Below are 113,086 nucleotides of genomic sequence, written 5' to 3' on the forward strand. Positions count from 1 at the left end.
GAACGTCGACTTCGCGCTGTTCCCGCTGTCGAACCCGGGCATCGTGTCGATCCCGGTGGCGTTCCTGCTCGGCTACCTCGGCACCGTGCTGTCGAAGGAGAACGACAAGGCCAAGTACGCGGAGATGGAGGTGCGCGCCCTCACCGGCGTCGGCGCCGAGAAGGCGACCGTCCACTAGTCGCCGCCGTTCCCGCTGGACACCGCGCCGGCCGTCATCCTTTCGGGGAAGACGGCCGGCGTGCTCCTTATCCCCGGTTTATAAGCGCCGTGGCAGCATGGACCCGTGACCGTTCCCAGCGTTGAAGTGTCCGAGGTGCCGGCCGAGCTGCCGGAGGGCAAGGTCCTGCTCGACGTGCGCGAGGCCGACGAGTGGCAGGCCGGCCACGCGCCCGGTGCGTTGCACATCCCGATGAGCGAGCTGGCGGGCAGGCTCGAAGAGCTGCCGGGCGACTCCGAGTTCTACGTGGTGTGCCGCGCCGGTGGCCGTTCCGCGCGGGTCACCCAGTACCTCAACGCCAACGGCTGGGAGGCGACCAACGTCGACGGCGGCATGCAGGTGTGGGCCGCGTCGGGTCGCCCGCTGGTCGGTGAGGTCGACGGCGCGGAGCCCGAGGTCATCTGACATGGCACTGCGACCGCTGCGCGTGGACTGGGTGGCGACCCCGCCACCCGGCGCCTACCCGCACCGTCGCCAGGGTGCGCCGCGCCGGGCCTACACCGGCCCGCCGTCGTACCCGGTGCCACCGCGCTGGGGCTTCCCGCTGCTGGCGTGGCGCTGGCCCACGTCCGTGGCCACGGACGACGACCGGCCGGCCGACACCGTCGACCAGGTGCAGCGGTTGGCGCGGACGGCGTCGCACGCCCTCGGCCTGGCCGCGTTGACCGCGGTGTGGGCCGCGGGCAGTGAGATCTGGCGTTACGTGTTGTTGCTGCTCAGCCGGTACGGCGCGATGTCGGAGACCACGGTCGGCGTGTCGGACGCGATGGTCGTGTCGTCGTCGGTGGTGACGTTCGTGGCGTCCGTGGTCGCCCTGGTGTTCACCCTGCTGTGGCTGCGCCGGGCCCGCAACGCCGCCGCCGCGGAGGCGGGCTACGGGCCGTCGAGGTCCGACCGGGAGGTGCTGGTCGGCCTGGTGGTGCCGGGCGTGAACCTGGTGGTCCCCGGCTCGGTCCTGGCGGAGTTGGAGCACGCCGCGCTGCGCGAACCGGCCACCGCCCGGCCATCCCCGTCCAAGCTGGTCCGCTGGTGGTGGGGCCTGTGGGCGGGCACCAGCCTGTTCGTGGCGTTCACCCTGGTCTGGGGGCTGCGCGACAGCGTGCAGGCGATGGCGGACGGCGTGCTGTTCCACGCGGTGGCCGACCTGCTGGCCGCCGCCGTGGCGATAGTGACCGCCGTGGTGGTCCGCCACATCACCACGCTCCTGCTCCCGGTGGACGCGGGCGCCATCCGCCGGATGAGGGTCGTCGACGTGAAGGACGCCCCGACCCCGGTCCTGCGCCCGGTGCGCGCCTCAGGCTCCCGCCGCTGACTCATCGGTTCGCCGGTACGCGTTCGGCGAGGAAGTCTTCCCAGGTCCGCGTGCCCCTCGTGGCTTGCGGGCCCGCCAGGTTGTCGCCCGCGCGGTAGGCGCGGCCGGCTTTGCCGGGCATCCGGATCGGCAGCGCGGGGCGGCGCTTGTCGTGTGCCGCCAGGTAGCTCCGCACCAGCTCGCCCAGGCCGTGGACCTCGGGGCCCGCCAGGTCGGGCACCAGGCCGGCCGGTTCGCCGAGCGTCAGCCCCACCAGGCGTTCGGCCACGTCGCGGGCGTCCACCGGCTCGAACCGCAATCCACCGGGCACCGGCACGACCGGCAGCCTGGCCATCTTCCCCACCACCGTCAGGACCAGGTCGTGGAACTGGGCGGCCCGCAAAGTCGTCCATGGCAGCCCTGACTCCGCCACCGCGCGTTCAGCGCCGAGCTTCTCCGAGAACCAGGCCGGCGGCATCCGGTCCACGCCGATCGCCGAGATGTGGACGAAGTGCCGCACACCAACGGCCACGGCCGCCCGCACCAGCCGTTCCGTCGCCGCCGCGTCTCCCTTCGGGCCGCCGGCCAGGTGCAGCACGACCTCCGCGCCCTCGACGGCCGCCTCGACGCCCTCGCCCGTGCTCAGGTCGCCGACCACGTGCTCGACGCCGCCCGCCGACGTCCCGCCGCGCCGGCTGAGCACCCGCACCGGGTGACCGGCGTCCGACAGCAGCGGCGTGACGAGGCGGCCCAGGGTGCCGGTACCGCCCGTGACCAGGATGAATGCCATTGTGTCCTCCGAACGGGTCGATGGGTCTGCCACTACGACCCGCGGCGCGGAAGGAACGTGACAAGTGGACGAGCTCACCGAGCGGTTCGAGGAGCACCGGCCCCGCCTGCGCGCGGTGGCGTACCGGATGCTCGGCTCGGTGGCCGAGGCGGAGGACGCCGTGCAGGAGGCCTGGCTCCGGCTGCACCGCGCCGACACCGACGAGGTGGAGAACCTGGGCGCCTGGCTGACCACCGTCGTCGCCCGCCTCTGCCTGAACGTCCTGCGCTCACGTGAGCAGCGGCGCGAGGAGTTCGGCGTGCACCTGCCCGACCCGGTCGTCGGCTACGACGACGGCACCGACCCCGAGCACGAGGCGGTGCTCGCCGACTCCGTAGGCCTGGCGATGCTGGTCGTGCTGGACACCCTCACGCCCGCCGAACGCGTCGCGTTCGTGCTGCACGACCTGTTCGCCGTCCCGTTCGACCAGGTCGCCGCGCTGATCGAGAAGTCGGTCGCGGCGACCAGGCAGCTCGCCAGCCGCGCCCGCCGCCGCGTGCAGGGGCAGGTCCCGACCCCGGACCCGGACCTGGCCCGGCAACGCGACGTGGTCAACGCGTTCTTCGCCGCCGCCCGTGACGGTGACCTCGACGCCCTGGTCGCCGTGCTCGACCCGGACGTGGTGCTCCGCTCGGACGCCGGCGCAGCCTCACGCTTCACCGTCACCTACACCGGCGCGCGCACGGTGGCCGGCCAGGCGGTCACGTTCGGCCGCCTGTCCCCGTTCGCCCGCCCGGCCCTGGTCAACGGCGCCGCCGGGGTCGTCGTCGTGGCCAACGGACGGCCGCTGTCGGTCATGGCGTTCACCGTCAGCGGCGGGCGGATCGTCGCCATCGACGTCCTGGCCGACTCCGAGCGCCTCCAGGACGTCCTCGTACTCCCACACGAGCGCGAGGGGGACGCGCCGGCCGTACCGCTTGAGAGCTGACTCGGCCGAGACGTGCCGGCCGATGAACGTCCGGCCGGTGTCGGGATCGCGCCGGTAGACGATCGCGTCCGTGCGGTCCTCCTCGATGATCTCCATGCCCCAGGCGAAGATCCGGGTGCGGTCGGGTGCGGTGCATATCGAGGATGAACGAGGGCTCCGGGAAGCTGAACTCGTGTTCGAACACCTGACTTCCCAAGCGCTGGGTCCCCGATGAGTCGATCGCGCTGGTCGAGCGGGATCTGGCGGGGTGAAAGAGGCGATGGCTGTGTCCACAGTGGACCTTTCTGGTGCCGTGTGGCGCAAGAGCAGCCGAAGTGGTGGCGCCGGCAACACCAACTGCGTCGAGGTGGCGTTCACCGAGTCCGCCGTCGCCGTTCGGGACTCGAAGAACCCGGGTGCCGCAACGCCGGCGTTCCCCGCTGTTCAGTGGTCGTTCTTCCTCCGGCACTTGGGCTCCTGACCGGTCGCGTGCCACCGTGGCCCCATGCGGGTACTTGCGGCGGCACTGGTCCTCACCCTGCTCGGCTCCGGTGTGGCGAACGCCGACAGCGGGAAGAAGTTCGACCTCCAGGCCCACCGGGGTGGCATCGGGCTGACGGTCGAGAGCACGTTGGCGGCGTTCGGCAAGGCGCTCGAACTGGGCGTCACGACGCTGGAGCTGGACGTCCAGATCACCAAGGACGGCCGGGAGGTCGTCACCCACGACCGCAGGACGAACCCGAACAAGTGCGTCGACACCGCACCCGCGTTCCCCGGTGACCCGGCGTACCCGTACGCGGGCAAGTACGTGAAGGACCTGACGTTCGCGCAGGTCCGCACGCTGGACTGCGGTTCGCGGCGCTGGTCGCAGTACCCGGACCAGGAGCTGTCGCCCGGCGCGAGGATGCCGACGCTGGCCGAGGTGTTCGCCCTCGCCCGCGACTACCGCGCGTTCCACGTGAAGTTCAACATCGAGACCAAGGTCGAGGCCGCCGCGCCGCACGAGACCGCGCCGCGCGAGCAGTTCGTCGAGGTCACCGCCCGCGAGATCCGCAAGTCCGGCTTCTTCCGCAACGTCACCATCCAGTCGTTCGACTGGGGCACGCTGATGCTGTGGCGCCAGGCCGAGCCGCGCCTGCCGCTGGTCGCGCTGACCCAGCCGGAGTTCCTGCGCCCCGGCTCGCCGTGGACGGGCGGCCTGGACCTGGCCGACTTCGGCGGCAGCGTGGTCAAGGCGGTGAAGAGCTTCGGCGCCTCCGCCCTCTCCCCGGTCCACGGCAACCCGCAGAACGGCAAGGTGGGCGACCCCGACTACGTCCCGTTCACCACGAAGGCCCTGGTGGACGAGGCGCACGCGCACGGCCTGAAGGTCGTCCCGTGGACGATCAACGACCCGGCCACCATGCACAAGCTGATCGACGACGGCGTGGACGGCATCATCACCGACTACCCGGACCGCCTGCGCACGGTGATGGCCGAACGCGGCTTCAAGCTGCCGAAGAAGTACACGCGCAAGCGCTAGTCGGACGTCAGCGGCAGGTCGTGCAGGCCCCGGATGACGAACTCGGCGCGGCGGCGGGGGGTGGCGGCCAGGGTGGCGTTCGGGAGCTTGCGGGCCAGGGAGGACAGGGCGGCCTGGACCTCGATGCGGGCCAGTGGGGCGCCCAGGCAGTAGTGGATGCCCATGCCGAAACCGAGGTGCGGGTTGGGGTTGCGGGTGATGTCGAACCTGTCCGGGTCGGTGAAGACCTCGGGGTCGCGGGCCGCCGCACCCAGCAGCGCGGCGATCTTCCGACCCGGCTCCACCTCGAACCCGGCGATGGTGACGGGCGCGGTGGCGGTGCGTTCGAACAGTTGCAGCGGCGAGTCGTAGCGGATCAGCTCTTCCACCGCCGTGGGCAGCAGAGAGTGGTCGTTCACCAGGCGGCGCCACTCGTGCGGGTGGTTCATGAGCGCTTGGACGCCGTTGCCGATGACGTTGACCGTGGCTTCGTGCCCGGCCATGAGCAGCAGCACGGCGGTCGCCACCAGCTCGTCCTCGGTGAGCTTCGCGCCATCGGTGTCGGTGACCGCCACCAGGTCGGACACCAGGTCGTCACCGGGTGACGCGCGCCGCAGCGCGATCAGGTCACGCAGGTAGGCGACGAACTCGGTCGACGCGTGCTCGGCAGCCGCCTGCTTGTCCTCGGCCAGGTCGTACTCGTACATCTTCACGATGGCGTTGGACCACGGCTGCAGCAGCGCGCGGTCTTGGGCGGGCACGCCCAGCAGTTCGGCGATCACCTCGACCGGCAGCGGCGCGGCCACGTGGGACAGCAGGTCGGCCTGCCCCTCCGAGGCGATCTTGGCGACCAGCTCGTCCACCAGCCGGTCGGCCAGCTCCGCGATCCACGGCCGCAGGCGTTCCACGTGCCCCCGGCCGAACGCGGCGGCCACCAGCCTGCGCAGCCTGCTGTGCGTGGGCGGCTCGTTCTCCAGCAGCGAGTTGCGGTGCAGCAGGTTGAACGACGTGAACCGCTCGACCGGCTTGGCGTCGGTCCAGATCCGGCCGAGCGAGCGGTGCTTGAGCACGGCCGACGCCGCCGCGTGCGACACGGCGACCGCGACGCCCATCTCCTCGTGCCAGTGCACCCCGCCCTGCGCGCGCATCGCGGCGAACGCGGTGTACGGATCGGCGATGAAAGCCGGATCGTGCTGGTCGAAGGAGGTCACGGTGACGGACGGTAGGTCTTGAGCGCGGCTCGCGTCCATCCGAGTGTGGTTGTTGTGTCAAATATTCAGGGACCTGTGACTTCACGTAGTCGGGTTGACCCGGTGCGTGGTCCACCAGGAGCATCCCTGGTCGTGTCACCTGAAGTCGTCGCCCACCGGGGTGCGTCCACCCACCGCCCCGAGCACACCCTCGCCGCCTACGAGCTGGCCCTGCGGCAGGGCGCGGACGGGCTGGAATGCGACGTGCGGCTCACCAGGGACGAGCACCTGGTGTGCGTGCACGACCGCACGATCGACCGCACCAGCGGCGGCACCGGGGTGGTCGGCGCGATGACGCTGGACGAGCTGCGCCGGCACGACTTCGGCAGCTGGCACGGCGGCGAGCCGGCCGAGGTGCTGACGCTGGACGTCCTGCTCGGGCTCGCCGCCGACCACGGCAAGCGGCTGTTCGTCGAGACCAAGCACCCGGTCCGGCACGGCGGCCGGGTCGAGCGCAGGCTCGCCGAGGCGCTGGGCGGGCACCGGGTCGACGTGGTGATGATGTCGTTCTCCGTCTTCGCCGTGCACCGGTTCAAGAAGCTCAAGCCCGAGGTGCCCACGGTGCTGCTCTACGACCGGCTGTGGCCGACGACGAAACCCCACTTCGTGGACTACGCCGGACCGGGAGTTCACCTGCTCAGGCGTCACCCGGGCAGGGGTGAGGGTGCCTACGTGTGGACGGTGGACGACCCGGTCGACATCGCGTTGTGCCGGGAGCGGGGCGTGCGGTTCCTCGCCACCAACAACCCGGAGGAGACGCGCGAGCACCTTGCGGATAACTTGACGCCCGACCAGCCCTGAGAACGAGGAGGCGCGCGGTGGCGAAGCGGACGGCCGTGAAGAACAAGCCGGCGGACGGCGTCAACCCGCGGCAGCCGTGCCCGTGCGGCTCCGGCAAGCGCTACAAGGCGTGCCACGGCTCGGCGGGCGGCGCGGCGGACGTGATCGTCTCCCGGCCGTTCCAGGGCCTGGCCGCCGAGGCGGAGCTGATCGCGCTGCGCGAGTTCGTGCCCTCGGCGACGGTGAAGCTGCCCCTCAAGGACGGCTCCGGGCGCGAGATCGTGCTGGCGACCGTGCTGCCGATGGCGGCGGCGGGCCTGGTGCGGGCGGACGGCACCGCGTTCGTCGGCCTGCAGGTGCAGACCCGGTCCGGCGACCTCAGCCGCGACCTGGCCCGTGCCGTCCAGTGGGCGCTGACCGCCAAGATTGGTGACGCCCTCGCGGTCGTCGGCCCGGACGACGGCTCGAACCCCGGCCGGTTGCAGGACCTGCTCGACCCCGAGGCCGCGTTGAGCCCCGAGCTGCACCCCGACTTCGCGTGGTGGCTGCCGCCGGACAACGAGCCGGCCGGCGAGGTGGCGCTGTCCCTGGAGCGCGCCAACGCCGCGATCCTGCCCACCGAGCGCCTCGACGCGCCCGGTGTGGACGCCGCCTACTGGGTCGACGCGGGCGACAAGGCGCACCTGCGCTGGGTCCGCCCCGAGCCGGAGGAGACGCTGCTCGCGGCGCTCGCCCGGCTGTCCGTGCGCGGCGAGCTGGACCTGGGCGAGGGTTCCCGGTACGCCGGGTCGTTCCGCGCGCACGGCCTGCTCGTCCCCGTCTGGGACCTGGACCGCGAGCTGCACTCCAGTGAGTGGGCACCGGGCGCCGAGGCGTTGGGCAAGCGTTTGCGGGACGCCCTGACCAGCCTCGACGCCGAACCGCTCACCGAGCAGGAGCGGCGGGCGCGGGACGGTCTGCGCGGGCGGCAGATCACCCTGCGCTGAACCTGTCCACAGGTATCCCCAGCTTTGTCCACAGGTACCTGTGGACAAGTGAGGAGGCGGAGTGATCCTGCGGATCAGCCCGAAGGCCGACTGGCGGCGTGCCCGCGAGGACGGCGCGATCCCGCTCGACCCCGACGGTTTCGTGCACTGCTCGGACCCGGGCACGGTGCACCTGCCCGCCAACCGCCTGTACGCCGGCCGGCACGACCTCGTGCTGCTGGTGATCGACCCGGAGGGCCTGCCGGTGCTGTGGGAGCCGGGCGAGACCGAGGACGGCCCGTGGTTCCCGCACGTCTACGGGCCGATCCCGGCCGACGCGGTGGTGGCCGTGCACGAGTTCACCCCGGACGCCGATGGCGCGTTCCGGCCGTTGCCCGTTTTGTGACCTCGGTCTGAGGCAACCGACCACCCCCTTCGAGCGTGTCCTCTCCGACGGTGGCTGAGGGGCCACCGCCGGAGGGGGTTTCGAGGTGACCGCGGTCTTGCCGGGGGAGAGAGCCACCGATCGGGGTGGGGGGACGACGGCCGACTTCGCCGACTTCGTGCGGATGTCGTTGCCGGGGCTGCTGCGCTACGGGCACGCGTTGACCGGCAACCCGCACGACGCGGGCGACCTGGTGCAGTCGGTGCTGGAGAAGGTCGGCGCGCGGTGGTCGGCGGTGCTGCGCAAGGGCGAGCCCTTGGCGTACGTGCGGCGGTCCATGGCCAACGCCAACACCAGCCGGTGGCGCCGGCGGCGGCGCGAGGACCTGGTGGCGGAGTTCCCGGACGCGGTCGCCGCGGCGGCCCACGACCGGCTGGAGCACGAGCCGCTGTGGCAGGCGTTGCGAGCGCTGCCGCCGCGTCAGCGCGCCGTGGTGGTGCTGCGCTTCTACGACGGCCTGTCCGAGGCCGAGATCGCGCACACCCTCGGCGTGTCCGCGGGCACGGTCAAGAGCCAGAACAGCAAGGCGATGGCGACCTTGCGCGCACGACTGGGGGAGTCGGGGTGAACATCGAGGAGGAGCTGGGCCGGTTGCTGCAGGACGACCGGTTGGACGTGGTGGCCAGGCCGGACGCGACCGAGGTGGTCGTGGCGGGGGCGCGCCGGGTGCGGCGCCGGCGGACCGCGGTGGTGGGCGCGGTCACGGCGATCGCCCTGGTGGCGAGCGGGTGGGGTGTGACCGCGCTGAGCGGCTCGTTGAGCCTGCCGCCCGTGGACCCGGCCGTGCTGCCGACCACCACCGCGACCACGGCACCGGCAGGTCCGGTGACGGTGACGGCGGCGCCGAGCACCGTGGTGGAGACGGTCGTCGTGACCGTGACGCAGGGACCGCAGCGGCCGAACGTGGGGTACGGCCCGGTGAAGTTCGGCATGACCGAGCAGGAGGTGGCGGCCACCGGACTGGTGACCGCGGCGCCGGGCGGCGAGTGCGTCGCGTTCAACTGGACGGGTGACCCCGGCACGGTGAACGCCGTGCTCGTGGCCCGTGGCCAGGGTGTCGTGCGGATCAAGTTGCCATCGGACGGCAAGACGTCGACGGGGGTCGGCGTCGGGTCGACGGTGGCGCAGCTGGCGGAGAAGTACCCGGCGGGGGAGCAGCACCGCCCGGGGTTCTACGACGTGCCCATGGCGGGGGACGTCGGCTGGAAGTACGTGTTCGTGCTCGAGGCCGAGAAGGTCGTCGAGATCAGGATGCAGCGGCTCACCGCCGACTGCTGGGACCAGGGGGAACAGCGATGAAGGTCATGGGTGTGGTGTTGGCGGTGGCGGGTCTGGCGCTGGTGGGGTGCACGTCCGAACCGGACGCGTCGATCGGCACGGCGTCGTCCGCGACGACCACGACGACGAGCCCGTCCAGCCCGTCCAGCCCGTCCGGCACGTCGGCCGTCGCGCCGAGCACCGTCACGGTGCAGTCGACGGTGACGAGCACCGTGCAGGAGACCGTGGTGGTGGACGCGACGCCGGTGCTCAGCCACACCGGGTTCGGCGCGATCAAGCTCGGCATGACCCGCGAGCAGCTCGTGGCGACCGGCCTGGTCGGAGAGCCGACGCTGCGGATGAGCGCGCAGTGCGACATGTACCCGCTGAAGTCCGACAACGGCTACGCCTGGATCCAGGACGGCCAGGGCGTCATGGCGATCACCGTGAAGTCCGGCGCCAAGACCACCGAGGGCCTGCCGGTCGAGATCAGCCCGGCCGACCCGCGACTGACGAAGACCTACCCGAGTGGTGAGGCCGGGCCGAACGGCTTCACCGCGTGGGTGAACGACAACGTGAGGTACTTCTTCCACGGCCACACGTCGCTCACGCGCCGGGGTCAGGCCTGCTTCAACTGACCTCGGCCGCCGGTGGGGGCGTGGGGGAGGATGGACCGATGAAGCCGGTCGTGCTGGCGGTCCTCCTGCTGCTCACCGCCTGCGAGTCGCCCGCACCGCGGGCCGTGCCGCCCGCCGCGGACGTCAGCGCGACGTCCGGGGTGGACGGCACGGCCGTGCTCGACGCCCGCGGCATCGGCGCGGTGCGGCTGGGCATGACGGCGGCCGAGCTGGAGGCGACCGGCGAGATCGGCGGCGACATCACCACCGCGGAGTTCTCGTGCACGATCCGCGAGTTGAAGGCCGCGCGGGGCTGGGTCGGGATCCAGGACGGCGTGGCGGTGGAGATCCGGGTCGACGGGGGTGCCGGCACCCCGGAGGGCCTGCGCATCGGTGATTCGCGGGCCCGAATGCACGAGGTCTACCCGGGCGTGGAGCAGTACCCGCACGGCTTCGTCCGGCCGCTGGACGCCGAGACCGGCTACAAGTTCTTCTTCGAGAACGCGGGCGACACGCTCACCGGCATCGGCCTGGTGCGGGCCGACCGGGGCTGCCTGACCTGAGCGCCCGACCCGTGCACGCCGCGACGCCCGCCACCGGGGGAGGTGACGGGCGTCGTTCGCTGTCAGCGGGTCGGGTTACAGGCTGCCGCCCGCGGCCCGGGGCGCGCCGCCGTCGGCGTCCTCGCCCACGGTCTCGCGGGTCAGGAAGTTCTCCACGTGGAACAGGTTGCCGTCCGCGCGGTCGATCACGGTGAGCAGCGTGCTCATCGACGCGACCTCCTCCACCTGTTCCTTGAGGAACCACTGGAGGAACTGCTCGCCGATGTAGTCGCCTTCGTCACGCGCGGTCTTCGCGAGCGCCACGATCTGCTCGGTGACCTTCTTCTCCTGCTCCAGCGCGAGCGCGACCGGCTCCCGCGGCGCGGTGAAGTCGTTGCGCACGTCGTCCACACCGGGAATGGCCACCGGCAGTCCGTTGTCCATCAGGTACTGCACGATCATCATCGCGTGGTTGCGCTCTTCCAACGCCTGCTTGTAGAAGTGCGACGCGAGGCGCGGCAGGTCGTTGGCGTCGAACCAGACCGCGATGGCCACGTACTGCTGCGAGGCCGTGAACTCGTTGCGCACCTGCTCCTGGAGCAGGCCGTGGAACTTCGAGGAACGCGCGCCGGTAATCTTCTTCAAGTTGACAGCCATGCTCGAAGAATACCCGATAGTGTGGTTTCAATGCATTGCAGGTAAGGCTTGCTAAGCTTAGGAAAGGGTTGCCGAAGAAAGCTTAGGCAACCCTTTCCGGGTCCATTCAGACCAGGGGTGCGCGGTCGATCGGGCAGGACATGCAGCGCGGCCCGCCGCGGCCGGAGCCCAGTTCGGAACCGCTGATCCGGATCACCTCGACGCCCGCGTCCTCCAGTCGCGCGTTCGTCTCCACGTTCCGCTCGTAGGCCACCACCAGGCCCGGCCCCACGGCGAGCGTGTTGTTGCCGTCGTCCCACTGCTCGCGTTCCGCGGTGACCGGGTCCAGCCCGGTGTCGATCACGCGCAGCCGGTCGATGCCCATCGCGTCGGCCGCCGCCTCCAGGAACGGCCGCCGGTCGTCGACCGCGACACCGCCCGCGCCATCGGACCGCACGGGGTAGGCGAACAGGTTGTCCCGCACCGCCGGGTACATCACCACGGCGTCCCGGTCGACCATCGTGCACACCGTGTCCAGGTGCATGGTCGCCCGCTCCTGCGTGATCGGCACCGCCAGCACGGTGTGCGCCAGGCCGTCCGCCAGCGCGGACCGGGCGAACGACTCGGCGCCCGCCGGCGTGGTCCGCTCGCCCACGCCGATCGCCAGCACACCCGGCGCGAGCAGCAGCACGTCACCGCCTTCGACCGGCGCGGAGTGCGCCCCGTAGGCGCGGCCGGTCTTGCGGAACCGCGGGTGGTAGGCGTAGATCAGGTCGGTCAGCGCGGTCTCCCGGTCGCGCGCGGGCAGCGCCAGCGACGTGATCGCGACCCGGTCGCCCACCCACACCGACGAGTCGCGGGTGAACAGCAGGTTCGGCAGCGGGTCGACCGCGAAGTCGATCGGGTGGTGCATCTTGCGCACCAGCGACGCGCCCTCGGCCGCGGGCAGCTCCTCGAACGTCATGCCGGTCATCAGCGCGGTGGCCAGCTGGTCGGGGCTGATCGAGGCCAGGTGCGAGCGCAGCGCGTCGGCCAGGTCGATGCCCAGCCGCCGCTCGTTGACCGCGCTGTGGATGCCCGCGATCCGCGCCCGGTCGTCGTGCAGCGCGTCGACCAGCAGGTCCGCCAGCAGCAGCACCTCGACACCGCGCCCGCGCAGCAGTTCGGCGAACGCGTCGTGCTCCTCCTGGGCTCGGTCGACCCACGGCACGCCGTCGAACAGCAACTGGTCGTTGTTGCGCGGGGTGAGCCGCTTGAGCTCGGCGCCGGGACGGTGCAGCAGCACCGTGCGCAGGGGGCCGACTTCGCTGTCGACGCGGGGCGCCGCTGCCGGCTCGCCGTCGGTGGACGCGGTCTGGGCGATGTGCGCAGTCACGCCACCGAGGGTAACCCGAGGTCGGTCGGATCAGCAGCTCTGAGCGGCCCGTTCCAGCGAAACTCGATCGTATGACCGCCTTGGAATGGCGATTCGTTGTGTCATCGGGTACTTGGACGCGTGAAGTGTTGCGTTGTGAGGTGGACTGCCGGTCAGTCGAGGTGGTTGCGGGATGATCGTGTTCTACCGGGGAGGATCAGTGGCGGACTTCCACTTGTTCATCGACGCGCCCGACAACACCGCTTCGGCGACCGGCCAGTTGCTCCAAGAGCTGGTCAGGGGCGCGCGGGTCGACGCACGGCCCGCGCAGGCCGCGTCACCGGAGGGCTCGAAGAGCGGCACCGGCGCGACCATCGCCGAACTCGTCCTCAACGGCGCGCTGCCCGCCGCGGTGGCCGGCGCCGTCGCGTCCGTGGTCGCCTCGTTCGTGCAGCGCGGCGGCGCCCGCAAGGTGACGATCAAGAACGGTGACGACGAGATCACCGTCGAGGGCGTGGACGCCCGCTCGCAGAAGGCGCTGCTGGAGGCGTGGCTGCGCGAGCACGAGAGCGAGGGGTGAGGTGGGTCGGCACGCCCTCCTCGTCGCCACCGGCGAGTACGAGGACGTGCGGCTGAGCAGGCTGCGCGCGCCCGAGCAGGACGTCGAACGGCTCGCCGCCGTGCTGGAGGACCCCGACGTCGGCGGGTTCACCACGGTCGAGGTGCTGCGGGACCGGGCCGACCACGAGATCCGCCGCGCGGTCGAGGACCTGCTCGCGCCGCGCGAGGCGGACGACCTGGTGCTGCTGTACTTCTCGTGCCACGGCCTGACCACGCCGGCGCGGCGGCTGTACTTCGCCGCGTCGAACACCGTGCAGGACCGGCCCGCCGGCACCGCGATACCCCGGTCGTTCCTCAACGAGCAGCTGGAGGACTGCCGGGCGTCCGGCCGGATCCTGCTGCTGGACTGCTGCTTCAGCGGCGCGTTCGTGGAAGGGTTCAAGGCGGGCGGGACGAGCGTGCTGGACGACGTCGGCACCGGGTACGTGGTCATGACCGCGTCCAACGCCTACGAGTACGCGTTCGAGCAGGACTCGCTGTCCCTGGACGCGCCGGTCGCGTCGCTGTTCACCGACGTGCTGATCGAAGGCCTCGCCGGCGGTGCGGCGGACCTCGACGGTGACGGGTGGATCGACGTCGACGAGCTGTTCAAGTACGCGCAGGGCGAGGTGCGCGGCCGGCGTCCCGACCAGACACCGCAGTTCTTCGCGCACGGCTCGTCGCAGCCGCTGCGGATCGCGCGGGCCGGTGGCTCGCCCGGTCGCCGGCCGCGCGGCACGGCGTCGTACACGTCCGGTCAGCTGCTGGTGGCGCGCGGTTTCCGGGCCGCCGCCGAACCGGTGTGCCGGACGTTGGGGCCGATGGGGCGGCGGGCCGTGGTGTTCGTGGACCGGCGGCCGGTGGAGCTGGCCGACGCGTCGGCCATCGTGGCCGCGTTCCAGCCGGACGAACCGCGGGACTGGCTCGGCGCGGGCTACGTGCGCGACCTGGTGCTCCAGGTGCGGCGGGACGCCGGTGACGGCGCGGCGTCGGCGGTGGCCGTGGCGCGCGGCGCGATCGGCGGGCTGGTCGAGGCGATGCGCGACGGCCACAACCCGGTGCGGCTGATGCGCGGCGTCACGTCCGCCGCCGCCCGCGCGGTCGAACTGATCACCGAGTCCGCGGTGCGGTTGAAGACCTCGGACGTGCGGGCGTTGGCGATTGCCGCGGCGGGCAGCGCGGAGATCGGCGGCCTCGTCGCGGAGGTGGTCGGGGAGACCCGGATGCGCGCCCCGATCCTGGTGGAGGAGGGCCAGGGCATCGGGCTGCAGTACGAGATCCGGCCGGGTCTGCGCTTGGCCGGTGGCTACGCGTCGAGCCTCTTCGTGACCGACGTGGAGCGGGACGAGGCGGTCTTGGTCGACGCGCGGGTGCTGCTGGTGAGCGGGCGCCTGCCCACCGGGCTCGGCAATGCGGTCGCGACCATCCGCGACGAGGGCCAAAGCCTGTTCGTGGTTTGCGAGGAGCTTCCGCACGATGCGCTCACGGCGGTGCTGCGAATCGGTGGCCGGTGGTCGACCCTCGCGGCCGTGACCGACCACCATGGGCTGAACCGGCTCCAGGCGACGGTCGGCGGCACGATTCTCGACGCGGACCTGCTGGAGACGGCGAACCCGCGCTCATTCGGCCAGGTGGAGAAGGTCGTGGCCACCTCCCGGGAAGTCGTGGTGTACGGCGGCCACCCGCAGAGCGACACGAAGGCGGGCTTGATCCGTGCCCCCGCCGCCGACCTGCCGAAGGTGGAGCGCGCTGTGCGTGCCGTGCGCAGTGCCGCACACGAAGGCGTGTTACGCGGCGGCGGTGTGGGCTTGGCCGACCTGGGCGCTCGCCTGGCGGCGGACGCCGCGGGCACCCCGGAGGAGATCGCCGGCTGGCAGGCCTTCGCCGCCGCCCTGGCCGAACCGGCCCGCCGCATCGCCGAGAACGCCGCCGTCACCGTCGCCGACCTGGACCCGACCCTGCTCGACTCGGCGGGCGTCGCCCGCACCGTCGTCACCGCCGCCGCCCACACCACCTCCCGCTTCCTCCTCGTCCACTGACCCGCGTGTCCTACGTCCAGAACGCGCGTGTCCCACGTTCAGAACCCCCGAGTTCAACGCTCAGGACGCCATCCTTCGACTCACCGGGTGAACCGGACGCGGAGGACTCAGGGCAACCAGGACACGTGACCGCGCAACACCGTGTAGCCGACGAACGCGACCACGTCGAGCAGCGCGTGCGCCACCACCAGCACCCACAACCGGTTCGTCCGCTGCCAGACCTTGCCGAACACCAGGCCCATCACCACGTTCCCGATGAACCCGCCGAAACCCTGGTACAGGTGGTACGAGCCGCGCAGCACCGCGCTGGCCAGCAACGCCGTGTTCTCCCGCCAGCCGAGCTGCCGGAGCCGGGTGATGAAGTACCCGACGACCAGCACCTCCTCCGCCCACGCGTTGCCGATCGCGGCCAGCACCAGGACCAGGCTGCGCCACCACGACGAGTCCAACGTGGACGGCAGCACCGCCAGGTTCAGCCCCAGGTTCCACGCGACCAGGTAGAACACCAACCCCGGGATGCCGATCACGGCGGCCAGCCCGAGGCTGCCCAGCGCGTCCGGCCCGATCCGGGTGCGGTCCAGGCCCAACGCCCTCAGCTTGATGCCGCCCTGCCACAGCAGGTACAGGCCCAGCCCGCCCCACGCGGCCAGCTGCACGACGCTGAGCAGCTGCGCGATCAGGTCCAACAGGTCGAACCGCGCCTGCGGGACGTTGATCGCGACCTTCTGCTCGTTGAGCGGCACCGGGTCCAGCAGGCTGTCCAGCAGCCGCACCAGGCTGCGCACCCCGGACAACCCGAGCGTCACGGCGAAGACGAGCAGCAGTTCCAGCCGGTAGCCGCGCCGCGTCCGGGCGTCGAGGTCTTCGATCACGCCCCTACGTTAACCGCGCACGTCAACGGCGTTGCGCCAGGAACGGGCAACCCATCAGGCGACGCAGCTCCCCCGCCAGCTCCTGCGCCGTGCCGACCGGGCGGGAGAACGCGATCCGCACGTCGTGATCGGAATCCGACATCTCCACCCGCAGCCGCAGCCCCAGCCGGTCCAAGCCCAGCGGACGGACGTGACCGCCCCTCAGGTCGGCGGGCAGGTGCTGTGCGAGCAGGCCCACCACGTCCCGGTGCGACAGCTCCAGGTGACGCAGCCAGTGGTCCTCGTGCGCGGCGAACGGGTCCGGCTCCGCCTGCGCGAACAGCTCCGGCCGCAACGACGTGGTGCCCTCCGCGTCCGCCACCACCAGCGAAGCAGGAGACAACCGCAACGCCGACGCGCCGTGCCCGACGTCGAGCAGCCGCGGGTCCGGCCGCGCCTCGGCGACCAGGAGAGCGGCCTCGCGGGCTTGTTCGGCGGTGAGCGCGCGCAGCCACCCGGTGATCCACAACAGGCCGCGCACCGGCTCGCGCAGCTGCACCGGCGCCTGGTCGGCGAGCTCCAGCATCGCGGTCAGCTCCGCCCGGCGGGCCGCCTCGACCAGCGGGTGCTCGTCGGGCAGCACGATCGTCGCCTCACCGCTCGGGTGGACGTGGTGCAGCACCGGGGTGACCCGGTTCTCCGTGCCGTCGGACGGCAGCAGCGCCGCGCGCCCACCACGGGCGGCGATCGTGCGGGCCCGTTCCGCCGGCAGCGGCGCAGGCGGTCGACGTGTCGTCTCGTTCACCCGCTCACCTCCCAACTTAGGGCAGCCTAACTTGATGGAGCCCGGTGGCGGTAGTCCCACGACCGGCTTACCCGGCTCTTCGTGCGCGGAGATCGTCGACGCAGGTTAGGGGGTCGTCGGCAGGCGTGTCCGCACGGGTGGGGTCCTGCGGACGCGGAACGGTCCGGTTGGCCGATTCGGTCCACCCCGCGTTCGTCGTAACCTTGGCTCGATCTGGGCGCGCCTGGCGGAGGTGGCTCGTGGTCGTGCCGAACAAGCCGTCCACCAGGGGTGCGGCCCTCGACGACCGGTGGACCCGGTACTGCCTGGAGATCGCCGGCAGGCGCGCGTTCGGCTGGGTCGTCGTCGGCGCGCTCGCGTTCGTGCTGCAACTCGCCCTGATCTTCGTGTTCACGGTGACGTCCGCCCTGCCGCTCGTGCTGCTGCTGTTCTCCGTGCTCGTCCTCGGGTACGGGCTCAGGCGACGCCGACCGTTCACCGAAGTCCTCGGCGACCACGCGTGGGTCTACGTCCGCATCCACTGGCGCGGCGGACTGCTCGTCGTGCACGGCACCCGACCGCTGGTGCTGGACGTGAGCGCCGGACCCGTCGCCCGCGGCCGGATCAACCGGCACCGGCGGGCGTGGGTCGTCGCACCCGACCGCGCCGGGAACACCGTCGTCACGTTCCGGGGCGTGCCGAAGCTGTTCCCGGCGAAGGTCGTCCGCCGCTAGTTTGCTGATCATCTATTCGGTTACCCAGGAGGAGAACTTCTGGTTTGCTGGGAGCAGTGGTGGGCGAGGCCTGGGTCGACAAATGCCTGACCAGCGCGGACCGCCGCGCCGTCGGGTTCATCGGGCTGGCCCTGTTCGGCCTGCTCACGCTGTGGGTCGTGGCGGAGTGGACCGGGTCGCGCTGGGTGTTCCTGCTCACCCCGCTGTGCGTCGAACTCGCCGTGCCCGGCCTGCGGCACTTCTTCTCCCGGCGCGCGCTGCGCCGACTCCTCGACACCTACCCGCGGCACCCCGTGTCAGTGCACTTCGTACCGGGGCGCACCCGCGTCGGACGGCAGACCTACCTGGAAACAGCGGACTCCGACCGCACGTTCCTGCGGCTCGCCGAGATCCCCGAACGGGTCCGCGAGAACATCCGCCGCGGCGGCCGGGTCTGGCTGGCCGGACCCGACCCGCGCGGCCGTGCGGCGGTCCTCACCCGCGGCGCGCCGTTCATGACCCTAGGCCGCATCGTCATCCGCTGAGGGCTCCTTACCGGCCGACCGGGATGCCGCTCTGCTCCGCCCAAGCCCCGACGTCCTCCCGGCGCAACGCGGTGGCCAGCAGATCGGGGAACCGGTCCGGCGTGCAGGCGAACGCGGGCGCGCCGAGCTCCGACAACTTCGCCGCCAACTCGTGGTCGTAGGCGGGCGTGCCGCTGTCGGACAACGCGAGCAGCACCACCACCGTCACCCCGCTCTGCACCAACTCCCGCACCCGCCGCTGCAACTCCCGCGCCACACCACCCTCGTACAGGTCGCTGATCAGCACCATCACCGTGTCCGTGGGGCGGCGGACCAGCGACTGGCCGTAGGCGACGGCGCGGTTGATGTCCGTGCCGCCGCCCAGCTGCGTGGAGAACAGCAGGTCGACCGGGTCCTTCAGCTGCTCGGTCAGGTCGACCACCTCGGTGTCGAACACGACCAGCTTCGTGTCCACGGCCTTCAACGAGGCCAGCGAGGCACCGAGCACGGCGGAGTACACGACCGACTCGGCCATCGAACCGGACTGGTCGACCAGCAGCACCACGTCCCGCAGCGAGGCCTGGCGGCTGCGCCGGCTGTTGCCGACCAGGTCCTGCACGACCACCGTGCGCTGGTCGGGCTGGTAGTGGCGCAGGTTCTTCCGGATCGTGCGATTCCAGTCCACATCGGACAGCCGCGGCCGGCTGGTGCGACGCGACCGGTCGATCGCGCCGTGCACGGCGGCCAGGAGGCGGTCGGCGAGCTTGCGCTCGATGTCCTCCACCACCTTGCGCACCACGGCGCGTGCCGTCTCGCGGGTGCGTTCGGGGATGGCGCGGGACAACGAGACCAACGTGCCGACCAGGCTCACATCCGGCTCCACGCTGGACAGCAGCTCGGGTTCCAACAGCAACTGCCGCAACCCCAACCGCTCCACCGCGTCCTTCTGCATCACCTGGACGACCGAACTGGGGAAATACGTGCGGACATCACCCAACCACCGGTGCAAAACGGGCGACGACCCACCCAACCCGGCACTCCTCTTCCCACCGGCCTCCACCGGCTCCCCACCGCCGTACAACCCGGTCAATGCAGCATCCCGCCGCAGGTCATCATCCCCAAGTGCCCCAAGATCCCCCGCCGCCCCACCCAACAACAACCGCCACCGCCGCTGCCGTTCAACCGCGTTATCCTGTGTCACACGCCCACCACCAATCCCGGCCCACCCCAGGCCCTCTGTCACACCATCGAGTGATCATCGCCCGAAAATGTACGGAAACACTGTTACCACCCCTCGGTTAAAACATGAGGAGCCCCGACAACCACCACCCCCATCCACCCCCGGCCCCCGCCCACTCCAACGACCCCCCGGCCCGCCCAGCCCCCGGCTCGGCCCACCCCGTCCGCCCCTCGCCGCGCGACGACCCGGCCCCCGAGACCGACCCCGACCCCCGCGGACCGCCCGCCTCCCTGCGGGACAGCCCCCGCCGCCCGCAGACGCCCTCTCGCCCCTGCAGACGGCCACTCCTGCGGCCAGCCCACTCGACGCGACCGCCCAGCCAGCCAGCCCCGGAGCCTGCGGCCAGGCATCGCAGGCCGCCGCCCGATTCGCCCCGGCCCCTGCGCCAACCCACCGCGTGACGCCCCGACCCAGGCAGGCCGCACCGCCCGCCGCCGGCCCAGAGTCGCCGCCCCGGCACCGCGACCGTCCCCGCCGCGCGGCCACACGCGTCACGAGCCCGCCCCCGCCCTGCGCTCGTCACGAGCCCACCCCTGCTCGCGCATCACGCGCCTGCCCCCGCGCGTCCCGTGCCCGCGCCCGTGCCCGCGCCCGCGCCCGCGCCAAGCAGATCGCGCACGTGGCCGACGAGTCGAGCCGCGAGTTCCTCGTCCCAATCGCCCGACGCCACCGCACCGCCGGCCGTCGAGCCCTTGACCCGGTCGCCGAGCATGCGACGCTCCGCCGGGCTGAATTCGCCCACCGCGCGCCGCAGGAGTGGCAGTGCGGCGGCGAAATCGGCGCCCGACAGGCCGGTCAGCCACTCGTCCACGACGGCGAACAGGCGCGGATCGGCGGTGAGAAGGGCGGCTGAGCCGCGCAGGAAGCCCGCCACGAACGCCGTCGCGCCGGCGGCCAGGGACACCGCGCGGTGCAGGCGGGTGGCTACTTCGTCGGAGTCCAGGGCGCCCGTTTCCCACAGCAGTCGGGTCGCGCGGCCGGTTGGGAGGCCGTGGGCGTCGGGCATCGCGACCAGCGATTTCAGCGCACGCTGCCACGTGTCGCGGTGCTCGTCGTCGGCGGCCAGGCGGACCGCGTCGTCCGCCCCCTCGACCGCCCTGACCGCACGTTCCGCCGTGTCGTCGTCCACCCCGCGGCACGCCAGCGGCAGGCCGACCGCGCCCCGCGCCAACAGCCCGTGCAGCGCAACGCGAAGCAGCTCCGGGTCCGTGCCGCGCACCGAGCCGTAACGCACGGTGGTTGCGAGGTCCGGCAGGGCCGACAGCAGTTCCAGCGCGTCGGTCGCGGCGGCGGCGCAGCGGTCCAGTGCCTGGCGGGACGCGGCGACGGCCTCCGGGATCTCGCACCCCACCGCCTGGCTGAGGGTTTCGGCGGCGTCGACCACGCGGGTGGCCGCCGCCGCACGGGCGATCAGCACGGTCCCCGCGGCGGCCTCGACCGTGGTGCCGTGCCGGGCGGCGACAGCCAGCGCGACCGCGAACTCCGGCCGCCAGTGCAACTGCCACGCCTCGGCGAACGTGCCCAACGTCCTGGTCGTGTCCGGCGTGCCCCACGGCACGTCGAGAACCTCCAAGCGCCGCAACAACTTCGACCGCTCACGATCGGTGTCCTTGCGCAGGTCGAAGCGCATCGGCTTGACGGACGCACTGGGCGGCATCCGCAACCGCCGTTGCCACCGCGCCAGATCCGCGGCCAGCGGCGAAGTCGGGACGTCCTCACCCACCTCACCCAACCGCTCACCGACCACCAACTGCTCGTGCACCAAGCGAAGCGGCGTCGCGTCACCCCCGCACAGCACCGCCAGCGTCGCCTCCATCACCTCCGACAACCCCGGCGACGGCCGCCCCCGCATCGCGGCCAACGCGTCCGCCAGCCGCACCGCCTCCACCGCACTCGCCGTCGACCCGGGCAAGTCCTCCGCCCGCAACACCCCGCAAGCCTTCGCGAACCAACGCGGCACGGCGTCACCGCGTTCGGCGCACTCCCACAAGTGCGCATACCAACCAGGCGAAGCGACACCCGCGCCATAACCGGACGACGCCGCCAGCCTGCCGTGGCTCCACGGCACCCAAGTGCCGGAAATCTTCTTGCGCGGCAAGCCCTTCAGTGCCGCGGCGTCGACCGACGCGGGCGGCAGGGTGCGCAGCGCCGGCACGTGCCACGCCCCGGCCACCACCGCGATCGAACCCTCGACGTCCTTCAACGCCTGCCGCACGTTCTGCCGCATCGCGGCTTCCCGCCGCAACGTGCGGGCGTCCACCTGATCGGCGAACTCCTCCCGCAACGCACCCATCGCCTCCGCCACCGCCTCGGCCAGGTCACGCGGGTCGGTGTGGTGCTCGACCACGTCCTCCCACCAGCGCTCCGGGTCGTCGAAACCCGCCGCCTCGGCCAACGTGCCCAGCGGGTCGACCGCCGCCTTCGGCACGTCGTCAGCGGAGTCGGAGTCGGACGGCTCGGGATCGTCCAGCGAAGCCGCGGCCGGCAGGTCGAAGAACCGCACCGGAACGCCGTTGACCCGCGCCCACGTCATCGCCCGCCACTCCGGCGAGAACTCCGCGAACGGCCAGAACGCGGCCCGCGCCGGCTCCGCCTCGTCGTGCAGCAACAACGCCACCGGCGGCGTCAGGCTGGGCACGTGCGGCAACAGGGCGTCCCCCTCCGGGGGACCCTCGATCAGCACCACCTCGGGCCGCACCGCCTCCAACGCCGCCGCGACCATGCGCGCCGAACCCGGACCGTGATGCCGGATGCCGAGCAACGTCACCCGATCGGGCAACGGCTGTTCGCGCGCCATCAGCCCACCATGTCCTGGCACGCCCGGTACAGGTCACGCCACTCGGCGCGCTCCTTGACCACCGCCTCCAGGTACTCCTGCCACGCCGCCGTGTCCGACACCCGGTCCTTCACCACCGCGCCGAGCAGCCCGGACGCCAACTCGTCCGCGGTGATCGTGCCGCTGCCGAAGTGCCCGGCCAACGCCATCCCGCTGGTCACCACCGAGATCGCCTCGGCCGTGGACAGGCTCCCGCTCGGCTTCTTCAGCTGCGTGCGGCCGTCCACAGTGGACCCGTTGCGCAGTTCCCGGAAGATCCGCACCACCCGGCGCACCTCCTCCAACGCGGGCGGCTCGGCGGGCAACTGCAACGCCCGGCCGAGCTGGGCGGCACGCGCCGACACGATCTCCACCTCGTCGTCCTCGGTCGCGGGCGGCGGCAGCACGACGGTGTTGAAGCGGCGGGCGAGCGCCGACGACATCTGGTTCACGCCGCGGTCCCGGTCGTTCGCGGTGGCGATCACGGTGAACCCGGGCACCGCCTGCACCTGGATGCCCAGCTCCGGCACCGGCAACGTCTTCTCGGACAGGATCGTGATGAACGAGTCCTGCACCTCCGCGGGCATCCGGGTCAACTCCTCCACCCGCACGACCGCGCCCTCGCGCATCCCCGTCATCACCGGGCTCGCCACGATCGCCGCCTCCGAAGGCCCCTCGGCGATCAGCCGGGCGTAGTTCCAGCCGTAGCGGACCTGGTCCTCGCCGGTGCCCGCGGTGCCCTGCACGACCAGCATCGAGTTGCCGCTCACCGCCGCCGCGATGTGCTCCGACAGCCACGACTTCGCCGTGCCCGGCACGCCGACCAGCAACAACGCCCGGTCCGTGACCAGCGTGCCGACCGCGACCTCGACCAGCCGCCGGTCGCCGACGTACTTCGGCGTGATCACCGTGCCGTCCGGCAGCCTGCCGCCGAGCACGTAGGTGACCACCGCCTGCGGCGACATCCGCCAGCGCGGCGGGCGAGGCCGGTCGTCCGCCGCCGCCACGGCCGCGAGCTCGGCGGCGTACTGCTGTTCCGCGGCGGGCCGCAGCACGGATTCGGTGGTCACTGGCTTTCCTCCCGGTGGTTGAACGCCTCGCGCAGCTGCATGCGCAGGCGCAGGACGTCGAGTTCGACGGTGTGCTCGGGCCAGCGCTCGGTGATGCGGGCCCAGTTCGCGCCGAGGACTTCGGCATCACCCCTGGCCAGCAGCACCGCCGGCGGACGGCCGGCGCGCCACCTCGGGTCGCGCATCCCGGCGTAGCGGTCGAGCAGGTCCGCGGTGGCCCGCGCGCCCCACGGCGCCGGCAACTGCGAACACGCGTGGTCGAGCAGGTCGTAGTTCCACTGCCGCGACACCTCGACCACGGTGCGCGCGGCCAGGTCGGCGGGCAGGCCGCCGAGCATCTCCAACTGCTCCATGCCGGTCAACGACCGGGTCGCCGCGACCGCCCACGGCCGGGCGTCGTCGGCGAGCTTCAGGTTCTGCGCCACGCCGCGCAGCAACGCACTCGCCCACGGTCCGCGCGTGAGTTCGGCGGCCGCACCCTCGTCGTCGGTGTCCAGCCGGCCGGTCCAGTGCTGGGGCGGCACGCTCGCCGCCGCGCCGCGCAACCGACCCGCGACCCCCGCCTCGGAACCGTCTTTCAGCAGGTCACGGGCCTCGTCCGGCTCGGGCGCGGTTTCCGCCCACAGCTCGTCGGTCTGCACGTCGAAACCGTCCGCGGTCAGCCACAGGCCGCGGTGCAGGCGTTCGGCGGCGCGTTCGGCCAGGGCGGACGTGGGCAGGGTGCGCAGCAGGCGCAACGCCTCGTCGTGCACGCCGATCGCGCGGTCGTCCAACGCGCGTTCGAGGAGCGGTTCGTCGTCCGGGCCGAGGTTCGCTTCCAGGGCGCTGATCAGCACTTGGCGGTCCGTCGCACGGCGTTGGACCTCGAATTGCGCGGCCAGGAACGCGCGTGCCTTCGCCGGATCCTGGTTGCGCGCGCGGCGCAACGCGGCGAGCCGCGACGTGCCGGGCAGGTCAAGGGCCTCGTCGAGGTCGACCTCCTCCGCGACCACACCGGTCGCGGCCCACGCCCAGGCCGGTCGGATGGCCGCCAGCCACCGCCCGCGGGCGCCGAGGACGGCGGCCACGGCGGGACGCAGGCCGGGGTGGGCGGTGCCCAGGCCCAGCAGCGCGGGCAGTTCGCGGTGGTCGGCGACGACGCGGGCCGCCTTGGCCATGCCGCACCACTCCGTCAGCAGCACCTGGTCGTCCAGGGCCAGGATCTGGACCAGCACGGACCTGGCGGCGGGGTGGACGAGCACGTCGTCGGACGCGGGGGCGGCGGGGAGCGGCGGGGTGTCGACCGGTGGTGGGAGTTGGGCGCCGTGTGCGGCGACGCCCAGGGCGGCGACGCGGTCGAGCAGGGCCGACGGTGTCGTGCCCGCGCGGTGTGCGCCCACCAGGGCGGCTTGGACGGCCTCGTCCCATTCGGCTCGGAGGGTCATGGCCGGCCGCCGGTGGGGGTGCTGCGGGTGGTGGTGGGTGGCGGTGAAGTCGGGTGGTCGGTGGTGGCCGGGGAGTCCGGGTGGGTGGTGGCTGAGGTGCGGTCGGCGGCGGGGGTGCGGTCGGTGGTCGGGGTGCGGTCGGCCGGTGGGGTGGTGGTCGGGGTGGGTTGGTGGTTGGGGGCGGGTTGGGGTTGGTGGGTCGCGGTTCCTCGTATGCAACCGAGGTACGGGAACGGTGTTTCCGTACATTTTCGGGCGATGATCACCCGATCGTGTGATGGGGGACCTTGTCCGACCTGCGTGATCATCCCACGACCTCCGGTGCTTCGCCGGGCTTGGCGGTGGCGCCCAGGCGCAGTTCGCGGCCGTTCCACAGGCCCCACGCGTCGAACAGGGCGCCGCCGGTCAGGGCCAGTGCCTGGTCCAGGGCCAGGTCGCCGCGAACCGGGATTCCGCGGCCCGTGGAGTCGACCAGGTGGCGGGTGTCCTCGGTGACCCGGACCGACGCGCAGCCCAACGGGTGCAGGCGTTGCCACGGGTCGGCTTTCAGGTACTCCTCGAGGCCGGCGAGCGCGGCGCGCCAGCTCGGCGGTGCGGGGATCGGTTCGGCCCGGCGCTCGACCAGCACCTCGCCCACCGCCACCCGGTGCGGTGGGACGCCGGGGTACGGGTGCAGCACACCCTGGATCCCCACGCCGTGGGTCAGCGGTGGCACGGGGCGCGCACCGCCCCCGGCATGCCGCACCGCCACCACCCACCCGTGCGAACGGCCCCACGCCCACTGCCGCACGGTCCGCACCAGACCGTCGTCGGACTCCAGCTTCAGCAACGGCACCCAGTGGTCCGACCATCCCGGGCCGGCGCGCACCTCGTCCTCCGCGACCGAGAAGCCCAAGCGGCGGCGGATCAGGGGGTCCTCGGACGAGGACAGCCGCGCCAGCAGGTGCAACCCGCCCAAGCGGTCGGCGGCGTCGTGCGCCCAGTGCGGTCCGCCGGCGGAGACGATCCCGCGCACCTCGTCCACCGCCGACGCCAGCCCCTTGGCCTGCGCGTCGACCATCCTGGCCTGGATCGAGTGCCACCACGCCGCGTCCCGCGCGGGCAAGCCGGCCAGGCCCGCGCCGGCCACGTCGTCCAGCCAGTCGGTCAGGCCCGCGACACCACCTCGCACCGCGTTCTGCCTGGCCTGCGCCGTCTTCTCCTTGGCCTTGGCCCGCCGCTGCACCGCCTCCGGCGAGTCATCCGGAGCCGGAGCCGAGGGACCGGCCGCACGGCGGCGGGTCAGCCACTCGGTCACCCAGTCGGGCGCCTCCGCGACGGGGAACGGCTCGCGGACGTCCCGCAGCTGCAAAGCCAACGCGTGCTTGCACGGGAACTTGCGCGACGGGCACGAGCACTTCGTCGCCCGGTCACCCAGGTCGACGCACACCTGGTAAGGGTTCTTGCCGCTGCCCTTGCACAGACCCCACAGGGCGGTGTCGCTGCGACCCGTCCCCTGCCAGCCGGAGGACCCCGCCAGCCGGGTGGCGCTGCTCGCCACCTGGCCGTCCGGGGCCTGCTCCAGAAGCGCTCGTGCGTCCATGCCGGCAGACGTTAGAGGCACCCACCGACAAAAAGTCGATCAGTCGAGGTCGGGACCCCGGCGTGCCCAGGACCAGGCGTACTTCGGGTCCTCGGCCGCCAGCGCGGCCTCGCCCAGGTCCAGCGGCCGGAAGGTGTCGACCATGACGGCGGTCTCGTCGAAGTAGTCCACGCCCAGCGACGCCTCGACCGCACCCGGCTGCGGCCCGTGCGTGCAGCCGGACGGGTGCAGAGACAGCGAGCCGATGCCGATGCCCGACCCCTTCCGGGCCTCGTAGTTGCCGCCGACGTAGAACATCAGCTCGTCCGAGTCGACGTTGGCGTGGTTGTACGGCACCGGGATCGCCAACGGGTGGTAGTCGACCTTGCGCGGCATGAACGAGCACACCACGAAGTTCGGCCCCTCGAACGTCTGGTGCACCGGCGGCGGCTGGTGCACGCGGCCCGTGATCGGCTCGAAGTCGCGGATGTTGAACACCCACGGGTACAGGCAACCGTCCCAGCCGACGACGTCGAACGGGTGATTGGCGTAGGTGAACCGGGTGAGACCCGCGCGGTGCCGCACGAGCACCTCCACGTCCTCGCCGTCGACCGACAACGGCTCCACCGGCCCCCGGATGTCGCGCTCGCAGTACGGCGAGTGCTCCAGGAACTGGCCCTTGGCCGACAGGTACCGCTTCGGCGGTCCGATGTGTCCGGTGGCCTCCAGCACCAGGATGTTCATGGGCTGGGACGGCACCACGCGGTAGGTGCACGACGTCGGCAGCACCACGTAATCGCCCTCGGCGACCGCCAGCGCGCCGTAGATCGTCTCCACGACACCCTCGCCGGACTGCACGTACAGCAGCTCGTCCCCGGCCGCGTTGCGGTACAGCGGGCTGGGCGCGGTGGCGGTCACGAAACCGATGACCACGTCGGAGTTGCCGAACAGCGTGCGGCGGCCGGTGACCGCGTCGACGTCCGAGGACTCCCAGGTCAGCGCCGGTGTCTTGAAGTGGCGCGGCTTGAGCGGGAGGTTCGGCGCCAAGGCGCCGCGCGTCTCGTCGACGGTGACCGCGTCCACGATCGCGGTCGGCAGGTGGCGGTGGTAGAGCAGCGCCGAGTCGGCCGAGAAACCCTCGACCCCCATGAGCTCTTCCGCGTACAGCCCACCCTCCGGCGTGCGGAACTGCGTGTGGCGCTTTCGGGGGATCTCACCCACCTGGCGGTAGTACGCCATGGTTCACTCCGGGCGTTCGATAGTCGGACATCTTTGTTCATTGACCGGTACGCCACTAGCGTGTCAGCCGTGTCAAGCGCCTTCGAACTCCGTGCGCCCGGTCCACGCGGCACTCCGCCCCTGCTCGCGAGGCTTGTCGACGACGCCGCACTGTTCCCGCCGGGCAACGCCTCCATGCCCGACGCGGTCCGCGGCCACCTCGACGCACGTGCCGGGGAATGGGCCGGTGCGGTCGGTCTCTTCCTGTGCCCCGCGTCGCGACTCGCCGAGCTCATCACCGAGTTGATCAAGGTCAAGCCGGTGAAGCCGATCGCCCTGTCGCTGGTCATCGACACGGGGCTGGGAGGTGTGCCCAAGGCCGTGTCGATCGTGGAATCCCGCAGCGAACTGCTCGCCCTTCGGATGGTGGAGATGCCCGCCCCGTCCGATGTGGACGAGGTGTGGCTGGAACGCGTCTCGGAGTTCGTGCCCGAGGACGTCATCCGCGTGGTCGAGCCCCGGCGCGGCGGTGCCGAGTGGCTGGACGGCGTGCGCCGCGTCATCGAGCACGGCAGCTGGCCCAAGCTGCGCTGCGGCGGGGTCAGCAAGGAGAACTTCCCCAGCGTGGACGAGGTCGCCGACTTCCTGTCCGTGGTGAGCAGCGGCGGCGTGGCCTTCAAGGCGACCGCCGGCCTGCACCACGCCGTGCGGCACACCGACAGCGAAACCGGGTTCACCCACCACGGGTTCCTCAACCTGCTCGTGGCAACCGCGCGTTCGCTCTCCGGTGGTGACGTGCGCGAGGCCCTGTCCAGCACGGACGCGGTCGCTTTGGGCGAGGAGGCGTCGGGCCTGTCCGACCAGGCCGCGCACGCCGTCCGCGGTGTCTTCGCGTCCTACGGGTCGTGCTCGCTGGACGAGCCGATCGCCGACCTGGAGGAGCTGGGTCTGCTGTGAGCTGGATCGAGGACCCCGCGTTCACCGCCGACGAGCCGTTCGGGCCGCAGACGCTGCCCTACGGCGTCCTGCCCGGCGGCATCGCGGTGCGGGTGGGTGACCAGGCGCTGCTGCTGCGCGGCCTGGCGCTGGGCGAACGGCTGGGGCCGTTGGTGGCCACGGGCACGCTGGACGCCCTGCTGGCGGCCGGGCGGCCGGCGTGGAGCGAACTGCGGGCGCGGCTGGTCGAGATCGTCTCGGCCGCCTCGGCGCCGCGCGGTGCGGAGCTGGCCGGGCTGGACGGCGCCGTGCTGCCGTTCACCGTGGCCGACTACGTCGACTTCTACTCGTCACGGCACCACGCGGAGAACGTCGGCCGGATCTTCCGGCCGGACGGCGAGGCGCTGCTGCCGAACTGGACGCACCTGCCCATCGGCTACCACGGCCGGGCCGGGACGGTCGTCGTGTCCGGCACGCCGGTCGTCCGGCCGCACGGGCAGCGGCGCACGTCGGCCGGACCGGTGTTCGAGCCGACGCGCCGGCTGGACATCGAGGCCGAGGTCGGGTTCGTGTGCGGCGGTCCCGTCGCGTCGCGGCTGACGCCGTCGCAGGCCGTCGACCACGTCTTCGGCGTGGCGCTGGTCAACGACTGGTCCGCGCGGGACGTCCAGGCGTGGGAGTACCAGCCGCTCGGGCCGTTCCTGGGCAAGTCGTTCGCCACGTCGGTGTCGGCGTGGATCACGCCGCTGGAGGCGTTCGCGGTGGCCCGCGTGTCGCCGCCGCCGCTGGGCAACGACGTGCTGCCGTACCTGGTCGAGGAACGGCCCTGGGGGCTGGACGTCGACCTCGAGGTCGAGTGGAACGGCGTCGTGGTGTCCAGGCCGCCGTTCCGCGAGATGTCGTGGACGTTCGCGCAACAACTCGCGCACCTGTCCGCGAACGGCGCTACCGTTCGGCCGGGCGACCTGATCGCGTCGGGCACCGTGTCCGGGCCTGCCCGCGACGAGCGCGGCTCCTTCCTGGAGCTGAGCTGGGGCGGGAAGGAGCCGGTGGTGGTCGGCGGCGACGAGCGGACGTTCCTGGAGGACGGCGACACGGTGCGGATCACCGCGACGGCCCCGGGTGAGAGCGGTTCGGTCGTCGGGCTGGCCGAGGTGGTCGGCACGGTCTCGCCCGCCGACGAGAGGTAGAGCGTGGTCAGACCCGATCCCCGCGGCCGGCTGCCGGCGCCCGCGTCCAAGGAGAGCTCGCTGACCCTGGAGCGGGGCCTGGCCCTGCTGCAGGCGGTGGCCGACGCGGAGTCGGAAGCGCCGTCGATCAGCGAGCTGGCGGCGGCCATCGGCGCGTCGCGGGCGGCGGTGTACCGGCTGCTGGTGCCGTTGCAGTCGCGTGGGCTGGTGCGGCGCGAGGGGTCGAAGGTGCGGCTCGGGCTGGGCGTGCTGAGGCTGGCGTCCAACGTGCTGCCGCAGTTGCGGCTGGCCGCGCAGCCCGCGCTGCGGACGTTGGCCGAGGCGGTGGGCGCGACCGCGCACCTGACCGTGGCCGACGGGAGCGAGGCGCAGGCGGTGGCCGTGGTGGAGCCGTCGTGGACGGCGTACCACGTGGCGTACCGGGTGGGCTCGCGCCACCCCGTGCACCGGGGTGCGGCGGGCAAGGCGATCGGGCTGTCGCCGGAGGGGCGGCAGTGGGTGCACTCGACCGGCGAGCTGCAGCCGGGCGCGTTCGGGGTGGCGGCACCGGTGCGCGGTGTGCCCGGATTGCGGGCCAGCGTGGGCGTGGTGGCCCTGGAGAAGCTGGACGGTGACGTGGTGGGGCCGCAGGTGGTGCGGGCGGCTCAGGAGGTCGCTGACGCGTTGCGCTGACGCACATCCCCGCATGACACACTCGGTGTTGACGGAGGGAACGAAGTGACCGCTCTGCCTGAGAATTCACAGAACTCGGCCGGCGAGCCGCACTTGTTCACGGTCGCCGAATACGCCGGACTCGGAGAATTCGAGTACGGCTACTCCGAGCTGGTAGAGGGTCGTCTCATCATGTCACCGAGCCCCGCGCCAGGACACCAGTACGCGTCGGGCCAACTGCTGTTCCAGCTCTGGGGTCGATTGCCCCCGGACCTGGAGATGATCCAGGACATCGACATCGACCTGGAGCTGGTCGCGCCGGATGAGCCCGGTTATTCCCGTCGCCCTGATCTCGTCATTCTGAGGCGGGGGGCACGTGAGCGGGTGAGGGAGGAAGGCGGACTGCTCCGCGCGTCGGAAGTGGTCGTCGTGATCGAGATCATCTCGCCCGGTTCGCGACGACACGATCGGGTGATCAAGCGCGCAGAATACGCGGATGCCGGTATTCCGCACTACTGGATCGTCGACCTCGACCCGCCTGTGTCGCTGGTCGCCTGCCACCTCGCCGGCGAGTTCGGATATCAGGACGCCGGTGACGTGGTCGGCGAATTCACCACCTCCGTGCCGTTCCCGGTGACGCTCAAGCTCGACGGGCTCGTCTGAGCGTCACCGGGGTGGACTTCGAGGTGGCCCTCCTCGGTGAGGACGATGCGGCGGCCCGGGTAGGCGCGTTGGGCGATTTCGGCATCGCGCTCGTCGTACTCGCCGTAGAACAGCGGGACGCCGCCGGACAGCTCGCACTTCTCGGTGCCAGTCGGCCACCGGTACGACCAGGCGTCGATGCCGAACCCGAGGTGCGGTGGTGGGAGGTCAACCCGAGATCGCCTGCCACAGGGCGAACAGCGCGAACGCGGTGAAGACGAAGCCGCTCACCCGCTGGATCAGGTGGGTCGGGATGCGGGTGGCGATCTTGCGGCCCAGCAGGACGGCGATGGCGGCGACCGTGGTCAGGGCCAGGAACGCGCCCAGGCCCACGAACACCGGGCTCGCGTAGCGGGCGGACAGGGCGGCGGTGGCCAGTTGGGAGGCGTCGCCCCACTCAGCGGCGAACAGGACGCCGAACGAGGTGAGCGCGGCCCGCAGGAACGTCACCTGGCCGGGGCCGTCCCCGGACGTGTCGGCTTCGTCGCCGTCGTGCGAGAAGCCCTCCTTCAGCAGCAGGAACGCGCCCACGCCGAACAGCACGGCGACCACGCCCGCGACCACCCGATCGGGTAGGAGGGTGAGCACGCCGCCGAAGGTCGCGGCCACCACGCACTGGATCGCGAACGCCGCCGTGACGCCGGCGAACACCGGCCACGCCCGGTACCTCGTGGTCAGCACGAGGGTGGCGACCATGGTCTTGTCCGGCAGCTCGGCCAGGAAGACGATCGCGAAAGCCGTCGCCAGGGCGATGAGTTCAGGTGCCACGGGAACCTCCGACGTCCGATGGGAACCCGGACGGAGGCAGCACGACCCCGACCGGGCGTGGTGCACTGCCCGGCCGGAGGTCTCGTTCGCCCGCTGGTGGAAAACGGGTGAGGGACCGGGTCCGCGCTGGGCGGACCAGTGTGTCGATCCTCTCGCCCCGGTCGTGGTGACCCGGGGGAACTACTCCCCTCTGGCCCGAACATCGTAACCCCCGGCGCCGCGCCCACCGGCGTGACGCCGCACACCGGGACCTTGGTCCCGGGTCCCGCGGGACCGTCGTACCTGAAGATCGCACCACCGCCGGACCTACGGTCGACCCGTGGACGTCCTCGACCTGGCACGGTGGCAGTTCGGCATCACCACCGTCTACCACTTCCTGATGGTGCCGCTGACCATCGGGCTCTCCCTGCTGGTGGCGGGGATGCAGACCGCGTGGGTGCGCACGGGTGACCGCAAGTACCTGGCGATGACCAAGTTCTGGGGCAAGCTGCTGCTGATCAACTTCGCCATGGGCGTGGTCACCGGCATCGTGCAGGAGTTCCAGTTCGGCATGACCTGGAGCGCCTACTCGCGGTTCGTCGGCGACGTGTTCGGCGCGCCGCTGGCGATGGAGGGCCTGGTCGCGTTCTTCGTCGAGTCGACCTTCCTCGGCCTGTGGATCTTCGGCTGGGACCGGCTGCCGAAGAAGGCGCACCTGGCGTGCGTGTGGGCGTTCTCGCTGGCCACGATCGCGTCGGCGTACTTCATCCTGGCCGCGAACTCGTGGATGCAGCACCCGGTCGGCGTGGAGATGGTCGACGGCCGGCCGCGGCTGACGTCGATCTGGGCCGTGCTCGGCAACAACACCACGCTCGCCGCGTTCCCGCACACGGTCTTCGGCGCGTTCGCCGTCGCCGGGACGTTCCTGGTGGGCATCGCGGCCTGGCACCTGTGGCGGCGCACCGACGAGGGGCCGGTGTGGCGCGCTTCGGTGAAGGTCGGCACGTGGGTGGGCGTGGTGGCGTTCACCGGGCTCGCGATCACCGGCGACATGCAGGGCAAGCTGATGTTCGAGCAGCAGCCGATGAAGATGGCGGCGGCCGAGGCGCTGTGCCACACCGAGCAGCCGGCCGCGTTCTCGGTGTTCGCGATCGGCGACGTGTCGCGGCCCGACTGCGAGAACGTCAAGAGCGTCACGGTGCCCGCGCTGCTGTCGTTCCTGGCGCACAACGACTTCACCACCGAGGTCAAGGGCATCGAGGACCTGGTGCCGCTCTACCAGGAGAAGTACGGGACCAACTACCCGGTGGACCCGAAGCTGGGCGAGCTGTCGGGCAAGCCGATCGACTACGTGCCGAACCTGCCCGTCACGTACTGGGGCTTCCGGCTGATGATCGGGTTCGGCGGGATCGCGGTCGGCGCGGGGCTGCTGATCCTGTGGCTGACGCGCGGCGGACGGGTGCCGCGCGGTCGGTGGTTCGCCTGGCTCGCGCTGGGCAGCATCGCGACGCCGTTCCTGGCCAACAGCTTCGGCTGGATCTTCACCGAGATGGGTCGGCAGCCGTTCGTGGTGGTGCCGAACCCGAGCGGGGTGGACGGGGTGTGGATGTTCACCGCGCGTGCCGTGTCGTCGTCGACACCGGGGGAGGTGTTGACGTCGCTGATCGCCTTGACGCTGGTCTACGGGGTGCTGGCCTGCGTCGAGGTGTTCCTGATCCGGCGGTACGTCCGCGCTGGGGTCGCGGGCGTGCTGCCGGCTCGGAAGCCCGATGACGACACCGGGAAATCGGATGCCGACAAGTCGGACGACGTCCTGACGTTCGCTTACTGAGAGGGGGAGCCGTGGAGACGTTCTGGTTCTGCGTGATCGCCCTGCTGTGGCTGGGCTACCTGTTCCTGGAGGGCTTCGACTTCGGCGTCGGCATGCTGCTGCCCGTGCTCGGGCGGTCGGAGCGGGAACGGCGGGTGCTGATCAACACGATCGGGCCGGTGTGGGACGGCAACGAGGTGTGGCTGCTGGTCGCGGTCGGCGCCACGTTCGCCGCGTTCCCCGCCTGGTACGCCGCGCTGCTCAGCTCGGTCTACCTGCCGCTGGTGCTGTTCCTGCTGGCGCTGATCGGGCGCGGGGTGGCGTTCGAGTACCGGGGCAAGATCGACTCGGCGCGCTGGCGGCGGGTGTGGGACCGGGTGATCGTCGCCGGGTCGTGGACGGCCGCGCTGGGCATCGGGCTGCTGCTGTCGTCGACCGTGTTCGGCCTGCCGCTGGACGCCGCCGGTGACCGCGTCGGCTCGCCGTTCGCCGCGATCCGCTGGGAGACGCTGCTCGGCGCGGTGGCGGTGGCCGGGTACGCGCTGGTGCACGGCGCGGTGTTCCTGTCGCTCAAGACCGAGGGCGAGGTGCGGGAACGGGCACGCGCGCTGGCGCTGAAGACCGCGCCGGTGGCGTTGCTGCCGTTGCTGGTGCTGCTGCTGACCGTGCAGCTGCGGTTCGGGTCGGCGTGGACGTGGGGCGCGTCGATCGTGGTGGCGCTGGCCGCGCTCGGCGCGTACGGGCGGCTGGTGCTGCGGCGCGAGGGGCAGGCGTTCGCGCTGATGGGCGTCGTGGTGGCGGGCACGGTGGCGGCGCTGTTCGGCGCGCTCTACCCGAACGTGCTGCCGTCCACCGTGGACCCCGCCTGGTCGCTCACCGTGGCAGGCGCGGCGTCGAGCCCCTACACGTTGACCGTGATGACCTGGGTGGCCGGGTTCGGCACGCCCGCCGTGCTCGTCTACCAGGGGTGGACGTACTGGGTGTTCCGCAAGCGGATCGGCACCCGGCACATCCCGGAGGTGCGGGTCCCGTGAACTTCCCCGGAGCCCCTTCCGCCACGAAGCCGGGGAAAGGCCCGCTCGGCGCGCTGCCTGCGCTCTCGCGTTCGGCGCGCCGGGCGTTGGCCTGGTGTGCGGTGCTGGCCGGGCTGACGGCCGGTGCCCTGGTGTGGCAGGCCGTGGCGCTGGCGTCGGCGCTGGTGACCGGCGGGTCGTTGTGGGTGCTCGCGGGCGCGGTCGTGGTGCGGGCCGTGCTGGCGTGGGCGACCGAGTCGGTGGCGGCACGGGCGGCGGCGGGCGCGAAGGAGGAGCTGCGGGCGGCGGTGCTGGACCGGGCGCTGGGCCTGGGGCCGTCGTGGATCGTGGCCCGGGGACCGGCGTCGCTGGCGGTGACCGCGACCAAGGGGCTGGACGCGCTGGACGCGTACTTCACCCGGTACCTGCCGGCTCTGGTGACGACGGCCGTGGTGCCGGTGGCGGTCGGCGCGTGGATCCTGTGGACGGACCCGACGTCGGCGGTGCTGATCGCCGTGACGCTGCCGCTGATCCCGGTGTTCGCGATCCTGATCGGCCGGTTCACGTCGGCGCGGGTGGAGGCGGCCGGGTCGGCGCTGGAGCGGTTGTCGGGACGGCTGGCGGAGCTGGTGCGGGCCCTGCCGGTGCTGACCGCGTTCGGGCGTGCGGCGGCGCAGGCGACGGCGGTGCGGGAGGTCGGCGAGCGGTACCGGCGGGCGACGATGGGGACGTTGCGGGTGGCGTTCCTGTCCGCGCTGGTGCTGGAGATCGTGGCGTCGCTGTCGGTGGCGCTGATCGCGGTCGGCATCGGGCTGCGGCTGGTGTCGGGGGAGATGACGCTGGTCACGGGGCTGGTGGTGCTGATCCTCGCGCCGGAGTGCTACCTGCCGCTGCGGGCGGCCGGAGCGGCGCACCACGCGTCGGAGGACGGTGTGGAGGCCGTGCGGCGGGTCGCCGAGATCCCCACGCCCGGTCCGCGGCCGGCCACGCCGGACCGGGTGGAAGGCGTGGAGGTGCGGGACCTGAGGGTTCGGCGGCGGGACCGGTTCGCGCCGGACGGCGTCGGGTTCCGGGTGCGGCCGGGTGAGGTCCACCGGCTCGACGCGCCCAGCGGTGCGGGCAAGTCGACGCTGTTCGGCGTGCTGCTGGGGTTCGTGGAGGCGGACGGCGGCACGGTGGCGGTCGACCGGTCGTCGATCGCGTGGGTGCCGCAGCGGCCCGCGTTCGCCGGGCGGACGGTCGCGGACGAGCTGGAGCTGACCGCAGGACGGGTCGACCACGACGTGCTGGTGTCGGTCGCGGCGGACCACCTGGTGGCGCGGCCGATCGCGGAGCTGTCCACCGGGGAACGGCAGCGGGTCGCGGTCGCGCGTGCGCTGACCCGGGTCCGGGACGGCGCGAAGGTGCTGCTGCTGGACGAGCCCACCGCGCACCTCGACCCGGCGACGGCGGCGAAGGTGATGGCGGCCGTGCACCGGGCGGCGGCCGGTGGTGCGGCGGTCGTACTGGCGACGCACCGGCTGGTGGGCTCGCCGGAGGAGGAGGTCGCACCGGCACGTGAGGTCGGCGTGGTGGACGGTCGGACGGTGGTCGCGCGGACGCCCCGCCCGACCCGCCGGCTGCTGGCGGGGGCGGCGCTGGGTGCGGCGGCGTCGCTGAGCGGTGTGGCGTTGACGGCCGTCGCGGCCTACCTGATCGCGAAGGCGGCGACCCAGCCTCCGATCCTCACGCTGTCCGTGCTGGTGGTGGGCGTGCGGACGTTCGCGCTGGCCAAGGGGGTGCTGCGGTACCTGGAGCGGTTGGTGTCGCACGACGCCGCGTTCCGGTACGCCGAGTCGCTGCGGGTCCGGTTGTGGCGCAGCCTCCGGCCCGGCCAGGCCGAGCTCACCCGCCTGGTCGATGACGTGGACACCGTGCGCGACCTGGTGCCGAGGGTGCTCCAGCCGCCGTTGATCGCGTTCGGGGTGGCGGTGGCGGCGGTGGTGCTGTTCGCGCTGATCCAGCCGGCGGCCGGGTTCGCGCTGGCGGTGGCGCTGCTGGTCGGCGGCACGGTGGCGCCGGTCGTCGCGGTGCTCACCGAACGCCGTGCGACGGCGGTGCTGGCGCGGGGGCGTCGGCAGGTGTCGGAGCAGGTGCTGACCCTGCTCACCGCCGCGCCGGACCTGATCGCGTTCGGCGCCGACCGCGCGGTGCGGGCCGAACTGGCGCGTCAGGACGCCGAACTCGGCCGGTTGGCCCGGCGGCAGGCGCTCGGTGCCGGTGCGGCGATCGGGGTCGTGCACCTGACGACCGGGCTGGCGTCGGCGGTGTGCATCGGGCTGGCCGGTGGCGTCGACCCGCTGCTCGTGCCGGTGCTGGGGCTGGTGCCGTTGGCGTTGGCGGAGGTGTTGAGCGCGCTGCCCGCCGCCGCGCAGCACCGTGCGGCGTTGCGTGAGTCGTACGGGCGGATCGTGGAGCAGTCGGTGCCGGTGCCGCAGGTGGATCGGGTGGAGCAGGGGGCGGTCGGTGGCGCGGTGGGGCTCGAAGGCGTGACGGTGCGGTGGCCGGGCAGCGCGGAGCCGGTGCTGGAACGGGTGTCGTTCGACCTGCCCGCCGGTGCGAAGGTGGCCGTGGTCGGTCCGTCCGGCGCGGGCAAGTCGAGCCTGTTCGCGTTGCTGCTGGGGTTCCTCGAACCCGAGCGCGGGCTGGTGTGGCGGCCCGATCGGGTCGCCTGGTGCCCGCAGGAGCCGATGCTGGTCTCGACCACCGTCCGCGAGAACCTCCGACTGGGCGACCCGCGGGCGGATGACGCACGGCTGCGCTGGGCACTGGACGTGGCGGGCGTCCGGCTCGACCTCGACACCGTGATCGGACCGACGCTGCTGTCGGGAGGGGAGGCGCAGCGGGTCGCGCTGGCCCGAGCCCTGCTCTACGACGCCGACCTCGTGCTGCTGGACGAGCCGACCGCCCACCTGGACGAGCCGACCGCCGCCGCGCTGCTGGCCCGCCTGGACGACGTGCTGCGGGACAAGACCGTCATCCACATCACCCACCGGCCCGGTGAAGCCGACCGCGCCGACCTGGTGCTGGACGTCACCGAGGGGCGGACCCGGGCCAGGGCCTACCGTTGACCACCGTGGACCCCGCCCGCGTGCTCGCCGCGTCGACCGAGATCACCTCGGCCGCCCTCGCCGGCGACGACCCGGACGCCGTGCTGCCGCTCGTGGTGCGCAGCGCCGTCGCACTCGCCGGTGCGGACCTGGGGCTGGCCATGGTCACCGCCGACGACGGCACGCTGACCGTCGAGGCGTCCTCCGGAGACGACGACCCGGTGGGCGTCGTGCTGTCGAGCCGTTCGTCGGCGGCCCGGGCGGCGCGGACCGGTGTGCCCGTGGTCGCCGACGACTTCACCACCGACCCGCGCACCGCGCCGTTCGTGCCCAAGGCGCTGCGCGGGTACGGGCCGTTCGCCGTCGCGCCGTTCGGGACGAAGGAGCGCAAGATCGGCGCGCTGGCCGTGTACCGGCGCAAGGGCGCGCAGCCGTTCAGCCCGGACACCGTCGAGGTGCTCGCCGCGTTCGCCGCGCAGGCCGGGCTGGCCGTCGTGCTGGCCGAGGGATCGACCGCGCGGCAGCGGATCGCGGTCTACCAGGAGCGGGAGCGGATCGCGCGCGACCTGCACGACGTGATCATCCAGCGGCTGTACGCGACCGGCGTGCAACTGGACCTGCTGGACCGGCGGCTGAAGCTGGAAGGCCGCGAGGCGCGCCGGCTGGCGGAGTGCGTCGACCAGCTCGACCGGACCATGGCCGAGGTGCGCGCCACCGTCCGGGCGTTGCGGAGCGCCGATCCCGGGAAGCCGGGGGACGTCGACCTCAAGGGATCGGTGCTGGCGGAAGCACGGACGGCGGGCGAGCTGCTGGGGTTCGAGCCGGAAGTGCGCGTCGAAGGTGACGTGGCCGACGTGCCGACCGACCTGGCGGACCACGCGCGGGCGGCGTTGCGGGAGGCGCTGTCGAACGTGGTGCGGCACTCCGGTGCGCGGCACGTCGGCATCGCGCTGCGGCGGACGCCGGGGCGGTTGGACCTGGAAGTCACCGACGACGGCTGCGGCATCCCGCGCGGTGTCGCCAAGCGCGGGCTGCGGCACTTGGAGGAACGGGCGTTGGCGGCGGGCGGCGGGTGCGAGATCACCTCGTCACCGCGCACCGGCACGACGATCACCTGGCACGTGCCGCTGAACGGCTGAGCAGTCGACCACGTGATCGGTTGACCGGCTGACCAGCCGGAATTGTCGGACCCTGCCGGCAAAATAAAAGCAGGGGTCCCCTTGGGCGGGGACGCCTGCGAAGCGCTGGCGAGATCTTGAAGCGACCGCGACCGCGACCGCGACCGCGAGTGGGGAGTGGGGAGCGGGAGGCTGGACGGCCCGTGATCGGATCGGACCGGGGGTTAGCGTGAGCGGCGGGCTACCCAGGCGGCGGCTTGGGTGCGGCGTTCCATGCCCAGCTTCGACAGCACGGCCGTGACGTAGTTCTTCACCGTCTTCTCCGCCAGGAACAGCCGCTCGGCGATCTGGCGGTTCGTCAACCCCTCCCCGATCAGGTCCAGCACCCGCCGTTCCTGCTCGGTCAACGCGTCCAGCACGTCCACCTCGACCGGCCGACGCATGCGGTCCAGGACACGGGAGGTGGTTTGCGGGTCCAGCAGCGAGCGGCCGGCGGCCACCTCGCGCACGGCGGTCACCAGGTCCTGGCCGCGCACCTGCTTGAGCAGGTAGCCCGACGCACCCGCCATGATCGCGCCGACCAGCGCCTCCTCGTCGTCGAACGCGGTCAGGACCAGGCACCGCGGTGGCTCCGCCAGGGCGCGCAGCCGACGGCACAGCTCGACCCCGCCGCCGTCTGGCAGCCGGACGTCCACCACGGCCACGTCGGGCCGCGTCGCCGAAGCCCGGACCAGGGCCTCGTCCACCCCACCCGCCTCGGCGACCACCGAGATGTCGTCCTCGTCCTCCAGCAACTCGCGCAGCCCTCTGCGCACCACCTCGTGGTCGTCTACGAGCAACACTCGCACCGGCACGAACCAACCATAGGTCGAATGCCGGTACCCACCGCGCCCGCCCGCCAAGACAGTGCAGGAATGCTCGTACGCGCGATCGAGGAAGCCGACCGGATCGTCGTCGGCAGGCTGGTGCTTGAGCTGTGGGGCGCGCACACCGCGGTCGCCCACGGCCAGGTGTTCTTCCCCGCGAGCCTGCCCGGGTTCCTGGTCGAACAGCAGGACACCGTCGTCGGGCTGCTCACCTACGCCGCGGCCGACAACCACCTGGAGATCGTCACCATCGACGCGTTGCGAAGAGGCAGGGGTGTCGGCAGCTCGCTGGTCGACGCCGCCGTCCACCGCGCCCGCCAGCTCGGCTGCAACCGGGTCCGGCTCACCACGACCAACGACAACCTCGACGCCCTGCGCTTCTACCAACGCCGCGGCTTCCGGCTCGCCTCCCTGCGGCCCGACGCGGTGCGCGAGGCACGCCGCCTGAAGCCGGAGATCCCCAGCGTCGGCGACTACGGCATCCCCATCACCGACGAACTGGACCTGGAGCGTTGGGTCGCGCCGCGCTAGTTGTCCACAGGCTCCAGCCGGGCTGTCCACAGGTTGTGCACAACCAGCGCACCGGCGCTAGCGGCTGGGCAGCGGGCTGAACACCTCGTCCCACGCGGCGGCGACCTGGCGGGCGCAGGTGGCCGGCGCGACGCCGCCGACGCCCGTGCCGAGGCCGGGCATGGCGATCGTGCGGACCACCGACCGCAGCGGGCGGCCGTCGTCCAGCCGACCGGCCAGCCACAGCCGCAGCACAGCGCGCGCGGCCAGGTACGGGTGCACGGTGTCCTCGGGCAGCAGCTCACCGGGCTGCCGCATGGTCGGCGCGCTGATCAGCCACTCCGGCTCGGGCTCGCCGGTCGGCACGACCAGCGCCTCGCCGACCGGCAGCTCGCCGCCGTGCAACCCGAGCACGGCACTGCGCACGTTGCCCTCGACCTGCGGGAACGCGCGCGCGTACACGGCATCGATGCCTCCGCGCATCCAGCCGGAGGAGTTCGCGGGGCTCACCACGGCCTCGGCGACGATGTCGAGCACCGAGCCCCGGTGCACCTCGACGCCGGTCCTGCCCTCGGCCACCGCGAGCCAGGCACGGGCCAGCGGTTCGTCGACGGCGCACAACACCAGACGGGGAACTGCTACCGGAGCGTTGATCTCACCCTCCGTATCGGCGGCGGACACATCTCCCAGCATTCCAGGAGAACCCGTTGCTGCGGAACGGGGGCGGGCACCCGCCGGGCGGGTGATCCTCGCCTCAACGGCGGTCACCGGACGTGGTCCTCGTATCGTTGCGGCCGTGCTCGCCTATTTCGGACCGCAGGGAACCTTCACCGAGCAGGCCGCACGCGGCTTCGCCTCTCCGCAGCAGGAACTGGTCCCGTTCGACACGGTGCCCGCCGCGCTCGCCGCCACCCGCCGGGGGGAGACCCAGTCGGCGTGCGTGCCGGTGGAGAACTCCGTCGAAGGCGCGGTGCCCGCGACGATGGACGCGCTGACCGAGGGCGAGCCGCTGGTCGCGGTGGCCGAGGCGGTGCTGCCGGTGCGGTTCAGCGTGCTCGTGCGGCCCGGCGGCGGGCCCGTGCGCACGGTCGCCAGCCACCCGCACGCCCTGGCCCAGGTGCGGCACTGGCTCGCCGAGCACCTGCCGGAGGCCGACGTGGTCGCCACGACGTCCACCGCCGCCGCGGCGCGTTCCGTGCTGGGCGGCGAGTTCGACGCGGCCGTGAGCGCGCCCGTGGCCGTGCGGCACTACCCGCTGGAGGTGCTGGCCACCGACGTGGCCGACGTGCGGGACGCGAAGACCCGGTTCCTGCTGGTCCGCCCGCCCGGCGAGCTGCCCGAGCCGACCGGCCACGACCGCACGTCCGTGGTCTGCACGGCCGCGGACAAGGTCGGCGCCCTGTCGGAGCTGCTGGCCGAGCTGGCGCTGCGCGGCATCAACCTGACCCGCATCGAGTCGCGGCCCACCAAGGGCAGGCTCGGCGAGTACCGGTTCTACATCGACCTCGACGGCCACGTGGCCGAGCCCAGGGTGGGCGACGCGCTGGCCGCGCTGCACCGGCACTGCCCGCAGACCCGGTTCCTCGGCTCGTACCCGAAGGCCGAGCCGGGTGGTGTGGTGGCGGGCAACGAGGAGTTCGTGGCGGCGGCCGAATGGGTCGAGACAGTCCGGAGGGGGCACGGCGCGTGAGGTTGATCCTGGTCAGACACGGCGAGACGGCGTCGAACGTGAAGATGGCGCTGGACTCGCTGCCACCCGGCCCGCCGCTGACCGACGCGGGCGTGGCGCAGGCCGCGGCGCTGGCCGAGCAGCTGGCCGCCGAGCCGGTGGCCGCCGTCTACGCCAGCACGGCGGTGCGCGCGCAGCAGACCGCGGCGCCCGTGGCGGCGGCGCACGGCCTGGACGTCGAGGTCGTCGAGGGCGTGCAGGAGATCTTCTGCGGCGACCTCGAAGGACGGCACGACCGCGAGGCGTTCGAGATCTTCATCGCCACCGTGAAGCAGTGGGCCGAGGGCGACCTGGACGTGCCGCTGCCCGGCGGCGAGAGCGGCCGCCAGGTCCTCGACCGCTACCTGGACGCGGTGGACAAGATCGCCGCCAGGCACGCGGACGGCGAGACGGTGGTGCTGGTCAGCCACGGCGCGTCGCTGCGCATGGGCGCGCTCGCCCTGGCCCGCAACGTGAGCCCCGCACTGGCCGAGGCGGGCCTGCTGCCCAACACCGGCCGGGTCGTGCTGGAACGCACCTCCGACGGCTGGCGCTGCACCTCGTGGACCGGTGTGGACGTGGTCGCCGGCTGAGCGGGCCGGGCGGTGGGGCCCAGATCGGTCCGGGGCACCTTCGAAGCAGGGTCAGGCCACTCGGTAGCGCGCCCAGGCCCGTGCCCCGTTCGTGGCGGGAGTGGCCGCGGACTTTCGTTCCCGCAGACGAAGCACCGATGCGGAGGAGGTCGTCAGCGTGTCCGGGAGGCCGCGGCCAAGCCGTCGAACCGGCGAGCCCACTCCTCCGCCGAGACCGGTCGGCGGTCAGCCCCAGCCCAGTTCGTGCAGCTTGGCGTCGTCGATGCCGAAGTGGTGGGCGATCTCGTGGACCACGGTGACGACGACTTCTTCCACCACGTCGTCCTCGGTGCGGCAGATGTCGAGGATCGCCTCGCGGTAGATGGAGATCCGGTCCGGTAGGACGCCGCCGTAGTCGGTGGTACGGCTGGTCAGCGCGATGCCGTGGTAGAGGCCGAGCAGGCTCGGCACGTCGGCGTTGCGGTCCTCGACCAGGACCACCACGTTGTTCATCGCGGCCGCGAACTCCGGTGGGATGAGGTCGAGGGCCTCGCCGACCAGTTCCTCGAACCGCTGACGGGTCATCTCCACCGGCATGACGTCACCTCGTCGTAGTCGTCGTGGTCGTCGTCGTGGTGGTTTCCTCGTCCGACTTCGGCGGCTTGGAGCCCGACGTCGACGGATCGGCGGAACTGGAGTTGGACTGCGAGTGCAGCGGCGCGCCGGTCGGCTCGTCCTGCTGCACGGCGGTCGTCTGCGGCGGGTTGGACGTGGTCAGCGGCGGCGCGTCCGGGTTGCGCACGCTGCCCTCCCACGGCACCAGCACGTTGTCCACCGGCTGCGCGCCGACCTTGCAGTTCACCAGCCGCGAACCGGCCGTCCAGCTCTCCACCACCCTGGTGTCCCAGGCGACGATGAGGCCGCGGGCCTTCAGGTCGGCGCCGCCGGTGTACTCGGCGGTGATCCGGGTGCACTCGCCGACCAGCAACTGGTCCTGCTGCTCGGGCGACGGGAACTCGCCGGGCGGCAAGGTCACCACGCCGGTGATCTCGAACGTGTGCGGCTTCGCGCACTCCACCGGGTCGCCCACGGACCCGGTCTCGGTGATGCCCAGGCACACGCCCGGGTCGTAGACGTCGGACTGGTCCTGGGTGCGCGCGGTGCCGTAGGCGGGGAGCAGGCCGCCCGCCGGACCGGCCACCTGCAGGCCGCAGCGCAGCGTCCGCTGACCCTCGCCCCACAGCCGCTCGCCCGGGTTGAGCGGCCCGACCGTGTACTTGCCGAACGGGTCGAACTTGCCGCCGAGGTAGTCCATCGACAGCTTCGAGCACTGCTCCTGGCTGATCTGCTGCCACTGCGCGTCGTCCGGGAACGGCGCCTGGGGCCCGTGATCGGCGGAGATGTCCGCCACACCGGTCACCTCGAACAGGTGCTGTGCGGCGCAGTCGACCTTCTCGACGTCCGACAGGTCCTGCTTGGTCCAGTTCAGGCAGTCACCCGCCTGAGCGGCCATGACGGGGTTCACCGCGGTCGTGAGCGTGCTGCCGGCGCCGCCCGCGCCCACCGGCCACCCCACGAGCGTGCTCAGGGCCAGCAGCACGAACGCACCAGCCGACGCGCCGAGCATGACCAAGTGGTCACCTCGACGAAACCAGCGCGTGGTCGTGGACATCTACTCCATGATGCCTGTGTAGGCCGAGTAACCGTTCGGGCGGGTGGAGAGTGTTGCTTTTGGGACACTCATCACCCATTCGGCGGCCGATCTCTGTACCGTCCCCGCCGGGAGTGGCTGATGACTGAGAACGACAACACCGGTAACGCGGCGACGCCCGGTCAGGGTGGGCCGAACGGACCAGACCGACAGAACGGACCGGCCGCGCCGGGGCCGCAGGCCGGTGGCGCGACGCCGCCGCCGTACGCGCCCCCGCCCGCGCCGGAACCGCCGCAGGGCGGGCGCGGCCAGATCCGGCGGCAGGAGGCGGGCCAGACCAAGCCCCGCCCGCCGACACTGGCCGAGCAGCGCGCCCGCGCCGCGGCGATCGAGCAGCAGCGCGAGCAGCAGCTCGCCGTCGAAGCCGAGGAGGCGCGTCGCCGGAAGCTGCGCAAGCGGCTGCTCATCGGCGGTGGCGTCGCGGTCGGCGTGGCCGGCGTGGTGGCCATCTGGTACGCCGTGTCCAGCCCCGACGACGTGGTGGCCCAGTGCACCCGCGACGACGTCGTGGTCGAAGACCAGTACTGCGACGAGAGCTACGCGCGCAGCCACGGCGGGTACGTCAGCGGCGGGTTCATCTACATCGGTGGCAGCTCGTACCGCTACAACTACGGCGCGCCGAGCGCCCCGATCGGCCAGAAGGTCAGCGGCGGCACTTACACCATGCCGAAGGGCGCGAACATCAGCACCAAGTCGGGCACGGTCGTGCAGCGCGGTGGGTTCGGCGTGTCCGGCGGCAGCAAGAGCGGGGGCAGCTGAGTGCGTCGGGAGTCCTCCGCGCCCCGGCCGAACTGGCAGCGCACCGTCTCCGAGCAGGGGCTGGTGTTCGGCGCGCCGGCTCGGGCCGCGGACGGCAGCCCGCGCCCGTACTGGGACGAGTCGGCGCACTACGTCTTCGAGATGAGCGACGTGCTGTCGCTCGAGGCGGACGTCGAGCTGCTGCACAACATGTGCCTCGAAGCCGTCGACAACGTGGTGCTCACCGAGCGCTTCCGCGACTTCGGCATCAACGAGTGGCTGTGGCCCGCGATCGCCGAGTCGTGGAAGCGCCGCGACCCGCACGTGTACGGGCGGTTCGACCTGCGCTACGACGGCAGCGGCCCGGCCAAGCTGCTGGAGTACAACGCCGACACGCCCACCTCGCTGCTGGAGGCGTCGGTCGTCCAGTGGAACTGGAAGACCGACGTCTTCCCCGAGGACGACCAGTGGAACTCCATCCACGAGAAGCTGGTCGAGCGCTGGGCCGAGATCGGCAGCCGGCTGCCGTCCAACGAGCTGCACTTCACCTGGTCGGGCGCGGACCCCTCCGGCGAGGACCACGTCACCGTGGCCTACCTGCAGGAGACCGCGGCCGAGGCGGGCATGGACACGGTCGGCCTGGCGATCGAGGAGATCGGCTGGGACTCGCTGCTCAAGCGGTTCGTCGACCTCGAAGACGCGCCGATGGGCACGGTCGTGAAGCTCTACCCGTGGGAGTGGGTGGTCGACGAGCAGTTCGGCCGCTACGCCGTGGAGAGCCTGCCCGGCACCCTGTGGGTCGAGCCGCTGTGGAAGATGCTGCTGTCCAACAAGGCGCTGCTGGCCGTGCTGTGGGAGATGTACCCCGGCCACCCGAACCTGCTGCCCGCGTTCCTGGACGAACCCGGCCTGCTCACCGAGTACGTGCGCAAGCCGCGGCTGGGCCGGGAGGGGCAGAACATCCAGATCGTCGCCCCCGGCTACGAGACCCAGACCGGCGGGGTCTACGGCAAGGAGGGCTTCGTCTACCAGCTGTTCGACCCGCTGCCCGAGTTCGACGGCTACCGGCCGGCGCTCGGCGCGTGGGTCGTCGGCGACGCCTCGGCGGGCCTGGGCATCCGGGAGACCGTCGGCCTGGTCACCGACGACGGCGCGGCGTTCGTGCCGCACCGGATCGTCGAGTGAGTCGAGCAAGTCGAGTGAGTCACGTGAGTCGAACGAGCGAACGAGTCGCATGAGCCGCTCCCCGAACCCCGAGAAGGCACCACACCCGTCGTCACCGGATCCTTCACCGGCGGCACAACCGATCAACCTGCACACCATGGAGGGTCAGTGATTCCCCCACTCGCGTTGGACCCCGGCTTCGGGTCCGCCATCGGCACCGGCGTCGGCGCGATCGCGCTCTACGCGATCGTCGGCCTCGTCCTGATGGTCGTCGGCTTCTACGCCATCGACTGGACCACGCCCGGCAAGCTGAGCGCGTTGGTGCGCGGCGGCGCCCCGAACGCGGTCATCGTCACGTCCGCGGGCCTGGTCAGCATGGCCCTGATCGTGGTCGTGGCGATCTACAGCGCGGCGGGCAAGCTGGACGAGGGCCTGCTGTCGGCCCTGATCTTCGGCTTCGTCGGCATCATCGTCCAGGTACTGGCGGTCCGGCTGCTGGAGTGGGTGACCCGCCTGGACATCGGCTCGCTGATCGAGTCCGACCGGTTCGCGCCGGCCAGCGTCGTCGTCGCCTCGGCGCACGTCGCCCTCGGCCTCGTGGTCGCGGTCGCCATCTCGTAGTACCAGGCCAGCCGCGAAGGGGCGTGCCCGCCGGTCGGGCACGCCCCTTCGCGCTGCTCAGGCCACCGGCAGCCGCTTCTGCCAGGCGATCGGCCCGACCCTGATCCGGGTGCGCACCGACCCGTTCCACTCGACGGGCAGCCCGCCCGCGGTGAGCGCCGCGACCACCTCGCGACCCACCGCCTCGTCGGCCGCCGCGTGGTCGGCCACCTCGCCCAGCGACCCGTACGCGAGCCACACCGCGCCGTGCGCCACGGCGCTCTCGGTGTCCTGCCGGTGGAAGAACACGTACCCGCGGGCGCCCTCGGCCGCCTCGTCGCCGATCTCGGCGTGCCCGCACGTCTGGCAGCACGTGAAGTCGGCGCGGGCGGTGATCCCGCCGCGGTCGAGCGCGTCGAACACGGTGAACAGCCGGTCCACGTCCGTGCTCGCCGGCCACCCGTCCTGCTCGGCGGACCGCTCCCGCCACACCCGCTCCACCACGGCCCGCGCGGCCACCGGCGTGACCGGGTGCTCCTCGTCCTCGAAGTGCTCGGCCACCTCCTCGACCGCGTCGTCCAACGCGGTGAAGCCGCCGTGCACCACGTTCCGGGCGTACTCCTCGACCTCCGCCACCACGTCGGCGGGCAGGCCGGACTCGTCGTCTGCTCGTTCAACCACGCGCGCATCCTGCCCGAGGGGTCCGACAGCGGGGTGCGACGTGCTGCAAATCGTTTTCCGCCGGGTACTACCCTTCCCTGTGTGATTGACCTCAAGGCACTGCGCGAGAACCCGGAAGCCGTCCGCGCGTCGCAACGCGCGCGTGGCGAGGACGAGACCGTGGTCGACGCGCTGCTGTCCGCCGACGAGCGCCGCCGGGCCGCCATCGCCCGCGCCGACGCGCTGCGCGGCGAGCAGAAGACGTTCGGCAAGCAGGTCGGCCGGGCCAAGGGCGAGGAGCGCGACGCGCTGCTGGCCAAGGGCAAGGAGCTGGCCGCCGAGGTCAAGGCCGCCGAGGCCGAGCAGTCCGCCGCCGAGACCGAGCTGACCGAGCTGCACCGCGCCGTGCCGAACGTCGTCCACCCCGACGCGCCCGCGGGCGGCGAGGACGACTACGTCGTGCTCAAGCACGTCGGCGAGAAGCGCGAGTTCGACTTCGAGCCGGTGGACCACCTCGACCTGGGCGTGCGGCTCGGCGCGATCGACATGGAACGCGGCGCGAAGGTCTCCGGCTCGCGCTTCTACTTCCTCACCGGCGTCGGCGCACAGCTGGAGCTGGCGCTGCTGAACATGGCCGTCGCCCAGGCGACCGCCGCCGGGTTCCAGCTCATGATCACGCCGACCCTGGTGCGGCCCGAGATCATGGCGGGCACCGGGTTCCTCGGCGCGCACGCGAGCGAGATCTACCGCCTCGAAGCGGACGACCTGTACCTGGTCGGCACGTCGGAGGTGCCGCTCGCGGGCTACCACGCCGACGAGATCCTGGACGGCCCGAAGCGGTACGCGGGCTGGTCGTCGTGCTACCGGCGCGAGGCGGGCTCGTACGGCAAGGACACCCGCGGCATCATCCGCGTGCACCAGTTCAACAAGGTCGAGATGTTCTCCTACGTCAAGCCGGAGGACGCCGAGGCCGAGCACGCCAAGCTGCTGGCCTGGGAAGAGGAGATGCTGGCCAAGATCGAGGTCCCCTACCGGGTCATCGACACGGCCGCCGGCGACCTCGGCACGTCGGCCGCGCGCAAGTTCGACTGCGAGGCGTGGATCCCGACCCAGCAGGCGTACCGGGAGCTGACGTCGACCTCGAACTGCACCACGTTCCAGGCTCGTCGGCTGAACGTGCGCTACCGCGACGAAAATGGCAAGCCGCAGATCGCCGCCACGCTCAACGGCACCCTGGCCACCACCCGCTGGATCGTGGCGATCCTGGAGAACCACCAGCAGGCAGACGGCTCGGTCGTCGTGCCGCAGGCTCTCCGCCCGTTCCTCGGCCTCGAGATCCTCAAACCCACAAAGTAATCACAAAAGCACCCCGCAACTAAAAAGCACAACGGACCCGCCGCTCAACCGCAGGGGCCCGATTTTACATGGGGTTCGGGTGCTTTAGGCTGGTCGAAGCCGGGCAGGCTTGGCGGGCGCTTTTTCCGCCAGGCCTGCCCGGCTTTGGCCTGCCTGGAGTGCCCGTAAGGGGCCCCATGTCAAATCGAGCCGGAATTAAGCCACCCCCAGGGAAGGGCATTGCGTCAGGTCCAGCTGAGTTCGACCTGGGCGGCGACGTGCTTGCCGATTTCCAGGGCCGAAGTGGCGGCCGGTGAAGGCGCGTTGAGGACGTGGACCTGGCGTGGTGCGGTGTCGATGAGGAAGTCGTCGACGAGGGAGCCGTCGGCGCGCATGGCCTGGGCGCGGACGCCGGCGGAGGCGCGGACCAGGTCGTCCTCGGTGATGGCGGGTACGAGGCGGGCCAGGCTGCGGGCGAAGCGCTTGCGGGACAGGGAGCGCAGGACTTCTTCGGCGCCGGTGCGGGCGAACTTGCGGGCCAGGCGCCAGGTGCCGGGGAAGCGGGCCACGTCGACCAGGTCGGTGGGCGAGATGTCGCGCCAGCGGTAGCCCTCGCGGCGCAGTGCCAGCACGGCGTTGGGGCCCGCGTGCACGCTGCCGTCCAGCATCCGGGTCAGGTGGACGCCCAGGAACGGCAGCGCCGGGTCCGGCACCGGGTAGATCAGGCCGCGGACCAGGTGTCGGCGGTCGTGGCGCAGCTCGTAGTACTCGCCGCGGAACGGGACGATGGCGGCGGAGGGGGTGATGCCCGCCATCCGCGCGATGCGGTCGCTGTGCAGGCCCGCGCAGTTCACCAGGGCGTCGGCCCGCACCACGCCCCGTGGCGTGGCGACCTCCACGCCGCCGCCGCTGAGTGCCCGCCGGATGCCCAGCACGGGCGAGTGCAGCCGCAGGTCGTGGCCGTTCAGCTCGCGCACGAGAGCCGCGCACACGGCGGGGAAGTCGATGATGCCGGTGCTCTCCACCCGCAACGCGGCCACGGCCGCCACCTGGGGCTCGTACTCGCGGGCCTCGTCCACGCCGATCCGCCGCGCGGGCACGCCGTTGGCCTCGGCGCGCTCGGCCAGCGCCTCCAGGCGCGGCACCTCGTCCGGCGAGGTGGCGACGACGAGCTTGCCGCACACGTCCACCGGCACGCCGTGCTCACGCGCGTAGTCCACGATCGAGGCGTTGCCCGCGACCGACATCCGCGCCTTCAGCGACCCCGGCTTGTAGTACAGGCCCGCGTGGACCACGTTGCTGTTGTGGCCGGTCTGGTGCGCCGCCCACCGCGGCTCCTTCTCCAGCACCACCAGGTCGTGACCGCGCCGGGCCAACTCCCGCGCCGTCGCGAGGCCCACGATCCCGCCACCGATCACCACGACTCGTCGCACAGCGCAGAAGGCTAGCTGCCGACCAATTCGGGCAGCACGTCGGCCGCGACCCGCTCCAGCACGGCCTCGCTGCCCGCGTACACCCCATCGGCACGCGGCCAGTGCACGACCAGGTCCGTGAACCCCAGCTCACGTGCCCGGCCGGCGACCTCGCGGAACCGGTCCACGCTGGTCAGCGAGTACACCGGGCACGAGTCGGCGTTGAGGTGGAAGTCGATCGACTCCTTGGCCCGCCCGATGCCGGCCAGCACCTCGCGGAACCGAGCCGTCATCGCGGCCACCCCGTCCCACCAGGCCGTTTCGTCGTCCGTCTCGGGACCGGTGGTCACCCAGCCCGTGCCGTACTTCGCCGCGACACCCATCGCCTTCGGCCCGTTCGCGGCGACCACGAACGGCAGCCTCGGCCGCTGCACGCACCCCGGCGCGCTGCGGGCGTCACGGATCTCGTAGTGCGCGCCGCTGAACGTGGTCCGCTCCTGCGCCAGCAGCAGGTCCAGCGCGGCCACGAACTCCTCGAACCGGCCCTGCCTGCTCCCCGCCGGCGGCCCGCCCATCACCTCCGTGTCGTACCCCACACCGCCCGCGCCGACGCCGAGCGTGAAGCGGCCGTCGGAGAGGTCGTCGAGGGCGAGCAGTTCCCGGGCGAACGGCACCGGGTGGCGGAAGTTCGGTGACGCGACGAGCGTGCCGAGCCGGATCGTCCCGGTCACCGACGCCGCCGCTGCCAGCGTCGGAACGGCACCGAACCACGGCCCGTCGACCAGGGAGCGCCAGCCCATGTGGTCGTAGGTCCAGGCGTGGTGGAAGCCGTACTCCTCGGCGGCCTTCCACTTGTGTTCGGCCATCCACCAGCGGTGTTCGGGCAGGATCACAATCCCAGTGCGCACCCGGCGACGGTATCCGAGAGGCACGATGGACAGGTGCAGAGACCTTCACTTGTGGCATCCGACGTCGACGGCACCCTGCTCACACCCCTCGGGCGGGTCAGCCCGCGCACCGCGGGCCTGGTGGGCCGCGTGCTGGCGGCCGGCGTCCCGTTCGTGCTGGCCACCGGCCGCCCGCCCCGCTGGGTGCCGGAGGTGGCCGCCGCGGCGGGGCTGTCCGGCTACGCCGTGTGCTCCAACGGCGCGGTGATCTACGACATCGGCGCGGACCGCGTCGTCTCGGCCGAGCTGATCACCCCCGAGCAGCTGACCGACCTGGCCTCCGTGCTGGACGAGGCGCTGCCCGGCTGCGCGATGGCCTCGGAACGCGTCGGCGAGACCGCCCGCGGCGCGGGCGAGCCCGAGTTCATCGCCGACGAGCACTACCTGCACCCGTGGGACGAGGGCTCGCAGCCGCTCCCGGGCCACCAGCGGGCCCAGCTGCTCGGCAAGCCCGCGGTGAAACTGCTGGTCAGGCACTCCGGCATGGCGTCGGACGAGATGGCGCGGGCGGCCGGGCCGCTGGTCGGCGACTCGGTGGCGATGACGTGGTCGACCAACGAGGGCCTGCTGGAGTTCGCCGCGCCGGGCGTGACGAAGGCGTCCGGCCTGTCCGCCGTCGCCGACCTGCTCGGCGTGCCCGCGAGCGGGGTGCTGGCGTTCGGTGACATGCCCAACGACGTGCCGATGCTCACCTGGGCCGGTCACGGGGTGGCCATGGCCAACGCGCACCAGGACGCCCTGGACGCCGCCGACGAGGTCACCGCGGCCAACTCCGAGGACGGTGTCGCGCTGGTCCTGGAGCGGTGGTTCTAGGCTGCCCGTGACGACTCGTCCCGCTCTCCCGACCCAACCTGGAGAAACACCCGTGCGCGCACTCGTGACCGGCGGTGCCGGCTTCATCGGTTCGACCCTGGTCGACAGGCTCCTGAGGGACGGGCACGAGGTGCACGTCGTCGACGACCTGAGCCGGGGCAAGCGGACGGCGCCCGCCGACCCCGACCACGCCGACCGCTACTCGTTCTCGCGGGTGGACATCACCTCGCCGGAGCTGGCCGACGTGGTGGCCTCGTTCGGCCCCGAGGTGGTGTACCACCTGGCCGCGCAGATCGACGTGCGCGTGTCGGTGGCCGACCCGCTGCTCGATGCCACCAAGAACGTGCTCGGCACGGTCAACCTGGCCGAGGCCGCCCGCCGCGCGGGTGTGCGCAAGGTGCTGTTCGCCTCGTCCGGCGGCTCGATCTACGGCACGCCCGAGGTGCTGCCGGTCGCGGAGTCGACGCCGATCAACCCGAAGTCGCCCTACGCGGCGTCCAAGGTCTCCGGCGAGGTGTACCTGAACACCTACCGGCAGCTGTACGGCCTGGAGTGCACGCACCTGGCGCTGGCGAACGTCTACGGGCCCCGGCAGGACCCGCACGGCGAGGCGGGCGTGGTGGCCATCTTCGCGTCCGCGCTGCTCGCGGGCCGTCCGACGAAGGTGTTCGGCGACGGCGGCAACACCCGCGACTACGTGTTCGTGGAGGACGTCGTGTCGGCGTTCATCGCGGCCTCGGGCGAGGCGGGCGGCGGCCGGCGCTACAACATCGGCACCGCGCACCAGGTGTCCGACCGCGAGCTGCACACGCTGGTCGCGCAGGCGGCCGGCGCGGCCGACGAACCCGAGTTCGCCCCGGCCCGCCTGGGCGACCTGCGCGCGTCGGCCATCGACGCGTCGCTCGCGCGGGCCGAGCTGGGCTGGAAGCCCGAGGTGGACATCGCCACCGGCGTGCGGCTGACCGTGGACTACTTCCGCGAGGTCTGACGAAGACGGCGGCCGGCCGGCGACGATCGCTCGTCACCGGCCGGCCGCCGCCGTTCCCGGACTTACCGCTTGGCCACGAGCCCGTCGTCGGCCCGCTCGTGTCCGGTCCCGCAGGCGGGGCAGCGCAGGTCGTCGTCCAGCCGGGTGGCGCACCGGCACACCCAGCCCTTCTGCCGGGCGGGGTTGCCCACCACGAACGCGTGCGCCGGCACGTCCCGGGCGACCACCGCGCCCGCGCCGACGAACGCGTTGCGCCCGATCGTCGTGCCGCACACCACGACCACGCCCGCGCCCAGCGTGGCGCCCTCGCGCACCAACGTGGGCAGCAACTGGTCGCCGCCCAGCTTCTGGTGCGCCCGCGGCCGCATGTCGTTGGTGAACACCGCGTTCGGCCCGAGGAAGACGTTGTCCTCGCAGGTCACGCCGTTGTAGACGAGCACGTTGTTCTTGACCGTGACGTTGTCGCCGAGCACGGCCTCGTTCTCCACGAACGCGCCGTCGCAGATGTTGCAGTCCTTGCCGACCTTGGCGCCCTTGAGCACGTGCGCGAACGCCCACACGCGGGTGCCCGCGCCGACCGTGTCGCTCTCGCACAGGCCCATCGGGTGGACGAACACCCCGCTCAACGGACGGCCCCGGCCAGCACCTCGACCACCCGCTCCTGCTGCGCGCGGGTGATGCCGGGGAACATCGGCAGGCTCAGGATCTCGCCCGCGACCCGCTCGGCGTTGGGGAACGAACCCACCCCGTGCGCGTCGGAGGCGAACGGCGCGGTCAGGTGGATCGGCGTCGGGTAGTGGATCGCGGCGCCGACCCCGTTGTCCTGCAGGTGCTTGAGCACCCGGTCCCGCTCGGCGACCCGCACCACGTACAGGTGCCACACGTGGTCGTTGCCGTCGAGCGTCTTCGGCGGCACCACGCCCTCGACACCGGCCAGCAGCTCGCCGTAGTACTCGGCGGCGGCGACGCGCAGCGCGTTCCACGCCTCCAGCCGGCGCAGCTTGGCGTGCAGCACCACGGCCTGCAGCGTGTCCAGCCTGCTGTTGAAGCCCAGCGTGCTGTGCACGTACTTCTGCTGCGAGCCGTGCTGGCTCAGCAGCCGGACCCGGTTCGCCAGCTCCTCGTCCTGCGTGGTCACCGCGCCCGCGTCGCCGTAGGCGCCGAGGTTCTTGCCCGGGTAGAAGCTGGTGCCCGCGAGGTGGCCGAGCGAGCCGGACACCGCGCCGTCACGGCGTGCGCCCTGCGACTGGGCGGCGTCCTCGACGAGGAACACGCCCTGCTCGTCGCACGCCGCCTTCAGCTCCTCCACCGGCGCCATCTGGCCGTAGAGGTGCACCGGCAGCACGGCCTTGGTGCGCTCGGTGAACGCCGCCAGCGCCGCCTTCGTGTCGATCAGGTAGGTGTCGGGGTCGCAGTCCACGAACACCGGCGTGGCACCGGTGCGGGCCACCGCCTCGGCGGTCGCGATGAACGAGTTCGCCGGCACGACGCACTCGTCGCCGACACCCACGCCGACGGCGCGCAGGGCCAGCTCCAGCGCGTCGGTGCCGTTCGCCACGCCGACGCAGTGCGCGACGTCGCTGTACTCGGCGTACGCCCGCTCGAACTCGCCGACGGCGGGACCGCCGACGAACGCCGTCCTGGCCAGCACCGCCGCCCAGCCCTCGGCGACCTCGTCGGCCACCTCGGCGTGCTGGAACTTCAGGTCGACAGGGGGGATCGGGGCCGGGATCGTCATCTGCTCATCCTCGTGAGATCGCTTCACCAGCGGTGCTGGGTTGACCGGGCGTGGTCTGGTCGAGCGCGCGCAGGCGCCGGGCGGGGGTGCCCGCCCACACCTCGAAGGGCGGTACGTCGGAGAGCACCACCGCTCCCATGCCGACGAGGGCGCCGGCGCCGATGGAGAGGCCTTCCCGGACCAGCGCGCCGCTGCCCAGGTAGGCCGCCTCGCCCACGCTCACGCCACCGGCCAGGGCGACCCGGGCGGCGAACGTGACGTGGTCGGCGATCGCGTCGTCGTGCGTGATGGTGACGTGCGGCATGACCACCACGTGCGACCCGATCACCTGCGGCGCGGTCACCGCGACGAACGCGAGCAGCAGCGAACCGGCGCCGATCTCGACGCCCGGCGCCACGCTCGCCCACGGGTGCACCACGGTGGCGTAGCGCTCGGCGGGCAGGTCGAGCCGCGCGGCGATCTGCCGGCGGCTGGCCTGGTTGCGGGTGCTGGCGGTGCAGATCAGGACGTGGGCGTCGGGGTGGTCGGCGACGGCCGCGGACGGCCCCAGCACGGGCACGCCGTCGATCACCTCGCCGTGCCGCGCCTCGTTGTCGTCGAGCAGGCCGAGCACGGACCAGCGCGGTGCGACGGCGTTGACCGCGGCGATCGCGGCCAACGCCTCCCTGGTCAGCCCGCCCGCGCCGACGAGCAGCAGCGGAGCAGCGGTCACTTCGCCCCTCGGAGCACGGCGTCGAGCGCGCCGACGACGGTGTCCTGCTCGGCCTCGGTCATCTGGTGGAACAGCGGCAGGATCACCGAACGCCTGGTCAGGTGCTCGGTGACGGGCAGGTCGACGTCGCGCTGGTCGGCGTAGGCCGGTTCCAGGTGCGAGGCCATGATGCCCCGCCGGGCGGACACACCCCGCTCTGCCAAGCCCGCCAGCACGTCCACCGAGGTACCGGTGAAGTCGTCCGGCAGCACCACCCAGAACGACTGGTAGTTGGTCGTGCCGTACTCCGGGTCGCCGACGCAGCGCAGGCCGTCCAGCTCGCCGAGCAGCTTGTGGTAGCGCCCGGCCAGCTCGCGCCGCTTGGCGATCACGTCGGCCAGCTTGCGCAGCTGGATCAGGCCCACCGCGGCCTGCATGTCGGTCATCCGGAAGTTGAAGCCGACCTCTTCGTACTCCTCCAGCTTCACGCCGCCCGCCGCGTGGCGGTCCGCGGCGGACACGCTCATGCCGTGCTCGCGCAGCTTGCGCAGCCGGGTCGCCCACTCGGTGTTCTCGGTGGTGACCATGCCGCCCTCACCGGTGGTGAGCAGCTTGCGCGGGTGGAACGACCATGCGGCGAGGCCGGCGCCGGAGCTGACCGGGCGGCCGCGGTAGGTGGAGCCCGCCGCGCACGCCGAGTCGTGCACCAGCGCGATGCCGCGCCGGTCGCACAGCGCCTGCACCGAGTCCACGTCGAACGGCACGCCACCCTGGTGCACCGCGATCACGGCGACCGTGCGGGGCGTGACGGCGGCGTCCACGGTCTCCGCCGTGACGTTGCCGGTCAGCGGGTCGACGTCGGCGAACACCGGGGTCGCGCCCACGTACTTCACCGCGTTCGCGGTCGCGATGAACGAGAACGACGGCACCACGACCTCGTCGCCGGGACCGACGCCGAGCAGGTGCAGCGACAGGTGCAGGCCGGTGGTGCAGTTCGACACCGCGACGCCGTGCGCGGCACCCGCCGACTCGGCGAACGCCTGCTCGAACGCGGCGACCCGCGGCCCCTGCGCCACCCAGCCGGAGCGGACGACCTCGGCCGCGGCCAGGGCCTCCTCCTCGCCGAGGAACGGCCGGATCACGGGGATCATCGCTGCTCCCTCCACCACTTGACCAGGTCCGCCAGGCCCTCGTCCAGCGAGATGGTCGGCTTCCAGCCCAGGTCGCGCTCGGCGGCAGTGATGTCGGCGAGCCGGCGGGTGACCGAGTTCACCGAGCGGGCCGGGCCGAACTCCAGCGGCACCGTGGACCCCATCACCCGCTGGAGGGCCTCGGCCAGCTCCAGCAGCGAGGTCTCGGTCGCGGTCGCGATGTTGTAGACGGTGTCGGTGACGTCCGCCTGCGCGGCCAGGATGTTGGCGCGGGCGATGTCGCGCACGTCCACGAAGTCCATGGTCTGCTGGCCGTCGCCCAGGATCAGCGGCGGCTCACCGGCCTCGATGCGCTCCATCCACCGGATCAGCACCTCGGTGTACTTGCCGTGCGCGTCCATGCGCGGCCCGTACACGTTGAAGTAGCGCAGGGCCACGTAGTCGAGGTCGCTCATCGCCTTGAAGCTGCGCAGCATGCCCTCGTTGAACGCCTTGGCCGCACCGTAGAACGTGTCGTTGTTGTACGGGTGGTGACGCTCCGTGGTGGGGAACTCCTCGGCGAGGCCGTAGACCGACGCCGTGGACGAGGCGACGACCTTCTTCACCTCGGCCTCGACGGACGCCTCGACGATGTTGAAGGTGCCGTCGACCAGCACCTCCAGCGCGACCCGCGGCTCGGCGGCGCAGCGCGTGATGCGCAGCGCGGCCAGGTGGAACACCACGTCGGCGCCCGCGATCGTCCGCTTGACCAGCGGGATGTCGCGGATGTCGCCCTCGACGAGCTTGACCTTGTCCGGTGCCTGGGCCAGCGCGTCGGCCAGGTTCTCCACCCGGCCGCGGCTCAGGTCGTCGATCACGACGACCTCGCGCGCTCCCGCGGCCAACAGCTGGTCGACCACGTGCGAGCCGATCGTGCCCGCGCCGCCGGTCACCACGGCCCGCTGGTCGGTCAGGTCCATCAGAGAACTCCTCCGTTCACGTCCGTCAGCGGCACGAACGTGCCACCGGCGGCAAGACTGGCCGACGCGGCCTCCAACTGGGCCAGCACCCGCAGGCCCGAGCGCCCGTCGGTCAGCGGCGCCCGCTTCTCCAGGATCGACGCGGCGAACTCCGCCATTACTCCGCGCAGCGCCTCACCACCCGGCAGGGCGGGCGCGACCATGTCGCCGATGCGGTAGGAGACGCGCACGCTCTCGTCGTCGGGCCGCTCGATGCCGCGGTCGTAGACGGCCAGCGGCTGCGTCGGGTCGAGGTCGTTCCACACGGCCGTGCGGGCCGAGCCGCCGACGATCATCGTGCGGATCTTGGTGGGGGACAGCCAGTTCACGTGCGCGTGCGCGATGGAGCCGTTGGACAGCTGCACCGACATGTACGCCACGCAGGCGCGGCCGACGCCCGCCGGGTCCGAGCCGTGCGCCGCGACCGCCACCGGGTGCACGTCGTCGGGCAGGATCGAGTCGAGGATCGACAGGTCGTGGGGCGCGAGGTCCCACAGCACGTCGATGTCCGGCTGGACCAGGCCCAGGTTGATGCGCACCGAGTCGATGTACTGGATGTCGCCCAGTTCACCACCGCGGACCAGTTCGCGCAGCCTGCGCACCACCGGCGTGTAGCAGAACGTGTGGTCGAGCATCAGCGTCAGGCCGCGCTCCTCGGCGGCCGTGACCAGCTTCAACCCGTCCGCGTAGGACGAGGCCAGCGGCTTCTCGACCAGCACGTGCTTGCCCGCCTCCAGCGCGGCGAGCGCGACCCGCAGGTGGGTGGCCGCCGGGGTGGCCACCGCCACCGCCTCGACCTCGGGGTCGGCCAGCACCTCTTCGAGGGATGACGTCACCCGGACGGTGCTGTACCGGCCCAGGACGTTGCGCGCGCGCTCGACGTCGAGGTCGCACAACGTCGTCAGCCGTAGTTCGGGGGTCGCCTGGACGTTGCGCACCAGGTTCGGCCCCCAGTAACCGGCACCGATGACGGCCACACCAACCATCGAAATCCTCTCCGAGTCTGGGAAGCACCAGCGCGGCCGCGAGCGGCGTCGACTCCGCACGCTCGTCGTGCGGCGGCTGGGCGTACCCGAGGCAGTGTAGATGTCCTGGGTTGCAGTACTCTTCGAGCCACCTTCGTCCAACTTGCGTGGTATCTGGAGACCTCTTGTGACCGACTGGTCGGAAGTGTGGCTCGTCGTCCCGGTCTACAACGAGGGACAGGTCATCGAGGACGTCGTCCGGCACGCGCGGCAGACGTTCCCCAACATCGTGTGCGTGGACGACGGCAGCCGGGACAACTCCGCGGACGGCATCCGGGCCGGTGGCGCCCACCTCGTCCAGCACCCGGTCAACCTCGGTCAGGGCGCGGCGATCCAGACCGGCATCGAGTACGCCCGCAGGCAGCCGGGCGCCGAGTACTTCGTCACCTTCGACGCCGATGGCCAGCACCGCGTCGAGGACGTGCTGTCCATGTTGGAGCGACTGCGGTCCGAGCCGCTGGACATCATCGTCGGCACCCGCTTCCACGGTGACACCGCGCACATCCCGTGGATCAAGCGGGTGGTGCTCAAGACGGTCGTGATGCTCAGCCGCCGCACGCGCAAGCTCGGCCTGACCGACGCGCACAACGGCCTGCGGGTGTTCAACCGCACGGTCGCCGAGCAGATGAACATCACGCTGAACGGCATGGGCCACGCGTCGGAGATCGTCGAGATGATCGACCACCGCAAGTGGCGGGTGGCCGAGGAGCCGGTGACGATCCTGTACACCGAGTACTCGATGGCCAAGGGCCAGTCGCTCATCAACGGTGTGAACATCCTGTTCGACACCATGCTCAAGAGCAAGGCGCACTGATCATGCTGATCCAGTACATCCTGGTCCTGTTCACGATCGCCGTCCTGCTGCTGTTCCTGCGCAAGCGCGGGACGACGAAGTCGGCGGCGAGCGTGAAGCTCGCGTTCATGCTGTTCGTGGTGTTCGGCATCTACGCCGTGCTCCGCCCGGGCGACGTGACCGTGGTGGCCGGCTGGCTCGGCGTCGGCCGCGGCACCGACCTGCTGCTGTACGCGCTGGTCGTGGTGTTCACCTTCACCACCCTGAACGCCTACCTGAGGTTCAAGGAGCTGGAGCTGCGGTACGCGCGGCTGGCGCGGGCGATCGCGCTGCGCCAGGCCGAGCCGCCGGTTTCCGCTGGTCAAGGGCCTGGTGCGGAGCGGTCATGAGCGTGCACTTCGTCGTTCCCTACTACCTGGACGCGCGGTTCCTGATCGAGCTGGTCGACAGCGTCCGCAAGCAGACCAGCGACCAGTGGCGGCTGACCGTCGTGGACGACCGGTACCCGGACACGACGGCGGAGGAGTACGTGCGCGGGTTGGGTGACCCGCGCATCGAGTACGTGCGCAACGAGCGCAACCTCGGCGCCACCGCCAACGTGAGCCGGTGCATGACGCTGGGCAAGGAGGAGTACCTCGTCGTCATGGGCGCCGACGACGCGTTGGAGCCCAGGTACGTCGAGGTCGTCCTGGAGGCGTTCAAGCGGTACCCGAACGCCGTCATGGTGCACCCCGGCGTGATCGTGGTCGACGGCGACAGCCGGCCGACCGACAGCCTCGCCGACAAGATCAAGCGGGTGGCCGCCCGGTCGGCGTGGAAAGAGCTGGAGCTGGACGGCCCCACCGCCGCGCAGAGCCTGATGAACGGCAACTGGCTGTACGTGCCGGCCATGGCGTTCCGCAACGACGCCGTGCCCAGGATCAAGCGGCTCGGCGAGTTCGGCTCGATCGCCGACCTGGCGTGGTCGATCGACATGCTCATCGGCGGCGGCACGCTGGCCCTGGACCCGACGCCGGTGTTCCGCTACCGCAGGCACGCGTCCAGCCACTCCTCGATCGGCGCGCACAGCGTGCGGCGGTTCGAGGAGGAGCAGCGGTACTACGCCGCGGCGGCCGAGCAGCTCAGCCAGGTCGGCTGGCACAAGGCCGCGCGCGCCGCGCGGCTGCACCTGCTCTGCCGCGGCCACATCACCAAGTCGGCGATCGACGCCGCGGTGGCGCGTGACCTGAAGCTCGCCAAGTCGCTGGCCGGTCGGGCGTTCAAGCGGGTGTGACCGTTCGGCCGGGCCACCGCGCCCGGCCGAGGCCCACCCGGGGCCGTCAGCTGGTGACGCCCCGCTGGTCCGTCTGCTCGGTGACACCGACCGCGGACGCCTGGCGGAGCGCGGCCCGCAGCCCCAGCAGCATCACCAGCAGGGTCAGCAGCGGGCCCACGGTCTGCGCCAACGCCGCGACGAACGGCGGGTCACCCGGCAGGATGACCATCGCCAGCGTGGCCGCCGACCCCACCGCCCAACCGAGCGTGATCGTCTTGTCGCGACCCAGCGCGACCAGCGCGGGCTGCGCCACGAACGCCCCGATGAGGATGACCGTGCTGATCGCGAGCAGCATGGTGACCACGGTGGCCGGGTCGACCTTCGTGCCCATGAACGTGCGCAGCAGCCACGGCCCGACCAGCGTGAACACCACCGCGTACACCATGCCGAGCCCGCAGAGCACGGCGAGCGCGAGCTTGATCCGCCGGGCGACGAACCCGTGGTCGCCCTTGGCGACCGCCGCGGTCAGGCTCGGCAGCAGCATCGTCTGGATCGGGTAGAGCAGCAGCAGCGGGATGCGGGCGACCACCACGGCCTGCCCGAACGCCAGCGCCACCACGCTGTCCAGCGGCAACCGGGAGTTGACCGCCAGCGGCGCCAGGTTGGGCAGCAGCTGGGACAGCAGCGTGGCCGCCGCCAGCGCCAGGAGCGCCTTGCCCACCGGCGGCACCGCGGGCACCGGCGACGTCGACGCGGACCGCGCCTTCGGCAGCCAGAGCAGCCCGGCCAGCGTGGCGAGCAGCGATCCGCCCAGGTAGGCGAGGCCGAACAGCCACGCCTCGGACGCCTGCAGGACCACCAGCAGCCCGCACAGCGCGAGCCGCACGCCGCCCTCGACGGTCAGCGTCATCGCGTAGCCGTTGAACCGCTGCAAGCCGGCGAGCAGGCCGCGCACCACGCTCAGCGCCGCGATCAGCGCCGGTGTCGCCAGCACCTCGGCGAACAGCACCCAGTCACCGCCGAGCGTGCGGTCGACCGCGAACGGCGCGAGCAGCAGGAGCACCGCGACGACCGCCGCCGCCAGGCTCCCGCCCGACGCGGACACCCGGCGGACCACCGCCCGCACGGGCTGCCCGGAGGCGACGGCGCGGCTGGTCACCTGTTCGAGCGCGGCGAAGATGCCCGGCCCGATCACGTTGACCACGAAGTACAGGGTCACCGCCAGGTTGGCCTGGTCGGTGCTCAACGTGTGACCCGTCAGCGCCACGAACAGGTACCCGGCGAGCCCGAACACGCCCAAGCCGAGGGCCATCTGCACGGACGGGCTGAAGAACCGCCGAAGGGTCATCGGGATCGACACCTGCCACACGGTAGGGGCACGGGGCACGCCGTCCGCCGACCGGGTCCACCCGCGGTCCGCGGTGCGGCGTTCAGCGGGTCGTCACCGCTTTCCCGGCGTCGCACGCGGCCAGCCGGTACAGCTTGACCGTGCCCTTCTGGGCCAGCAGCTCGAACCCGGGGTCCGAGGTCGAGACCCGCAGCCCGGGGTAGTCCTTGTTGCGCGCGTCGTGCGGCCAGAACGTCCGGTTGGCCATCAGCAGGTGCCGCACGCCCAGCCGCTCGGCCGCCCGGCACACCTCGGGGTCGCGGCCGGCCTCGTCCAGGTTGGCCGCCAGGTACGTCTGGTCGGCGCTCCACGGGATGTTGGCGTGCGGGAACAGCGCCCGGCGGCCCACCTCGGCGAGCATCAGGGTGCTGCCGTCCCACGGGTTGTTCGCCACCAGGGCGTCCTCGGGCAGCTTGGTCTCGAGCTCGGGCAGGAACTCCTTCTCCGTCCGGTCGACCAGCGTGGTGTTCTGCGGCACGGGCTCGATCGCGTACGACCCGGCGACCGTGCCCACGTTGGCCCCGACGTAGAAGACCTTGGTCAGCGGCGCCAGCGCGAGCAGCACCACCAGGCTCAGCACGGTCGGGGTGCGCCACAGGGGCGGGCGCACCGGGTCCGCGCCCTGGTCGGCGCCCGCCACCACGATCCCGGGCGGCACGGTCGCCGCCGGCGCGGGCACCTTGGCCAGCAGCGCGCCCAGCCGGTCGGCCAGCCGCGTGATGCCGAGCACGGCGAGCGGCACGGTGGTCAGCGGCAGCATCGCGGCGAGCCGGTAGGAGTCGTTGTACCAGTAGCCGGTGATGAAGTGGGTGCCCGGCCGGTTGATCGCGGCCGCCACCACGTAGAGGAACACCGTGCCGGCGAACGCCGCCACCAGCCAGCGGCTGGTCTTCAACCGCCACGCGACCACGGCGCCGATGACCGCGACCAGGGACAGCGCCCACAGCGCCGGCTTGCCGTTCGGCGCGGCGAGCAGGGCCTCGCCGACCGCGCGGGCGGGCGTCTCGAACGGAGGCCAGTAGTGGCTGCGCACCTCGGCGAACATCGGCGCGACCGCCACGTACGCCCACGCGCCCAGGAACGCGGCCACCGCGGCCACCACACCGGCCACCGCGCGGCCGGTGCGCCCGGCGCGGTGCAGCCGGACCGCCCACCGCAGGACGCTGGTGGCGATCGGGAACAGCGCCACCACGATCAGGCTGAACACCGTGTTGGGGTGGGCGAAGGCGCAGGCCACGACCACCAGCGGGGCCAGCGCCATGGCGCGGCGCCTGCCGATGACGTCCTCCCTGGCCAGCGACGTGGCGGCGAGCACCATGGCGACACCGGCGGGCGCCAGGCCCAGGCCCAGCAGGTTCGACCACAGCACGCCGAACCCGAGCAGGCCCCACGGGAACGCGGTGAACGCCACGCTCACCACGCCGGTCACCGCCATGGCGGCGGTCGACCGGCCGACGAGCTGGCGCACCAGCAACATGCAGCTCAGCGGCCACACGAGCATCGCGATGGCGCCCGCGACGAGGTTCGCGGCCACCGCGATCGGCGTGCCCGTGCTCAGCACGACCAGCGAGGTCAGCCCGTGCCAGCCCGCCGGGTAGAACGTGGTCGGGGTGGCGACGTTGCCCAGCGTGCCCATCTCCATCGAGGAGGCGTTGCCGGAGTCGAGGATGTGCGCGAGCGCGCTGTAGTGGAAGATCGCGTCGTAGGTCTGGGACAGCTGGTCCGGCTGCCCCATGCCCTCGACCAGCACGTACCACCCGATCGCGATCGCGGGCACCAGGCCGAGGGCGGCGGCGGCCAGCACCCGGCGCGGGTCCGTTCGACGGGGTGGCGCGATCCGCCGCAGCAGCAGCGACGCGATCACGGCCAGCGTGACGACGACGGCGGTGGCGGCCAGCACGACGAGCGGCGACCAGCGCAGGCCGAGCACGTCCGCGAGCACGGCGGTGACGGGCACGATGAGCATGCTCAGCGTCGGCGCCATGCCCCAGGCCGACAGCCCGCGCAGGCCGATCGCGTAGGAGAGCGCCGCACCGGGACCGACCAGCCACGCGGCGGTGACGAGCGCGACCGGAACAACCTCGAACCAGCTCATGTCCCTGCTACCCCACCGTCGTAGAGATGCGTGAGGCACTCCACCGGTGGCGTGACGACGACACCGGACAGCGTGAACGTGCCGGGTGCACGGTGCTGTGACATTGTGGTAAGGCCTCGTGGCGGAGTGTACCGACGTGGCCCGGCGGGCGTCCCCCAGGCCGGTCGACGTGCGCTCGGGCGGTCTCCCGGGCCGGTGACGTGCGCGCCGGCGGCCTCCGGGTGGGTACCCGCCGGCCCGATCGCCCGGCGCGACTATCCTCGGGCCCCGTGAGCTTCGCTGGATTTGACCTGATCGTCGTCGGTTCCGGGTTCTTCGGCCTGACGGTCGCCGAACGCACAGCCTCCCAGCTCGACAAGCGCGTGCTCGTGGTGGAGCGCCGCGCGCACATCGGCGGCAACGCCTACTCCGAGCCAGAGCCCGAGACGGGCATCGAGGTGCACCGCTACGGCGCGCACCTGTTCCACACCTCCAACAAGCGGGTGTGGGACTACGTCAACCAGTTCACCGAGTTCACCGGGTACCAGCACCGGGTGTTCGCGATGCACGCCGGGCAGGCCTACCAGTTCCCGATGGGCCTCGGCCTCATCTCCCAGTTCGTCGGCCGCTACCTCAGCCCCGAGGAGGCCCGCGCCTGGGTCGCCGAGCACGCCGCCGAGATCGACTCCAAGGACGCGAAGAACCTGGAGGAGAAGGCGATCTCGCTCATCGGCCGCCCGCTGTACGAGGCGTTCGTGCGCGACTACACCGCCAAGCAGTGGCAGACCGACCCGAAGGAGCTGCCCGCGGCGGTCATCAGCCGCCTGCCGGTGCGCTACACCTTCGACAACCGCTACTTCAACGACACCTACGAGGGCCTGCCCGTCGACGGGTACACCGCGTGGCTGGAGCGGATGGCCGACCACCCGAACATCGAGGTGCGGCTGAACACCGACTTCTTCGACGTCCGCGACGAGATCCCGGCGGGCACGCCCGTCGTCTACACCGGACCGCTGGACCGCTACTTCGACTACAGCGAGGGCTGGCTGGGCTGGCGCACGCTGGACTTCGAGCAGGAAGTCCTGCCGGTCGGAGACTTCCAGGGCACGCCGGTGATGAACTACAACGACGCCGAGGTGCCCTACACCCGCATCCACGAGTTCCGGCACTTCCACCCCGAACGCGAGTACCCGTCCGACAAGACGGTCATCGTGCGGGAGTTCTCCCGGGCGGCCGAGAAGGACGACGAGCCGTACTACCCGATCAACACCGCCGAGGACCGCGCCAAGCTGGAGCGCTACCGCGAACTCGCGCGAGCCGAAGCCGCCGAGCGTAACGTCGTCTTCGGTGGCCGACTGGGCACCTACAAGTACCTGGACATGCACATGGCGATCGGTTCCGCGCTGAGCGTGTTCGACAACAAGATCGCCCCGCACCTGGCCTCCGGTCGGGCGCTGGACGGTTCGCTGGAGGACTGATTCGGTTATGTCGGGCAACTCCACCCTCGTCGAGCACGAGGCTCCGGAGAAACTGCTGGCGCAGCGCGGCCTGTTCGCCGGGCCGTCGCAGATCGTCTCCGAAGACCTCTACGCCGAGATCTCCCAGGGCATCGCCGACCGCGAGCGGCACCGCCTGGTCGTGCACCCGCACGCCACGGTGTCGATGAACACCTACTTCGGCCGGTTCCCGGCCACCTACTGGCAGCGGTGGTGCGTCAGCGGTGAGGTGGAGCTGAGCCTGACCCTGACCGGATCGGGCACGGTCTCGATCGTCGCCTCCGACGCCGAGGGCGAGACCCGCACGATCGTCGCCGAGCAGGTCTCGGGGGCGGACGCGCGGGTCGTCACGATGAGCGCCAAGATCGACAAGTTCACCGACGGCGGCGCGCTGTGGTTCGACGTCGTCACCGGCGAGCACCAGCTGGTGGTCGAGGACCCCCGGTGGACCGTCGCGCCGCCGAAGAAGGTGCGGCCGACCGCGATCGTCATCTGCACGTTCAACCGGGTCGAGGACTGCCTCAACACGATGGCGGCCCTCGCGTCGGACCCGGAGCCGCTGAGCCTGGTCGACGCGGTGTACGTGGTGGACCAGGGCAGCGACCCGGTCGAGTCGAGGCCCCGGTTCGCCGAGGTCGCCGCCGCGCTGGGCGAGAAGCTGCGCTACATCCGCCAGCCCAACCTCGGCGGCGCCGGCGGCTTCACCCGCGGCCTGTACGAGGTCATGGAGGTCGACCACGCCGAGCACGCCAACGTGCTCTTCATGGACGACGACGTGCTGTGCGAGCCGGAGATCGTGGTCCGCACGACCGCGTTCGCCAACCGCACCGCGCAGCCGGTCATCGTCGGCGGCCAGATGCTGTACCTGCTGCACCCGAACCACCTGCACGTGGGCGCGGAGTACGCCAACCTCGACACGCTGGCCCCGGGCCAGGTCGTGGAGGGCGCCCTGCACGACGCCGACCTCACCGGGTACGACGAGGAGACCGGCAAGCGCAACGTGCAGGACCGCCGGGTCGACGCGGGCTACAACGGCTGGTGGTCGTGCCTGATCCCCTCGGAGATCGTCAAGGCGGTCGGCTACCCGCTGCCGCTGTTCTTCCAGTGGGACGACATCGAGTACGGCTACCGCGCGCGGGCGCACGGGTTCGCCACGGTCACGCTGCCCGGCGCGGGCGTGTGGCACGCCGACTTCCACTGGAAGGACTGGGACGACTGGCACCGGTACTTCAACCTGCGCAACGCCCTGGTCACCTCGGCGCTGCACAGCCAGTTCGACCCGAAGCGGATCTGCCGGTCCATGGCGGCCCAGCTCGCCACCTACCTCGTCGGCATGCAGTACGGCCTGGCGGCGACGCAGCTCAAGGCCATCGAGGACTTCCTCAAGGGCCCCGAGGTGCTGCGTGACGGCGGCGTCCAGGCGGCGGCGGACATCCGCAAGCTGCGCGCCGAGTACCCCGAGACGGTCAAGCACCCGGCCTCGGAGGTGCCCGGCATCTCGTCCGGCGACCTGCCGCTGATCAGCGCGCCGCCCGCGCCGCGGCTGTTCGCGCCGGTGCTGGCCAAGCGCGTGGTCAACCAGCTGCTCGGCCGCAGCGTGCACGACGTCGGCGCGGTGGCCGCGGGCGACTCGGCGTGGTGGCACGTGTCGCTGTTCAACACCGCCGTGGTCACCGACGCGTCCCAGGAGGGCGTGCGGGTCCGGCGGCGCGACCGCGAGCTGGCCATCCGGCTCGGCAAGCAGGGCACCAAGCTGCTCAAGGAGCTGTACCAGCGCGCTCCCGAGATGCAGCGCGCGTACCGCGACGCGATGGACGAGCTGACCAGCCGCGAGAACTGGCGGCGGTTGTACGACCTGTGATCGAAGGGGCGGGGCGGCCGGTGAGCGGTCGCCCCGCTTCTCTTTCCCCACGTCTTCCACACGCGCTTCTCACCGAGGGACCTTCAGTGGACGCAGTGCACCGGATCATCCTGCCGAGGGACGACGACCCGCTCGACGTCCGGCCGATGTACCTGGACGAGCCGGAGAACGTGCACTGCCAGGTCGACTCGCGGCGCGGGCTGACCGTGCCCGAGCACGCCAAGGTGTCGTTCGCGACGTACTTCAACGCGTTCCCGGCCAGCTACTGGAAGCGGTGGACGGTCGTCGACGAGGTGGTGCTGCGGCTGCGCGTGCGCGGCTCCGGCCGGGTCGACGTGTACCGCTCCAAGCCCAGCGGCGACGTCGTGCACCTGGAGGGCGAGTTCGTCCGGGACGCGGCGGACTGGACCGAGCTGGAGTTCCCGGTGTCGCTGCGGCCGTTCGAGGACGGCGGGCTGATCTGGTTCGACGTGTTCACGCACGAGGCGCCGCTGCGGATCCAGGAGGCCGAGTGGGCCGTGCGGTCGCCGCTGCCCGCGAAGAAGGTCGCGGTCACCATCACCACCATGCGCCCGCACGACGCGGTGGCGGCGCTGCGGGCGCTGGGCAGCGACCCGGCCGTGCTCGACGTGGTGAGCAACGTGTTCGTGGCCGACCAGGGCGCGGTGAAGGTGCGCTCGGTGCCGGGTTTCGTGGAGGCGGAGGCCGGGCTGGGCGGCCGGCTCGAGGTCATCGAGCAGGACAACCTCGGCGGCGCCGGCGGGTTCACCCGGGGCATGCTCGAAGCGGTCGAGCACACCGACGCCGACCAGATCATGCTGATGGACGACGACATCCGGCTGGAGCCGGAGGCCGTGCTGCGGTCCAACGCGTTCGCGCGGGCGGCGGCGTCGCCGGTCATCGTCGGCAGCCACATGCTGAACCTGCAGGCCAGGACCAGGATCCACAGCACCGCCGAGATCGTGGACCTGGGCACGTGCTTCTGGCGGGCGGCGCCCGGCGCGGTCACCGACCACGACTTCGCCGAGTCGTCGCTGCGCGAGACGCCCGAGCTGCACCCCCGCGTGGACGCCACCTACAACGGCTGGTGGATGTGCCTGTTCCCGCGCGAGGTCGTGCGGCGGACCGGCTACCCGCTGCCGTTGTTCATCAAGTGGGACGACGCCGAGTACTCGCTGCGGGCGCTGGAGCACGGGTTCCCGACCGTGTCGCTGCCGGGCTCGGCGGTGTGGCACATGCCGTGGACGGACAAGAACGACTCGACCGACTGGCAGGCCTACTTCCACACCCGCAACCGGCTGGTGCTGGCCGCGTTGCACAGCCCGTACGACGTGCGCAACGGGATCGTGAAGCACGGGCTGAAGCTGTCGCTGCGGCACCTGCTGTCCATGGAGTACTCGACGGTGGCGTTGCAGCAGAAGGCGATCGAGGACTTCCTGGACGGGCCGGCGGGCCTGTTCGACTCGCTGCGCACGGCGTTGCCGATGGTGCGGGCGATGCGCGAGGAGTACAGCGACGCCCGGCGCCTGGAATCGGCCCGCGAGTTCCCGCCGCCCACGTTCGACCAGGTGCGGGCGGAGGCGCTGCTGCGGCCGTCGAAGGGCAAGGCGACGATCGCGGTGCGCGCGGCGAAGTCCGTGCTGCACAACCTGCGCCCACCACAGCCGGCCGCGGGTGACCGACCGCAGCTCAACGTGCCCGCGCTGAACGCCCGCTGGTTCCTGCTGGGCAACCTGGACAGCGCCACCGTCTCCACGGCGGACGGCACCGGCGTCGCGTTCTACAAGCGCGACCCCGAGCAGTTCCGCACCCTGATGGCCAGGGCCGTCCGCAACTACCGCAGGCTGGGCAAGGAGTGGCCGAGGCTGCGCAAGCAGTACCGCGACGCCCTGCCCGACCTCACGTCGGCCGAGCAGTGGCGCAAGGCGTTCGAAAACCACTGACCGGTCGAATGCGTCGACCCACCACGGTCGGTGAGGGCGGCCGACGCGAGCCAGCGCCTCCTGTGCCATCTCCTCAGCACGTGATGTTGTTCCCGGTCTCCGGACGACCGACCGGCCGCGCGGCTAGGCGAAGTGCGCGGCGACGACGTGGCTGAAGTTCACCACGAACTCCTGGCCGTCGGCGGTCTGGATGGACTGGGTGTGGCCGTTGCGCACGACCTGGATCAGGCGTGGGCCGAGGTCGTCGGCGGTTTCCGGGGAGATCCGGATGGAAATCGGGTTCGGGTTCGCGGCGAGGTGCAGGACCAGGGTCGTCTTACGCGCTTCAGAAGTCATGTCGAACAGCCCACCAGGGCGGGCCTGACCAGGCAAGACGGGTTCGCCGTCAGCGATTCCGCGCCAAGCTGAACCAGGTCGGGCTCACTTGCGGAAGAAGCGCTCCCGCCGGCCCAGGCGCACGAGCTTCAGCCACTCCACGAACGCCTTCGGGTCGCGCCGCACGCCGATGAAGTACAGCCCGAACCGGAACGCCTCCAGCAGCCCCAGCTTGCGCATGCCCGGCTGCGACAGCAGGTAGCCGCGGTTGCGGTAGGTGTAGTAGCGCTTGACCGCGTTCTCCGGGTCCTGCGCGTGGAACCGGCCGCCGAGCATCGGCTTGAACTCGTCCGAGCCGTCCGGGTGCAGGTAGGCGACTTTCAGCGACGTGCCGAACGGCAGGCCGGTGCGCACCAGCCGCCGGTGGATCTCCACCTCGTCGCCGCGGAAGAACAGCCGGTAGTCCGGCACGCCGATGACGTCCACCGCGGACGCCCGGAACAGCGCGCCGTTGAACAGCGACGCGATACCGGGCAGGAAGTCCGTGCCCAGCTCGGCCGCGTTGCGCTTCCAGGTCAGCCCGCGCCGCAGCGGGAACGCCAGCTTCTCCGGCCGCTCGATGTTCGCCACCACCGGCGAGATCGCGGCCAGCTTGCGCCGCTCGGCCTCCTCCAGCAGCACGGCCAGCACGGACTCGTCCGCGGGCCGTCCGTCGTCGTCGGCCAGCCACAGCCAGTCAGCGCCCAGTGACAGCGCGTGCAGCATCCCCAGCGCGAACCCGCCGGCACCGCCGAGGTTGCGGTGCGAGGCGAGGTACGTGGTCGGGATCGGGCACTGCGCCACGAGGTCGTCCACCGGCTGGTCCGGTCCGTTGTCCACGACCACCAGGTGGTCCAGCGGGCGCGTCTGCGACGCCAGCACCTTCAACGAGTCGGCCAGCAGGTCGCGCCGGTGCCTGGTCACCACGACCCCGACGACGGACCCCTTCGGCAGTGCGCCCACCACGTTCACCTACTCGCCACCGTTCCCGCTCAGCACCCGCGGTTGACCGATCCGCTCCAGCGTCTCGGGGGACATGTTCTGGAACGGGTCACGCCCCTTGTAGGAGGTGAGCACCTCGCGCAGCGAGCCCTGCATCTTGACCTTGCCCTCGTCCATCCAGATCGCCGTGGTGCAGAACTCGGCGAGGAAGTCGTCGGAGTGGTTCGCGAACACCAGGATGCCCGATCGCTTCACCAGGTCGTTCATCCGGTCCCGGGCCTTGGCCATGAAGGCCGCGTCGACCGCGCCGATGCCCTCGTCCAGGATCAGGATCTCCGGGTCGATCGACGTCACGATCCCCAGCGCCAGCCGCACCCGCATACCCGTCGAGTAGGTGCGCAGCGGCATCTGGAGGTAGTCGCCGAGTTCGGTGAACTCGGTGATGTCGTCGACCCGCTTCTCCATCTCCTTGCGGCTCATGCCGAGGAACAGACCGCGGATCATGATGTTCTCGTACCCCGAGATCTCCGGGTCCATGCCGACACCGAGGTCGAACACGGGCGCGACCTTGCCGACGACGCGCGAGCTGCCCCGCGTGGGCTCGTAGATGCCCGCGAGCAGTCTCAGCAGGGTCGACTTGCCGGCGCCGTTGTGGCCGACGAGGCCGACGCGGTCACCGTGCCGCAGCGAGATGTTGATGTCGTGCAGGGCTTCGATGATCGGGACCCGGCCCTCGGAGCCGATCTTGCCGCCGACCTTGCCCAGCGCGAGCTTCTTCAGCGACCTCGACTTGGCGTCGAAGATCGGGAAGTCGACCGAGGCGTTCCAGACGTCGATGCTGACCATGATGTGTTTGCGGCCTCACTCAGACCCAGTAGGAGACGCGGGCACGGTAGTTCCGCATCGCGATCAGCGCCAGTGCCCACCCGACGACGGTGAACCCGCCGACGACGACCCAGTGGTGCCAGTCCTGCACGTGCCCGAGCAGGGGTGCCCGGAAGATCTCCACGTAGTGGTAGATCGGGTTCAGCTCGGCGATCAGCATGCGCCAGTCACCGCCGCCGTCGCCCTCGCCGCCGGTGACCTTGTTGAGCACGCCCACGTGCCACACGATCGGCGTCATGAAGAAGACCAGGTTGATGAAGCTGCTGATCACCGGCGGGATGTCGCGGAACCGGGTGCTGATGATGCCGAACAGCAGCGCCACCCACACCGCGTTCACCACGATCAGGACGAACGCCGGGATCACCATCAGCACGGCCCACGAGAGGCCGGGCTGCATGATCGGGTCACCCTCGTACATCCGGTACTCCCCGACCAGCGCCGGGAAGAAGATCGCGATGACGACGACGTAGACCGCCATGTTGTGCACGAGGAACAGCACCTGGCGCCACACCATGCGCAGCACGTGCACCGTGATGGGCGCGGGCAGGTGCTTGATCAGGCCTTCGTTGGCGATGAAGACCTCGGTGCCCTCGGTGACCACGCCGAGGATGAAGTTCCAGATGATGAAGCCGGCCGTGACGTACGGCAGGAACGTGCCCAGCTCCTGGTTGAACAACTGGGAGTAGAGCAGGCCGAGCGCGAGCGCCGTGGTGCCCATGGAGATGGTGATCCACAAGGGACCGATGACCGACCGGCGGTACCGCTGCTTGATGTCCTGCCAGCCGAGGTGGCCCCACAGCTCCCGCTGGCGCCAGCCGTCGCGCACGTCGCCGAACGCGCGCGCGAAGGTGCGCGAGTTGGGTGCCAGGGGAGCGGGAGGTCGCTCGACCGTACTCGTGGGTTGCACGAGGGATGAGACTACCGGCGACGGGGTCATGACCCTGTCGCCGGGCTGTCACGGTGCGGTCACCCCTGCTGAGGGGCCTCCGGCACCCCGGTCACCTTCATGATCACCTGTTCGTGATCGTACGTGTACCCGCAGTAGTCGAACTCGATTCCGGTGCGTTCGACGTACTCGGTCCACGCCTTGTGCTCGTGGTCCTGCCACCCGGGGTAGTTGAAGTACTCGTCGAAGACGATCACGCTGCCCGGCACCAGCCGGGGGCCGACGAGGTCGAGCACCGTCTTGGTGGACGAGTAGAGGTCGCAGTCGACGTGCAGGAACGACACCGGGCCGGGGTGCTCGTCCAGGAAGCCGGGCAGGGTGTCGTCGAACCAGCCGACGACGAGCTCCGCGCCGTCCACGTCCGGCAGGCCGTCCATGCCGAACAGGCCAGCCGGGAAGCCGTTGCGCCAGTCCTCCGGCAGGCCCTCGAACGAGTCGAAGCCGTACACGTCGCGGCCCTCGAACGCGGTGGCGATCAGCTTGAGCGTGCCGCCGGTGTAGACGCCGAACTCCAGCGCCATGCCCTCGGCCTCGACCAGCCCGAGCGCGTGCTCCAGCGTGGCGTGCGGGTGGCCGAAGTGCGGCGCGGTCGGCAGGTGCCTGCGCACGAACCGGGCGCTCTCCAGGGCCGCTTCCCGCTCGCCCGCGAACACCAGGTCGCGCCGGGCGCGGATCTCGTGCTGGACGGTCGCGTCGACGGCGCGGTCGGCCGCCCGGTCGGCTTGTCTGCGCAGCTCCTCCACCTCGTGCTGGAGCCGGGCGATCCGCTCGGCCTGCTCGTGGTGGTAGGGGCGCACCACGTCGTCGATGACTCGGAAGATCTTGCCGCGCACGCGCTTGCGGACTTCCTCGACGAGCGGGTTGTGCCGGACTTTGTCGAGCACCTGACGGCTCCTCTCGCGGGTGTGGCGGTGAACACGGTCGGGCAGCGCGGTGCCCGTTGTCCAGCCCGCGACCTCACCGCCGCACCGGAAAGTTACAAGTACTGCCCGGTCCCCCGGATCTGCGGACCGCTCTCGCCGTCGGCGTGGCCGGTGCCGGCGGGCAGCGCACGGCCGCGCATCTGCTCCAACTGGACGCGTGCTGCCATCTGCTGGGCGAACAGGGCCGTCTGGATGCCGTGGAACAGACCCTCCAACCAGCCTACGAGCTGCGCCTGGGCGATCCGCAGCTCCGCGTCGGAAGGGGTGCCCTCCTCGGTGAACGGCAGGGAAAGCCGCTCCAGCTCGTCGCGCAGTTCCGGCGCCAGGCCGTCCTCCAGCTCGTCGATGGAGCGCTTGTGGATCTCCTTGAGCCGGTTGCGGCTGGCCTCGTCCAGGGGTGCCGCGCGCACCTCCTCCAGCAGCTGCTTGATCATCGTGCCGATGCGCATGACCTTCGCCGGCTGCTCGACCAGGTCGGTCACGTCCTGGCCGCCCGCGTCGTCGCCGGCCGGCATCCGTGCGGCGCCCACGGGGCTGCCGTCCGGGCCGACCACGACCACGTGCCGCTCGTTCTCCACCTGATCACCTCGGGGTGCCTCGCTCATGCCTCCCATCCTGGCCCGATCGGGTGGCGAACGCCGAACCGGGTCACAGATCGGGTGGCAAACCCGCGGCCCCTGCTGTCGCTCGTCCCGGCGTCCTCCGTACGGTGTGCGGCATGGCGTTCGACGTCGCCCGGGTCCGTGGGCTGTTCCCCGCGCTCGGCGACGGCTGGGTTCACCTGGACGCTCCTGCGGGCATGCAAGTACCCGAACAGGTGGCCACGGCCGTCTCCACCGCGCTGCGCGCACCCGTCTCCGGGCCGGGTGGCATCTTCCCCGCTTCACAACGCGCCGAGGCCATCGTCGACGCGGCCAGGCGCGCGGTGGCCGACCTGCTCGGCGCCGACCCGGCCGGTGTGGTGCTCGGCCCGAGCTCCGCGGTGCTGCTGCAACGGCTGGCCGACGCGCTGTCGGAGGGCTGGTTCCTCGGCGACGAGGTCGTGGTGTCGCGGCTGGACCACCCCGGCAACATCGCGCCGTGGCAGCGGGCCGCGCAGCGCACCGGCAGCGTGGTGCGGTGGGCCGAGGTCGACATCGAGACCTGCGAGCTGCCCGCCTGGCAGTACGACGACCTGGTCACGCCCAAGTGCAAGCTGGTCGCGGTCACGGCCGCGTCGGGCTCGGTGGGCACCCGTCCGGACCTGCGCAAGATCGCCGAGGCCGCCCGCCGCACGGACGCGCTGGTCGTGGTCGACGCCTCCTCCGCCGCGCCGTTCGTGCCGCTCGACATCACCGCGATGGACGCCGACGTGGTGGCGGTCTCGGCGAACAACTGGGGCGGTCCGCCGGTGGGCGCGCTGGTGTTCCGCGACCCGTCCATGCTCGACCTGCTGCCCTCGGTGGCCGTGGAGCCGGGCGCGCGGGGTCCCGAACGCCTGGAACTGGGCCCGCACGCCTACCCGCTGCTGGCCGGCCTGGTCGCATCGGTCGAGTACCTGGCCGGTCTGGACGACGCCGCGGTCGGTCCGCGCCGCGAGCGCGTGCTCACGTCGCTGGGTTCGGTGAAGGCCTACCAAGCCGGACTTCTGGCTAATCTCATCAACGAACTGCGATCGCTCCGTCACGTCATGGTGATCGGCGACGCCATGCGCCGGGTGCCGGCGCTGGCGTTCACGGTGGCCGGCGTGAAGGCGACCGACGGCGTCGAGCACCTGTCCGAGCGCGGCGTGTGCGCGTTCGCGGACTCGGGGCAGCACGGCGTTTTCTCGGTGCTGGGCGTCGGTGAGGTCGGCGGGGCGATCCGCGTCGGCCTGGCGCACTACACCAACGCGGTGGAAGTGGACGAGCTCGTGCGGGCGGTCGCCGAGCTGGCGTGAGACCGGGGGGCTGGGTGGACGACCTGCTGTCACGGGAGCTCGCCGATCTCGCCGCACTGCACCGCCTCGCGCCCCTGATGACGGAGTACCTGCCCAACACGGCGCACGAGCTGCGCCCTGCCGCGCTGGCGGCCGTGGTGGACGAGGTGCTGCTCGGCTCGCGGACCGTGCTCGTCGAGTGCGGGTGCGGTGCCTCGTCGGTGGTGCTGGCGCGGCTGTTGGCGCGGCGCGGGTTCGGGCACCTGCTGTCGGTCGAGCACGACGAGCGCACGGCGGCGTTCGTGGCCAGCCAGTTGCGGCGGGAGGGGCTGGGGCACGTGGCGCGGGTCGTCCACGCGCCGTTGACACCTCATCCGGCGGCGTTGGGCAACGCGCAGTGGTACCACCCGCAGCTCGTGCACGACGAGGTGTCGGCGTACGTGGAGCGGTACGGGCTGGTGGACCTCCTGCTGGTGGACGGGCCGTTGCTGGGTGATGCGCGGTACCCGGCGCTGCCGGTGTTGCGCGGGGTGCTCGCGCCGGGGGCGGCGGTCCTGGTGGACGACGCCGAACGCCCCGGCGAGCAGACCGTGCTGGTGCGGTGGGCGGAGGAGTTCGCACTGCGTTTCCGCACGACGCCGCGCACCTTCCTCGCCACCGCGACCGCGTTGGAGTGACCGGGCCGCTTCAGACCTTCAGCACGAGCTTCCCGAACACGTCGCCGCCCTCCAGGGCCCGGTGGGCGTCGGCGGCCCGTTCGACCGGCAGCACGTCGTGCACGACGGGCTTGACCCGCCCCGACGCGATCAACGGCCACAAGTGCTCACGCACCTCGGCCACGACCCGGCCCTTGCCGCTCGGACCGTCCACCGGCCGGAACCGCAGCCCGGTCGCGGTCACGCTCGCCCGCTTCGACAACAACTTGCCGATGTTCAGCTGACCCTTCACCCCACCCTGCATGCCGATGATCACCAACCGGCCGTCCGGCGCGAGCACGTCCACGTTCCGGTCCAGGTAGGCGGCACCCATGTTGTCCAGCACGACGTCCGCCCGCCCGACCTCGGCCACGAAGTCCTGCTCCCGGTAGTCGACCAGGACGTCCGCGCCCAGCTCGGCACAACGCCGCAGCCGTTCCGCCGAACCCGCCGTGACGGCGACGCGCGCACCGAGCGCCTTGGCGACCTGGATGGCGTGCGTGCCGATGCCGCCGGCCCCGCCGTGCACCAGGAACGTCTCGCCGCCGGCCAGCCCCGCCACCATCACGACGTTCGACCACACCGTGCACGCGACCTCGGGCAGCGACGCGGCCGTCACCAGGTCGACGCCCGCCGGCAGGGGCAGGAGTTGCGCGGCCGGGACGACGACCCGTTCCGCGTACCCGCCGCCGGCCAGCAGCGCGCACACCTCGTCACCGACCCGCCACTCCGTCACGCCCTCGCCGAGCGCCGCGACCGTGCCCGAGCACTCCAGGCCGAGCACGTCCGACGTGCCCTTCGGCGGCGGGTAGTGGCCTTGGCGTTGCAGCAGGTCGGCGCGGTTCACCGCGGTGGCGGCCACGTCGAGGAGCACCTCTCCCGGTCCCGGTTCGGGGTCCCGAACCTCCGTCCACGCCATCGCGTCGGGCCCGCCGGGTTCACGAATGGTGATCGCACGCATGCCGACGACGGTAATCCGGTCGCCCGGCGGGCGCGCGGTCGTCACCATCGACGGGCATGGACCACTGGCCGTTCCGCAACCTGGTGCTGAACACTCCACGCCTCGAACTGCGCCCCGACGACGACGAGGGCCTGGCCGAACTGGCGGACCTGGCGCTCGACGGCGTCCACCCGCCCGACCGGATGCCGTTCGGCGTGGAGTGGACCGACGCGCCACGTGAGCGGCTCGGCCTCAACACCGTCCAGCACTTCTGGGACGTGCGGTCGAGGCTCTCGCCGCAGCGGTGGACGGTGAACTTCATCGTGCGCCTGGACGGCCGCGCGGTGGGGGTGCAGTCGCTCGGCGCCGACGACTTCCCGGTCCTGCGCGAGGTCACGAGCGGGTCGTGGATCGGGCTGCGGCACCAGGGCGACGGGATCGGCACGGAGATGCGCGCGGCCGTGCTGGTGTTCGCGTTCGACCACCTCGGCGCGGTGGCGGCGCGGTCGAGCGCGTTCGACGACAACCTCGCCTCGCACGGCGTGAGCCGCAAGCTCGGCTACCGGCCGGACGGCACGTTCACGCAGGTCCGGCGGGGTGAACCGGCTCGGCAGACCCGGCTGCTGGTGACCCCGGGCACGTTCCGCCGACCCGACTGGGCACTGCGGGTGACCGGTGTCACGCCGTGCTTGCCCCTGCTCACAGGGCGAGAACCCGCCGAGTGACGGATTGCGCTCACCCCCGTGACTTGTGAGGGTTCGGCATCCGAGTGTAAGGGGAACTCGATCATGTCAGGTAGAACCGGGATCCGACGCGCGGCGATCCTCGCGGCGTCAGCGTCCCTCGCACTGGTCGCCGTTCCGGCCGTCAACGTCGCGTCGGCCGCGACGCTCGACGGCCCGAAGTTGGCCAAGAACCTCACCAAGAACGTCACCGCGGACGGGGTGCACCGCCACCTGATCGCCTTCCAGCGCATCGCCGACCGCAACGGCGGCAACCGCGCCGCGGGCACGTCCGGCTACGACGCCAGCGTCGACTACGTGGCGGGCAAGCTGCGCGGCGCGGGCTTCGACGTGACCACGCCGGAGTTCACCTACCCGGTGCAGATCACCGACGCCGCGACCGCGAAGGTCGGCTCGACCACCTACGAGAACATCCCGCTGGAGTTCTCGCCGCAGACGCCGGTCGGTGGCGTCACCGGCCCGCTGCGCGTGGTGCCCGAGGACACGACCCCGGGCTGCGAGGCGTCCGACTTCGCCGGGCAGGACTTCGCCGGCGGCATCGCCCTGATCCGCCGCGGCTCCTGCACGTTCGACGTCAAGCACCGCAACGCGGCCGCCGCGGGCGCCATCGCGGTGATCATCTCCAACAACCGCGAGGGCACGCTGTCGGGCGTCACGCTCGGCGCGCCGGGTGTCGTGCCCACCGGCGGCGTCACCCAGGCGGACGGCAACGCGCTGGCCCAGCTCGGCGGCCAGGCGGTGACCGTCGACCTGCGCTACCACGAGGAAGACCGCGTCTCCCGCAACGTGATCGCGCAGACGAAGACCGGCCGCACGGACAACGTCGTGATGGCGGGCGCCCACCTCGACAGCGTCGAGAACGGCGCGGGCATCAACGACAACGGCACCGGCTCGGCCGGCCTGCTGGAGACCGCGCTGAAGCTGGGCGGTTCGCCGAAGGTCAACAACGCGGTGCGGTTCGGCTGGTGGGGCGCCGAGGAGCTCGGCCTGGTCGGCTCCACGAAGTACGTGCAGGCGCTGACCTTCGAGCAGCAGCTGGACATCGCGCTGTACCTGAACTTCGACATGATCGGCTCGCCCAACGCGGCGTACTTCGTCTACGACGGCGACAACTCGGACGGCGTCGGCGCGGGCGCGGGCCCGTACGGCTCGGGCCAGATCGAGCAGGCGTTCGTGGAGTACCTGACGGTCGAGAAGGGCGTGCAGACCGAGGGCACCGACTTCACCGGCCGGTCGGACTACGGCGAGTTCATCGCGCAGGGCATCCCGGCGGGTGGCCTGTTCACCGGTGCCGAGGGCATCAAGACCGAGGCGCAGGCGGCGAAGTGGGGCGGCACGGCGGGTATCGCCTACGACCCCAACTACCACGGCTCCGGTGACACCCTGGGCAACGTGGACCGCCTCGCGCTGGACCGCAACTCCGACGCGTTGGCGTGGGTGACGGCGTCGTACGCGATCAGCACCGAGAGCGTGAACGGCGTGCCGGCCCGGTCGCAGCGCGCCGAGGCGCGGGCGGCTTCGCTGCGTTCGCTGCACGTCGAGGAGCACCACCACTCGCACGCCGACGTGGCGTAGGACACGTCCGAGCGGGTAACGAAGGCCGGTCTCCCTCACGGGGGACCGGCCTTCGCCAACCCGACCACGACCCTCCACAGAGGACAGAGGGGTGCGGTGGTGATCGTGCGTCGGCTAGGTTGCCGCCACCCGAAACCACGTTCAGGGGGGCCTGGTCTTGACTCTCTCGAAGCGCGTCGCCACGCGAAGATCCCTCGCCGTGGTCGCCACCCTCGCCATCACCGCGACGCTGTCCGCCGCGGCACACGCCCAGCAGACCGGGACACCGCCGGTCGCCACGGCCGGCGCGGCGCAGCCGGTTCCGTCGAGCACCACCGCACCACCGGTCGTGACCACACCGACCTCGGCGCACACCGGCGCCGCTCAGGCCGCGGCAGCTCAGCCGGCCGCACCGACGGCAACGTCGCCCACGGCCTCCGCCGCGCGGCTCTCGATCTCGGCCACCGTCGCCGCCGGCCCGTTCCTGGTCGGCGAGCAGGTCCCGGTCGAGGTGAGGATCGCCAACACCGGCGACACCGAGGCAGTCGGCGTGAAGGCGAACGCGTACACGGTCTCCGGGTCCACGTTCTCCGTCCAGTACTCCGACTGGGGCGACTTCGCCCTCGGGCCCGGACCCGGCGCCACCCTGCCCGCCGGCCAGGAGCGCGTCCTCACCGTCCGCGGCGACACCTGGCAGTGGTCCGGGGCCCCGGTGGTCCGGTTCACCCTCGTCCAGGGCAACACCACGGGCGCCTACTCCGACCTCTCGATCCCGCTGCGCAACCCCGGCTCGGCCGAGGACACCCTGGCCGGCCTGGTCTACGGCGACCGCAACGGCAACGGCGCGCCCGATGCCGGCGAACAACTGCCGGGCGTCCACGTGAACGCCGACGCGTACGACGCGTCCGGCGAGCTGGACCTGCACGCGACGACCGATGCCGACGGCCGGTTCCGGTTCGCGGGCCTGCCGGTGCAGGTCTACACGCTCCGGATCACCGACGAGCCGGACGGCTGGGTCGTCGAGCCGTCGTACTCGCGGGTCGCGGTGGACGGCAGCGGCTCGGCCGCGAACCTGGTGCTGCGCGGCGAGCGCCCGCTGACCGACCAGCTGTCCGTGACCATGAGGTTCACCCGGGACGTCTACCAGGTCGGCGACCGCGCCGACATCGTCGTGACGCTGACCAACTCCGGCACCACGGACCTCGTCGGCATCAAGGCGGGCTGCGACCGCAGCGGTGGCGAGGGCCCGGAGTTGCGCGACGTCGCCCTGGGCGACCTCGGGTGGCACGCGGCCGGCGTCACGGTGCCGGCGGGCCAGTCCCTCGCGGTCACCGTCAGCGGCAGCGTCTCGGCGGAGACCGCCGAGTACGGCGCGGTCGGGTACCCCTGCGACTTCGGTCCGGGAGCGGACGGCATCGACGGCCGCCCTCGGGCCTACGCCCTGGCCAAGGTGCCCGGCCCCGCCGTGACCGTCCGCATGGCCTTCTACCACGACCGCGACCACGACCGGACCGGCGACGCCGACGAGATGATCGGCGGCCTGGCGATGGACCTGACGGACGCGATCACCGGCAGGATCGTGGCCCAGGGCCGTACCGACGCTCAGGGGCACGTGCGCTTCGACAACGTGCCCTCCGGCCCGTACAAGGTGCGCTTCCGCGGCTCGTGGAGGTACCTCGGGGGCGAAGGGTTCATCGTGTTCGCGGGCACCTGCGGGAACTGCCAGGCCGAGAGCTGGTCACCGCTCGTGCCCGGTCCGGACCTGACGAACGTCCGCCGCGCCGGCGGGTGACGCGGCGCGGGCGCGGGCCTGATCGGCGCCCGACCACCGGCGGCGGGCGGTCCCTCCCGTGAGGGCCGCCCGCCGGCTGTCCCGCCGGCGGGACAGCCGGGTCGGGGTGGTGGCCCCGGTCTCACCGTCGTCTACTGTTATGACCGTGGACAAGACTGACGGTCAGGACTACACGGACCGGCTCGCGCGCCTGCAGAACCTGCCCTGGAAGCGTGTCCTGAACGTCCAGGCCCCGTACCGCTGGAACGTGCGCCGCATCTTCGGCGACCGCACGGTGCTCGACGTCGGCTGCGGCATCGGCCGCAACCTCAAGCACCTCGAGCCCAACGGCGTCGGTGTCGACCACAACCCGCACTCGGTGCAGACGTGCCGCGACATGGGCCTGACCGCGTTCACCACGGACGAGTTCTTCGACACCGAGTACGCCAAGCCCGGCCGCTTCGGCGGCATGCTGGCGGCGCACCTGGTCGAGCACATGCCGCGCCCCGAGGCCGTGGAGATCCTGCGCGGCTACGTCGAGTTCCTCGCGCCCGGCGGCCTGCTGGTGCTCATCTGCCCGCAGGAGCGCGGCTACGAGTCCGACCCCACGCACGTGGCGTTCACCGACCTCGACGGCCTCGCGGACGTCACCTCCCAGCTCGGGCTGGTCGAGCGCGACCGCATGTCCTTCCCGTTCCCGCGCGCGGCCGGGAAGGTGTTCACGTACAACGAATTCGTGCACATCGCGGTCAAGCCCGAGAACTGAGGAGCCGACCGCATTTCGCTTTCGGACTGTCGTACCCCTCAGGTAGTGTCCGGCCTGTTCGGTCGAGTCGGGGGCTCGTCCCACAGGGGGGTCGCGCTGCGCGCTGCCGACGTCCGCGTGTCTCTGTCACGGACTGGCTGGTAGACCGACGCCTTTCATTCACCTTGCTCTGAGGAAGAGGATCAATGCGTCGTTCCGCTGCGCTGCTGGTCGCCGTCGCGGCGACCGCTGCCGTGGTGTCGGCCGCGGCTCCGGCCACCGCCGAGCCCGCGTCCGCCCACAACGGGGACCAGGTCGCCCGCACCGAGGTCAAGCTCGACCGCACCGGTCGCGTCGGCCGTCCGTACGGCACGAAGGCGGCCGAGACCACCGGCCGGGAAGCCGAGGCGGCCGCGGAGTACGTCGGCACCCGGTTCGTCCCGACCCCGCCCAGACGGATCCTCGACACCCGCCTCGGTGTCGGCAAGCCGGGCACCTCGCCGGTCGGCCCGGGTGGGCGGATCGAGGTCGCGGTGCCCGACCTCCCGGACACCACCGCCGCGGTCGTGCTGAACGTGACCGGCACCTCGCCCACCGGCTCCACCTACGTGACGGTGTGGGAGGGCGGCGCCGACATCCCGCGCCCCGGTGTGTCCACGCTGAACCTGGTGCCCGGTGAGACCCGCGCCAACTCGGTGACCAGCTGGGTGTCGCTCAACCACACCATCAACCTGTACAACAACGCGGGCAGCACCCACCTGATCGCGGACCTGGCCGGCTACTACGTCTTCGACAACCCGGGCACCGCCGCCGTCACCCCCGGCCGTTACTTCGCCACCGGTCCGACCCGCGTGTACGACTCCCGCAACACCGGCGGGCGGTTCTCCGGCGGCGAGTCCCGCGCCATCGACTTCAGCGCCTTCGGCGTGCCGTCCGGCGCCTCGGCCGTGGCGCTGAACATCACCGGTGTCGACGCGACCGCGAGCACCTACGTGACCGCGTGGCCGACCGGCACGTCCCGGCCGACCGCGTCGAGCCTGAACGTCGAGCCGAACGCCGCCACGCCCAACGGCGTGACCGTCGCGCTCGGGTCCGACCGCAGGATCAACCTGTTCAACAACGCGGGCAACGTGAACCTGATCGTCGACATCACCGGGTACTACCTGGCGACCGAGACCGGCGGCGCGGACTTCTTCCCGGTCAGCCCCGGTCGCGTGTTCGACACCCGCGACGACGCCAACCCGATCCAGCCGGGCGGCACGCTGACCCTGTTCTACCTGGACGAGGAGCTGGTCGCGGGCAACAGCCTGCTGCTGAACCTGACCGGCACCGAGCCGACCGCGAACACCTACGTCACGCCGTACCCGGCCGGCCAGAGCCGTCCCGGCACCTCGGCGCTGAACCTGGCCCCGCGCCAGACCTCGCCGAACATGGCCACGGTCCGCCTCGGCACCGCGTACGACGAGATCACCAACAAGTACTACCCCGCGCACGAGTTCTACAACAACGCCGGCACGACGCACCTGGTCGTCGACGCGTTCGGCATCTTCGCCTGATCGAACACCCGCCGGTCACCACACCGGCACCGCGGTAGAGACGTGCGAGGTCCCGGTACGGGGGCCTCGCACGTTCCGTTCGCGGGGGAGCGGCGGAGCGGCGGTCGGCCCACCCCGCGCGGGAGCGGCGGTGGGTGTGCCTCGCCGGCGACGCCAGTCGGCTAGGCTCCCGGCAGAGGTAGCGTGCCCGAGCGGCCTAAGGGACACGTCTTGAAAACGTGCGAGGGTTGATCCCCTCCGTGGGTTCAAATCCCACCGCTACCGCGTCGACGCGCAGCGCCCCGCACCCTCCACCGGGTGCGGGGCGCTGCCGCGTTCGAGGGCTACGCGTCCAGCTCGCGCAGGTGCGTGATGATCCGGTCGAAGACCTTGGCCACGACCTCCTGCTCGTCGCGCGACAGCAGGTCGATCATGTGCTCGCGCACGCCCTCGACGTGGGTCGGCGCGGACGTCTCCAGCAGGGTCATGCCCTCGTCGGTCAGCTCCGCGAACACGCCCCGGCCGTCCTCCGGGCACTCCCGCCTGCGCAGCAGCCCCTCCCGCTCCATCCGCGCCACCTGGTGCGACACGCGGCTCTTGGACGACGCCACCTCGTCCGCCAACTGCGACATCCGCATCCGCCGCCCCGGCCGCTCGGACAGGCGCACGAGCACCTCGTAGTCGGCCAACGACACCCCGTGCCCGTCCTGCAGCTCCCGGTGCAGCCGGTCGGCGAGCATCGACGCACCGATCACGTAGTTGCGCCAGGCGCGCATCTCCCCATCGTCGAGCCACCGCGGCTCCTGCTCAGTCACCCCACAAGGTTAGGCCGCAGATATCCGTTAACGGACGATCCACCGGCATGTCTGGTGCCGGTCAGCTCGGCGAGGCAAACTCCTGCGCCGTACCGCGCCCTCCTACCGGGGCGCCGCAGGGAGGACCCACCCCATGACCTCGTTCAGACGCACCGCGCAGCGCTCCGCCGCGCTCGCGGTCACGGCGGCGGCCGCGCTGGCGGTCACGCTCGTGCAGAACCCGGCGACGGCCGAGAAGGACAACCGGCCCGCGCGCACCGTCGACGTCCGCCTGATCGGCATCAACGACCTGCACGGCAACATCGAGCCGCCCACGGGTTCCTCGGGCCGCGTCACGCTGTCCGACGGCACGCAGGTCGAAGCGGGTGGCGCCGCCTACAACGCCACCCACATCCGCAACCTCCAGGCCGAGGTGCGCAACTCGGTGATCGTCGGCCAGGGCGACCTGATCGGCGCGTCCCCGATCGTGTCCGCGCTGTTCCACGACGAGCCGACGATCGAGGTCCTCAACCGGTTCGGCATGGACACCACGGCCGCCGGCAACCACGAGTTCGACGAGGGCTACCAGGAGCTGCTGCGGATGCAGCGCGGCGGCTGCCACCCGGCGGACGGCTGCCAGTTCCGCGAGACCTACGAGGGCGCGGACTTCCCGATCCTCGGCGCGAACGTGACGCTGGCGGCGAACGACCGGCCCGCGCTGCCGCCGTTCTGGGTGGAGTTCCGCGACGGCGTGCCGATCGGGTTCATCGGCATGCCGCTGAAGGACGTGCCGATCCTGGTCGACCCGAACGGCATCAAGGAGCTGGAGTTCGGCGACGAGGTCGCCGCCGCCAACCGGTACGCCGACCTGCTCAACTGGCTCGGCGTGAAGTCGATCGTGCTGCTCATCCACCAGGGCGACAGCACCTCCGGCGGCGGCCCGAACGACTGCCGCACGGTGCCCAGCGGCCCCGGCCGCAGCATCGCCGAGCGGGTCAGCCCGAAGATCGACGCGATCTTCTCCGGCCACAGCCACCAGCACTACAACTGCACGGTGACCGACCCGGCGGGCAACCCGCGCCCGTTCATCGAGGGCCTGGCGTTCGGCCGCGAGCTGTCCGTCGTCGACCTCAAGATCGACAAGCGGACCCGCGAGGTCATCCGCTCGGCGACGGTCGCCCGCAACCACGTGGTGACCAAGGACGTCGCAGCGGACCCGGAGGTCCAGGCGATCATCGACCTGGCCAAGTCGAAGTCCGGCCCGATCGCCAACCGCCCGGTCGGCACCATCGCCCAGGACATCCCGCGCGCGCAGAACGCGGCGGGCGAGTCCGCGCTCGGCAACCTGATCGCCGACTCCCAGCTGGCCGCCACCACGGACAACGGCGCGGTGCTCGCGCTGATGAACCCGGGCGGTGTGCGCGCCGACCTGACCTACGCCTCCTCGCCCGCCGGTGAGGGCAACGGCGTGGTGACCTACGGCGAGGCGTTCACCGTGCAGCCGTTCGGCAACATCCTGCAGACGGTCACGCTGACCGGCGCGCAGCTCAAGGCGGCGCTGGAGCAGCAGTGGCAGGTCGTCAACGGCGTGCAGCGGCAGATCATCCTGCAGCCGTCCGCCGGCCTGACCTACTCGTGGTCGGCGTCCGCGCCGATCGGCTCGAAGGTGTCGGACATCGTGCTCAACGGGACGCCGCTGGACCCGGCCGCGAACTACCGGGTCACCATCAACAGCTTCCTGCAGGGCGGCGGCGACGGCTTCAGCGCGTTCACCGCCGGCACCGAGATCACCGGTGGCGGTATCGACCTGGACGGCTTCACGGCCTACCTGACCGCGAACCCGAACACCGCGCCGCCGGCGCTCGGCCGCATCACCACCACGCCGTGACACACGCTCGGTGAGCGGGCACGCACGAGCCCGCTCACCGGGCGCTCACGGTGCGCGACGACTGTCCCACTGAGCCGGACGAATCTCATTTCACCAGTTCAGGGGCTTCTGCTCCGGTTGTGCATCACGCCGATCAGGCGCATGCTCGACACAGGACCTGCCACCGGCGGAACCCGAGCTGACCCGCCGGCGGCACGCCCGGAAGGGGTAGGTGGTGCGGTGCAGGTAAGTCCTCGCGGTGACGAACCGCGTTCGAGCCGCAACCCCGCGGGCGGAGCGGTCTTCAGACCGGCCCGATCGCGAACGTGAGCGGTTCCGACGAGGTTTCGAGCGCACGGCGCCACCGGCGCCATCGCCGCGCTTGACGATGTTGACCCGGTAAGTCTCAGGGCGCCGTCTCCACCGTCGGTGCCGACCGCGGTCCACGCCGACCTCGTCACGCAGGTTTCGTCACTTCCACATGGGAAATCCCGGGTGCGGTGCCCCGACGTCGGGCCCCGCACCCGGGGCTCGTGCTGTCCGGGTCCGGTGCTTCGGCTGAGAGGACGTGCCGTGCAGTTCAACGAAGGTGCCGAGCTGGACACGTCACAGGTCAGTGACCAACGCGGTGTCGGTGGCCGGGTCGCCCTGGGCGGCGGTGGGCTGGGCATCGTCGGCCTGATCCTGTACTTCGTGCTGTCGCAGATCGGCGGTGGCGTGCAGCTGCCGTCCGGCTCGGGGTTCAGCGACGTCGGCCAGGGCCAGCAGGTCGGGTCCGAGGCCATCAAGGAGAAGTGCCGCACCGGCGCGGACGCCAACCGCGAGTCCGACTGCCGCGCGGTGGCGTTCATCAACTCGATCCAGGCCTACTGGACCGACCAGTTCGCCCGGTCGGGCCGCACCTACCAGGCCGCGCAGACGAACTTCTTCTCCGGCAGCGTGTCGACCCGGTGCGGCAGCGCGTCGTCCGCGGTGGGGCCGTTCTACTGCCCCGCGGACGCGCAGGTCTACATCGACCTCGGGTTCTTCCAGGAGATGCAGCAGAAGTTCGGGGCGACCGGCGGGCCGTTCGTCGAGGCGTACATCCTCGCCCACGAGTACGGCCACCACGTCCAGAACCTGCTCGGCACGTCCGACCGGGTGCGCCAGGGTTCCGGGCCGGAGTCGGACTCGGTGCGGCTGGAGCTGCAGGCCGACTGCTACGCGGGCGCCTGGGCCAACCACGCCGAGACCGTGCCGACGTCGTCCGGCCAGCCGTTGATCACCGGCGTCACGCAGGACGACGTGAACGCGGCGCTGGACGCGGCGGCCCGCATCGGCGACGACTTCATCCAGGGCGAGCTGGGCGGCGGTCACGTCGACACGACCCAGTTCACGCACGGCACGTCGGCGCAGCGGCAGAAGTGGTACACGACCGGCTACGAGACCGGCGACCCGGCGCGCTGCAACACGTTCGACACCGACAACCTGGGCTGAGCCCGCTCAGGGGCGCGCGGTCTCGCGCGGTGTCGCACGTGCCACACCGCGTGCCACCGATCGTGGTGTTAGCGTCGCTAACCAACCGCGCAACCCAGGGGAGAGTGGCCGTGACGACGCTGGAGGCGATCGTCGTCGTCCTGGCCGGTGTGTTCGCCGGTGGGATCAACACCGTGGTGGGTTCCGGGACCCTCGTGACGTTCCCGGTGCTGCTCGCCGTCGGCTACCCGCCGGTGGTGGCCAACGTGTCGAACAGCCTGGGGCTGGTGCCCGGCTCGCTCAGCGGCGCGTTCGGCTACCGGCGCGAGCTGACCGGGCAGGCGGGCCGGGTGAAGCGGCTGCTGCCCGCCTCGGTGCTGGGCGCCGTGGGCGGCGCGATCCTGCTCGTCGTGCTGCCGGAGGACGCGTTCTCCGCGATCGTGCCGGTGCTGATCGCCATCGCGCTGGTGCTGGTGGTCGCGCAGCCGTGGCTCAACCGCAAGCTCGCCGAACGGGAACGCCACGAGCACGGCGGCGTGGCGCTGTGGATCGGCATCTTCCTCGCGGGCATCTACGGCGGCTACTTCGGCGCGGCCCAGGGCGTGCTGGTGATGGGGCTCATGGGCGTGCTGATGAGCGAGCACATCCAGCGGATGAACGCGCTGAAGAACGTGCTGACGGCGTTCGTGAACCTGGTCGCGGGCGTGCTGTTCATCTTCATCGCCGACGTGGCGTGGCTCGCCGTGCTGCTGCTCGCGGTCGGCTCGGTGGTCGGCGGTCAGCTCGGTGCGAAGGTCGGCCGCCGACTCCCACCCGTCGCGCTGCGCGCGGTGATCGTGGTGGTGGGAGTCGTGGCCATCACTCAGATCCTCACCCGCTGAACGACTTCGCGGCCGCCAGGAACGCGTCGTTCTCCTCCGGCTCGCCGATCGTGACGCGCGCGCCGTCGCCGACGAACGCCCGCACCACCACCTTGTGCGCCAGGCAGTGCTCGTTGAACGCGGCGGTCCGCTCGCCCAGCGGCAGCCACACGAAGTTCGCCTGCGACTCGGGCACCTCGAACCCGGCGGCCAGCAGCTCGCCGCGCACCCGGGCCCGCTCGGCCACGATCGCCCGGCACCGCGCCATCAGCTCGGCCTCGGCGTCCAGCGACGCCAGCGCCGCGACCTGCGCCAGCGCGTTCACGCTGAACGGCACGTAGACCTTGCGCAGCGTCTCGGCCACCGCGGGCGAGGCCACCGCGTACCCGACGCGCAGCCCGGCCAGCCCGTACGCCTTGGAGAACGTGCGCAGCACGGCCACGTTGTCCCGGCCCGCGGCCCACTGCGCCTTGGCCAGCTCCACGCCGTCCGGCACGTCCGGGTCGTCCACGAACTCCTTGTACGCCTCGTCGATCACGACGAGCACGTCGGACGGCACCCGCTCGATGAACCGCTCGATCTCCGCCGCGCGCAACGCCGTCCCGGTCGGGTTGTTCGGGTTGCACACGAACACCAGCCGGGTGTCCGGGGTGATCGCGTCGGCCATCGCGTCCAGGTCGAGCCCGTGGCCCCCGGTCAGCGGCACCCTGGTCTGCCGGGCGCCGACGACCGCGGTGATGATCGGGTACGCCTCGAACGAGCGCCACGCGAACACCACCTCGTCGGCCCCGGTGCAGGTCGCCTGCACCAACTGCTGGCACAGCGTCACCGAGCCGCAGCCGACGGCCACCTGGTCGGCGGGCACGCCCAGCTTGTCCGCCAGCCGGGCCACGAGGTCGGTGGCGGCGGTGTCGGGGTAGCGGTTCACGGCGGTGGCCGCGTCCGCGATCGCCCGCACCACGCTGGGCAGCGGTCCGGCCGACACCTCGTTGCTGGCCAGCTTGATCGCGCCGGGGATCGTCTTACCGGGCACATATCCGGGCAGCGCGACGAGGTCGGCGCGGGTTCGCACGGTCATCCAAGGGCTCCCTTCAGGGTTCTGAGCTGGACGTTATCCGGTGAAAGACCCGGATGGGGCATACCTGCCGTACGGATGCTCACGTTGACTGCCGTTCACCCCCACGTGGAAGGGTTGGGCCATGATTGCTACCCGCACCGAGACGCTCTCCCTCACCGACGGCCGTGAGCTGCGGCTGACCGTCGCCGAGCCGGAGAACGCCGTCCGCGGCGGCCTGGTCGTGCTGCACGAGGCGCGCGGCGTCACCGACACCGTCCGCGGGTTGGTGAGCAGTCTCGCCGCCGAGGGGTGGTTGGCGGTCGCGCCGCACCTCTACGACGAGGTGTCCGGCGACGAGGCGCCGGCGATGGTGAGCGGGCTGTCCGGCGAGGACGTGCTGGCCGACACCGACGTCGCGTTCGTCTGGCTCGGCCAGCAGGGCGTCAGCCAGGACCGGATGGGTGTCATGGGCTTCGACCTGGGCGGATCGGTCGCGATGGTGGTTGCGGGAAGCCGAACCATCGGTGCCGCGGTGACGGTTGGAGGTGGTGGGATCCTCGAACCGCTGGCCGAGGGGCTGCCGTCGCTGGTGGAGGTCGCGGAGGAGCTGACCTGCCCGTGGCTGGGCCTCTACGGTGACGACGACACCGAGATCGCGTTCAGCGACGTGGAGAAGTTGCGCGACGCCGCGGCGGCGCCCGTGGCGACCGACGTGGTCCGGTTCTCGCACACCAGCCACCGGTTCGACACCACGCCCGAGGTCAGCGCGGAGGCCTGGCAGCGGGCGTTGAACTGGTTCGACTCACATCTTCGCTAAGCCTCTGGTCGGCGGCTTGGAACCGAACCGCGTTCCCGGTACATCTAAGGAAGGCGTCCGGAACGCCTGGTTTTCTCCTCGTCGCGGGCTAACGCGCGGTAGGCCCGCGGCGAATCGCAGTGCAGGGGGTAGTGATGAGCGACGGGAACACGGTCCCACTCGCGGGTGCACAGACGGTGCAGATCCCGCCGGGCTTCACGCCGTCCGCGGCGGCGCAGCCCGCGGTCGTGGCGGAGCCACCGGTGGCCGCCGCCCCTGTCGCTCCACCGGGTTCACCGGAGCCCGCCGTTCCACCGCCGCCGGCCGCCGACCCCGGCGCCACGGTCACCCTGCCCGCCCCGGCCGCGGTCGAGCCCGAGGTGGTCAAGCCCGTCGCGGAGAGCTTCGCGAAGGCGGCGCAGACCGACCTGGACAAGGCCACCACCGCGCTGGACGCGGTGGACAAGGGCTCGGTGCAGCTCGACCTGGACAAGCAGGGCGTCGACGACCTGCTCAAGCTGGTCTCGCAGGCCCGCAGCATGGTCGACGAGGTGCACAGCCGCGCGGTCAACAACCTCGACGTCGACCTCAAGTTCGGCAACAACTGGGTGAGCGACGCGATCAGCAGGCGGCTGCGCGAGGTGGCGGTGGGCAACGAGGAGTCGGCGGTCAACGTGATCGGTGACTTCATGCAGGTGCTGTTCGAAGTCGAGGAGACCATCCGCGAAGCGGCGCGGAACCTGGAACGGGCCGACGACGAAGCTGCGGACGCCTTCGGATCCGCGGGGGAGGCCAAGGGCTGATGGGCGACAACAGGCACGGCGGCAACCACGGCGGTGGCCAGGGCCACGGTGGCGGCCAGCACGGTGGTCACGGCGGTCAGGGCCACGGTCAGGGCCATGGCGGTGGTCACGGTCAAGGTCATGGCGGTGGTCATGGCGGTGGCGGTCACGGCCAGGGCCACGGCGGTGGTCATGGTGGCGGTCAGGGCCACGACAAGCCCACCGACCTCGGCCAGAAGGTCGACTGGATGACCTACAGCCACCAGCAGCTGTGGGAGATGATCAACACCGGCGTCGACCTCAAGGCCGCGGCCAGCGCCCAGTCCGACTGGGCCGCGGTCGGCAAGGCCCTCGGCGAGGTGCAGGAGTACCTGGCCAAGGCGATCGGCCGGTCCAGCCAGGCGTGGACCGGCGAGTCGGCCGAACGCGCCCGCGAGGCGCTGGAGTCGGTGGAGAAGTGGGCGCTGAACACCAGCGAGCACGCCGACAACGTGGCCAAGTGCATCGCCACCGAGATCGACCACGTGCAGACGGCGCGCGAGATGATGCCGCCGCCCGCACCCGCGCCGCCGATCGTCACGCCGGTCGTCGACGCGCCCTCGGCCACGACCGCCACCCCGACCCCGATCGCCACGCCGCGCACCCCGTCGGTGCGCACCCGGCTGGTCGAGGACACCGGCTTCCGCTCGCCGACCTCCGTGCCGGGGGAGAGCCTGATCTCCAACCCGACCACGCGCTCACCGGGCGCGTTCACCGGCATCGACAGCATCGCCGCGCCCGCGATCGACTCGGTCGCCACCGCGGACGCGACGCACCGCCAGGCCGCCGAGGTCATGGCGATGTTCCAGCTCAACTCCTACGAGGTCGACCGGACCGTGCCGTCGTTCAGCCCGCCGACCAACCCGGTCGCGCCGCCCCCTCCGCCGCCCGTGGTCGTCACGCCGAACCCGCCCGTCGTCGACGGTGGTGGCGGGGGTGGCGGCGTCGGTGGCGGTGGCGGTGGCGCCGTGGTCAACAACCCCGGCGGCACGCCGAACCAGCGCCCCGGCGGCACGTCCGGCCAGTTCGGTCGCGGCGGCTTCGCCGGTGGCCGCGGCGGGTTCGGCGGTCGCGCCGTCATGCCCACGCCGGTCGGCGCGGCGGGCGGCGGTGGCGGCGGTCCGGTGGCCGGTCCCGGTGGCGCCACGGGTGCGCTCGGCCCCGACCGGGGTGGCTCCGGCAGCAACCCCGGCAGCGTGACCAGCCAGTTCCAGGCACCCAAGTCGGTGACGCCGCAGTCCGGCATGATCGGCGCCGCGCCGATGGCCGCGCCGCCGCCCGTCGCCGGTGGTGGCGGTGGCGAGAAGGACCGCAACCGTCCCGGGTACCTGGAGGACGACGACAACGTCTTCGGCGTCGACCGCAAGGCCGCACCCCCGGTGATCGGCCTGTGACCGAGCGCGTCTTCCGGCTCAGTGAAGTGGAGTTCTTCCTGCTCTGGCAGGCGGTCCACCGCGACGCCCACCCGGTCCCGCTCGGCACCAGGCACTTCGGGCACACCCAGCGGGAACGGGCCGCGCTGATCGAGACCGCGTCCCGCGACCTGGCCGCGCGCGGCCTCGGCACCGTGCAGCGGCCGGACGAGGAGCTGTACGGGCTGCTGCGCGGCCTGGCCGAGTTCGAGATCGGCCTGGAGGTGTTCTTCACCGTGCGCGGCGCACAGGCGCGCGGCCTGGCCACGGCCGCGTGGCACGGCGCGTTCGCGGGCAGGCTCGGCAACCAGGTGCAGGTGGCCGGGTTCCGGCCGACCGCGCTGGCCGCCACCACGGTCAACACCCTCCCGCCCGCGCCACCCGGCAGCGGCCGGTCGGTCAACGTGCGCTGGGACGACTACCTGGCCGCGGGCAAGGCCGGGCAGGACGACGGCAGCGAGGGGTTCCTCGACGCGCTGCGCGCGGTCGGCCTGCGCGAGCCGGAGGCCAACACCCTGATGCGTGCCGTGACCACGCGCAGCGGCGGCGGCCAGGTCGGCGTGATCGCCCGCAACCGGGCCGGCTACCTGCACCCGACCGGCGCGGTCATCTCGTGGCTGGACACCGCCGAGGGCCGGTACCTCGTGCGGCGGGACGACGGGTGGCTCGTCGTCGCGCCCACGGACGCGACGAGGCTGATCTCCGCGGTCGAGGGACTGGTGGCGAGCGCCGGCCGGAACTGATCCGGTGTGTGGATGCCTGCTGTGGTTCCGGGCCGCCGGATCGGCTAGGAACTTCAGGTATGACCGAGATGCGTGCCGGCACCGCCGCCGGCGAGGCGGAAGTCCTCTGGCGCCCTGACCCCGACCGGGTCCAGGGCAGCAGGATGACCGCGTTCCGCTCGTGGCTCGCCTCGACCAAGGGCCTGGACCTCCCCGACTACGAGTCGCTGTGGGAGTGGTCCACCTCCGACCTGGAGGGGTTCTGGGGCGCGATCGCGGAGTTCTTCGACGTGGTGTTCCACAGCGCGCCCACGCGCGTGCTGGAGGCGCCCGTGATGCCCGGCGCGTCCTGGTTCCCCGGTGCCACGCTGAACTACGCCGAGCACGCCCTCAGGGGCCCGGACGACGACCTGGCGGTCGTGTTCCACCGCGAGGACGGGCTGTCGTCGCAACTCACGTACGGGCAGCTGCGCCGCCGGGTGGCCGCCGTGCGCGCCGGGTTCGTCGAGCTGGGCGTGCGGCGTGGCGACCGGGTGGTGGCGCTGGTGCCGAACTCGCCGGAGGCGCTGATCGCGTTCCTGGCGGCGGCGTCGCTCGGCGCGACCTGGTCGTCGTGCTCGCCGGACTTCGGCGCGCGGGCCATCGCCGACCGGTTCACCCAGATCTCGCCGACCGTGCTCGTCGCCGTGGACGGGTACCGGTACAACGGGCGGGCGTTCGACGTGCGGTCGACGGTGGAGAAGCTGAGGGCGGAGATCCCGTCGCTGCGCGCCACCGTGGTGGTCGACTACGTCGGCGGCACCCCGCTGCCCGGCACCGTGACGTGGGACTCCCTGCTGGCCTCGCACGCCGACGCCGCGCTGGAGTTCGAACCGGTCCCGTTCGACCACCCGCTGTGGGTGCTGTACTCGTCCGGTACGACCGGCCTGCCCAAGGGCATCGTTCAAGGCCACGGCGGGATCGTCGTCGAGCACCTGAAGATGCTGGCGCTGCACAGCGACCTGGGGCCGGGCGACCGGTTCTTCTGGTTCACCACCACCGGCTGGATGATGTGGAACTTCCTCGTCTCCGGCCTGCTGGTCGGGTCGACGGTCGTGCTGTTCGACGGCAGTCCCGCGCACCCCGACCTGAACGTGCTCTGGCACCTGGCCGAGCAGCACCGCGTGAACTACTTCGGCACGTCCGCGCCCTACATCCAGTCGTGCCTCAAGGAGGGCCTGCACCCGGCCGAGCGCTACGACCTGACGGGCCTGCGCGTCGTCGGCTCCACGGGCGCACCCCTCACGCCCGAGGGTTTCCGCTGGATCGCGTCGGCCGTCGGTCCAGACATCCAGATCGCCTCGGTCTCCGGTGGTACCGACCTGTGCACCGCGTTCGTCGCCGCCGCCCCTGACCTCCCGGTGTGGCTGGGCGAGCTCTCGTGCCGCGCGCTGGGTGCCGCTGTGGAGTCCTACTCGGAGTCCGGCGTCCCCGTGGTCGAAGAGGTCGGCGAGCTGGTGATCACCAAGCCGATGCCGTCGATGCCGGTGTTCTTCTGGGGCGACGAGGACGGCGCGAAACTGCGCGAGGCGTACTTCTCCACGTTCGAGGGCGTCTGGCGCCACGGCGACTGGATCAGGATCACCGGGCGCGGCTCGGCCGTCATCTACGGCCGCAGCGACTCCACCCTGAACCGCGGCGGGGTCCGCATGGGCACCAGCGAGTTCTACCGGGTCGTCGAAGGCCTGCCCGGCGTGGCCGACTCCCTGGTGATCGACACGTCCGGCGCCGGCCAGACAGACGGCGAACTGCTGTGCTTCCTGGTCCTGGACGGAGACCACACCCTGGCCGACCTGGAACCACGCCTGAGGACCGAACTGCGGACCAACCTCTCCCCGCGCCACGTGCCGAACCGGTTCGTGGCCGTGGACGAGATCCCGAGGACCCTCAACGGCAAGAAGTGCGAGGTCCCGGTGAAGAAGATCCTGGCAGGCACCCCACCCGAGCGCGCCGTCAGCCTGGACGCCCTGCGCAACCCGGCCGCCCTGCACCCATTCCTCGACCTGGCCCGAGACCTACCTCACCCCACCGCTGGCTGACCCCCGTGAAACGCCCTCCTCCACCCCCTCTGACCAGCGCGGATGCGGTAAAGAGGGGGGCGTTTTGCTAGAGCGGCGGGGGCATGTGTAATCTATGCGTCGTAGCCGAGGGCTCCGGGAGGCTTCGCCTAGTCTGGTCTATGGCGCCGCACTGCTAATGCGGTTTGGGTTTACCGCCCATCCCGGGTTCAAATCCCGGAGCCTCCGCAACACCCGGCTTCGGCCGGGTGACAACTGAAGAACGATGCGCTCGTAGCTCAACGGATAGAGCATCTGACTACGGATCAGAAGGTTGCAGGTTCGAATCCTGCCGAGCGCACACCGCTCAGGGCCCCTGTGGAGAGTCGTCCGCAGGGGCCCTGAGCGCATCGGCGACAGCAGCTCACCTCGCGGCGGCATCATCGAAGGGCGGTCCCTCGGTGCCGCGCCTTGCCGGCCTCGGGCACGACGCCTGCGTCGGGACATCTCCGCGTCGTTGGACCGTCATCGTGGGCGATCACTGCGGTGGTCACCTGGTGATCACACGTGTTGGTGACAGTCTGTCACTGTGTCTCGTTTGGCTTGCTTCTGAACGACTCCAATGGGTGAGGCATGCTCGTTGTTCAGCGGAAACGCACAATCTGCTCGTCGTCTCCGCATATTTGCGGAACTTATTCGTGGTAATGTTCGCGACCTGGTGATGCGCAGGCTTCGGCCGCCATACGATTCTTGCAGGGGAAACCGTGGATAATGTTGCCCTGAGTCACGTGGTCGTAGCGGTCGACGGGCCTGCGGCCGCCGGTAAAACCACGACCTGTCTCGCACTCGCTGGGACCTTCGGGCTGAAATACCTGGAGAGCGGTAGGACCTACCGCCTCCTCGCTTTTGAGGCGTTACGGCGGAGTGTTTCCGTCGATGACGAGTCGGCTGTGGTCTCCTTGTGCGAAGAGCTCATCGAGTCGAGCCGGACCGCGGGCCTTCTCGAGGTCGACCGGCACGACGCCGGGGACCTCCGCTCGCGAGCCGTCAACGTCGCGGTCTCCGCCGTGGCCAAGTTCCCCGAGCTTCGCAGGCGGGTGACCGAGCTGGTCCGCGTTTGGGCCGGCGCCCAGGGCAGGTGCGTCGTCGAGGGGCGCGACATCGGCACTGTGGTCTTCCCCGCCGCGCCCGTCAAGTTCTACTTGACCGCCACACCTGAGGCCAGGGCGGCTCGCCGCGTCGTCCAAGAGCGTGCGGGCTCGTACGAGGACGTGCTGAGGGACGTGATGCGTCGCGACGAGGCCGATATGTCCAGGACCGCATCCCCCCTGGTGCCGGCTGACGACGCCGTCGTTATTGACACCACCGACCTCGCGGTGACCCAAGTGGTCGACCTCATGGCCTCGCTGTGCCGACGTCGCGGGGTGGCGATTCCATGATCGTCAGGCTTGAGGACGCGTGACCAGGAGAGTTGCGTGACATTCACCCGGTGAGTTGGTCGAAGTGTGCCGAAAGGGTTCAGTCTGGCTCTGAACCACGCTAGGTTGACCATGCTGGCGGAACGGCAAGTGATCGAATCGGTGGTGACGTGTGAAGCGAGAGGTCTGATGGGGCAATCAGCAGTAATGAAAAACGCCGAGGTCGCCACGGCCGCACAGGACGGTTGCCTGTTCTGTCAGATCTATGACGAATCAATTAACCACCTGTTGACGGAAAGTGACCTGTTCTACGTCAGGTGGGACAACTACCCGGCGGCGGAGGGGCACGTCGAAGTGGTGCCCAAGCGGCACGTGGAGTCCTACTTCGACCTCACAGACGAGGAAGCCGCCGAGGCTTACCGCATGGTGAAGCTGGCGCAGCGGATGCTCGACTCGAAGTACCACCCCGCCGGTTACACCATCGGGGTCAACGAAGGGCGCGCGGCCGGTCGCACGGTGGACCACCTGCACATCCACCTCATCCCCAGGTACACGGGTGACGTGACCGACCCCCGCGGCGGTGTCCGCCACGTGCTCCCCGGCACCGACCCGGATCAGTGGGGGTCCTGACCTTTCATCGCCTCCGCGATGAACCAGGTACCGCGACCGCTCGGGTGGACGTCCGCCCTGACGAACCCCGCTTCGCGCAATTCACGCACCACCGAGTCCGGCTTCCTGAGCGAGAACCACCGCGGGAAGGAGAGCCGCCCTCCGGTCATCCAGGCTTCCTCGTCGCCGTCCTTGAGGCTGATGGCGGCCAGCCCGTCCGGGAGCAACACCCGGTGAACCTCGCGGAAAGCCTCGATGTGGTGGCGGCGGGGGATGTGCAAGACACTCGCGCACGCCCAGACCCCCGCGAACACGCCGTCGCGGAACGGCAAGGACGTCAAGTCGAACTGCACCACGCCTGCCGGTGCGCACCGCAGGCGCGTCATCGTCAACAGCCGCTCGCTCAAGTCGCCCGAGATCACCGTCACGCCGCGGTGGACGAGGTACTCGGTGTCGCGACCGGCACCGCACCCCAGGTCCAGCACGGGGCCTGCCGGTAGCGCGTCGAGAAAGCGGTCCAGTTCCCGGTCGAGTCCCGGGAACTGCGCCAACCGGCCAGTGGTCGTCGCGTACTCGTCAGCGTTCCGGTTGTATGTCGCCCGCGTGCGGGCGACCACCTCCCTGATGCCGGGCTCTGTCATGTGCACTCGAAGTCTTCGCGCCCGATCGCCATGCCGAGGTTGCTCATCTCCTCGAGCAGGTCGCGCCGGAGCAGCACGTCGTGACCGTGACTGGCGTCCACACTGATGCAGCCGACGAATTTGTTGCGGCCGTTCCTGATTGGCGTCGCGAACACCGCGCCTCGGTGCTTGACGACATCGAACGTCTTCCACGTCAGGTTCATCACCGCCTCTGGACCGTGCTGCGAGACGAAACGGTCGAACGCCGCCTCGTCGGTCAGCCGCGCGGCCAACGGCTCCACGTCGAAGTCGACCTCGCGGTCGTACAACCAGCACAGACCCACCACGCCGACCCCCTTGCGGGGGGAGAAGCTCCGCGTCGTCGGGTACGAGGCCATGCGGTAGGTGGCGACCCGCTTAAGCACGCCCTGCACGGGGTGGCGGAGAGTCCTGCGCTTGCGCCAGATGTGCAGTGCCAGGTCACCGGTGGCCAGCGGCGGCTGGACCTGCCCCCCGATGTCGAGCAGCCTGCCGAAGGTCGACAGGACGCGCCGGCGCATCGTCACGTTACGGTCGGCCAACGACCGCGTCTGCCAACCCTCGAACGGCGTGAGCGCGCCGAAGGCGCCTGCCACGCCCAAGAGCACCAACATCAAGTACGACCGGTCGCGCAGGATCGCGTCCCAGATCTCCTTGGACGGCACGTTGTACGTCTTCCCCGCGAGCAACAACGTCGTGACCAGCAGCAAGGATTTGTCGATCGCCTTGGCCGTCGTGCGCCTCATGCCCTGCGGCCGCCCGGGTCGTCCGACACGTGACGCCACGCCTTGCCGGGCAGTGGTGTCACGGTGCCGTCCCCGCGGGCGAGCACGACACCCGCGTCCTGCCGCACAACGCCGATCCGGTGGAAGTCGAGCCGCTCGGCGAGCCCTTCGACCTCTGCCCGCGCGACGGTGAAGACGAGTTCGAAGTCGACCGAGTCGCCCATCACGACACCCAGGGGGTCCAGGTCGAGGTGCTCGGCCACGGCCGCCACCCCCTCGGGGATCGGCAGGTCTCGTTCTTGCACGGTGATGCCCACCCCGCTCGCCGACGCGATCGACTCCAGCGTGGCCTTGAGCCCGTCCGACGTGTCCTGGCAACTCGTCACCACCCCGCTGGCACGCAGCGCCCGCCCCTCGTGGACCCGTGCGTGCGGACGTTTCCAGTTGGCCAGCATCGTGGCGAGGTGCTGCTCGTCTATGACGTCGTCCGGCTTGTCGGCGCGGAGGTAGGCCATCGCCGCCCCCGCGAGGCCTGTGGGCGAGGTGAGGCACACGACGTCGCCGGGTTTCGCCCCGGACCGCAGCAGTGACCCGCCACCCGGGCAGACGCCCAGCGCGGTGGCTGAGAGGATGAGTCGCTCGGCACCGCCGATGTCGCCGCCGACGTTGAGGCAGCCGAAGCGCGAGCAGGCGTCGTGGATTCCCTGCATGACACGCTCGAAGAGGTCGTCCGTCATGTCCGGCGGGTAGCGCACAACAGACAGGACGCCGATCGGGGTGGCGCCCATGGCGGCGATGTCGCTGACGTTCGCGGCCACCAGGTAGTACCCGAGGTCGTACTCGTCGAGGTGTCCCATTTCGTACAAGCGGAACTTGGGTCCGCGGACGTAGTCCGAGCCGACCACCAAGTCGTGGTCGCCGCTGAGCCTGAACACAGCGCAGTCGTCCTGCGCATCGGCGCCGGCGATCAGGTCGACCGCACCCCCTTCCGGCCACCTGACGGGAGCGAATTCACCGACCTGGTCGCCGAAGATCCGGACGATCGTGTCGGCCAACCGCGTCGGTTCGTCGGAGAACACCGGTTCGGTGGACATGTGTCACGCTCCCGGATCCGAGCGGACGTAGCTGAGCCGGGCGGACCAGTGTTCGACCATCCGCATCGTCGAACGCAAATCGTCTTTGCGCATGACGACTGCGTAATCCCATTCGGGATCTTCGATCGAGAGGACGGCGCCGGCCACCGAGCGGAGGTACTGGCGCTTTTGCTGCACGGTCGGCAGGTAGACGCGGCAGCGTCCGTTGAACAAGCGCAAGAAGTAGCTCGCTCCCGGCCAGGGGTCTTGCGCCAGTTCGCTGATGGAGTTCAGGTCCTGGTAGGCCAGGCCGTCTCGGAGCAGGAGGTCGTCCACCGCATCGCCGTCCACTGGCAGCAAGTGCAAGTGCGCGTGGGTGATGCACGCGTGGTCGTCCTGTCCCGGACCGGACCCGTGCTCCATGACCAGCGGCTGTCGGAAGGTTTCCGCGTAGATTTCGACTATGCGCTGCACCAGGTCCTCTGTTTCGCCCGGGTAGGCGGTCAGCACTTGGGCGAAGGAGAGGTAGTGCTTCTTCGGGAGCAGCAGCAGGTGACCGGCGGTGAGGGGCGACATGTCCGCCAAAAGCTCGAAGTTCTCGGTTGAATACACGCGTCGCGATGGTGGATCGCCATCGTAGAAACGGTTGAACGCGGTGTCGATGGCGCCGGAAATTTCTTCGCAAAAATCCGCGCCCGTGCACTGTGTCGCGCCGGCCATGGCTTCCCCCTGGTCGTCTCCCGCTGGGTGTGGATCGGCTCCGCCTGAATCTTCGCGCATGCTAGGGGTGAGCTGGGTGGTCCGAGACGAGTTTAGCTCGAAGGTACTAACGTGTATGTCCGCAATTGTGCGGGTCACAATGTCGATCAGCGGTGTTCGGAACGTCTCGGATTCCCCGGCGAGGTGGATTTCTGCTCGAGTGAAGGCTGAGCCGCCGGTTCATCGCGCCCGATAAGCTGCGATCCCGTGGACCCTGACGGCAAGCTCGTGCGCGACCTGGTGCCCGATCTCATCCGAGCCGAGGGCGGCGACCCGGTCGTCCGCCGTGCCACTCCCGGCGAGTACCGGGAGAGACTGATCGCGAAGCTGGTCGAGGAAGCGGTGGAAGCCGCAGGGGCGGTCGGTGACGACCTGGTCGAGGAGTTGGCCGACGTGCTGGAGGTGGTGCACGCCATCAGCGCGCACCACGGCGTCCCGTTCGATCGGATCGAGGCGGCGCGCGTCCGCAAGGCTGTCGAACGCGGTGGCTTCGCGGGCGGCGTTGTCTGGCTCGGGAATCGCTAGCCGGCGGACACCGCAGCCAGTTGGTCGACAATCCCGGTCGGTGTGACACCCCGGTCGGGTGGGGGACGTCCATCCTGGTTGTGTTCTTCAGACGGAGAACCGGCGGGCTGCCCGATGCCCGCTTCGAACAGTTCGTGCCGCGGTCTACGACAATTACAGCCTCGGCGACGGCACGCGTTCCGGTCGTCGGTCCAGGTGGACGGCAAGCCCGTGGTCGACACGAGCATCGACCGCGACGGCACCACCACCGCGGTCGACCACCAACCGGATGTGGCGGCGCACCCAGGGCTACCACGACCCGGGAAAGGCCGTGGCGGATACCGACGTGCTGACCCCGACGCGGATGAAGCAGGCGCTCGCCGACGGGCGGCTGCGCGTCGTCGCCCAGGGCGAACCTGTGCACGGTCGGTCCACCGTCCACCTGGAGGACGACCTGGGGTGGAAGGTCACCCCGCCGGTCGGGCTCTGGGTCGACTCCGGCACCTGGCTCCCGGTGCGGCACGAGTATCTGCAGGACGAAGACCTCGGGCCCGCCCACTCTGAGTGGCTGCCGCCGACCCCCGAGAACCCTGGGTCGCGCTCGTCGCCCCTATCCCGGACGGCTTCACCGAGGTGCGGTAGAGCAACGTCAAAGAAGCTTGACACTATGTCAAGCAGAGCTTACCTTTGTGATGTCAAGTTTTCTTTACATCGAGGGGTGGGCGATGTCGTACGAGGAGAAGGGTGTGTGGGTGTCCCTGGTGGTCGGCGTGCTGGTCTACCTGGGGTACATGGTGGTCGTTCTGGGTCGCATGGGGGACGGGCCGGTGGCCGAGGTGGCGTACGTGGCGCCCATGTTGTGGTCCATCGGGATCTCCGTTGGGCTGGCCGTGGTCGGTCGGATCGTGGTGGAGATCGCGAGGCCCAGTGAGAGGCAGCGGGCCGACGCGCGGGACCGCGACATCAACCGGTTCGGTGACCACGTGGCGGGCGGTGTGCTCGGCGTCGGCATGGTGCTGCCGTTCGGGTTGGCGCTGGCCGAGGCGCCGCACTTCTGGATCGCCAACGCGATCTACGCGGTGTTCAGCGTCTGGGCCGTGTTCGGTGCGGCGGTCAAGTTGGTCGCGTACCGCCGGGGGTTCTGAGTGGGCAAGCCGACCAGGATCACCAACTCGATCCGCGCACTCCGCTTCGCGCACGGCGAGATGACGCAGGCCGAACTGGCCCGCCGCCTCGACGTCACGCGCCAGACCGTCATCGCCATCGAGCAGGGCCGCTACTCGCCCTCGCTGGAGATGGCGTTCCAGATCGCCCGGGTGTTCAAGGTGCCGCTCGGCGACGTGTTCCAGTACCCGGAGGACGACTGATGAGAGCGATCACCCAGGACGCGTACGGCGTCCCCGAGGAAGTGCTGCGACTGCGGGACGTGGCCAAGCCGGAAGTCGGCGACGGTGAGGTGCTGGTACGGGTCCGGGGCGCCGCCGTGTCCGGCTCGGACTGGCACATCCTGCGCGGCCTGCCCTACGCCGCACGGTCGGTGGTCGGGGTGCGGCGACCGCGCAACACCGTGCCCGGCCTGGAGATGGCCGGCACGGTGGAGGCGGTCGGCCCGGGCGTGACGGGCACCCGGGTCGGTGACGAGGTGTTCGGGTGGTGCTCCGGCGCGTTCTGCGAGTACGTCGCCGTGCCCGAGGGCCAGGTGACGGCGAAGCCCGCCAATCTCACGGCGGTAGAGGCGGCGGCCGTGCCGATCGCCGGGTTCACCGCGTTGCAGGCGGTGCGCGACGCGGCACGGGTCCGCGCCGGGCAGAAGGTGCTGGTGCTGGGCGCTTCCGGCTGTGTCGGCACGTACGCCGTGCAGCTCGCGAAGCACTACGGCGCCGAGGTGACCGGTGTGTGCAGTGCGGCGAAGGCGGACCTGGTCACGGGGCTCGGCGCGGACCACGTGCTCGACTACGCGGCCGGGCCGTTGACCGCGAGCGGGTTCGACGTGGTGATCGACCTCTACGGCAACCCGCCGCTGCGCACCCTCAAGCGGCTGCTGAAGCAGGGTGGGACGGTCGTGCTCGCCGGCGGTACGGGCGGGCGGTGGTTGATGGGCACGGACCGGTGGATCCGCGGGCTGGTCGCGGCGCCGTTTCTCGGCATCAAGGTGCGCCCGCTCGTGCACAAGGACCGCTTGGACGACCTCGTGCGGCTGCGCGAGCTGATCGAGGCGGGCGCGGTCCGTCCGGCGCTGGACCGCACGTACCCCCTGGACGAGGCCGCCGCCGCGATCGAGGACGTGCGGCGTGGCCGGGTGCGCGGCCACGCCGTCGTCACGCCCTAGTCACCACCCCGAAGGCGCGGGCGGCGGAACGACCGCCGGGCGGTCGTCGCACGTGATCGTGTTCGGCAGCAGCCACGGCGCCAGCCAGCCGTCGTTGCCACCCCGGTCGGTGAGCGCGAACTCCGAGCCGGTGGCGGGGAAGTGGAACGAACCGCAGTTGTTCACCGGCACCGCGCCGACGTTGCGGGCGTCCACGTTCTCGAACGTCGCCGACCCGGCCGAGCGCGCGCTCACCACCGACGTGCCCGTCCCGTCCACCCGGACGTCCTTGAAGTGCACGTTGGTGATCGAGTGCAGGTCTTTCACCGACCACTCGCTCACCAGCATGATCGCGTTGTACGTGTTGTCCAGGAAGTGGTTGCCCACCACCCGCACGTCCGCGTCGATGTCCCGCTCCAGCGCGTAGAACCAGATCGCGCCCAGCCCGATGTTCCAGTTCAGCTCGTGCGTGCCCGCCCGGACGGTGGTGTTGTCGGTGATCAGGACCTGCCCGGTGAACGGCTGCGCGCCGAACCGCGACCCGAGCTGGATGCCGCTGCCCTCCCGCACCGGGTCGGCGACCAGGTTGCCGACCAGGGCGTTGTCCGTGCCGCCGTACAGCGCGATGCCGTTGGCCAGCACGGGTGACTGCACGGTGTTGCGCTCGAACCGGTTGCCCGCGTTCTGCTGGTGCTCCGACCACATGGCCAGGCCGTCGTCACCGGTGTTGCGGATGAAGTTGTTGCGCACCAACGAGTTCGTCACGCCGGTGTGGAAGTTCAGCGCGTCGGCGACCTGGTCGACGATGATGTTGTCGGTGACCGACACGTTCGACATCGGACCGTCGAACCACAGGCCGACCTTGGTGTGGTGCAGGTACAGGTCGCGCACGGTGGAGTCGCTGAGGGCGCCGCCGATCCCGTTGACCTGGTCGGTGTCGATGCGCTCGCGCACGTCGCCCTCGATCGCGAACCCGCGCAGGTGGACGTCGCGACTGCCGCCTTCGGCCGCGGGCTTGCCGTAGAAGCCGACTCCGGTGTGGACGGAGCCGTCCGGCGCGGGGGTCGGCAGGGTGACCTCGCGGCCCTTGACCGCGGTGTGCCAGTTGCCCGCGCCCTCGACGGTCACGTCGTCCACGACGATGTGGCGGTTGACCTGGAACGTGCCCGGCGGCAGGTAGACCGGCAGCCGGTGGCGCCTGGCGAACGCGATCGCGCGGTCGAAGGCGTCGGCCGAGTCGCGCCCGCCGGTCGGATCGGCGCCGAACAGCAGCACGCTGGCCGCGAACGGGTTGACGTGCGGCGGCGCCACGAGCTCGGTGTCCAGCAGGTCGATCACGGTCCACGCGGCGTTCGTGCCGGTGGGGGCGGTGAGGCGGATCCGGTCGCCGGCGCGGTGCGTCTTGCCGAGCTTGAGTCGCTGCTCGTCGTAGAAGTGGCTGGGGCGGAACGGCTTCGTGATGACAGGGGTGGGCGTGGTCTGGGACGGCACGCACGCGCACTCGGTGATCCACCAGTCCGGGTGCAGCAGGTCGGCGCTCGGGTCGTTGGTGAAGGGGTACTGGTTGTAGAGCCACGCGTACTGCGAGGTGAGCGTCATGGTCCGGCGGTGCTTGCCGTTCACCGTGACGTCCAGCGGTGCGGTGATGCCGCCGCCGGTCGGCGCGTCCGGGATGCTGTAGCGGACGGTGATCGCGTTGGCGGCCTTCGGCAGGGTGAACTCGACGTGCTCGCCGGGTGCGAGCCGGACCGCCGCGCGGCCGGACGCCTCGGACGGCAGCGTGTAGGCCGTGCGGTCGGGGCCGATGACCGTGCCGGTGGTGGTCGCGTTCTCCGCTTCCTGTTCGACGAACGCGACGTCCGCGCCCCGGCCCGCGACGAGCGCGGGGTCCAGCGCGGCCCGGGTGACGACGGGGGCGGGTGCGGCGTCGGCCGCGGGCACCGCGATCCCTGCGGCGATCACCGCCACGACGACGCCGAACCTGGCAGGCATCCGCAACATCGAGGACTCGTTTCTCTCAAGGCCGGGGGAGGCGACTTTAGGCAGCCTGTGGCCTCGCTCACAAGGGATTGTTGGAGAGTTGCGAGAAATTGTCGCCTGCTTGCGCTACCTGAACGGCAACTTGCGACCGCTTGCCGAAGGTTGCGCCGTGGTCGACCGCATCGGGATCATCGCCGCGGGGGGAACACATGACCATCGAAGTGCACCCGTTCGACCCGGCGCGGGCCGCTGATGCCGATTTCGACGACTACCACCGCGTGCTGTCCGCCGCGCACCCCGTGGACAAGCCGGAGCTCCCGGCGATCACGCGGAAGGCCGTGGTCGGCACGCTGCGCAGGCCGATCCCGGAGTTCGGCCCCGTCCGGCACTGGTTCGCGCGGGTGGCGGCGAGGTCGTCGGCGTCGCGTTCGCGTCCCTGCCGGAGAACGACAACGCCCACCTCGTGCTCGCCGACATGACAGTCCACCCCGACCACCGGCGGCGAGGCGTCGGCACGACCCTTCTCGACGCCGTGCGCGCGGACGTCCGCGACCCCGGGCGCACCACGATCGAGGGGTTCCAGCTGCCCGCGGGTCGGTCAGGCGAGAAGTGGGCCACCGCCCTCGGGTTCCGCGTCACCTACGCCACCGTGATGCAGGCCCTGGTGGTGGCCGACGTCGACCTCACCCGCTGGGACGTCGCCACGCCCGCCGGATACCGCGTCGTGCACTGGGTCGGAGCCGCGCCGGCGGAGCTGGTCGAGTCCTACGCCCGCGCCCGCCGCGCGATCCAGGACGCGCCGCTCGGCGACACCGGCTACCAGTCGCCCGCGCGGACGGCCGACCAGGTGCGCGCCGAGGAGGCGCAGCTGCGCGACCAGGGCGTGGAGCAGCGGGTCGCGGTCGCGGTGCACGAGGAAACCGGTGAGGTCGCCGGGATGTCCGAGCTGTACGTCACACCCCAACGACCGCGCTGGGGCAGCCAGCGCGACACCGCCGTGCGCGCCGAGCACCGGGGACGCGGCCTCGGCACCGTGGTCAAGGCACACCTCTACCGGCGCCTGCTCGCCGACCGCCCCGACGTCGAGCGCATCCACACCGGCACCGGCGCGACCAACACGCACATGCGCCGGGTCAACGAAGCCTTCGGCTTCACCACCGTCAGCGAGATGGTCAACGTCAGCCGCGCGCTCGACCCAGCTCCGCCAGCACCCCGTCGGTGAACGCGGGCCACGCCGCCACGGCCCACTCGCCGAACCGCCGATCGGTCAGGGCCACGCACGCGACACCGGCCTCCGGGTCGACCCACAGGAACGTGCCGCTCTGCCCGAAGTGCCCGAACGTGCGCGGCGAGCTGGCGGCACCCGTCCAGTGCGGCGACTTCCCGGCCCGGATCTCGAACCCGAGCCCCCAGTCGTTGTCCTTCTGCAGCCCGAACCCCGGCAGCACACCGCGCAGCCCCGGGAACGCCACCGTCGTCGCCTCCGCCACCAGCCCGGCGGACACCAGCTTCGGCGCCTGCACCTCCGCCGCGAACCGCACCAGGTCGGACACCGTGGACTCCGCGCCCGCGCCCGCCGAGCCGGTCAACTCCGACGACGTCATGCCCAGCGGCTCGAACACCGCCTCCGCCAGGTACCGGGCGAACGGGATGCCGCTCGCCGCCTCCACGTGGTCCGCGAGCACCTGGAAGCCTGTGTTGGAGTAGATCCGCTTGGTCCCCGGCGCGGCCTGGACGTCGGCCGAGTCGAACGCCAACCCGGACGTGTGCGCGATCAGGTGCCGCACCGTCGACCCCTCGGGCCCGGCGGGCTCGTCCCACTCGACCGCGCCCTCCTCCACCGCCACCAGCACCGCGTACGACGTCAGCAGCTTGGTCACCGACGCCAGCGGGAACCGGTGGTCGACCGGTCCGTGCGCGCCCAGCACCCGGCCCCGCGCGTCGACCACGGCCGTCGCCGCGGTGTCCACCGGCCACGACGACACCGCCTGCAAGCTCTCCAAGGTCTCCAAGCTCTCCATGCCGCAGACTTTGCCACGTGTCACCACGAGAGCTGGTCGTGCTCGGCACCTCGAGCCAGGTGCCGACCCGCGCCCGCAACCACAACGGTTACCTGCTGCGCTGGGACGCCGAGGGCTTCCTGTTCGACCCGGGTGACGGCACGCAGCGGCAGATGGTGCGCGCGGGCGTGGCGGCCACCGACGTCACCAGGCTGTTCATCACCCACTTCCACGGTGACCACTGCCTCGGCGTGCCGGGTGTCGTGCAGCGGATGTCCCTCGACCGCGTGCCGCACACCGTGCACGCGCACTTCCCGGCCGAGGGCGCGGAGTACTTCGAGCGGCTGCGGCACGCCAGCTCGTTCCACGACGTGGCGGACGTGCGGGCGGAGCCGGTGGTCGCGCCGGGCGTGATCGCCGAGGGACCGTTCGGCCGGCTGGAAGCACGACGGCTCGACCACACCCTGCCCGCCTACGGCTACCGCCTGGTCGAGCCGGACGGCCGGACCATGGTCCCCGAGCTGCTGGCCGCCCGCGGCATCCGCGGCCGGGCGATCCGCGAGCTGCGCCCGCCGTTGCTGGACGAGGTCAGCGTGCCGCGCCGGGGCCAGCGGTTCGCGTTCGTCATGGACACGCGGCTGTGCGACGGCGTGTTCGAGCTCGCCGATGGTGCGGACCTGCTGGTCATCGAGTCGACGTACCTGCACGTGGACGAGGCGCTGGCCGTGGAGTACGGCCACCTGACCGCCCGCCAGGCGGCGGAGGTCGCGGCCGAGTGCGGCGTGCGCAAGCTCGTCCTGACCCACTTCTCGCAGCGCTACACCGATCCCCGCCTGTTCCACGACGAGGCCGCCGAGGTGTTCTCCGGCGAGATCGTGGTCGCCTCGGACCTGGACCGGGTGGGCGTGCCGAAGCGCCGGTCCGACGCCCGCGCCTGATCCCGCCGCGCGGGAGAGGACCGGCGTCGGGGCGGGCCGTGACCGCGATGCCGATCAGCAGCCGGGCCGGCTCGTCGTGAGCCGGTGCAACAGGGTCGGCGGACAAAGCCCGAGGCCGCCGACGTGTTCTCGGGCGAGATCGTGGTCGCCTCGGACCTGGACCGCGTGCCGCCACCCCGCCGGCGGGCTCGACCCCCCGGTTTTGTCGGTCCCCGTCAGTAGAATTACGACAAGGGTTCCCCTTGGCGGGGACCCTTGCTCGGCGTTGGGGGTTCGGCCGGGGCGTCTCCCCGCTCGGCCTCCCACTGGGAGCGGGCCAGGGTGTCGAGGTCCGAGGAGGTCGGGTGCCAGCCCAGGGCGCGCAGGCGGGTGGTGTCGGCGCGCAGTTCGCGCACCTCGCCGGGGTGCGCAGGCCGCCGCACGACCGGCACCGGGAGGCCGGTCACCCGGGCCACCGAGTCGAGGACGTCGGCCACGCCGGCCGGTGTCGCGCCGACGTTGAGCACCGCGTACCCCTCCACCTCGCACTCCACCGCCGTCACGAAAGCCCGTGCCACGTCGCGCACGTGCACGAAGTCCCGCACCGCCGACCCGTCCCCGAACACCTCCATCGGCGGCAGCCGCCCGGCCGCCGCGCCGCACGCCCGCGTGATCAGCCGCGTGTCGTCCACGTCCCCACCGCCCGCGACGTTGAACAGGCGCAACGCCACCCCGGTCACCCCACCCGCCGCGGCGGCCCACGACAGGACGTCCTCCGCGGCGGCTTTCGAGGCCGCATAAGGGTTCGCCGGGGCACGCGGGCAGTCCTCGGTGATCGTCGCGACACCGGGCGACCCGTACACGCCGGCCGTCGACGCCAGCACGAACCGCGGCGGCGGCGAGCGGAGCAGGTTGACCGTGCCGCCCACGTTCACGTCGTAGTACCGCACCGGCTCGCCGAACGACTCGCGCACCCGCCCGAGCCCCGCCAGGTGCACGACCGCGTCCACCGGCCCGTCGAACGACCCGACCCGGACATCACCCGAAAAGGGGATGGGGGTGTGGCCTGCCGCGGCCAGTTCCGCGAACACCACCCGCCCGACGTACCCGGTTGACCCGGTGACCACAACGCGCATGGACACATCCCAGCACGTCCACGGCCTGGTCCACGCTTTTGAACTCGGTGCAAATTCACCCTAAAGGTCGGGACCGGTGGGGCCGATACAACCCAAGTGAGTTACCCGCATCCAGCCATGCACACGAGCATCGAGGGCGTTCTCGCCGAGTACGCCGTGCACGAGGCCAAGCGGCAGAGGTTCCTGGAGACCGCCGCCGCCATCGTGGCCGCCGCACCGCCGTCGGTGGACGACACGCTGCTGGGCCTGCTGCTCCCGTTCCCCAAGGCCCGGGGTCCGCGTGCCTTCCTCAACCGGGTTGACCAGGTCCTTCGCGACGCCGCTCGATGATCTCGCGAGGCCGCCCCTGATCCCATCGGCAAGTTTCATCCGGTCGTTGCCGGACCGTGCTAGGCCGATCCCGTCGCCTGCCTCTACAGTGCGTGACACCCGGCGCTCGCCGGTTGTCTCGTCTGCTTCTCATAAAGCGAGTTCTCGGCGATGGATGACGTCCTTTCCGCGCTTCAAGCGCGCCTCGGCACCCTGTTCGGCGACCGGTTGGTCGTGCTCGCGGGCGGCACTCGGCTGAGTAGTCGCGCCGGCGAGCTGCACCAGCTCGGTGCCCGCCATACGCTCGTGCTGTCGACGGACGACCACGCGCCGCTGCACGACTCGGACGTGGCCCGCTGGGTGCCGCTCGGCATCGCGGGCGGCTTCGTCGCGGTCGAGCAGAACCGGCTCACCAAGCTGCTCACCTCGCCCAACCGCAAGGTCCGCGCGGTGCTGGAGGAGTTCGACCCGCGCGGCGAGGCGCTGGTGATCAGCACCCCGTACGTGCACACGCGGGAGTTCGCGGGCCGTCCCGTGCTCAACGCCCGCCGCCCCGACTGGGTGGAGCTGGAGAACAAGACGACGATCGACGGCCTGTGGGACGAGCTGTCCGCGCCCCGCGCGCCCGCCGTCGTGCTCGGCCTCGACTTCGACGGCCTGTGGGAGGCGACCCAGCGCCTCGACCGCGGCGCGGGCGTGGTCTGGTCCGGCGACGGCCCGGCGATCAACGGCGGCGCGAACTTCGTCCGCCGCGTCCGCGACCGGCAGGAGGCGCGGGACGCGTTCGACGTGCTCGCGGCCAAGTGCGACTTCGTCCGGGTGATGCCGTTCCTGGAAGGCATCCCGGTGAGCGTGCACGGGATCGTGTTCCCGGACGGCACCGCCGTACTGCGGCCGATCGAGATGGTCGTGCCGCGCCGCGCGGGCCAGGCCCGGTTCCTGTACGCGGGCTGCGCGTCCTACTACGACCCGCCCGCGCGGATCCGCGAGGAGATGCGCAACCTGGCCCGCCGGGTCGGCGAACGGCTGCGCGAGACCGTCGACTACCGCGGCACGTTCACCCTCGACGGCATCGCCACCGCCGACGGCTTCCTGCCCACCGAGATCAACACCCGCTACGGCGGCGCGATGGTGTGCTTCGAGGACGCCCTGCCGCAGCTGCCGCTGGCGCTGGTGCAGGTCGCCCTGGTCGCCGGGCACGACCTCGGCGTCTCGTCCATCGAGTTCGAGGAGCTGCTGGTCTCCGCCGCGGACGACTACCGGCACGGCTCGGTCGGCGCGAACGTGCGCGCGGTCCACCCGACCGAGGTGGTGGAACGCTCGATCGTGTTCACCGAGTGGTCGTGCCGGTTCGCGCACCCCGAGGAGACGCCGCACGGCGTGCTGCGGCTGCGGCCGTCACCGCTGGGCGCGCGGCTGGAGCTGGACTTCTACGCCGACCAGCTGCCGCTCGGCCGCCCGGTCGTGGCGCTGACGGTGGCCGCGTTCGCCCTGGCCGACCAGGAGTGGGGCACCGCGCTCGGCCCGCTGGAGCCCGCGGTGCCCGTCGCCGACGACGAGGCCGCTGCCGCGGTCGTGGAACCGACCGCGGTCACGGCGTGATCGTGACGCCTGCCTAGCCGTTGGAAGGACACGAGTCCCCATACGCTGTTCCTTCATATGCGGCTAGGTAGGCGTACCGGTAGCCCATCAGCTGCAAGGTCACGTCCGGCGGCTGGTTGGGCGGGTAGGCGTTGGCGCGGTAGGCGCGCAGGAGCTCCGTGTTGCACTGCGCGGTGGCGCGCAGCAGCGCCGGGGTGACCGGCGTGCCGCACACGAGGTGCAGCGCGACCCGTGCGGCCAGCGCGAGCAGCCGCGGTGAGCGGTCGGCGGACGACAAGTCCTCCGCCACGGCCACCACGTGCTGCGGCACGACCTCGGGCACCGCGATGGCCAACGCCATCGAGCACGCCACCTCCGCGCCCGCCAGCGCCTCGAACACCTTGGGCGCGCCCTTCGCCACCTCGTACCGGGTCTGCGTGATCCAGTCCGGCGGTCGGCGGGGCAGCTCGCGGCCGAGCGCGTTCCACCGGCGGCGGGTGCGCTTGCCGTCGTCGGTGAAGCCCGCGCTCGCCAGCGCCATCGCGGCCAGCAGGAAGATCACCCGATCGCGGCTGTCCGCGGGCACCCGGTAGCTCGCGCCCACCTCCACCAGGAAGGGCACGGCCCACGCGCTCGCCTCGGACACCGTGTCGTCGACCAGCAGCCGGTCGGCCAGGCCCTGGCAGGCGACCTCCCGCGTCACGCGCTCGCCGTGCACCACCCGGCGCATCAGCTCTTCCACGCCTGCCCCGTGGGCCAGCACCGACCAGGGCATGTCCTCCAGTCCACGCAACGGATCCGGCCGTTGCCACGCAGGTGGGAGCTCCATGGCGCGCAACGTACGCGATCACGGCCGGCGGTACCGGCGGCATCACTCACCTGAGGGCGGTGCGCGCACTCACCGTACGATCACCCGGTGCGCGGACCCACCTTCAAAGTCGTCGACCTGTTCTCCGGCGCCGGTGGCATGAGCCTCGGCTTCCAGGCGCACCGGGACTTCACCATCGTGGGTGCCGCCGACGCGCAGATCGGCAAGCCGTCGTCCCGGCTGGGGTCGTTGCGGTGCAACGGGATCTACCGGGACAACATCGGGGTCGACCCGTTGCAGGTGGACCTGGGCCGGCTCGACCCCGCCGTGCTGCGGCAGGTGTGGAACCTCCGGCGCGGCGAGCTGGACGTGCTGGTGGCGTGCCCGCCGTGCTCGGGCTTCACCCGGATCGCGCCCGCCAACCACCTGCGTGACGACCCGCGCAACTCGCTGGTCGGCCGGGTCGCCGCGTACGTGGCCGAGTTCCGGCCGCGCGTGCTGGTGCTGGAGAACGCGCGCGAGCTGGTGAAGGGCAAGCAGCGGCATCACCTGGACGGGTTGGCCGAGCAGCTGCTGGAGATCGGGTACGAAGTGGACGCCGGCACCCACATGCTGTCGCGCTTCGGGCTGCCGCAGTTGCGCGAGCGCGCGATGGTGGTGGCGGTGGACTCGGGCGTGCCGCTGCGCACGCTGGAGGACCTGTGGCAGGGCTGGGAGGTGCGGCCGGGCGCGGTGACCGTGCGGCGGGCGATCGGCAAGCTGCCGCCGGTGGAGGCGGGCGAGGCGCACCCGGAGGACGAGATGCACGTGTCGCCGTCGTTCCGCCGCGACCGCTCGCTGGACCGGATGCGCGCCATCCCGGCCGACGGCGGGTCGTGGGGCGACCTGGTCGGCTCGTCCGCGGAACTGCTGCTGAACCCGGCCCAGCGCAAGATCATCGAAGAGGGCAAGTGGGGTTCTCACCCGGACGTGTACGGCCGGATGTGGTGGGACGAGCCGGCGCGCACGATCAAGCGGGAGTGCGGGCACGTCGGCAACGGGCGTTACGCGCACCCCGAGCAGCACCGGTTGTGCACGGTGCGGGAGATGGCGCTGCTGCAGGGCTTCCCGCGCCGGTTCCGGTTCGACGTGTCGGTGATCGGCAACGCCTACCGGCACCTGGGCGACGCCGTGCCGCCGCTGATCTCGTTCCAGCTCGCGGCGCTGGTGAAGTGGATGCTGACCGGCCAGCCGCCGACCGCGCGGGACCTGTGCCTGCCGGGCACGTCGCTGCGGGTCGGCGACATCCGCCCGGTCACGCCGTCCGCCCTGGTGGCGTAGATCACCGTTTGGCAACGGTGTGGCGTCGAAAGCAGGTCGGCGCGGATTACGTGCATTCCACTGTGGACCATCTGAGCTGCGGGAATGCCGGCGGAGGCGGGTAGCGGT

General features: G+C 71.5%; 112 protein-coding genes and 3 tRNA genes (1 of these 115 only partly in view). 70 read left to right on the forward strand and 45 right to left on the reverse strand.

Annotated features, from left to right (window positions below; genetic code table 11):
- From B0I31_RS16680 to B0I31_RS16690, 3 genes are all read left to right on the forward strand, one after another.
- Positions 1-178, forward strand: partial view of a solute symporter family protein gene (locus B0I31_RS16680; protein WP_106616293.1) — the final stretch only. The gene continues 1,409 nt to the left of window position 1, outside the view; 178 of the gene's 1,587 nt are visible here — the last part of the coding sequence; its start codon lies beyond the left edge, outside the window; its stop codon occupies positions 176-178.
- 105 nt (positions 179-283) lie between these two features.
- Complete coding sequence (locus B0I31_RS16685) at positions 284-622, forward strand: rhodanese-like domain-containing protein (protein WP_106616294.1); 339 nt, start codon at positions 284-286, stop codon at positions 620-622.
- Between the two features lies 1 nt (position 623).
- A complete protein-coding gene (locus tag B0I31_RS16690; RefSeq protein WP_106616295.1) occupies positions 624-1,529 on the forward strand; it encodes a DUF4328 domain-containing protein in 906 nt (301 codons plus the stop codon).
- A 1-nt stretch (position 1,530) separates the two neighbouring features.
- On the opposite strand, the gene B0I31_RS16695 is transcribed toward B0I31_RS16690, so the two are convergent.
- A complete protein-coding gene (locus B0I31_RS16695; protein WP_106616296.1) occupies positions 1,531-2,298 on the reverse strand; it encodes an SDR family oxidoreductase in 768 nt (255 codons plus the stop codon).
- A 64-nt stretch (positions 2,299-2,362) separates the two neighbouring features.
- Between B0I31_RS16695 and sigJ the strand changes: the two genes are divergently transcribed.
- The 3 genes from sigJ (at position 2,363) to B0I31_RS16710 (ending at position 4,766) form a co-directional block, all read left to right on the forward strand.
- A complete protein-coding gene (sigJ, locus tag B0I31_RS16700) occupies positions 2,363-3,265 on the forward strand; it encodes an RNA polymerase sigma factor SigJ (protein WP_106616297.1) in 903 nt (300 codons plus the stop codon).
- 259 nt (positions 3,266-3,524) lie between these two features.
- Entirely contained in the window at positions 3,525-3,725 is a 201-nt protein-coding gene (locus B0I31_RS16705; RefSeq protein WP_181320200.1) for a DUF397 domain-containing protein, read from the forward strand.
- A 24-nt stretch (positions 3,726-3,749) separates the two neighbouring features.
- On the forward strand, positions 3,750-4,766 hold the full coding sequence (locus B0I31_RS16710) for a glycerophosphodiester phosphodiesterase (protein ID WP_106616298.1): 1,017 nt from the start codon (positions 3,750-3,752) through the stop codon (positions 4,764-4,766).
- Here B0I31_RS16710 and B0I31_RS16715 read toward each other — a convergent pair.
- Positions 4,763-5,995, reverse strand: a complete 1,233-nt coding sequence (locus B0I31_RS16715) for a cytochrome P450 (RefSeq protein ID WP_106616299.1) — start codon at positions 5,993-5,995, stop codon at positions 4,763-4,765. The genes B0I31_RS16710 and B0I31_RS16715 overlap by 4 nt on opposite strands.
- 93 nt (positions 5,996-6,088) lie before the next feature.
- On the opposite strand from B0I31_RS16715, the gene B0I31_RS16720 reads away from it, so the two are divergent.
- The 7 genes from B0I31_RS16720 (at position 6,089) to B0I31_RS16755 (ending at position 10,622) form a co-directional block, all read left to right on the forward strand.
- Positions 6,089-6,796, forward strand: a complete 708-nt coding sequence (locus B0I31_RS16720; RefSeq protein ID WP_106616300.1) for a glycerophosphodiester phosphodiesterase family protein — start codon at positions 6,089-6,091, stop codon at positions 6,794-6,796.
- Between the two features lie 17 nt (positions 6,797-6,813).
- On the forward strand, positions 6,814-7,761 hold the full coding sequence (locus tag B0I31_RS16725; protein ID WP_106616301.1) for a DUF5926 family protein: 948 nt from the start codon (positions 6,814-6,816) through the stop codon (positions 7,759-7,761).
- A 61-nt stretch (positions 7,762-7,822) separates the two neighbouring features.
- A complete protein-coding gene (locus B0I31_RS16730; protein WP_106616302.1) occupies positions 7,823-8,146 on the forward strand; it encodes a DUF952 domain-containing protein in 324 nt (107 codons plus the stop codon).
- Positions 8,147-8,231: 85 nt separating this feature from the next.
- On the forward strand, positions 8,232-8,753 hold the full coding sequence (locus B0I31_RS16735) for a SigE family RNA polymerase sigma factor (protein WP_281262300.1): 522 nt from the start codon (positions 8,232-8,234) through the stop codon (positions 8,751-8,753).
- Positions 8,750-9,484, forward strand: a complete 735-nt coding sequence (locus tag B0I31_RS16740) for a hypothetical protein (RefSeq protein ID WP_106616303.1) — start codon at positions 8,750-8,752, stop codon at positions 9,482-9,484. Before B0I31_RS16735 ends, B0I31_RS16740 begins: the two co-directional genes overlap by 4 nt.
- Positions 9,481-10,080 (forward strand): hypothetical protein, encoded by a 600-nt coding sequence (locus B0I31_RS16750; protein WP_181320201.1) that lies wholly within the window; start codon positions 9,481-9,483, stop codon positions 10,078-10,080. Before B0I31_RS16740 ends, B0I31_RS16750 begins: the two co-directional genes overlap by 4 nt.
- 38 nt (positions 10,081-10,118) lie before the next feature.
- On the forward strand, positions 10,119-10,622 hold the full coding sequence (locus B0I31_RS16755; protein WP_106616305.1) for a hypothetical protein: 504 nt from the start codon (positions 10,119-10,121) through the stop codon (positions 10,620-10,622).
- A 75-nt stretch (positions 10,623-10,697) separates the two neighbouring features.
- Here the strand turns inward: B0I31_RS16755 and B0I31_RS16760 are convergent, their stop codons facing one another.
- Both B0I31_RS16760 and B0I31_RS16765 read right to left on the reverse strand, forming a co-directional pair.
- The gene (locus B0I31_RS16760) at positions 10,698-11,258 is read right to left on the reverse strand and encodes a ferritin (RefSeq protein WP_106616306.1); all 561 of its coding nucleotides are present in this window, start codon (positions 11,256-11,258) and stop codon (positions 10,698-10,700) included.
- Positions 11,259-11,364: 106 nt separating this feature from the next.
- Positions 11,365-12,612, reverse strand: coding sequence for an arginine deiminase (locus B0I31_RS16765; RefSeq protein WP_245949978.1), 1,248 nt, complete (start codon positions 12,610-12,612; stop codon positions 11,365-11,367).
- Positions 12,613-12,784: 172 nt separating this feature from the next.
- On the opposite strand from B0I31_RS16765, the gene B0I31_RS16770 reads away from it, so the two are divergent.
- Both B0I31_RS16770 and B0I31_RS16775 read left to right on the forward strand, forming a co-directional pair.
- Positions 12,785-13,171 carry a hypothetical protein gene (locus B0I31_RS16770; protein WP_106616307.1) on the forward strand — a complete coding sequence of 129 codons (387 nt, stop codon included), beginning with the start codon at positions 12,785-12,787 and terminating at the stop codon, positions 13,169-13,171.
- Position 13,172: 1 nt separating this feature from the next.
- Positions 13,173-15,230: a caspase, EACC1-associated type gene (locus B0I31_RS16775; protein WP_181320202.1), complete on the forward strand. Its 2,058-nt coding sequence runs from the start codon at positions 13,173-13,175 to the stop codon at positions 15,228-15,230.
- A 107-nt stretch (positions 15,231-15,337) separates the two neighbouring features.
- Here B0I31_RS16775 and B0I31_RS16780 read toward each other — a convergent pair whose 3' ends face one another.
- Together B0I31_RS16780 and B0I31_RS16785 are read right to left on the reverse strand one after the other, a co-directional pair.
- Positions 15,338-16,102 (reverse strand): CPBP family intramembrane glutamic endopeptidase, encoded by a 765-nt coding sequence (locus B0I31_RS16780; RefSeq protein ID WP_106616309.1) that lies wholly within the window; start codon positions 16,100-16,102, stop codon positions 15,338-15,340.
- A 22-nt stretch (positions 16,103-16,124) separates the two neighbouring features.
- A complete protein-coding gene (locus B0I31_RS16785) occupies positions 16,125-16,886 on the reverse strand; it encodes a DUF2470 domain-containing protein (protein WP_106616310.1) in 762 nt (253 codons plus the stop codon).
- 239 nt (positions 16,887-17,125) lie between these two features.
- Between B0I31_RS16785 and B0I31_RS16790 the strand changes: the two genes are divergently transcribed.
- Positions 17,126-17,599, forward strand: coding sequence for a hypothetical protein (locus B0I31_RS16790; RefSeq protein ID WP_241829079.1), 474 nt, complete (start codon positions 17,126-17,128; stop codon positions 17,597-17,599).
- Between the two features lie 44 nt (positions 17,600-17,643).
- Positions 17,644-18,123, forward strand: coding sequence for a hypothetical protein (locus tag B0I31_RS16795; protein WP_146173868.1), 480 nt, complete (start codon positions 17,644-17,646; stop codon positions 18,121-18,123).
- Positions 18,124-18,130: 7 nt separating this feature from the next.
- Here B0I31_RS16795 and B0I31_RS16800 read toward each other — a convergent pair whose 3' ends face one another.
- From B0I31_RS16800 to B0I31_RS16830, 6 genes are all read right to left on the reverse strand, one after another.
- Positions 18,131-19,054 (reverse strand): VWA domain-containing protein, encoded by a 924-nt coding sequence (locus tag B0I31_RS16800; RefSeq protein ID WP_425444371.1) that lies wholly within the window; start codon positions 19,052-19,054, stop codon positions 18,131-18,133.
- 832 nt (positions 19,055-19,886) lie between these two features.
- On the reverse strand, positions 19,887-22,139 hold the full coding sequence (locus B0I31_RS16810; RefSeq protein WP_106616313.1) for a DUF5682 family protein: 2,253 nt from the start codon (positions 22,137-22,139) through the stop codon (positions 19,887-19,889).
- A complete protein-coding gene (locus B0I31_RS16815) occupies positions 22,139-23,227 on the reverse strand; it encodes an ATP-binding protein (RefSeq protein WP_106616314.1) in 1,089 nt (362 codons plus the stop codon). The genes B0I31_RS16810 and B0I31_RS16815 overlap by 1 nt, the downstream gene beginning before the upstream one ends.
- The gene (locus B0I31_RS16820; RefSeq protein WP_146173869.1) at positions 23,224-24,651 is read right to left on the reverse strand and encodes a DUF5691 domain-containing protein; all 1,428 of its coding nucleotides are present in this window, start codon (positions 24,649-24,651) and stop codon (positions 23,224-23,226) included. Before B0I31_RS16820 ends, B0I31_RS16815 begins: the two co-directional genes overlap by 4 nt.
- A 304-nt stretch (positions 24,652-24,955) precedes the next feature.
- Positions 24,956-26,233 carry an SWIM zinc finger family protein gene (locus B0I31_RS16825; protein ID WP_106616316.1) on the reverse strand — a complete coding sequence of 426 codons (1,278 nt, stop codon included), beginning with the start codon at positions 26,231-26,233 and terminating at the stop codon, positions 24,956-24,958.
- A 39-nt stretch (positions 26,234-26,272) separates the two neighbouring features.
- Entirely contained in the window at positions 26,273-27,451 is a 1,179-nt protein-coding gene (locus B0I31_RS16830) for a homogentisate 1,2-dioxygenase (protein WP_106616317.1), read from the reverse strand.
- A 69-nt stretch (positions 27,452-27,520) separates the two neighbouring features.
- On the opposite strand from B0I31_RS16830, the gene B0I31_RS16835 reads away from it, so the two are divergent.
- Genes B0I31_RS16835 through B0I31_RS16850 form a run of 4 tightly spaced genes read left to right on the forward strand, consistent with a single transcriptional unit; the run spans position 27,521 to position 30,870 of the window.
- Entirely contained in the window at positions 27,521-28,387 is an 867-nt protein-coding gene (locus tag B0I31_RS16835) for a hypothetical protein (RefSeq protein WP_181320203.1), read from the forward strand.
- Complete coding sequence (locus B0I31_RS16840) at positions 28,384-29,556, forward strand: fumarylacetoacetate hydrolase family protein (protein WP_106616319.1); 1,173 nt, start codon at positions 28,384-28,386, stop codon at positions 29,554-29,556. The genes B0I31_RS16835 and B0I31_RS16840 overlap by 4 nt, the downstream gene beginning before the upstream one ends.
- A 3-nt stretch (positions 29,557-29,559) precedes the next feature.
- Positions 29,560-30,228 carry an IclR family transcriptional regulator gene (locus B0I31_RS16845; RefSeq protein WP_073897551.1) on the forward strand — a complete coding sequence of 223 codons (669 nt, stop codon included), beginning with the start codon at positions 29,560-29,562 and terminating at the stop codon, positions 30,226-30,228.
- Positions 30,229-30,273: 45 nt separating this feature from the next.
- Positions 30,274-30,870, forward strand: a complete 597-nt coding sequence (locus B0I31_RS16850; RefSeq protein WP_106616320.1) for a Uma2 family endonuclease — start codon at positions 30,274-30,276, stop codon at positions 30,868-30,870.
- A 207-nt stretch (positions 30,871-31,077) separates the two neighbouring features.
- Here the strand turns inward: B0I31_RS16850 and B0I31_RS16855 are convergent, their stop codons facing one another.
- Entirely contained in the window at positions 31,078-31,677 is a 600-nt protein-coding gene (locus tag B0I31_RS16855; RefSeq protein ID WP_106616321.1) for a TMEM165/GDT1 family protein, read from the reverse strand.
- A gap of 319 nt (positions 31,678-31,996) precedes the next feature.
- Between B0I31_RS16855 and B0I31_RS16860 the strand changes: the two genes are divergently transcribed.
- The 4 genes from B0I31_RS16860 to B0I31_RS16875 are packed head-to-tail and all read left to right on the forward strand — an operon-like array spanning position 31,997 to position 38,707.
- A complete protein-coding gene (locus B0I31_RS16860; RefSeq protein ID WP_106616322.1) occupies positions 31,997-33,487 on the forward strand; it encodes a cytochrome ubiquinol oxidase subunit I in 1,491 nt (496 codons plus the stop codon).
- A gap of 11 nt (positions 33,488-33,498) precedes the next feature.
- On the forward strand, positions 33,499-34,500 hold the full coding sequence (gene cydB, locus B0I31_RS16865; RefSeq protein WP_106616323.1) for a cytochrome d ubiquinol oxidase subunit II: 1,002 nt from the start codon (positions 33,499-33,501) through the stop codon (positions 34,498-34,500).
- The gene (cydD, locus tag B0I31_RS16870; protein WP_106616324.1) at positions 34,497-37,589 is read left to right on the forward strand and encodes a thiol reductant ABC exporter subunit CydD; all 3,093 of its coding nucleotides are present in this window, start codon (positions 34,497-34,499) and stop codon (positions 37,587-37,589) included. The genes cydB and cydD overlap by 4 nt, the downstream gene beginning before the upstream one ends.
- Positions 37,586-38,707, forward strand: a complete 1,122-nt coding sequence (locus B0I31_RS16875; protein ID WP_106616325.1) for a GAF domain-containing sensor histidine kinase — start codon at positions 37,586-37,588, stop codon at positions 38,705-38,707. Before cydD ends, B0I31_RS16875 begins: the two co-directional genes overlap by 4 nt.
- Before the next feature lie 203 nt (positions 38,708-38,910).
- Here B0I31_RS16875 and B0I31_RS16880 read toward each other — a convergent pair whose 3' ends face one another.
- On the reverse strand, positions 38,911-39,540 hold the full coding sequence (locus B0I31_RS16880) for a response regulator (protein ID WP_181320204.1): 630 nt from the start codon (positions 39,538-39,540) through the stop codon (positions 38,911-38,913).
- Positions 39,541-39,600: 60 nt separating this feature from the next.
- On the opposite strand from B0I31_RS16880, the gene B0I31_RS16885 reads away from it, so the two are divergent.
- A complete protein-coding gene (locus tag B0I31_RS16885) occupies positions 39,601-40,083 on the forward strand; it encodes a GNAT family N-acetyltransferase (RefSeq protein WP_106616326.1) in 483 nt (160 codons plus the stop codon).
- 57 nt (positions 40,084-40,140) lie between these two features.
- On the opposite strand, the gene B0I31_RS16890 is transcribed toward B0I31_RS16885, so the two are convergent.
- A complete protein-coding gene (locus B0I31_RS16890) occupies positions 40,141-40,755 on the reverse strand; it encodes a macro domain-containing protein (protein ID WP_106616327.1) in 615 nt (204 codons plus the stop codon).
- Positions 40,756-40,858: 103 nt separating this feature from the next.
- Here B0I31_RS16890 and pheA point away from each other — a divergent pair, with 103 nt between their 5' ends.
- Both pheA and B0I31_RS16900 read left to right on the forward strand, forming a co-directional pair.
- Positions 40,859-41,752: a prephenate dehydratase gene (pheA, locus tag B0I31_RS16895; RefSeq protein ID WP_106616328.1), complete on the forward strand. Its 894-nt coding sequence runs from the start codon at positions 40,859-40,861 to the stop codon at positions 41,750-41,752.
- A complete protein-coding gene (locus B0I31_RS16900; protein WP_181320205.1) occupies positions 41,749-42,363 on the forward strand; it encodes a histidine phosphatase family protein in 615 nt (204 codons plus the stop codon). Before pheA ends, B0I31_RS16900 begins: the two co-directional genes overlap by 4 nt.
- A gap of 225 nt (positions 42,364-42,588) precedes the next feature.
- On the opposite strand, the gene B0I31_RS16905 is transcribed toward B0I31_RS16900, so the two are convergent.
- Positions 42,589-42,939, reverse strand: a complete 351-nt coding sequence (locus B0I31_RS16905; protein WP_073897527.1) for a metallopeptidase family protein — start codon at positions 42,937-42,939, stop codon at positions 42,589-42,591.
- Between the two features lie 4 nt (positions 42,940-42,943).
- Positions 42,944-44,014 carry a septum formation family protein gene (locus B0I31_RS16910; RefSeq protein ID WP_245949980.1) on the reverse strand — a complete coding sequence of 357 codons (1,071 nt, stop codon included), beginning with the start codon at positions 44,012-44,014 and terminating at the stop codon, positions 42,944-42,946.
- 120 nt (positions 44,015-44,134) lie between these two features.
- On the opposite strand from B0I31_RS16910, the gene B0I31_RS16915 reads away from it, so the two are divergent.
- The 3 genes from B0I31_RS16915 (at position 44,135) to B0I31_RS16925 (ending at position 46,576) form a co-directional block, all read left to right on the forward strand.
- A complete protein-coding gene (locus tag B0I31_RS16915; RefSeq protein ID WP_106616331.1) occupies positions 44,135-44,812 on the forward strand; it encodes a hypothetical protein in 678 nt (225 codons plus the stop codon).
- Positions 44,813-45,976 carry a glutathionylspermidine synthase family protein gene (locus B0I31_RS16920; RefSeq protein ID WP_106616332.1) on the forward strand — a complete coding sequence of 388 codons (1,164 nt, stop codon included), beginning with the start codon at positions 44,813-44,815 and terminating at the stop codon, positions 45,974-45,976.
- A gap of 147 nt (positions 45,977-46,123) precedes the next feature.
- Positions 46,124-46,576: a DUF350 domain-containing protein gene (locus B0I31_RS16925; RefSeq protein ID WP_106616333.1), complete on the forward strand. Its 453-nt coding sequence runs from the start codon at positions 46,124-46,126 to the stop codon at positions 46,574-46,576.
- A 57-nt stretch (positions 46,577-46,633) separates the two neighbouring features.
- On the opposite strand, the gene B0I31_RS16930 is transcribed toward B0I31_RS16925, so the two are convergent.
- Entirely contained in the window at positions 46,634-47,236 is a 603-nt protein-coding gene (locus tag B0I31_RS16930; RefSeq protein ID WP_106616334.1) for a DUF6891 domain-containing protein, read from the reverse strand.
- Between the two features lie 81 nt (positions 47,237-47,317).
- Between B0I31_RS16930 and serS the strand changes: the two genes are divergently transcribed.
- Entirely contained in the window at positions 47,318-48,571 is a 1,254-nt protein-coding gene (serS, locus tag B0I31_RS16935) for a serine--tRNA ligase (protein ID WP_106616335.1), read from the forward strand.
- 224 nt (positions 48,572-48,795) lie between these two features.
- On the opposite strand, the gene lhgO is transcribed toward serS, so the two are convergent.
- Positions 48,796-49,983: an L-2-hydroxyglutarate oxidase gene (gene lhgO, locus B0I31_RS16940; protein WP_106616336.1), complete on the reverse strand. Its 1,188-nt coding sequence runs from the start codon at positions 49,981-49,983 to the stop codon at positions 48,796-48,798.
- An 11-nt stretch (positions 49,984-49,994) separates the two neighbouring features.
- Positions 49,995-50,870: an LLM class flavin-dependent oxidoreductase gene (locus tag B0I31_RS16945; protein WP_106616337.1), complete on the reverse strand. Its 876-nt coding sequence runs from the start codon at positions 50,868-50,870 to the stop codon at positions 49,995-49,997.
- A 33-nt stretch (positions 50,871-50,903) separates the two neighbouring features.
- Between B0I31_RS16945 and B0I31_RS16950 the strand changes: the two genes are divergently transcribed.
- Together B0I31_RS16950 and B0I31_RS16955 are read left to right on the forward strand one after the other, a co-directional pair.
- A complete protein-coding gene (locus B0I31_RS16950; protein WP_106616338.1) occupies positions 50,904-51,722 on the forward strand; it encodes an HAD family hydrolase in 819 nt (272 codons plus the stop codon).
- Between the two features lie 52 nt (positions 51,723-51,774).
- Positions 51,775-52,710, forward strand: coding sequence for an NAD-dependent epimerase/dehydratase family protein (locus B0I31_RS16955; protein WP_106616339.1), 936 nt, complete (start codon positions 51,775-51,777; stop codon positions 52,708-52,710).
- A 62-nt stretch (positions 52,711-52,772) separates the two neighbouring features.
- Here B0I31_RS16955 and B0I31_RS16960 read toward each other — a convergent pair whose 3' ends face one another.
- From B0I31_RS16960 to B0I31_RS16985, 6 genes are read right to left on the reverse strand one after another with little or no spacing between them, the layout of a single operon-like run.
- Positions 52,773-53,327 (reverse strand): acyltransferase, encoded by a 555-nt coding sequence (locus B0I31_RS16960; protein WP_245949982.1) that lies wholly within the window; start codon positions 53,325-53,327, stop codon positions 52,773-52,775.
- 5 nt (positions 53,328-53,332) lie between these two features.
- The gene (locus B0I31_RS16965) at positions 53,333-54,448 is read right to left on the reverse strand and encodes a DegT/DnrJ/EryC1/StrS family aminotransferase (protein ID WP_106616340.1); all 1,116 of its coding nucleotides are present in this window, start codon (positions 54,446-54,448) and stop codon (positions 53,333-53,335) included.
- Between the two features lie 4 nt (positions 54,449-54,452).
- Positions 54,453-55,160 carry an acetyltransferase gene (locus B0I31_RS16970; protein WP_106616341.1) on the reverse strand — a complete coding sequence of 236 codons (708 nt, stop codon included), beginning with the start codon at positions 55,158-55,160 and terminating at the stop codon, positions 54,453-54,455.
- A complete protein-coding gene (locus B0I31_RS16975) occupies positions 55,157-56,290 on the reverse strand; it encodes a DegT/DnrJ/EryC1/StrS family aminotransferase (protein ID WP_106616342.1) in 1,134 nt (377 codons plus the stop codon). The genes B0I31_RS16970 and B0I31_RS16975 overlap by 4 nt, the downstream gene beginning before the upstream one ends.
- The gene (locus B0I31_RS16980; protein WP_106616343.1) at positions 56,287-57,249 is read right to left on the reverse strand and encodes an SDR family NAD(P)-dependent oxidoreductase; all 963 of its coding nucleotides are present in this window, start codon (positions 57,247-57,249) and stop codon (positions 56,287-56,289) included. The genes B0I31_RS16975 and B0I31_RS16980 overlap by 4 nt, the downstream gene beginning before the upstream one ends.
- The gene (locus tag B0I31_RS16985; protein ID WP_106616344.1) at positions 57,249-58,274 is read right to left on the reverse strand and encodes a Gfo/Idh/MocA family protein; all 1,026 of its coding nucleotides are present in this window, start codon (positions 58,272-58,274) and stop codon (positions 57,249-57,251) included. The genes B0I31_RS16980 and B0I31_RS16985 overlap by 1 nt, the downstream gene beginning before the upstream one ends.
- 166 nt (positions 58,275-58,440) lie before the next feature.
- Between B0I31_RS16985 and B0I31_RS16990 the strand changes: the two genes are divergently transcribed.
- From B0I31_RS16990 to B0I31_RS17000, 3 genes are read left to right on the forward strand one after another with little or no spacing between them, the layout of a single operon-like run.
- A complete protein-coding gene (locus tag B0I31_RS16990) occupies positions 58,441-59,127 on the forward strand; it encodes a glycosyltransferase family 2 protein (protein WP_245949984.1) in 687 nt (228 codons plus the stop codon).
- 2 nt (positions 59,128-59,129) lie between these two features.
- On the forward strand, positions 59,130-59,495 hold the full coding sequence (locus B0I31_RS16995; RefSeq protein ID WP_073897482.1) for a DUF2304 domain-containing protein: 366 nt from the start codon (positions 59,130-59,132) through the stop codon (positions 59,493-59,495).
- Positions 59,492-60,379, forward strand: a complete 888-nt coding sequence (locus tag B0I31_RS17000) for a glycosyltransferase family 2 protein (RefSeq protein ID WP_106616346.1) — start codon at positions 59,492-59,494, stop codon at positions 60,377-60,379. Before B0I31_RS16995 ends, B0I31_RS17000 begins: the two co-directional genes overlap by 4 nt.
- A 46-nt stretch (positions 60,380-60,425) precedes the next feature.
- Here the strand turns inward: B0I31_RS17000 and B0I31_RS17005 are convergent, their stop codons facing one another.
- The gene (locus B0I31_RS17005) at positions 60,426-61,721 is read right to left on the reverse strand and encodes a lipopolysaccharide biosynthesis protein (protein ID WP_146173870.1); all 1,296 of its coding nucleotides are present in this window, start codon (positions 61,719-61,721) and stop codon (positions 60,426-60,428) included.
- A 70-nt stretch (positions 61,722-61,791) separates the two neighbouring features.
- On the reverse strand, positions 61,792-63,843 hold the full coding sequence (locus B0I31_RS17010) for a DUF6541 family protein (RefSeq protein WP_106616348.1): 2,052 nt from the start codon (positions 63,841-63,843) through the stop codon (positions 61,792-61,794).
- A gap of 269 nt (positions 63,844-64,112) precedes the next feature.
- Between B0I31_RS17010 and glf the strand changes: the two genes are divergently transcribed.
- The 3 genes from glf (at position 64,113) to B0I31_RS17025 (ending at position 69,122) form a co-directional block, all read left to right on the forward strand.
- A complete protein-coding gene (gene glf, locus B0I31_RS17015) occupies positions 64,113-65,300 on the forward strand; it encodes a UDP-galactopyranose mutase (protein WP_106616349.1) in 1,188 nt (395 codons plus the stop codon).
- A 7-nt stretch (positions 65,301-65,307) separates the two neighbouring features.
- Positions 65,308-67,179 (forward strand): glycosyltransferase, encoded by a 1,872-nt coding sequence (locus B0I31_RS17020; protein WP_106616350.1) that lies wholly within the window; start codon positions 65,308-65,310, stop codon positions 67,177-67,179.
- 86 nt (positions 67,180-67,265) lie between these two features.
- Positions 67,266-69,122, forward strand: a complete 1,857-nt coding sequence (locus B0I31_RS17025; protein ID WP_245949986.1) for a glycosyltransferase — start codon at positions 67,266-67,268, stop codon at positions 69,120-69,122.
- 123 nt (positions 69,123-69,245) lie between these two features.
- Here the strand turns inward: B0I31_RS17025 and B0I31_RS17030 are convergent, their stop codons facing one another.
- The 6 genes from B0I31_RS17030 to B0I31_RS17055 all read right to left on the reverse strand — a co-directional run bounded on the left by B0I31_RS17030 (position 69,246) and on the right by B0I31_RS17055 (position 73,777).
- The gene (locus tag B0I31_RS17030) at positions 69,246-69,458 is read right to left on the reverse strand and encodes a hypothetical protein (protein WP_106616351.1); all 213 of its coding nucleotides are present in this window, start codon (positions 69,456-69,458) and stop codon (positions 69,246-69,248) included.
- A gap of 84 nt (positions 69,459-69,542) precedes the next feature.
- On the reverse strand, positions 69,543-70,439 hold the full coding sequence (glfT1, locus tag B0I31_RS17035) for a galactofuranosyltransferase GlfT1 (protein ID WP_181320206.1): 897 nt from the start codon (positions 70,437-70,439) through the stop codon (positions 69,543-69,545).
- 9 nt (positions 70,440-70,448) lie between these two features.
- On the reverse strand, positions 70,449-71,264 hold the full coding sequence (gene wzt / locus B0I31_RS17040) for a galactan export ABC transporter ATP-binding subunit Wzt/RfbE (protein ID WP_106616353.1): 816 nt from the start codon (positions 71,262-71,264) through the stop codon (positions 70,449-70,451).
- Between the two features lie 19 nt (positions 71,265-71,283).
- On the reverse strand, positions 71,284-72,210 hold the full coding sequence (gene wzm / locus B0I31_RS17045; RefSeq protein ID WP_245949988.1) for a galactan export ABC transporter permease subunit Wzm/RfbD: 927 nt from the start codon (positions 72,208-72,210) through the stop codon (positions 71,284-71,286).
- 59 nt (positions 72,211-72,269) lie between these two features.
- Positions 72,270-73,133 carry a class I SAM-dependent methyltransferase gene (locus B0I31_RS17050; protein ID WP_106616355.1) on the reverse strand — a complete coding sequence of 288 codons (864 nt, stop codon included), beginning with the start codon at positions 73,131-73,133 and terminating at the stop codon, positions 72,270-72,272.
- 92 nt (positions 73,134-73,225) lie between these two features.
- Positions 73,226-73,777, reverse strand: a complete 552-nt coding sequence (locus B0I31_RS17055; RefSeq protein WP_106616356.1) for a bacterial proteasome activator family protein — start codon at positions 73,775-73,777, stop codon at positions 73,226-73,228.
- Between the two features lie 113 nt (positions 73,778-73,890).
- Here B0I31_RS17055 and B0I31_RS17060 point away from each other — a divergent pair, with 113 nt between their 5' ends.
- Positions 73,891-75,090: a cysteine desulfurase-like protein gene (locus B0I31_RS17060; RefSeq protein WP_106616357.1), complete on the forward strand. Its 1,200-nt coding sequence runs from the start codon at positions 73,891-73,893 to the stop codon at positions 75,088-75,090.
- Positions 75,087-75,746 carry a class I SAM-dependent methyltransferase gene (locus B0I31_RS17065; RefSeq protein WP_245949990.1) on the forward strand — a complete coding sequence of 220 codons (660 nt, stop codon included), beginning with the start codon at positions 75,087-75,089 and terminating at the stop codon, positions 75,744-75,746. The genes B0I31_RS17060 and B0I31_RS17065 overlap by 4 nt, the downstream gene beginning before the upstream one ends.
- A 10-nt stretch (positions 75,747-75,756) precedes the next feature.
- Here B0I31_RS17065 and B0I31_RS17070 read toward each other — a convergent pair whose 3' ends face one another.
- Positions 75,757-76,725, reverse strand: coding sequence for an NAD(P)H-quinone oxidoreductase (locus B0I31_RS17070; RefSeq protein ID WP_106616577.1), 969 nt, complete (start codon positions 76,723-76,725; stop codon positions 75,757-75,759).
- 56 nt (positions 76,726-76,781) lie between these two features.
- On the opposite strand from B0I31_RS17070, the gene B0I31_RS17075 reads away from it, so the two are divergent.
- The 6 genes from B0I31_RS17075 to B0I31_RS17100 all read left to right on the forward strand — a co-directional run bounded on the left by B0I31_RS17075 (position 76,782) and on the right by B0I31_RS17100 (position 83,337).
- A complete protein-coding gene (locus B0I31_RS17075; RefSeq protein WP_106616358.1) occupies positions 76,782-77,429 on the forward strand; it encodes a GNAT family N-acetyltransferase in 648 nt (215 codons plus the stop codon).
- Positions 77,430-77,492: 63 nt separating this feature from the next.
- A complete protein-coding gene (locus B0I31_RS17080) occupies positions 77,493-79,022 on the forward strand; it encodes a M28 family metallopeptidase (protein ID WP_106616359.1) in 1,530 nt (509 codons plus the stop codon).
- Between the two features lie 157 nt (positions 79,023-79,179).
- Complete coding sequence (locus tag B0I31_RS17085; RefSeq protein ID WP_146173871.1) at positions 79,180-80,793, forward strand: SdrD B-like domain-containing protein; 1,614 nt, start codon at positions 79,180-79,182, stop codon at positions 80,791-80,793.
- A gap of 145 nt (positions 80,794-80,938) precedes the next feature.
- Positions 80,939-81,538, forward strand: coding sequence for a class I SAM-dependent methyltransferase (locus B0I31_RS17090; RefSeq protein WP_245949992.1), 600 nt, complete (start codon positions 80,939-80,941; stop codon positions 81,536-81,538).
- 185 nt (positions 81,539-81,723) lie between these two features.
- Positions 81,724-83,073: a hypothetical protein gene (locus B0I31_RS17095; protein ID WP_106616362.1), complete on the forward strand. Its 1,350-nt coding sequence runs from the start codon at positions 81,724-81,726 to the stop codon at positions 83,071-83,073.
- Between the two features lie 177 nt (positions 83,074-83,250).
- Positions 83,251-83,337, forward strand: a tRNA-Ser gene (locus B0I31_RS17100).
- A 59-nt stretch (positions 83,338-83,396) separates the two neighbouring features.
- On the opposite strand, the gene B0I31_RS17105 is transcribed toward B0I31_RS17100, so the two are convergent.
- Positions 83,397-83,867: a MarR family winged helix-turn-helix transcriptional regulator gene (locus tag B0I31_RS17105; RefSeq protein ID WP_245949994.1), complete on the reverse strand. Its 471-nt coding sequence runs from the start codon at positions 83,865-83,867 to the stop codon at positions 83,397-83,399.
- A gap of 133 nt (positions 83,868-84,000) precedes the next feature.
- On the opposite strand from B0I31_RS17105, the gene B0I31_RS17110 reads away from it, so the two are divergent.
- The 3 genes from B0I31_RS17110 (at position 84,001) to B0I31_RS17120 (ending at position 88,049) form a co-directional block, all read left to right on the forward strand.
- Entirely contained in the window at positions 84,001-85,734 is a 1,734-nt protein-coding gene (locus B0I31_RS17110; RefSeq protein WP_106616364.1) for a bifunctional metallophosphatase/5'-nucleotidase, read from the forward strand.
- A 552-nt stretch (positions 85,735-86,286) separates the two neighbouring features.
- Positions 86,287-87,189 carry a KPN_02809 family neutral zinc metallopeptidase gene (ypfJ, locus tag B0I31_RS17115; protein ID WP_106616365.1) on the forward strand — a complete coding sequence of 301 codons (903 nt, stop codon included), beginning with the start codon at positions 86,287-86,289 and terminating at the stop codon, positions 87,187-87,189.
- A gap of 110 nt (positions 87,190-87,299) precedes the next feature.
- Entirely contained in the window at positions 87,300-88,049 is a 750-nt protein-coding gene (locus B0I31_RS17120) for a sulfite exporter TauE/SafE family protein (RefSeq protein WP_106616366.1), read from the forward strand.
- Here B0I31_RS17120 and hisC read toward each other — a convergent pair.
- Entirely contained in the window at positions 88,039-89,106 is a 1,068-nt protein-coding gene (gene hisC / locus B0I31_RS17125; protein ID WP_106616367.1) for a histidinol-phosphate transaminase, read from the reverse strand. The genes B0I31_RS17120 and hisC overlap by 11 nt on opposite strands.
- Positions 89,107-89,227: 121 nt before the next feature.
- Between hisC and B0I31_RS17130 the strand changes: the two genes are divergently transcribed.
- From B0I31_RS17130 to B0I31_RS17170, 9 genes are all read left to right on the forward strand, one after another.
- Positions 89,228-89,902, forward strand: coding sequence for a dienelactone hydrolase family protein (locus B0I31_RS17130; RefSeq protein ID WP_106616368.1), 675 nt, complete (start codon positions 89,228-89,230; stop codon positions 89,900-89,902).
- Between the two features lie 134 nt (positions 89,903-90,036).
- Positions 90,037-90,684: a hypothetical protein gene (locus B0I31_RS17135; RefSeq protein ID WP_106616369.1), complete on the forward strand. Its 648-nt coding sequence runs from the start codon at positions 90,037-90,039 to the stop codon at positions 90,682-90,684.
- A complete protein-coding gene (locus tag B0I31_RS42590; protein WP_106616370.1) occupies positions 90,684-92,096 on the forward strand; it encodes a PPE domain-containing protein in 1,413 nt (470 codons plus the stop codon). The genes B0I31_RS17135 and B0I31_RS42590 overlap by 1 nt, the downstream gene beginning before the upstream one ends.
- Entirely contained in the window at positions 92,093-92,857 is a 765-nt protein-coding gene (locus B0I31_RS17145) for an ESX secretion-associated protein EspG (RefSeq protein WP_106616371.1), read from the forward strand. The genes B0I31_RS42590 and B0I31_RS17145 overlap by 4 nt, the downstream gene beginning before the upstream one ends.
- 59 nt (positions 92,858-92,916) lie before the next feature.
- Positions 92,917-94,914, forward strand: a complete 1,998-nt coding sequence (locus B0I31_RS17150) for an acetoacetate--CoA ligase (protein WP_106616372.1) — start codon at positions 92,917-92,919, stop codon at positions 94,912-94,914.
- A 117-nt stretch (positions 94,915-95,031) separates the two neighbouring features.
- Positions 95,032-95,121, forward strand: a tRNA-Ser gene (locus B0I31_RS17155).
- A 39-nt stretch (positions 95,122-95,160) separates the two neighbouring features.
- A tRNA-Arg gene (locus B0I31_RS17160) sits at positions 95,161-95,233 on the forward strand.
- A gap of 427 nt (positions 95,234-95,660) precedes the next feature.
- Positions 95,661-96,311: a (d)CMP kinase gene (gene cmk, locus B0I31_RS17165; protein ID WP_181320207.1), complete on the forward strand. Its 651-nt coding sequence runs from the start codon at positions 95,661-95,663 to the stop codon at positions 96,309-96,311.
- A gap of 186 nt (positions 96,312-96,497) precedes the next feature.
- Positions 96,498-96,920: an HIT family protein gene (locus tag B0I31_RS17170; RefSeq protein WP_106616374.1), complete on the forward strand. Its 423-nt coding sequence runs from the start codon at positions 96,498-96,500 to the stop codon at positions 96,918-96,920.
- Here B0I31_RS17170 and B0I31_RS17175 read toward each other — a convergent pair.
- Genes B0I31_RS17175 through B0I31_RS17190 form a run of 4 tightly spaced genes read right to left on the reverse strand, consistent with a single transcriptional unit; the run spans position 96,905 to position 100,076 of the window.
- Positions 96,905-97,540: a class I SAM-dependent DNA methyltransferase gene (locus B0I31_RS17175; protein ID WP_146173872.1), complete on the reverse strand. Its 636-nt coding sequence runs from the start codon at positions 97,538-97,540 to the stop codon at positions 96,905-96,907. The two genes, B0I31_RS17170 and B0I31_RS17175, sit on opposite strands and share 16 nt — an antisense overlap.
- A complete protein-coding gene (locus tag B0I31_RS17180) occupies positions 97,537-98,304 on the reverse strand; it encodes a hypothetical protein (RefSeq protein WP_106616376.1) in 768 nt (255 codons plus the stop codon). Before B0I31_RS17180 ends, B0I31_RS17175 begins: the two co-directional genes overlap by 4 nt.
- Positions 98,301-99,377: a thiamine-phosphate kinase gene (thiL, locus tag B0I31_RS17185; RefSeq protein WP_106616377.1), complete on the reverse strand. Its 1,077-nt coding sequence runs from the start codon at positions 99,375-99,377 to the stop codon at positions 98,301-98,303. Before thiL ends, B0I31_RS17180 begins: the two co-directional genes overlap by 4 nt.
- Positions 99,378-99,380: 3 nt before the next feature.
- Positions 99,381-100,076, reverse strand: a complete 696-nt coding sequence (locus B0I31_RS17190; protein ID WP_181320208.1) for an HIT family protein — start codon at positions 100,074-100,076, stop codon at positions 99,381-99,383.
- Between the two features lie 246 nt (positions 100,077-100,322).
- On the opposite strand from B0I31_RS17190, the gene B0I31_RS17195 reads away from it, so the two are divergent.
- The 4 genes from B0I31_RS17195 to B0I31_RS17210 all read left to right on the forward strand — a co-directional run bounded on the left by B0I31_RS17195 (position 100,323) and on the right by B0I31_RS17210 (position 102,948).
- Positions 100,323-100,640: a nucleoside triphosphate pyrophosphohydrolase gene (locus B0I31_RS17195; protein WP_106616379.1), complete on the forward strand. Its 318-nt coding sequence runs from the start codon at positions 100,323-100,325 to the stop codon at positions 100,638-100,640.
- Positions 100,641-101,344: 704 nt separating this feature from the next.
- Complete coding sequence (locus tag B0I31_RS17200) at positions 101,345-101,764, forward strand: hypothetical protein (protein WP_106616380.1); 420 nt, start codon at positions 101,345-101,347, stop codon at positions 101,762-101,764.
- On the forward strand, positions 101,765-101,986 hold the full coding sequence (locus tag B0I31_RS17205) for a helix-turn-helix transcriptional regulator (RefSeq protein ID WP_106616381.1): 222 nt from the start codon (positions 101,765-101,767) through the stop codon (positions 101,984-101,986). It begins immediately after the preceding gene.
- Positions 101,986-102,948: an NAD(P)-dependent alcohol dehydrogenase gene (locus tag B0I31_RS17210; protein WP_106616382.1), complete on the forward strand. Its 963-nt coding sequence runs from the start codon at positions 101,986-101,988 to the stop codon at positions 102,946-102,948. The genes B0I31_RS17205 and B0I31_RS17210 overlap by 1 nt, the downstream gene beginning before the upstream one ends.
- Here the strand turns inward: B0I31_RS17210 and B0I31_RS17215 are convergent, their stop codons facing one another.
- On the reverse strand, positions 102,949-104,928 hold the full coding sequence (locus tag B0I31_RS17215) for a glycosyl hydrolase family 28-related protein (protein ID WP_106616383.1): 1,980 nt from the start codon (positions 104,926-104,928) through the stop codon (positions 102,949-102,951).
- A gap of 188 nt (positions 104,929-105,116) precedes the next feature.
- Here B0I31_RS17215 and B0I31_RS17220 point away from each other — a divergent pair, with 188 nt between their 5' ends.
- Complete coding sequence (locus B0I31_RS17220) at positions 105,117-105,386, forward strand: hypothetical protein (RefSeq protein ID WP_106616384.1); 270 nt, start codon at positions 105,117-105,119, stop codon at positions 105,384-105,386.
- Positions 105,344-106,129: a GNAT family N-acetyltransferase gene (locus B0I31_RS17225; protein WP_245950041.1), complete on the forward strand. Its 786-nt coding sequence runs from the start codon at positions 105,344-105,346 to the stop codon at positions 106,127-106,129. The genes B0I31_RS17220 and B0I31_RS17225 overlap by 43 nt, the downstream gene beginning before the upstream one ends.
- Here B0I31_RS17225 and B0I31_RS17230 read toward each other — a convergent pair.
- Entirely contained in the window at positions 106,086-106,928 is an 843-nt protein-coding gene (locus B0I31_RS17230) for a serine hydrolase domain-containing protein (protein ID WP_106616386.1), read from the reverse strand. The genes B0I31_RS17225 and B0I31_RS17230 overlap by 44 nt on opposite strands.
- Positions 106,929-106,945: 17 nt before the next feature.
- Here B0I31_RS17230 and B0I31_RS17235 point away from each other — a divergent pair, with 17 nt between their 5' ends.
- The gene (locus tag B0I31_RS17235; RefSeq protein ID WP_106616387.1) at positions 106,946-107,845 is read left to right on the forward strand and encodes a ribonuclease Z; all 900 of its coding nucleotides are present in this window, start codon (positions 106,946-106,948) and stop codon (positions 107,843-107,845) included.
- A 224-nt stretch (positions 107,846-108,069) separates the two neighbouring features.
- Here B0I31_RS17235 and B0I31_RS17240 read toward each other — a convergent pair whose 3' ends face one another.
- Positions 108,070-108,960: an NAD-dependent epimerase/dehydratase family protein gene (locus B0I31_RS17240; RefSeq protein WP_106616578.1), complete on the reverse strand. Its 891-nt coding sequence runs from the start codon at positions 108,958-108,960 to the stop codon at positions 108,070-108,072.
- Positions 108,961-109,077: 117 nt separating this feature from the next.
- Here B0I31_RS17240 and B0I31_RS17245 point away from each other — a divergent pair, with 117 nt between their 5' ends.
- Positions 109,078-109,290, forward strand: a complete 213-nt coding sequence (locus B0I31_RS17245) for a hypothetical protein (protein WP_073897400.1) — start codon at positions 109,078-109,080, stop codon at positions 109,288-109,290.
- Positions 109,291-109,440: 150 nt separating this feature from the next.
- Positions 109,441-110,871 (forward strand): ATP-grasp domain-containing protein, encoded by a 1,431-nt coding sequence (locus tag B0I31_RS17250; protein WP_106616388.1) that lies wholly within the window; start codon positions 109,441-109,443, stop codon positions 110,869-110,871.
- 13 nt (positions 110,872-110,884) lie between these two features.
- On the opposite strand, the gene B0I31_RS17255 is transcribed toward B0I31_RS17250, so the two are convergent.
- Positions 110,885-111,679, reverse strand: coding sequence for a hypothetical protein (locus tag B0I31_RS17255; protein WP_106616389.1), 795 nt, complete (start codon positions 111,677-111,679; stop codon positions 110,885-110,887).
- Between the two features lie 87 nt (positions 111,680-111,766).
- Here B0I31_RS17255 and B0I31_RS17260 point away from each other — a divergent pair, with 87 nt between their 5' ends.
- Entirely contained in the window at positions 111,767-112,978 is a 1,212-nt protein-coding gene (locus tag B0I31_RS17260; protein WP_106616390.1) for a DNA cytosine methyltransferase, read from the forward strand.
- Positions 112,979-113,086 lie beyond the last annotated feature (108 nt).

The sequence above is a fragment of the Saccharothrix carnea genome, assembly GCF_003014735.1.
GTDB classification, from domain to species: domain Bacteria; phylum Actinomycetota; class Actinomycetes; order Mycobacteriales; family Pseudonocardiaceae; genus Actinosynnema; species Actinosynnema carneum.

Bases quoted from the DNA above. Each gene is read 5' to 3' on its own strand.
- B0I31_RS16985 (WP_106616344.1), bottom strand. From the start codon at position 58,274: ATGGTTGGTGTGGCCGTCATCGGTGCCGGTTACTGGGGGCCGAACCTG.
- B0I31_RS17200 (WP_106616380.1), top strand. From the start codon at position 101,345: ATGTCGTACGAGGAGAAGGGTGTGTGGGTGTCCCTGGTGGTCGGCGTG.
- B0I31_RS17150 (WP_106616372.1), top strand. From the start codon at position 92,917: ATGACCGAGATGCGTGCCGGCACCGCCGCCGGCGAGGCGGAAGTCCTC.
- B0I31_RS17245 (WP_073897400.1), top strand. From the start codon at position 109,078: ATGCACACGAGCATCGAGGGCGTTCTCGCCGAGTACGCCGTGCACGAG.
- B0I31_RS17250 (WP_106616388.1), top strand. From the start codon at position 109,441: ATGGATGACGTCCTTTCCGCGCTTCAAGCGCGCCTCGGCACCCTGTTC.
- B0I31_RS17210 (WP_106616382.1), top strand. From the start codon at position 101,986: ATGAGAGCGATCACCCAGGACGCGTACGGCGTCCCCGAGGAAGTGCTG.
- B0I31_RS17230 (WP_106616386.1), bottom strand. From the start codon at position 106,928: ATGGAGAGCTTGGAGACCTTGGAGAGCTTGCAGGCGGTGTCGTCGTGG.
- B0I31_RS17255 (WP_106616389.1), bottom strand. From the start codon at position 111,679: ATGGAGCTCCCACCTGCGTGGCAACGGCCGGATCCGTTGCGTGGACTG.
- B0I31_RS17055 (WP_106616356.1), bottom strand. From the start codon at position 73,777: ATGAGCGAGGCACCCCGAGGTGATCAGGTGGAGAACGAGCGGCACGTG.
- B0I31_RS17060 (WP_106616357.1), top strand. From the start codon at position 73,891: ATGGCGTTCGACGTCGCCCGGGTCCGTGGGCTGTTCCCCGCGCTCGGC.
- B0I31_RS16760 (WP_106616306.1), bottom strand. From the start codon at position 11,258: ATGGCTGTCAACTTGAAGAAGATTACCGGCGCGCGTTCCTCGAAGTTC.
- B0I31_RS16830 (WP_106616317.1), bottom strand. From the start codon at position 27,451: ATGGCGTACTACCGCCAGGTGGGTGAGATCCCCCGAAAGCGCCACACG.
- B0I31_RS42590 (WP_106616370.1), top strand. From the start codon at position 90,684: ATGGGCGACAACAGGCACGGCGGCAACCACGGCGGTGGCCAGGGCCAC.
- B0I31_RS16690 (WP_106616295.1), top strand. From the start codon at position 624: ATGGCACTGCGACCGCTGCGCGTGGACTGGGTGGCGACCCCGCCACCC.
- B0I31_RS16800 (WP_425444371.1), bottom strand. From the start codon at position 19,054: ATGCAGAAGGACGCGGTGGAGCGGTTGGGGTTGCGGCAGTTGCTGTTG.
- B0I31_RS16695 (WP_106616296.1), bottom strand. From the start codon at position 2,298: ATGGCATTCATCCTGGTCACGGGCGGTACCGGCACCCTGGGCCGCCTC.
- B0I31_RS17180 (WP_106616376.1), bottom strand. From the start codon at position 98,304: ATGAGGCGCACGACGGCCAAGGCGATCGACAAATCCTTGCTGCTGGTC.
- B0I31_RS17010 (WP_106616348.1), bottom strand. From the start codon at position 63,843: ATGAGCTGGTTCGAGGTTGTTCCGGTCGCGCTCGTCACCGCCGCGTGG.
- B0I31_RS17020 (WP_106616350.1), top strand. From the start codon at position 65,308: ATGTCGGGCAACTCCACCCTCGTCGAGCACGAGGCTCCGGAGAAACTG.
- B0I31_RS16715 (WP_106616299.1), bottom strand. From the start codon at position 5,995: ATGGACGCGAGCCGCGCTCAAGACCTACCGTCCGTCACCGTGACCTCC.
- B0I31_RS17075 (WP_106616358.1), top strand. From the start codon at position 76,782: ATGGACCACTGGCCGTTCCGCAACCTGGTGCTGAACACTCCACGCCTC.
- B0I31_RS17070 (WP_106616577.1), bottom strand. From the start codon at position 76,725: ATGCGTGCGATCACCATTCGTGAACCCGGCGGGCCCGACGCGATGGCG.
- B0I31_RS16810 (WP_106616313.1), bottom strand. From the start codon at position 22,139: ATGGCGCGCGAACAGCCGTTGCCCGATCGGGTGACGTTGCTCGGCATC.
- B0I31_RS16825 (WP_106616316.1), bottom strand. From the start codon at position 26,233: ATGGACGCACGAGCGCTTCTGGAGCAGGCCCCGGACGGCCAGGTGGCG.
- B0I31_RS16820 (WP_146173869.1), bottom strand. From the start codon at position 24,651: ATGACCCTCCGAGCCGAATGGGACGAGGCCGTCCAAGCCGCCCTGGTG.
- B0I31_RS17170 (WP_106616374.1), top strand. From the start codon at position 96,498: ATGAAAAACGCCGAGGTCGCCACGGCCGCACAGGACGGTTGCCTGTTC.
- B0I31_RS16910 (WP_245949980.1), bottom strand. From the start codon at position 44,014: ATGTCCACGACCACGCGCTGGTTTCGTCGAGGTGACCACTTGGTCATG.
- B0I31_RS17130 (WP_106616368.1), top strand. From the start codon at position 89,228: ATGATTGCTACCCGCACCGAGACGCTCTCCCTCACCGACGGCCGTGAG.
- wzt (WP_106616353.1), bottom strand. From the start codon at position 71,264: ATGGTCAGCATCGACGTCTGGAACGCCTCGGTCGACTTCCCGATCTTC.
- B0I31_RS16965 (WP_106616340.1), bottom strand. From the start codon at position 54,448: ATGACGATCCCGGCCCCGATCCCCCCTGTCGACCTGAAGTTCCAGCAC.
- B0I31_RS17135 (WP_106616369.1), top strand. From the start codon at position 90,037: ATGAGCGACGGGAACACGGTCCCACTCGCGGGTGCACAGACGGTGCAG.
- B0I31_RS17215 (WP_106616383.1), bottom strand. From the start codon at position 104,928: ATGTTGCGGATGCCTGCCAGGTTCGGCGTCGTCGTGGCGGTGATCGCC.
- B0I31_RS17175 (WP_146173872.1), bottom strand. From the start codon at position 97,540: ATGACAGAGCCCGGCATCAGGGAGGTGGTCGCCCGCACGCGGGCGACA.
- B0I31_RS16980 (WP_106616343.1), bottom strand. From the start codon at position 57,249: ATGGACCTGACCGACCAGCGGGCCGTGGTGACCGGCGGCGCGGGCACG.
- B0I31_RS16770 (WP_106616307.1), top strand. From the start codon at position 12,785: ATGATCGTGTTCTACCGGGGAGGATCAGTGGCGGACTTCCACTTGTTC.
- hisC (WP_106616367.1), bottom strand. From the start codon at position 89,106: ATGACCGTGCGAACCCGCGCCGACCTCGTCGCGCTGCCCGGATATGTG.
- thiL (WP_106616377.1), bottom strand. From the start codon at position 99,377: ATGTCCACCGAACCGGTGTTCTCCGACGAACCGACGCGGTTGGCCGAC.
- B0I31_RS16975 (WP_106616342.1), bottom strand. From the start codon at position 56,290: ATGATCCCCGTGATCCGGCCGTTCCTCGGCGAGGAGGAGGCCCTGGCC.
- B0I31_RS17000 (WP_106616346.1), top strand. From the start codon at position 59,492: ATGAGCGTGCACTTCGTCGTTCCCTACTACCTGGACGCGCGGTTCCTG.
- B0I31_RS17220 (WP_106616384.1), top strand. From the start codon at position 105,117: ATGACCATCGAAGTGCACCCGTTCGACCCGGCGCGGGCCGCTGATGCC.
- B0I31_RS16710 (WP_106616298.1), top strand. From the start codon at position 3,750: ATGCGGGTACTTGCGGCGGCACTGGTCCTCACCCTGCTCGGCTCCGGT.
- B0I31_RS16750 (WP_181320201.1), top strand. From the start codon at position 9,481: ATGAAGGTCATGGGTGTGGTGTTGGCGGTGGCGGGTCTGGCGCTGGTG.
- B0I31_RS16915 (WP_106616331.1), top strand. From the start codon at position 44,135: ATGACTGAGAACGACAACACCGGTAACGCGGCGACGCCCGGTCAGGGT.
- B0I31_RS17110 (WP_106616364.1), top strand. From the start codon at position 84,001: ATGACCTCGTTCAGACGCACCGCGCAGCGCTCCGCCGCGCTCGCGGTC.
- B0I31_RS17240 (WP_106616578.1), bottom strand. From the start codon at position 108,960: ATGCGCGTTGTGGTCACCGGGTCAACCGGGTACGTCGGGCGGGTGGTG.
- B0I31_RS16885 (WP_106616326.1), top strand. From the start codon at position 39,601: ATGCTCGTACGCGCGATCGAGGAAGCCGACCGGATCGTCGTCGGCAGG.
- B0I31_RS17080 (WP_106616359.1), top strand. From the start codon at position 77,493: ATGTCAGGTAGAACCGGGATCCGACGCGCGGCGATCCTCGCGGCGTCA.
- B0I31_RS16890 (WP_106616327.1), bottom strand. From the start codon at position 40,755: ATGCTGGGAGATGTGTCCGCCGCCGATACGGAGGGTGAGATCAACGCT.
- B0I31_RS16995 (WP_073897482.1), top strand. From the start codon at position 59,130: ATGCTGATCCAGTACATCCTGGTCCTGTTCACGATCGCCGTCCTGCTG.
- B0I31_RS16905 (WP_073897527.1), bottom strand. From the start codon at position 42,939: ATGCCGGTGGAGATGACCCGTCAGCGGTTCGAGGAACTGGTCGGCGAG.
- B0I31_RS17190 (WP_181320208.1), bottom strand. From the start codon at position 100,076: ATGGCCGGCGCGACACAGTGCACGGGCGCGGATTTTTGCGAAGAAATT.
- B0I31_RS17030 (WP_106616351.1), bottom strand. From the start codon at position 69,458: ATGACTTCTGAAGCGCGTAAGACGACCCTGGTCCTGCACCTCGCCGCG.
- B0I31_RS16705 (WP_181320200.1), top strand. From the start codon at position 3,525: ATGGCTGTGTCCACAGTGGACCTTTCTGGTGCCGTGTGGCGCAAGAGC.
- B0I31_RS17095 (WP_106616362.1), top strand. From the start codon at position 81,724: ATGCGTCGTTCCGCTGCGCTGCTGGTCGCCGTCGCGGCGACCGCTGCC.
- B0I31_RS16755 (WP_106616305.1), top strand. From the start codon at position 10,119: ATGAAGCCGGTCGTGCTGGCGGTCCTCCTGCTGCTCACCGCCTGCGAG.